Here is a 115,343-nt window from a genome sequence, read left to right as displayed (position 1 = left end):
GTGCGACCGAGCGCCCCGAACGGGTTGCTCGTCGTGGAGGCCGGCAGCCGGACCTGTCCCACCTTCACCAGCGGTGTCGTCGCACCCGGACGCAAGGCGGCGCTCGGGGCGTACAGGTTGGCCGAGTACTTGGAGACGACCACCGGCCGGTCGTCGCCGGTGACGAGCAGGGCCTCCGCGTCGTGCGGGCCGTCGGGGTAGGCCATGCGGTACAGGACCGGCCGGTCGGCTCCCGGCGGCAGCTTCCACACCGCGATCGTCTGCCGGGACCGGTCGTTGTCCCCGATGTCGGCCACCCAGACCGTGCCGTCGGCCCCGACGGCGAGGTCCTCGGTGTCGCGCGGCCGCGACGGATAGGACACGGACCGCACCACGGCGCACCGGTCGTCCAGGAAGAAGATGCGGCGGCGGGCCTCGTCGTCCGCGCCGTCGTTGATCATGACGAAGCCGCCGTCCGTCGCGGCCATGCCGGAGATCTCGCTCAGCCGGCCGCCACGCACCTCGCACACCGGCGTCCCGGGGACCGCAGCGGGTGTCGGGTCGGCCACGGCCGCACCGGGGGCCGTCGCGACGGCGAGGACGACGACCGTCCCCGCCGCGACCCGCAGCCTCCGGGTCCGGTTGCCTCGTCGCCTCACCAGCAGTCCCTTCAGTGCCGGTCCGCCCCCGTCCGGCCGACCGGCGCGGTTCGCGGACCGGCGGTCCACCCCTGCCGGCCCAGGCGCCCCGCCGGGCGTCGTGACCGGCTGTCGTCCGCCCGGCTCCGGTGCGTCGCCGGCCCCCACGTGGGCGGCGTCCGGGCGCGTGACCAGGGGGTGAGTGTATGGCCCGGGGGCGCGGCCCCGGTCACGGCCCGCCGTGGCGGCGACCCGGCCCGCCGCCGTCGCCGCGACCGGAACGATCGCGCCGCCGTCCGCCCGCGCCCGCCCGGACGGGGCGGCACGGGGCCGACACCGGCGGCGTACGCTGCCGCGATGACCGCACCGGCCCGCATCCTCGTCTACGGGGTGTACGGCGCAGGCAAGTCCACGCTGGCGGGGCGGCTGGCCGAGCTGCTCGGGTCACCGTGGCACCCCGTCGACGACCTGCTGTGGCAGCCGGGCTGGGTGGAGGTGCCGGTCGCGGAGCAGCGCAGCCGGATCGAGGCGGTCTGCCGCCGCGACCGCTGGATCCTCGACGGGGCGTACCACGGGTGGCGCGACGTGGTGCTGGCGCGCGCCGACCTGGTCGTCGGCCTGGACTATCCACGCTGGCTCTCCTTCTGGCGGCTGCTGCGGCGTACCGTCCGCCGGCTGGTCAGCGGCGAGGAGATCTGCAACGGCAACCGCGAGTCGCTGCGCAGCGTGCTGTCCCGGGAGTCGATCCTGGTGTGGCACGTCACCGCGTTCGGCCGGGCCCGCCGGCGGATGCGCGCCTGGCAGGCCGATCCGGCCGGGCCGCCGGTGCTGCTGTTCCGCTCCCCGGCGGCGCTGGAGCGCTGGCTGTCCGAACTCACCCGACGATGAGGACCCATTCCGGCGAGCCCGGCACGACCGTCGGAACCGGCCCACGGGTGGGGGAATCCGGTCGATCGTGGCCTCGACGCCGCTGGCCCGGTGCGGCGCACCGATCAACGGACACCATTGCCTCGGTCTCGATGATCACCTAGGTTTCACACGATCGCACCCAGCCGCACCGAGCACTCCCCGGCTCCGGCCAGGCAGCGAGACAGCACCGATCGCGCCGCTGAAGTGACTTAGGAGCTCACCGTGGCACAGCACCCCTCCCGAAGAGCGATCCCCTTCCGCCGGCGAACACCGGCCCGTCTGGTCGCGGCGGTGGCGGCGGGCACCATGCTGCTCGCCGCGGCCCCCGTGTCCGCTGCCGCGGCGCCCTCCCGCGCGCCGCTGTCGGCCACCCGGCAGGCACCCGAGGGGCCGCCCCGTCCGGCGTCCGGACTGCCGCAGCCCAAGAGCGGGCTCTGGCTGGTGCAGTTGGACAAGCCGTCGTTGGTGGCCGCCACCCGGGGCACCGGGGCGCGCGCCGGCGGGATCGACGCCCGGTCCGCGGCCAGCACCCCCTACGCCAGGGAGCTGGCGCAGCGGCAGGACACCGTGGTCGACGAGATGGAGGCCGTCCTGGGGCGCTCCGTGCGGGTCGCCCACACCTACCGGAACGTGGTCAACGGACTGGCGGTGGCGCTCAGCGCGGACGAGGCGGCGCAGCTGTCCGGCCTGCCGGGGGTCAGGGCGGTCGTGCCCGACGAGATCCTGGAGCTGACGACCGACACCAGCAACGCGCTGATCCAGTCGCCCGCGGTGTGGGAGGGCCGGACGGCGGAGAACGTCGGGACCCGTGGCGAGGGCGCCATCGTCGGGATCCTGGACTCCGGCATCAACCCCGACCACCCGTCGTTCGCGGCCGTGGACGGTGACGGCTACCGGCACACCAACCCGTACGGCGCGGGCAGGTACGTAGGCGTCTGCGCCCCGAGCCACCCCCAGCACAAGGCGATCTGCAACGACAAGCTGATCGGCGCCTGGTCGATGGTCGGCACCGACGCCCGGGACGACAACGGCCACGGCAGCCACACCGCCTCGACCGCCGCCGGCAACCGGCACGAGGCCACCATGACCGTCGGCACGAGCACACACAAGCTCACCGTCTCCGGGGTCGCGCCGCGGGCCAACGTCATCTCCTACAAGGTCTGCATGGCGCTCGGCTGCCTCTCCTCGGCGACGATCGCGGCGGTGGACCAGGCGATCGCCGACGGCGTGGACGTCCTCAACTACTCGATCTCCGGTCGCGACGACCCCTGGAAGGACCTCGTCGACCAGGCGTTCCTGGAGGCGTACTCGGCCGGCATCTTCGTCGCCGCCTCCGCCGGCAACAGCGGCCCGGGCCCCAGCACCGTCGCGAAGACCGCGCCGTGGAACATGTCCGTCGCCGCGGTCAGCCACGAGCGGGTCATCGCCCACCGGCTCGACGTGACCGGCCCGACGCCCGTCCCGGCCGCGCTCACCGGCATCGCCGCCGTGATCGGGGAAGGCTCGCCGAACCCGCCCATCGAGGGTGCGATCCGGTACTCCGGCGCCGTCGACGCGGGCAACGTGCAGGCCTGCCTTCCGTTCCCGGCCGCGGCGTTCAGCGGCAGGGTCGCCCTGCTGCCCCGGGGCGGCTGCGACTTCTCCGTGAAGGTCAAGAACGCCACCGCCGCCGGCGCGACCGGCGTGGTCGTGCACAACCAGTACAGTGGCCCGCCGATCACGATGGGCGCGCTCGCCGGGACCGCCATCCCCGCCGTGATGGTCTCCCTCGCCGACGGGCAGCGGCTGCGCGAGCACGCGGCGGCCACCGACGGCCCCGTCACCGTGCGCGTCGACCCCGGCAGCGAGGTGCTGCGCGACGGCGACTGGACCGACGTCGTGGCCGACTTCAGCTCGCGCGGTCCCAGCAAGTTCGACATGCTCGCGCCCACCGTGGCCGCCCCGGGCCGCAACATCCTCGCCGCCACCATGGCGACGAAGGACAACCCGGCCCCGTACGCCTTCATGCAGGGCACGTCCATGTCGTCGCCGCACGTCGCCGGTGCCGGCGCGCTGCTGGCGGCGCTGCACCCCGACTGGTCGCCGACGCGGATCCGCTCCGCGCTGGCGGTCACCGCGGACCGCGACGGGGTCGTCAAGGAGGACGGCCGCACGCCGGCCGACGCGTTCGACATGGGCTCCGGCCGGATCAACCTGGCCCAAGCCGCCCGGACCGGCATCGTGCTCGACGAGACCGCCGCGAACTTCGTCGCGGCCAACCCCGACGCCGGTGGCGACCCGCAGACGCTGAACCTGCCGGCCGTGGTCGAGCACCACTGCCTCAAGGTCTGCACCTTCACCCGGACGGTGTCCAGCGTGGCCAAGGTGGCCGCGACCTACCAGGTCACGCCGCAGGCCCCGGTCGGCGCGCGGATCACGGTCGCGCCGACGCAGTTCACCCTGGCGCCCGGCGCCAGCCAGGAGCTGACCATCACCCTGGACGTCACCGGGACCGCCCGCAAGAACTGGCTCTTCGGCGCGATCGACCTGACCACCGACGCCCGGCACGCGCCGGACGGGCAGCCGATCGCCCAGGCGCACTTCCCGGTCGCCGTCCTTCCCGCGGCCCCGGACCTGACCGTGGACAAGACCGCGCTCAGCTCCAGCATGGACGTGGCGCAGAACGAGACCCACACGGTCAAGGTGGGCAACGCCGGCGGCGCCGAACTCACCTGGCGGGCGACTGGCGACGGCGACGACTGCGACTGGCCGACCTGGGTGAAGGTGACGCCGGCGCAGGGCACGCTGGGTGCGTTCAAGAGCCAGGACATCGAGATCACCCTCGACTCGACCGGCCTGGACGACGGCGGCGTGTTCACGGCGAACCTGTGCCTGGCCAGCAACGACCAGGACCAGCCGACGACGACGATCGCGCTGGAACTGACGGTGGTGCCGGTACCGAAGATCGAGGTGGCGCCCAAGTCGATCTCTGCGCGGCAGCCGGCCGGGCTGGTCACCAGCCAGAAGTTCGCGGTACGCAACGCCGGGCACGGCGTGCTGGACTGGCGGCTGGACGACCCGGACGCCGGGCCGGACGACGAGCGGATCCGGCTCCTGCGTGACGGTGTCCTGCTGATCCCGAACTCGGCAAGCGCCACCCGTGGGGTGATGGCGTTCGATCCGCAGACCGGAAAGCAGATCGACCCGCAGTTCATCCCGCACGTCAAGTTCGACCCGACCAGCAACCTCTACACGCCGTTCCAGGTCATCGCCAAGCCGGACGGCAGCGGCTTCCTCATGTCCGACCAGGTCAATTCGGTGATCACCGAGCACGCCCTGGACGGCAGCTTCCGGCGGGTCTTCGCGCCCGCCGGCGGCGTGGACGACCCGAAGATCATGACCAACACCCGGGGCATCGCGCTCTCGCCGCGCGGCACCGTGCTGGTGACGGTCGCCTCCCAGACCAACGCCAACTCGGTCGTCGAGTTCGACGCCGACGGCAAGTACCTGGGCACGTTCGTCGCGCCGGGGACCGACGGGCTGAAGGGACCGTGGGGCATCCTTTTCCGCGGCGACGACATGCTCGTCTCGGCCAGCGACAGCGACGCCATCCACAGCTTCAAGAAGGACGGCTCCGCCGCGAACGCCCGCTTCTTCGAGGGGCTGAGCTGGCCCGGTCAGCTCGCGGAGATGCCGAACGGCAACGTGCTCGCGGCGAGCTGGGGCAGCGGCTCCGCCCCCGGGGTCTGGGAGATGGACCGCGACGGCAAGCTGATCGGCGTCTACACGCCTCCCGGTGGCAGCGGTTACCAGGGCGTCCACCCGCTCGGTAACGGCAACATCCTGACCACCAGCTCCAAGGGGGTCCACGAGATCGACCGCTCGGGCCGCCTGGTCGAGGTCGAGAACGACAAGGGCGCGGCCCGGTTCATCACCCACGTCCGGCTGCCCGACCTGCAGCCGTGCGTCACGCCCGACGAGGTGCCGTGGCTGACGGCGTCGCGGACGTCGGCCGGCACCGGGGCAGGCAGGTCCACCGAGGTGACGCTCTCGATGGACAGCACCGGCCTGGCCGCCGGTACGTACCGGGCCCAGCTCTGCGTCACCAGCGACGATCCGTCGAACCGGCTGTCGACGCTGCCCGTGACGCTCGAGGTCACCGACCAGACCTGCGCCCAGGTCGTCAGCGGTGAGCGTCGGGGTCCGCTGCCGGTCAACGGTGGGGTGACCTGCCTCGCGCCGGGCGCCACGGTGTTCGGGCCGGTCAACGTCGCGAAGGGCGCGGGCCTGATCGCGCTCGGCGCCAGCGTCAGCGGCCCGGTGACCGCCACCGGGGCCACGGTGGTGCAGCTGACGGGCAGCACGGTCGACGGCCCGCTGTCGGTCACCGGCGTCACCGGTTCGGTGCTGATCGCCGGGACGCGGGTGACCGGTCCGGTCAGCGTGGTCGACAGCCGCACCGGCGGCACGCCGGTCGTGGTGTCGGGCAACCGGATCGACGGGCCGCTGCGGTGCGTCGGCAACCAGCCGCCACCGGTGGACAACGGGGTGGCCAACACGGTCAGCGGCCCGACGTCCGGCCAGTGCCGCGGGTGGTGAGCGGACCGTCCCACCCGGCCCGTCGGTGACGTGGCCAGGCCCGCCGGTGCGGTCGCCGTCGCGACCGCACCGGCGGGCCGCCGTCCTCGCCGGCGGCGGCCCCTCCCGCCGGAAGCGCCGCGGCCTGACGCGTGGCCACCGCCGACCCGGCCCCCGCGCGTACGCCCGGGTGCGGGAGATCCCGCGCGGTGAGTACCCGGGCTCACGTCCCACGGCCCCCGCTCCGCGAGGCTGTACGGCATGACCTCGTCGACACCCGCCGCCCGGTCCCGGTACGCCCTCGTGCTCCTGACGGTGGCCTGGGTGGTGGCGTGCCTGGCGTTGCTGTGGTGGTCGTTCACCATCGGCATGCAGGGCTGGGCCGACCACCACTCGAACGGTGGCGGGCGGTCGGCGGAATTCGGGCGCCGCTCCGCCCAGGCGCTGCTGGTGCTGGCGGCGACGGCAGCGGGCGGGCCGGCCGTCATCGCGCTTGTGGCGTTCGGCTGCCGGTACCGCCGCACCGGGCTGGTCTACCTGCTCCTCGCCGTCGTGGCCGTGGCGGCGCTGGCGCCGGCGGTCGTGGATGCCGCGCGCACCCTCCGGCCGCCGGCCGCGCCGCTCCCGGCGCCGACGACCTGCCAGGAGCACAGCGGCGGTGACAGCCGCTGCCCGGGCGGCTGAGCGACCCGGTGGTGCGGTCGCGGATCGTTGCCCGTGGCCCGGCGTCGTGGCGCAGCGGGCGGTCGACAGATTTATCTGCGGCTATGTAGTGTCACAGGCTCGACCGGCGCACCGACCCGCAGGGAGCACGCGATGGACCACCTCGACCCAGCCGCGTGCTGTGGCGACGGGCCGGCGGTCGCCGGTGTCGACCGCCGCGCGGTGCTGCTCGGCGCCGCCCTCGGCGCGGGCGCCCTGGCCGGGTTGGCCGTGCCGGGCCGCGCGTACGCCGCCCCCGCCATCCACCACCCCTTCTCCGGGTATCCCGTCACCGGCACCTGGCAGGAGCACCTGAACCGGGGTTCGCTCGGCGGCGTCGACTTCGGCATGCCGGTCGGCACCCGCCTGCCCGCCTGCGGCGCCGGCACCGTCCAGAACATCCCGTACAACGGCACGGGCGGGCACACCGTCACCATCCACCACGCCGACGGGTACCGCAGCCAGTACATGCACCTGTCGCAGTTCCTGCTCGGCAACGGCGCGGCCGTCGCCAGCGGCACCGTCGTCGGCCTCTCCGGCGGCGCGGCCGGAGCGCCGGGCTCGGGCTCGTCCACCGGGCCGCACGTGCACTGGCACATGATCAACCCGGCGGGCGTACGCATCGACCCGCTGGCCTACATCGGGCAGAACCCCGTACCCGGGCGACTGCCCAAGACCTCCACCGAGCAGGACGGCGTCCCCGGCGTCATCTTCTACCAGCGCATGCAGAACTGGCTGCGGCTCACCGCCGGATACACCGGCCCGATCGACGGCGTGCCCGGGCCGAACACCTACGCCGCCCTCCAGCGGGCCATGCGGGCCTACGGCTACACCGGGCCGATCGACGGCCAGCCCGGCCCGAACACCTGGCGTGCCGTGCAGCGCCTCGCCTCCGGCCACGGCTACACCGGCCCGATCGACGGGGTCATGGGCCCCAACTCGTGGCGCGGCTTCGCCCGCTTCCTCAACCAGGACAGGTGGGACTGACCGCGCCAGCCCCGCCGCGCCCGCCGGACGGGCGGCGGTGGGGCGCGGACCGGACGCGACGAGGGCCGTCCTCCCGGTGCTGCGGGGGGACGGCCCTCGTCGACCGACGAGCGCGTCAGGCGACCGAGGCGGGGAACCTCTCCCACACCCGGTGGGCGGCCATCAGCTGCTGCACGGCGGTGAGGACCTCGGCGCCGGAGCCGCCCGTGACGACGCCGGGCGTGCCGGCGACCCCTGCCCGCCGCAGCACGTCGACGCCGGCGCCCCACGCGCCGATCGCCTTGGCGTGCCGCCAGCACTCGTCGACCAGCAGCAGCACCCGCGGATCCACGGCGGCGGAGTCCGCCGCGCCGGCCTTGGCGTCGCGCGCCGGCGACGCGTCCGGCGCGGGCGCCGGCGCCCCGGCCAGCAGGAGCACGTCGAACTCGACGGAGCGGCCGGTGGCGAAGGTCCGCTGCACGGGCAGGCCGTCCACCAGGCCGCCGTGCGGGGCGACGAGGAGCGGCACCATGCCGGCGGCGAGGACCGCCCGGCGCACCTCGTCGACGTCGTCGAGCCCGGCGGCGGGGTCGACGACGATGCCCACGGTACGGCCGTCGGCCGGCCACTGCCTGCCCACCTGCGACAGCACGGGGCTGGGGGCGGGGTCGACGAGCGGCACGGTCGGCTCCGGCGCGGGCAGGCCCAGCCCGGTGGCGACCTCCGCGCACAGCACGGGGTCGATGTTGGCGAGGCACTGGAGCTGGCGCTCCCGGATCGCCTGGTGGTAGCACTTGCCCAGCTCGAAGGTGTAGGCGCGGACGATGTGCTCCTTCTCGACCGGCGACATGCTCAGCCAGAACAGGCGGACCTGGCTGTAGTGGTCGTCGAACGAGACCGGGTTGGCGCGTACCTTGGGCGCCTGCGTCACCGTCACCGGCACGTCGACGAACGCGCCGTCGGCGTCCCCGGCCGGGAAGGGGTTGCCGCCGTCGAGCGAGTTCGGCCGGTACGGTGCGACCCCGGCGTGCACGGCCTGCTGGTGGAAGCCGTCGCGCAGCATGTCGTTGACCGGGGCATGCGGGCGGTTGATCGGGATCTGCGAGAAGTTCGGCCCGCCCAGCCGCGTGAGCTGCGTGTCGACGTACGAGAACAGCCGGCCCTGCAACAGCGGGTCGTTCGTGACGTCGATGCCCGGCGGCAGGTGGCCGACGTGGAAGGCGACCTGCTCGGTCTCGGCGAAGAAGTTCGTCGGCGTCCGGTTGAGCGTCAGCTTCCCGACCGGCTGCACCGGCGCCAGTTCCTCCGGCACGATCTTCGTCGGATCGAGCAGGTCGATCCCGGCGAAGGTCTCCTCGGGAGTGTCGGGGAAGACCTGGAGGCCCAGCTCCCACTCGGGGAAGGCGCCGGCCTCGATGGCGTCGTAGAGGTCCCGGCGGTGGAAGTCCGGGTCCACGCCGCCGAGCAGCTGCGCCTCCTCCCAGGTCAGGGAGTGCACGCCCAGCTTGGGCTTCCAGTGGAACTTGACCAGCGCCGTCTCGCCGGCGGCGTTGACGAGCCGGAACGTGTGGACGCCGAAGCCCTCCATCATCCGGTACGAGCGCGGGATGCCCCGGTCGGACATGTTCCACATGGTGTGGTGCTGCGCCTCGGTGTGCAGGGAGACGAAGTCCCAGAAGGTGTCGTGCGCGCTCTGCGCCTGCGGGATCTCCCGGTCGGGGTGCGGCTTGCCGGCGTGGATGATGTCGGGGAACTTGATGGCGTCCTGGATGAAGAAGACCGGCATGTTGTTGGCGACCAGGTCGAAGGTGCCCTCGTCGGTGTAGAACTTGGTGGCGAAGCCGCGGGTGTCGCGGACCGTGTCGGCCGAGCCGCGCGAACCGAGGACGGTGGAGAACCGCACGAAGACGTTGGTCGACCTGCCCTTCGCCAGGAAACCGGCCTTCGTCACACCCTCGGCCGTGCCATAGGCCTCGAAGACGCCGTGCGCGCCGGCCCCACGCGCGTGCACGACGCGCTCGGGAATGCGCTCGTGGTCGAAGTGGGTGATCTTCTCGCGCAGGTGGTGGTCCTGGAGCAGGACCGGACCGCGCGGCCCGGCCTTCAGTGAGTGGTCCGTGTCACGCAGGCGCGCCCCCTGCGACGTCGTGAGGAAGGCGCCCTGCTGACCGTTCGCCGTCGTCGGCGCGCCGGTCGCCGCGCCGGTCGGCGTACGGGTCTCCGGGGCGCCCTGTTCCTCCTTGGGCGGCAGCGGATCGTGTGGCGTCGTCGGCTCCTCGACGGTCGGCGGGGCGCTACCCGGCGCGCCGGGCACGTCCGGGGTCAGCGCGTCGGCCACCTTCCCGGCTGCGGCCTCCACCACGTCCTTGACCGCCTTGGCTGGCTTGCTGGCATCCATCTGGCGAGTTCCTCCACGAGAACGGTGTTGAGCAGGCGTCCTGGCCCGTACCCTGAGCGGGGCGGCGGAAACGGGGACACGCCGGCGGCCCGCCGTCTCGCGTATCGTCCGCCCGTGAGCGCCGCACTCCTCGACGACTTCGTGCGGGCGGACCGCGACCGTGCCCTGGGCACGTACGGAATCCACGTCCACCGCGAGGGCCGCCCGCCTGTGGCGCACCGCTTCCGGTCCGACGACCGGGTGAACGTGTACGCCGTCGCCAAGACGTTCACGTCCGTGGCCGTGGGGCTGGCCGAGGCGGAGGGGCGGCTGAGCCTCGACGACCGCCTCCTGGACCACCTGCCCGAGCTGCGGCCGATCGCCGCCGACGGGCTCGGTGCCGTCACGCTCCGGCAGTTGCTGACCATGACCAGCGGCACCAGCCACCGCTGGTTCGCCGACGAGCGGATCACCGCCGCCGACCTGCTCCACGAGATCGTCGCCGCGCCGCTCGCCGCCGCGCCCGGGACCCGCTTCGCGTACACGGGCTCGGGTCCGTACGCCCTCGGCCGGGTGATCGCCCGGGTCACCGGGGCCGACCTGCGCTCGTTCCTGCTGCCGCGCCTGTTCGCGCCGCTGGACCTGCACGACCCGCCCTGGCACACGTGTCCGCTGGGCCACCCGCTCGCGGAGAGCGACCTCTTCCTGCGTACGGAGGAACTCGCGCGGTTCGCCCGGCTGCTGTTGCAGGAGGGCCGGTGGGACGGCCGGCAGGTGCTGCCCGCGCGGTACGTGCGGCGGATGACGGGGGAGCGGGTCGACACCAGCGCCGTCACCTACGGCGAGCCGTACACCCACGGATACGGGCTGGGCGTGTGGCTCGACCGGGCCGGCACGTACCGGTTGGACGGTAGCTACGGCCAGTACGTGGTGGTCAGTCCCGCGCGGCGGGCCGCCGTCACGGTGACCGCGCATGCGGAACGCGACCAGGAGCTGCTCGCCGCGATCCACCAACTCGTCGTCGCGCGGCTGTGACGCGCCGGTGCCGTCCACCCTCGCGGGGTGGACGGCACCGGCCGTGGTGGTCAGCAGCGTGGCACGCCGGGAATGAAGCCGTCGTGGCCGGTCAGGACGTACGCGTCGGAGACGTAGCGGTTGGTGCCGATCCGGTCCCAGACGTTGCTCGTGCCGTAGGGGCCGGTCACCGTCGTGCCGACGGCCTGGCAGTAGATGCTGACGGTCGCGCCGTCGGCGACGGAACCCACGACGGCGTAGCCGGTGCCGGGCCCGGAGCGCACGTTGAGGCTCACCCCCTCGGTGTTCACCGTGCCGGAGCCGACGCCGGTCTGCTGGTTCACCAGCTGCATGTAGTAGGACCAGTTCCAGTTCGGGCCCGGGTCGGTGTGGGTGGCCCCGGGGACCTCGTGGTGACCGATGATGTGCGTCCGGGTCTTGGGGATGCCGTACTTGTTGGCGAGGCTGCGGGTCAGCGTCGCGGACGCCCGGTACATCGCGTCGGTGAACCAGGCCGCGTTGTCGACGTACCCCTCGTGCTCGATGCCGATGGACTGGGTGTTGTAGGTCCAGTTGCCGGCGTGCCAGGCGATGTCCTTCTCCCGCACCGACTGGGTGACCGCCCCGTCGGAGGAGCGGAACGTGTAGTGCGCGCTGGCCTGGGCGGCCGGGTTCTGGAACCAGCTGATCGAGCCGGCGTAGCTGCCCTGCGTCACGTGGATGACGATGTACCTGACGGAGTGGCTGGTGGGCCGGCTGGCCACCGTGTAGTTGCTGGTGCTCGCCGGCGCCCACGCGGCCGGCCCGTAGTCGGTGCTGAGGATGCCGACCCCGTCCGACGTGCCGCCCGGCAGGTCCCGATCCGGTGCCACCTGGCGGCCGGGGACCCTCGCCACCCCGGCGTGGCCGGTGTCGAAGCCGGCGCGGAGCAGGTCGTAGACGGCGTCCGCGTAGACGCGGGCGAGCGACGGGCTGGCCGCGCCGCCGTAGCGGGCGACCGCCGCGTACCACTCGTCGACGTCGTCGCGCCCGGCCGCGCTCAGGCCGGCCTGGTCGGCGTAGGAGCGCAGGACGGCGGCCGCTCCGGCGATGTTCGCGGCGGCGTCGGCGCGCAGCGCGGCCCGGCTGAGCCCGGTCAGCGTGGCCGCCTCGTCCAGGGTGCGCAGCTTGGGGTTGCTGACCAGGTGCATCATGCCGTAGCCGCCCGCCGCGCTGGGTGCCCCGCCGTGCCCGTCCAGGCGGGTCTCGGCGTAGCCGAGGGCGACGAGCAGGTCGCGGGGGACGTCGTACCGGCCGGCGGCGGTGTCGAAGGCGGTGGCCAGCCGGGCGGCCGCCCGTGGGGCCCCCTCCGGGGCGGCCGACACGGGCGCGGCGGCCAGGGCTGATTCGGCAGTCAGGACCAGGGTCGCGGCCAGCATGGCGCTGAGCAGCCCACGCCTGCGTCGCGCGGCGGGTCGAGCAGTCATCTGCACCCCTCATAATATTCGCCAATGTCGATGAGGATCGGCGGGTGGCGGTAACGTACACCGCGACGGACGGCGATGTAAATGCCTTCCGTGACGGTGTGGCGAGGTGGCGGAAACCTTCAACCCGGGTGCGTCGGCCGCCTCCGGTGGAACTGCCACACCGGGCAGCCGGGCGGGAAGCGGGCGGCCCCGACCGGGACGGGATAGAGGCTGGCGGGTCCGGTGCCCGCACCGGTATGCTCCCCGCCGATGACGACTTCCTCTCTCACCAGATCGGAGGCCCGGTTCTCGCAAGGTGAGTGCTGATGCACTACCGACCCGCGAGTCCGGACCTTCGTCCGTCCTTCTGGCCGCACGTGCGCGAGTTCGCCGTGCCGCCGTCCATGATCGAGGTTGCCACCGCCCGTCGGGCCGTCGGGGACTGGGCCGGGGCGTGCGCCGCCGCCCGCGTCGACGCCGATGTCGACCTGCGTTCCGTGGCCCGTACCCACGGTCGGGAACTCGCCGACCGGCTCCGCGCCGACCTTCGCCACCTGGCTCCCGACCTGCTGCGCTGGCATCTGCCGAGGATCGCGCCCGACGGGCTGCTGCGCCCCGGCCTGACCATCGCGCTGGCCCGCTACGACCGGGGCGGACGCCCCGCCGACACCGTGCACCTCGTGGCCCGGACGCCACCGGCGTGGGCCGACGCCGGTCAGCGGTTCAGCCTGGCGCTGTGGGACGGGCCCCGCTCCGGCTCCGGGCCCTGTCGCCATCCGCACCCGCACCCCGACCGCCGGTTCCGTCTCGACCTGCACCGCCACCTGTGGGACGCGCGGCGGACCGGTGAGCTGCGCGTCCGGTCGGGGGCGGACCGGCCGTCCGAGGACGACCCCTGCGCCGTCCTACCGGAACCGCTGGCGACGGCCGGGCGACGGCGGGGCTGGGCGGTGCAGAGGTGGTCCGCCGAGGCAGCCATCCTGCTGCGCGCCGAGGGACGGGCCGGCGGCCCGGTCGTGGTGCGGGTCGGGGCGCGACGCCACCTCATGCTGGAGGTGGCGGCCGGAGACGGTCCCGGCCCGCCCGAGGTGGGGACCGCGTCGTCGCCCATGCGAAGCCGCGTCGGGACGCACGGTTCCACGCCGGTGCTGCCCGACGCCGCGACCTGGGTGTCGCCGGACCTGGAACTGCTGCGCAGCGGGTCGATCGACGCCGGCCGGCTGCATCCGCTGGTCGCGTCGGCCCTGGCACCCGGCCGCCCGGCGGGGACCGCGCCCCGGACGACGGACCGGGCGGGACAGCCGCGCCGGGTGCGGTGCCGGGGAGCCTGGCACCGGATCGGCCTGGCCGGCGGGACGCTCGTCGCGCTCGACCACGACCCGGCCGAGGTGCGCCGGGAGGAACTTCTGGCCGCGTTGACCGGCACCCCGCTGCCCTGCCTCCAGGCGATCGACGAGGCGCACCGCCACCCGGAGTGCCTCCCCGAGGTCCGGGCCCGACTGGACCACGGCGACACCGCCGGCGCCCTCGCCGTGGTCGAGGCCCTGCTCGGACCCGACGCGCGGGTGCGCGACGGGGCGCTGCGCAACGAACTCGAGACGGCCGCACTGCGGCGGGTCACGTACGGGCTGTTCCGGGCGGGACTGGCCGGGACCGGCCCCGGCCCCGCCGCCGCCGAGCCTCGCCGTACCCGCGACCGCCGCTCGCGTCCGCGCCACGGAATCGCCCGCTGACCGAGGGCCCCGGCCCCGCACCACCTCGCTCTTGCACCCACCACGAGAAACCACAGGTGATCACCATGCCCCTTGCCGTCGACCGGACCCCCGACCCGCAGCTCGCCGTCGCCGCCGACCTGCTCTCCCTGTTGCGCGACACCACCACCGAACCCCGATCCGACACGCAGCTGGAGGCACTGACCCTGGCCGTGGCCGCCGACCTGCCCGTGCTGTTGTGGGGTGAACCGGGGATCGGCAAGACCGCTGCCCTGACACAGCTCGCCGAGGCGCTGGACCTGCCGCTGACGACCGTCGTCGCCAGTGTCCACGAGCCGTCCGACTTCTCGGGACTGCCGATCGTCGGTGACGACCCCGCGACGCAGGGCGTCCCGATGGCGCCGCCGGACTGGGCCGTACGCCTCGTCCGCGCCGGCCGCGGGCTGCTGTTCCTGGACGAGCTGTCCACCGCCCCGCCGGCCGTCCAGGCCGCCCTGCTCCGCCTCGTGCTCGAGCGGCGGGTGGGCGCGCTGCGGCTGCCGCCCGGCATCCGGATCGTGGCCGCCGCGAACCCCCGGTCCTCGGCGGCCGACGGCTGGGAGCTGAGCCCGCCCCTGGCCAACCGCTTCGTCCATCTCCAGTGGGTCCACGACCACGAGGTCGTGGTGCGCGGCCTTGGCGGGACCTGGCCCCGGACCGCGCTGCCCCGGCTGTGCCCCGACAGGTTGCCGGAGGCCGTCACCTTCGCCCGGCGCGCGGTGTGCGGGCTGCTGTCGGCCCGCCCCGCGCTCGTGCACCGGCTGCCCGGCAACGAGACCCGCCGGGGCGGCCCGTGGCCCTCGCCCCGGAGCTGGGAGATGACCCTGCGCCTGATCGCCTTCGCGACCGCGGCGGGCACCTCCCGGGAGGTGCTCTCGATGCTGGTGCGGGGCACGGTGGGCGACGGCCCGGGGCTGGAACTGCTCGCCAGCATGGACCGGATGGACCTTCCCGACCCCGAGACGTTGCTGGCCGACCCGGCGGCTGCGGTCCTGCCCGAGCGGGGCGACCTGCGGCAGACCGTGCTGGACGGCGTGGTGGAGGCCGTCCGCGGGCGCCCGGAGAGGGGGCGCTGGGACGCCGCGTGGACGCTGCTGGTCCGGGCGCTGGAAAGCGGCCCGCCGGACCTGGTGGTCGTTCCCGCGAGCACGCTCGCCGCCCTGCGCCGCGAGGACTGGGACGTGCCGGCGGCGATCGAACGGCTCGCCGGGGCGGTGTCGGTGTCCCGGCGAGCCGACCAGGCCCGGCTCGCCGCCGCGGGGAGCGGCCGGTGAGCCCGGAAGCGGGGACCCTGGACCGGGAGAAGCTCTTCGCCGCCCGGCTGCACGCCGTCCGGGTCCGGCCCTACCTGGCCTCGGCGCTGTTCGCCCTGCACGTGGTGGAGTCGCGCCGGGTGCCGACAATGGCGGTGGACCGGCACTGGCGATGCTACGTCTCGCCGGTCTTCGTGGACCGCACGCCGGTGGAGGAACTCGCCGGGGTGTGGGTGCACGAGGTCTCGCACCTGCTGCGCGACCACCACGGGCGCAGCGACCGGGTCGCGTGGGAGCGAGGGCTGACCGGGCCGGGGGAGCGGCTACGGATGAACATCGCGGCGGACTGCGAGATCAACGACGATGCCTTCGGTGACGGGCTGACCCGACCCGAGGGTGTCGTCGACCCGGCGTTGCTGGGGTTGCCGGAGGGGGAGCTGATGGAGGACTACCTCCGTCAGTTCCGGCTCGGGCCGCGTACGCAGGGGCTGGTCTGGCTGGACTGCGGCAGCGGCGCCGACGGGGCGGAGCGGGAGTGGGACCTGGGGCCGGACGGCGCGCAGGGCCTCAGCGCGCAGGAGCGCGACGCGGTGCGGTTCCGGGTGGCGGAGGGCATCACCGGGCGTCCCGGGGACGTCCCGCAAGGCTGGCGGAGGTGGGCGGAGGAGGCGTTCCACCCGCCGCAGCCGTGGCGGGACCTGCTGGGGGCGGCGATCCGCTCGGCGGCCTCCGGCGCGGGCGCGGGCGAGGACTACACGTACGGCCGGCCGGCGCGGCGCTCCGCCGGGGTCCCCGGCGTCGTCCTGCCCAGCCTGCGGCGCATGCCACCCCGGGTCTGCGTGGTCGTCGACACCTCCGGGTCGGTCAGCGACGCCGAACTGGGCAGCGCGCTGCTCGAGGTCGCGGCGATCTCCCGCGCCGTGGGCGGCCGGCGTGACCTGGTCAGCGTGCTGTCCTGCGACGCGGCGGCCCGGACCGTGCACCCGCTGTGCCGCGCCGAGGAGATCCCGTTGGTGGGCGGGGGCGGGACGGACCTGCGTACGGGCTTCGCCCGGGCGTTGCGGACCCGGCCCCGTCCGGACGTCGTCGTGGTCCTGACCGACGGGCAGACGCCCTGGCCGGCCGCGCAGCCGCCCTGCCGCACGGTGGTCGGGCTGTTTCCCCGCCGGCACACGTACTCCGGATCGTGGAAGGAGGACGACCCCGAGTACGTGCCGGACGCACCACCGGAGTGGGCGCGGGTGGTGGTCATCGGGTAGTCCGGCGGCAGCCGCACGGCCTGGCTCACCGGGGCGGTGTCACGCACCGCCGAGGCGGGGCGTGACCGGGCGGACCTCGACCGGGGCGCCCGGCCGCCCGCCCGCGCGCGAGCGGTACTCGGGGACGCCCACGCAGGTGAAGAGCAGCGCCGCGAGGTCGTCCGGCTCGCCCAGCAGCCCGGGGACGGCCGAGTCGAGGAAGGTCATGCCGGAGGCGCCCGCGCCCAGGGCGTACGCCGCGAGGTGCAGCCGGCCCTCGACGAGCCCGGCGGCGAGCTGGGCGTCGCGGTAGCCGCGGTCGTCGAGGGCCGAGAGCGGCGCGGCGGCGACGACGACGTAGGCGGCGTCGCCGGCGAGCGCCTGGTCCAGGCAGACCCGGAGCAGCTCGTCGCGCAGGTCGCCGGCGCGCAGCGGCGTCGACAGGTCGGGCCACCGGTAGAGGCCGGGCGGCACCCCGTCGACCCCGTGCACGGCGACCCAGTGCGGCACCGGCACGCCGCGCAGGGCCGCGGCCAGGGGCCATTCCAGCAGAGCGCGCGGCAGTGTGCGGGACCTGTCCATCCGCCGCTGCGAGCCGCGCCGACGGACGACCTCGTCGAGCGGGTCGGACGGCGGGTACGCCGCCAGCGGCTCCGCCGACGGCCAGGGCGCGCCGAGCACGTCCCGCTCGCCCGCGCGCTGGGCGGTGGTGCACAGCGGCAGCTCGACCGGGGGCAGCTCACCGGGGAGCGCCGGCCCGGTGGGCCCGATCGCCGGATCGCCGTCGCCGAACGACAGCAGGGCCAGCGGGTACTCGTGCACCCCGTCCGCGCCGACGAGCGCGCGCACGGTGGAGTCCGGGAAGAGCGACCGCAGCCGCGGCGACAGGCCGGCGCTGTCGGCGGCCGCCGACAGTTGGGACAGCAGCGTGCCGGCGTCCCAGTAGAGGTGTCGCCAGCCCCGCTCGGCGTAGCGCCACCCCGTGCGCCACGGCACGCCCGTGACCACAAGCGTCGTGACCGCCCCGGTCGCGGCGGGAGCCACCTGGACGAGCGCGTGCCGCCGCGCGTCGTACCAGTGCACGCCGTCCGGCACCCCCGCGACGCCCCGGGTGCTCGCGTAGACCTCCAGCGGGAAGCGCGCCCCGGCCGATCCGGCGGCGCGGTAGAGGACGGGACGGCCGTTGCGCTCGGCGGTGCGCACGACGCCGGCGCCCAGGAAGAGCACGCGGCCCAGCTGCGCCGCGTCGAGGGGCTGCGCGGGGGACGCGACGCCGGCCAGCACGGCCGTCGCGGGGACGCCGGGGTCGGGCAGGTCGCGCGGCAGGGCGAGGACGGCCGGGCCGTCCGGGTAGCCCTTCATGGGCGGCGGCAGGGTCCCGGGGTCGTTCGGGACGAGGTCGTGGCGGACGCGCGGATCGTCCACGGGCACGTCCCACTCGCGGCTCGGCTCGTAGGACGTCAGCCGGTGCAGCAGCCCGGCGCCGGTGTCGAGGTCCATCCGGCCATCCTGCCAGCGCGGAGCGCCGGGCGGTGGCCCCGCAGGCGGTCGCGCGTCGGTGCGGGGACCGCCGAGCGGCCGGGGTGGCCGGCTCAGCCGCTCTCCACCTCGGCCGCGTACTCGCTCAGCGCGATCCGGTTCGGCAGGCCCGTCTTGCCGAGCAGGCTGGACACGTGCCGTTCCACCGTGCGCGGGGACAGGTGCAGCCGACCGGCGATCTCCCGGTTGCTCAGCCGCCCGACCAGCAGCCGCAGCACCTCGAACTCCCGCACCGTCACGCCCACCGACCGTAGGCCGGAGGGGATGTCGCCCGCGCCGGAGCGGCGCTGCGTCATGCGTACGCCCGCCTGGCGCAGCAGGGCCCGGCAGGCGCTGGCCACGGCCGGCACGTCGCTGCGGTGGAAGTGCTCCTCGGCGGCGCGCAGCCACTGCACCGGCGTGCCCCACCCGTCGGCGAGGGCCGACTCGCACACCAGCCGCAACGCGAGGTGCCGGCCCATCGCGTACGGCGCCCCGGCCCGCATCGCCTCCGCCGCGGCCTCCGCCGCCTCCTCCGGCCGACCGGACCGCCCGAGCAGCACCGCCTTCGCGAAGAGGGCGAACTGCAGGTCCCAGCGCAGCCTGCTCGCCGAGTCGCCCTGCACCGCCTCGTACGCCGGCCAGCCGGCCTCGCCGGACGTGACCTGGAGCAGCAGGTGCAGGCCGTGCCGGCCGGAGAGGTGGAAGACCGTCGGGCTCTGCGCCTCGGCGTGGAACGCGCGGGCCAGTTCGTCGAGGGCGCGGGGCCGGTCCTCCTCCAGCAGCGCGCAGAAGGCCCTGGCCAGCCCGTGCACGCGGGAGGCGTGCAGGGCCTGGTCGCCGCTCCACCGGCGGAACTCGGCCAGCGCGTGCTCCATCTCCCGGCGCCGCCCCTGGTGCGCCGCGAGCACGGCGCTGACCAGCAGCACGTACTGGGTGGTCTCCAGCAGCTTCAGCCGGGTGGTCGCGGCCAGCACCTGCTGGACGAGGGTGCCCGCGGTGTCGAAGTCGCCCCGCAGCACCGCGTGCAGGGCGAGGCTGGCCTCCGCCTGGTGGCGCGCGGTCACCGCGCCGGCCTGGGAGGCCCGCTCCCGGGCCTGTTCGAGCCGGTCCAGCCGCGCGTCGCGCAGCGCGTCGTCGTTGCCGAGCCGGATCAGTGCGTGGATTTCCCAGATCGGCAGCCGGTGCTGCGCGGCGATCGCCAGGGCCCGTTCCAGGCAGCGGGTCGCCTCCGCCGGATCGCGGTGCCGGATCAACGCGCCGAGCAGCTGCCAGGCCTGGCAGGCCACCACCGGCAGGGGGACGGTCTCGGCGACGGTGGCGGCGCGGCGGGCCAGCGCCTCGGCGGTGGCGAGCTGGTCCTGCCCGGCGGTGTCCAGCACCAGGTGGGCGGCGACGACGTCGACAGGCGCGGTGTCCTCCGCGGCGGCGTCCGGGCCGAGCAGGGCGCGCGCCTGCTCCACCTGGGCCAGCCCCTCGGCCGAGCGGCCGGCGACCGTCGCGGCCCAGGCCAGCCGGGTGTGCAGCTGTGCGCGCCGGCGCGGATCGACGCCACCGATCTGGTCGAGGGTGCTGACCGAGGCGAGCGCCCGCTCGACCAGTCCCGCCTCCGCCAGGGCGTGCAGCAGGGCTTCGAGGGCGGCGGCCCGGGCCACCGGGTTCTCACCGAGCAGGCCGATCGCGCGGTCCAGCAGGGCGACCGCGGTGGTGGCGCCGCCCTGCGCGATCGCCCGCCGGCCCGCCTCGGTGAACAGCCGGCCGGCCGCCTCCGGGTTGTCGGCCTCCAGGTGCAGGGTGGCCGACACCTGGCACCATTCGCCCGGCAGGCCGGGGAAGACCGCCGCCACCGCGTCGGCCATCCGCTGCGCGAGCCGGGCGCGGTCGGCGGGGCCGAGGAGACTGAGCAGCGCCTCCCGGGTCAGCCGGTGCCGGAAGGCGTACCAGTCGGTGAGCTGGTCGTCCACCGTGACCAGCCGCCCGGCGACGTCGCCGCACAGGTGGTCGAGCACGTCGTGGTCGCTCAGCCCGGTGGCCGCCTGTACCACGGCCAGCGGGAACCGCTGGCCCAGCAGCGCGCCCATCGAGAGCAGCTCCCGGGCCTGGGGGCCGAGCTGCTCGACCCCCTGCGCCATGCCCCGCGCCAGGGTGCCCGGCAGGGCGGCGGGCAGTTCCTCGGACAGCCGCCAGCCCTCCGGGCCGCCGATCAGCAGCGCGCCGTCGACCATGCCGGCGACGAGTTCCTCGATCAGGAAGGGGTTGCCGGCACTGCCCGTCGAGACGAGGGCGTGCGCCGCCGCCGGCACCCGCTCCGGGTCGGCGTCGAGGCAGGCGCCGACCATCTGCCGCAGCGCGTCGTCGTCGAGGCGGCCCAGCTCGATGAGGGTGCACTGACCACGTTGGGCGGCCGACCGGGCGATCGTCGACGCCGCGCAGGGCTCCGCCCTGATCGCCCCCAGCAGCAGGGTCGGTTGCAGGGCGAGGTTGTCGATCAGGTACTCCAGCACGGTCAACGTCTCCGTGTCGGCGTCCTGGAGGTCGTCCAGCAGCATCAGGCAACCCCGCCCCGCGCCGGCCACGCCGGTCAGCCGGAGGACGGCCTCGGCGAGGATCACCAGGGACGCGTTCTCCTGGTCGGCCGGCGGCCGGCCCCAGTCGGGGACGAGCCGGCCGAGGATCGGGCCGTACGGCCCGAGCACGGTGGGGTCGACCGGCCCGGACCGCAGCAGCGACAGCAGCGCCTCGGTGAGGGGGCGCAGCGGCACCGCGGTGCCGATCGTGCTGCCCCGGCCCCGCATCACCCGCATGCCCGCCGCGGTGGCCAGCTCCGCCACCCTCGACGCGAGGCGGGACTTGCCGACGCCGCTCTCGCCCACCACGAAGACCGCGCCGCCCCGCCCCGCCCGCGCCGATTCGAGACTGTCCAGCACCGCGCGCAGTTCGGCGTCCCTGCCGATGAACTTCGAGGAGCGGTACACACTGCGCACGCTATCCGAGGAGGCAGGCCTCGCCCAACGCGGTGCTCTCGACGCCGGTCCCCCGAACGGCTACCGTGCCGTCGTCACATCGGCTTCTCGGGGCAGCAGGTCGTCAGAGGCGCGGCGTCCGCCGCCGCGCCGGCGTCACCGACGAGACCGCCGATCACCATGCCCACGGGCACGACCAGGCTGGCGAGGGCCGCCGCGCGGATCCCGAAGGTCACGACGGGCTGCAGCCACATCGCCCCGGCCGGGTCGTCGACGGGCGCCGCGGAGTCGGTCTCGTCGACACGGCACGGGGGGAGCTGGTTCTCGGACAACTGTCATTCCTCCTGTTGGTGACTTCGTGGGTCGTTTCCGGAGCTGGCGGCTCCTCTGGAGATCGTCGTCGGTCGCCCGGCGGTCCTCAACCCGAGCTTCGCGGTTCAGGGGTCGGTTCCAGCAGCAGCACCGACGGCACCGGCCCGGCCCCGGAGAGCCGGAGCAGCCCGTACCCGATGCCGGCGAGGCCGGTGAGCAGACCGGGGGTGGGCACGTTGCCCGGGGTCCCGCAGGACGCCCCGTACCGGTCGACGGCGTCCAGGACCCGGCCGGCACGTCGCCGGGCCGCGCCACCGTCGAGGACAGCCGTCGCCTCCACGACGCCCAGCTCGCCGTGGCAGAGGCTGAGGTCGTCGAGCAGCGGACGGTCGGCGGGCAGGCGTACCGCCTCGTCGGGGGCGAGGGCGTGGTGGGCGAGCGTCAGGCCGGCGGCGCCGCGACACCAGCCGTACCCCGCCGCCCCGTCGCCGGCGGGGGTGCCGGCCCGGCGCAGCGCACGCCGGCCCGCCCGCGCGTACCGGGCGCCACCGGTGCGGGCGTGGCGGCCCAGCGCCCAGCCGATGCCGGCCACCCCGTCGGCGAAGCCCACCCCCGTCGGCAGCTCGTCCCGCTCGATCGCGTCCACGAGCCGGTCGGCCCAGCCCCGGGCGAGTGACGCCGCCGGCGCGTGGCCCAGCTCGGCGTGCACCGCGTCCATGGCGGCGAGACAGCCCGCGCCGCCGTCGGCCCAGGCCACGGCCGCCGAGCCCGCGCTGGCGGCGGCGGCCAGGTCGACCGCCGCGCGGGCCTGCCCGGCGAGCCCGGGGTCGGCGAGCAGGGTGGACAGCCGGGCGAGCCCGTACGCGATGCCGCCGAGGCCGTACAGCCCGCCGGGGCCGATCGCGGCGACCAGGTCCGGGCGCGCGTCGAGCAGCTGGAACAACCCCGGCACCCCGGCGACGGCCCGGTGGGCCAGCTCGGCGTAGCGGGCGGTGCCGGTCACCGCGGCGAGCTGGCCGAGGAAGAGGGCGACCCCGAGGTGCCCGTTCGCCAGCCCGGCCCCCATCGGCAGGACGAGCCACTGCCGGTCGTCGACCAGCTCCAGGCCGAGCCAGTTCACCCGGTCCGCGCCGCTCACGCTCCGGGCCTGGATCTCGTCGGCCAGCGCGCACGCCGCGGCGAGCAGGCGCTCCGGCGACGCGGCGGCGTCCGCGACCGGCCGGGACGTCGGTGCGCCGACGTGCCGGCCGTCGGCCGGGCGCCGGGTCGCCAGCGTCGCCGCGACGATCCACTCCTGGTGCCGCCGGTCGGCCTCGCCGAGCGCCGCGATCTTGCCCAGCGCCGCGTCGAGCCCGCAGCGGGCCAGCGGCACGGGCAGCGGCTCGCCGCCCCCGCCGCCCCCGGCGACCCGGGCGGTCCGGCTGCCCGGAGTGCCCTCGAACAGCGGGACGTCGCCCGCCCACAGCGCGGCGGTCTCGTGCCGGGGGAACTGGGCGAGGAAGGGGTGTCCGGCCACGCTGGACCAGAGGACGCCGAACGCGCGGTCCCGCTCCAGCGCGTCGCCGAGCACGTCCGGGTGGGTGGTCTCGGTGAGCAGGGTGTGGTACGCCGACGTGGGCCGGGCGACCAGCCGTACCGGGACGTCGGCGCACGACGCGACGAGTTCGGTGAACTCCCGGCGGTGCGCCCGGATCGTCTCGTACGCCTGCCGGAACCCCGCCCGCAGCGCGGGCTCGTGGGCGCCGGGATCGACCAGGGCGTCGCCGACGCGGGGTCGGTTGCGGCCGCCGGCGAAGTCGACGGCCCGCCGGGTCAGCCGCATCCGGTCGGTGCCCGGGTCGGCCCAGTCGAGCGCGCTGACGGGCGCGGTCCCGCCCCGGTCGCCGCCGACGCCGGACAGGTCCATCGCCCCCTGGTCGCCCACGACGATCACCGGTATCAGGCCGGTCCGGTGCACCGAGGCGGTCAGCAGGTCCGCGGCCGGGTCGCCGGTGCCCACCGGCTCGCCCAGCGCGGGGTGGAAGAGCGTCTCGGTGTCCACCACGACCGGTGTGTCGCCGGCGGCGATCAGGTTCTCGTAGTGCATGTCCGTGGCGTGCAGGGCGTGCAGCAGCGCGACCAGGGCGCCCTGCCGGCGGTAGAACCCGTCCGCCTGCCCCGGGTGGCGCAGCGCCGTCGCGTCGACGTACTCCGACCAGCCGTAGCCCGGCCGCGTCAGGGCGGCGACCCCGCGCAGCCCCAGCCCCGGTGCCTGCTGCTCCAGCCAGTCGACGAACGCGGTGAAGCGGACCTGGGAGGTTAGGTCGCGCGGCTTGTAGACGACGCGTCGGCCGTCCGCGAAGCGCAGCACGCTTGTCGTGCGGCCACCGGTGTGGGCGTCGCCCAGGTTGCTGCCGACCGCGACCAGCGGGCCGGGGTCGTCGCCGCCGAGCAGGGTGCCCACCAGGTCGTCGCGGTCGGCGACGAACCGGGTCAGGAGTTCGAGCCCGGACCGGGCGGCCGCCGTGCCGGCCTGCGCCAGCAGGCGGGCCAGCACGGGATAGCGGTCGACCAGCTCGGCCAGCCCGGCGGGGTCGCAGAGCTGGGCCACGAAGTCGGCGAAGCGGGCCCGGCCGTCGGCGCCGGCGAGCCGGCCGGCCGCCCGGCGTCGGTGCAGCTCCGAGACCAGCGTGCGGGCCGCGACGGCGAGCAGGCGGCGACCCAGTGCGGCGGCGAACTGGTCGGTGAGGGCGGCCAGGTCGACCGTTCTCTCCGTCGCGATCCGCCGGGCCCCGCCGAGGAACCGGTCGGTGGCGACGTCCACGAACGGTCGCAGGGGTGCGGTGAGGGCGGCCCGCCAGTCCGCCTCCCCGGCCGGCCGCCGCGGCACGGCCGCGGCGGCCAGGGCCGCCTCGACGGTCTCCGCCCACGCCGGGCGGGTCGTCCTGGCGGCGAGCGCGGCCCGGTCCTCGGCCAGCAGGTCGCGCAGCGCCGCCTCGTCCAGGCCGACCTCGGCGAGCCGCGCCCCGAGGCCCGGCCCGTGCCCGTCGCGCCACCGGGCCAGCCGCCGGCCGGCGGCGTCCGCGCCGTCGGCGTTTCCGGCGCCGTCAGTGTTGCCTGTGCCGTCTGCGCCGCCCATGCTGTCCGTGCCGTCAGGGCCGCGGGTGGCCGTGCCGGCTGCGCCGCGCGTGGGGCCGGCGGCGCCCGTGCCGTCCGCGGTGTCCGTGCGGTCCGTGCCGGCCGCGTCGTGCGGGGCGCCGGCGGGGCGTCGGCCGGGCGCGCCGACGGCCAGGCCCGGCGCGCGTTCGTGCAGCGCGAGCCCCGAGGCCCACCAGTGCGGGGCCAGCCGTACGCCGGAGCAGGCGTGATCGGTGGCGCCGGCCAGGGGAGTCGAGGTCACCGTTGCACGGTGCCAGAGCGGGGCGCGGAGTTCATGAGTGGAAACTACTCACATTCCTGCCCCGTTGCTGGCCACGCCGGTGCGCGCGGGCCCGCCCAGGTCAGCGGCCGGCGCGACCGGCCGGGCCGGCGGCGGCTCCTCGCTCCACGTGCGAACCACCCCATCCTAGTCACGATCGGTGATCAATTGAACGGTCAGCGTGACGCCGGCGGGAAATTGAGTGCCGCCCACGCATGTGGACGCTGCCGGCGCCGATGAGTCTTCGGGCGACTGTTCTACCCGGGGCGGCGTGATGAACGGAGCCAGGATGGAGTTTCGGGTACTCGGGCCGGTGGGGGCCTGGAAGGGTGACTCGGAGGTGGCGCTGGACGGTGCGAAGCAGCGCACCGTGCTCGCGGCGTTGCTGCTCGCCGGGGGGCGTACCGTGCCGGACACCCGGCTGTGCGAGCTGCTCTGGGGGGAGCGCCCGCCGGCCACCTTCGCCGCCCAGCTCTACAACTACGTCTCGCGGCTGCGCAAGTACCTCGGGGCCGAGGTGGACATCGTCCGGCAGTGGTCGGGCTACCAGATCCGGACCGGCGCCGCCCGGCTCGATCTCGACGAGTTCGAGCGCCTGGCCGAGGCAGGTCGGGAGGCACTGCGCGACGGGCGGTACGCCGAGGCCGCCGAGCGGCTGCACGCCGCCATGTCGCTGTGGCGCGGCCCCGCGCTGTCCAACGTGACGGAACACCTCGTGACGGCCGAGTCGCACCGGATGGCGGAGCTGCGGATGGCGGTCCTGGAGAGCCGGATCGAAGCCGACCTGCGGCTGGGACGCCACGTCCGGCTGGTCCCTGAGATCACCCAGCTCGTCGCCGAGCACCCGCTGCACGAGGGGCTGCGGGGCCACCTGATGACCGCTCTGCTGCACTGCGACCGGCAGGCCGACGCGCTGGCCGCCTACCACGAGGGCCGCCGGGTGCTCGCCGACGAACTGGGCGTCGACCCGGGGCCGCTGCTCACCGAGGCGTACCGGTCGATCCTCGCCGGCCCGCCGGCCCCAGCGGTAGTCGCGGAGCCGAGCTGGCACGGCGTGCGGCCCGCGATGCTCCCGCCCGGCGTCGGTGACTTCGCCGGCCGGGAGGAGGAGCTCACCGGGCTGCTCCGGGTGCTGACCGCCGAGCCGAGGGCCTGCCCGCCGGTCGCCGTGGTCACCGGGATGGCCGGCGTCGGCAAGAGCACGCTCGCCCTGCACGCGGCGCATCTCACCCGGACCGCCTTCCCCGACGGCCAGCTCTACGCCGACCTCGGCCGCGCGAGCGGCAACCCCGTCGAGCCGTACGACGTGCTCGGCTGGTTCCTGCGCAGCCTCGGCCACGCCGAGTCGGCGATCCCGAAGGGGCTCGACGAGCGGGTCCGGCTCTACCGCAGCCAGCTCGCCGGCCGGCGGCTGCTGGTCATGCTCGACGGCACCGCGGGCTACGCGCAGGTGAGCCCGCTGCTGCCCGGCGACCCCGGCTGTCAGGTCATCGTCACCAGCCGGCTGCGCATGCCCGAGCTGGCCGGCGCCACGTCGATCGAGGTCGGCACCCTCGACCGGCAGCAGGCACTCGCGCTGCTCGGTCGGATCATCGGGGCGCAGCGGGTCGCCGAGGAGGCCGACGCGGCCGGCCGGATCGTCGAGCTGTGCGGTCGGCTCTCGCTCGGCGTCCGGGTCGCCGGATCCCGACTGCTGGCGCGCCCGCACTGGTCGCTCGGGTACCTGGCGGACCGGCTCGCCGACGAGCGGTACCGGCTGGACGAGCTCCGGCTGGGCTCGATGGACGTCCGGGAGCGGCTGGACAGCAGCTACCACCAGTTGGCCGACCTGGGCCAGCTCGCCCTGCGCCGGCTGGCGCTGCTGCGCACGCCGGCCTTCCCCAGCTGGTGCACCGCCGAGGTGCTGGGCGTGTCCCGGCACGCCGGCGAGGAGGTGGGGGAGAACCTGGTCGACGCCCGGCTGCTGGAGATCGTCGAGTCCGACGGCGGCCGGCGGCAGCGGTTCCGCTTCCACGACCTCGTGCGCGTCTTCGCCCGGGAGAAGGCCGACCAGGCCGACCGGGTGCTGGTGGCGGGCGCCGGGGCGCTGAGCGCGGTGGGGAACTGACCCGACGCCGGTCCCGACCCTCTCGGCCGCGCCCGGAGCCGGGGCGCGGCCGGCGCGCGCCCCTGCCCGCCGTGACCAGCGCCGCCGGGCGCGCGGCGGGCCGGGACAGTAGAGAAGATATAGCCGCTGGGCCCATGGTGGCCTGGTGAACGCCCTGACATCGGCCGACTGCGCGACGGCCGTTCCCATCGACGTGGAGCACGTCGCATCCGACACGATCGTGGCCAGGATCCGCCCCGACCTCGGCGATCCGGTCTTCGCCGGCCACTACCCGGGATTTCCGTTGCTGCCCGGGGTCCACATCTTCGAGTTCGTGCACCGGGCGGTCCGCGCCGCGGCCCCCGAGCTGACGCTGGCCGAGATCGTCAGCTGCCGTTTCCTGCTGCCCTTCCGGGGCGACGACGAACTCGTCGTGACCATCCGCCGCAGCGGCGACCTGTGGCGGGGCGAGGTCGCCGCCGCCGCAGTGCCGGTCGCCGAGGTGCTGCTGCGCTACGCGAGCGAGGAGTGCGCACCATGATGGGGATCGAGGAGATCAGGCGGATCATTCCGCACCGGCCGCCGATGCTGCTGGTCGACCGGGTCACCGAGCTGGTGCCCCGGCGGCGGCTGGTGGGCTCGCTGACCGTCACCGGTGACCGGCCGCTGCCGATGTCGCTGCTGCTGGAGTCCTGGGGGCAGGCGGCGCTCGTGCTCATCCGGCACGACCGGCCGATGCCGGACGTGCTGACCGACGGCGTGCCGGTGGCCGGGGTCTTCGAGCGCATCCGGTTCGGCCGGCCGGTGCTGCCGGGGGAGACGGTGGAGCACCACGTCACCATGACCCGGCTGGTCGCCGACACCGCCTTCGTCACCGGCGAGAGCGTCGTCGGGTCCACCGTGGTGCTGCGGGTGGGCCGCCTGGTCGGTGCGATGCGGTCGGTGGAGTCCCTGCGCGCGTCCCTCGACGCGGCGACCCGGGAGCCCCACGCGGTGGCCCCCGCGCAGCCGGCCGAGCCGGCCCCGGTGGCTTCCGGGGCGGCGCGGTGAGCGCCGGCGGGCGGCCCGTCGCCCTGGTCACCGGCGGCTCCCGGGGGATCGGCCGGGCGGTGGTGCTGCGGCTGGTCCGCGACGGCTACGACGTGGCCATGTGCTACCAGTCCAGCAAGGACGCCGCCGACGAGGTCGTCGCGGAGGCGGCCGGAGACGGCGGGCGCGTGCTGGCGTTGGCGGTCGACGTCGCCGACCCCGCCGCGGTGCGGAACTTCGTGTCGACCACCGAGCGGGAGCTGGGCGACCCCGAGGCGGTGGTCACCGTCGCGGGGATCATCCGGGACCGGCCGCTGGCCCTGATGGCCGACGCCGACTGGCGCTCCGTGATGGAGGTGAACCTCGACGGCACCTACCACGTCTGCCGCGCGGTGGTCCGCCGGATGATGCGCCGGCGCAGGGGGTCGATCGTCACGGTCTCCTCGGTGTCCGGGGTGGCCGGCAACGCGATGCAGACGAACTACTCCGCCTCCAAGGCCGGGATCATCGGCTTCACCAAGGCGCTGGCCAAGGAGGTCGGCCGGTACGACATCCGGGCGAACGTGGTGGCGCCCGGCTACGTCGACACGGACATGATCGCCGCCCTCTCCGACGAGCTGGGCGCGATCGCCCGGGACCGGGTGGCCCTGGGCCGGCTCGGGCGCAGCGAGGAGATCGCCGACGTGGTGGCGTTCCTGCTCTCCTCCCGGGCGTCCTACCTGACCGGTCAGGTGGTCACCGTGGACGGCGGCCTGTCGATGTGACCGGCCGCCGGCCACGGCCGGCGGCCGGCCTCGGGTACCACGGTCCGAGCAGCCGGGTCAGGATCTCGGTGCGGTAGGCGTCCGCCCCGACCAGGATCCGGGCCCGGTTGCGGGCCACCCCGCGCAGGATGGCGCGGGCGGCCTGCTCCGCCGTGACGTCCACTGAGCGCTCGAAGTGCTCCCGGACCGCCTGGTAGTCGCGCAACCCGTCGTTGCGGGCGTTGCGCATGATGTTCGTCCTGATCCGGCCGGGATGCACGCAGCTCACCCCGACCGGCACCCCGTCGGCCCGCAGCTCCTGCGCCACCGCCTCCGTGAAGCCCCGGACGGCGAACTTGGCGGCGTTGTACCCGCTCTGCATCGGCGCACCGGCCAGCCCCAGCACGCTGGAGACGTTGACCAGGTGACCCCGCGAGGCCGCCAGCAGCGGCAGGAACGCCCGGGTGCCGTGCACGACTCCCCAGAAGTCGACGTTCATGACCCATTCGAGGTCTTCCCACGTGCCGTCGGAGACCGAGGCGAGCAGGGTCACCCCGGCGTTGTTGACGACCAGGTCGGCGCGGCCGAAGTCGCCCTCGACCCGCTCGGCGTGCGCCAGCACCGCGGCCCGGTCCGTCACGTCCAACCGGTATCCGCGCACCTGGCCGTCGCGGCCCGCGCAGCGCCGTACGGTCTCCCGAAGTCCCTCGTCGTCCACGTCGGAGACGGCGAGCCGGGCGCCCCGGGCGGTCAGCTCGACGGCGAGCGCGCGGCCGATGCCCGAGCCGGCGCCGGTGACCACCGCCACCCTGTCAGTGAAGTCTCTCATCCTGGACCTTCTCGCTCGGCCTTCGGGCCTCGGCGGTCCGTGCCCGGGGCAGACTTCCGCCGCCGGCTATGGCATTCCTATGCCGCGTCGATATGTAGAGAAGCTATGAGGCGGCTGCCCGAGCCTTTCTCCCGGCAGTCCTCGACACGGCTGCCGGCCGGGTTGACGAAGGGAGAACGATGTCGAGCATCTTCGGTTCGGCGATCACCGGGCTCGGCGCCTATCGGCCCACCCGCGTGGTCACCAACCCGGACATCGCACTGCGTACGGACGTGACGACGGAGTGGATCGAGGAGCGCACGGGCATCAAGACCCGGCACGCCGCCGGTCCCGGGGAGACCGTGCCGATGATGTCGGCCGAGGCCGGCGCGAAGGCGCTGGCGATGGCGAACGTCGACCCCTCCGAGGTCGACCTGCTCATCCTGGCCACCGCCACCAAGCGGGACCGGATCCCGGGCGGCGCGCCGGAGGTCGCACACCGGATCGGCATCCCCGCCACCGGCGCCTTCGACCTGAACGCCGCCTGCGCGGGCTTCGCCTACTCGGTGTCGGTCGCGTCGAACGCGGTCCGGCTCGGCGAGGCGCGCAATGTGCTGGTCGTCGGCGCCGAGCACCTCACCGAGTTCATCGACCCCGAGGACCCGGCGACGTACGTCATCTTCGGCGACGGCGCGGGCGCGGCGGTGATCTCCCGCTCCGGGACCGAGGGCATCGGCCCGGTGGTGTGGGGCAGCGACGGCCGGCGGGCCCCGATCCTCGGCACCAAGTGGGCCAAGGACGGCAAGGAGTACGCCTCGATGAACGGGCCGCTGGTCTACCGGTGGTCCACCAAGAACATCCCCCCGGTCGCCCGGGAGGCCTGCGCCCGCGCCGGGATCGACCTGTCGGAGATCGACTGGTTCGTGCCGCACCAGGCGAACCTGCGGATCATCGAGCAGCTCGCCGAGATCCTGGAGATCCCCGAGGAGAAGGTAGCCCGCGATGTGATCGACACGGGGAACACCTCGGCGGCCTCGGTGCCGCTCGCGCTGAGCCGGCTGCACGAGAGCGGCCGTACCAAGCCCGGCGACAAGGCGCTGCTGCTCGGCTTCGGCGCCGGCCTCGCCTACGCCGGTCAGATCGTCCGGATGCCCTGAACACCCTCCCGAAAGGACACTGACATGACCGTTGACCAGGTGGCCGCCGACGTCGAGCAGCTGACCCGCAAGCTGATGACCGAGGAGCCGGACCGGCCGATCTCCGCCGACGACACCTTCGTGGACCTCGGCCTCGACTCGCTCAAGCTGGTCGACCTGCTCGGCGCCGCCGAGATGCACTTCGACATCGAGGTGCCGGACGAGGAGGTCGGCAACTTCGTCCGGGTCCGGGACCTCACCGACTTCGTGCTCGGCGCCAAGTGAACGCCGGCGACGGGGACGCCCGGGAGCTGTCCGTCGGTCAGGCCGCGCAGTGGGCGCTGTACCGACTCGCGCCCGAGAGCTCGACCAGCAACGTGGTGACGGCCGTGCTCGCCGAGCCGGTCCTCGACACCGACGTGCTGCGGGCCGCCCTCGTCGCCGTCCAGGCTCGGCACGACCTGCTCCGGTCCCGGTTCGCCGAGACCGGGGCAGGACCGGTGCGGCTCGTCGACCCGGTCGGCTCGGGCACGATCGAGGTCCGCGACGTCGGCGACGTGGACGACGAAACCCTGCGTACGCTCATCCACGCCGTCGGCGAGCAGCCGCTCCGGCTCGAACAGGACGGCCCCCTGCGGGCGGTGCTGCTGCGGCGGGGCACGGACTGCGCGCTGGTGCTGGTCATCCACCACATCGCCACCGACGGGCTCTCCCAGTACCTGATCTGGCGGGACCTCGGCGACGCGTACCGGGCCGGTCGGGGCGGGGACACGGTGGACTGGCCGACGCGGCCCAGCTACGACGAGTTCGTCGCCCGCGAGCAGGTCATGCTGGCCGGGCCCCGGCGCGCCGAGTTGGCCGAGCACTGGGCCCGCACCTGTGCCGGCGCCACCGCCGCCACCCTGCCCACCGACCGGCCGCGCTCCGCCACCCGCTCGTACCGGGGCGCGTCCGTGGCCCGGATGCTGCCGGACGACATCTCCCGGCAGGTACGCGCCACGGCCGCCACCCTGGCGGTGACCCCGTTCGCGGTCCTGCTCGGCGTCTTCGAGGCGCTGCTGCACCGGTGCACCGGGCAGGGCGAGTTCACCATCGGCTGCCCGGTCTCGCTGCGGCGGGGGCGGGCGCTGCGGGAGGTCGTCGGGATGCTGGTGAACCCGGTCGTGCTGCGGTCGTCGTTCACCCCGGGCACCACGTTCGGGGCGGCGATCGCCGCCGCGGGACGCCAGCTCTCGGACGGCGTGGCACGCGCCGCCTACCCGTTCCCCCTGGTCCAGGCCGCCCGCCGGGACCGGGACCCGCTGGTACGGGTCACCATCACGCTGCTCACCCGGCAGCACGGCGACACCCTGTCGGACACCAGCAACGGATTCGTCGGGCACCGGGTCCGCCAGCTGGTGGTGCCGTACGACGAGGGGCAGTTCGACCTCGCCGTGACGGTGCACCAGCTGCCCGACCTGGCCCTGCGTACCGAGTTCAACTACGACCGGGACCTGCTCGACCGCGCCACCGTCGAGCGGCTCTTCGACCAGTACCTGGCCCTGCTCGGCGCGGCCTGCGCCGACCCGGCCGCGACGGTGGCCGACGCCCGCCTGGCCGGCGACGTCGACGAGCGGATGCTGCTCGAACTCGGCATGAGCTGAGCACCCCGGTCATCCGGCGCCCGTCGTCGACGGGTGCCGCACAGCGCCCGCACGGCGGTTGCGGGCGACCTTCCGTCAGCCCGGAGAGGGGGTTGAAATGGATCAGGGAATTCTCTCCACGGTCGGCAACACGCCCCTGGTGCGCCTGGACCGGTTGTTTCCCGAATTTCCCGTCCGGGCGTACGCGAAACTCGAACAGTTCAATCCGGGCGGGAGCATCAAGGACCGGGCCGCGCTGAACATGCTGCGCGGAAAGATCGAATCCGGCGAACTGGTGCCGGGACGGTCCGTGGTGGTGGAGTCCAGCTCCGGCAACCTCGCCATCGGCCTGGCCCAGATCTGCGCGTACTTCGGGATCCGCTTCATCTGCGTGGTGGACCCGAAGACCACCCGGCAGAACCTGGCGGTGCTGGCCGCGTACCAGGCCGAGATCGACATGATCGAGCACCCCGACCCGGTGACCGGCGAATATCTCGCGGTCCGGCGCCGCCGGGTGCGCGAGCTGGTGGAGACCGTGCCCGGCGCCTACCGCCCGGACCAGTACACCAACCCGCTCAACGCCCGCGCCCAGCGGCAGACCATGGCCGAGATCATGACCGAGCTGGACGGCCGGGTCGACTACCTGTTCTGCTCCACCGGCACCTGCGGCACCCTGGTCGGCTGCGCCGACTACCTGCGCGAGAACGGCCACCGCACCCGGATCGTCGCGGTCGACGCCGTCGGCAGCGCGATCTTCGGCCACCCGCCCGCGCCCCGGTTGATCCCCGGGCACGGCGCCTCGGTGGTGCCGCCGCTGGCCGCCAACGCCCGGCCGGACGAGGTGCTGCACGTCTCCGACCTCGACTGCGTGGTCGGCTGCCGGTTGCTGGCGGTCCGGGAGGCCATCCTCGCCGGCGGTTCCTCCGGGGCGACGGTGGCCGCGCTGCGGCGCCGGATGGCGGACCTGCCCGCCGGGAGCACCAGCGTCCTGATCTTCCCGGACAACGGCGACCGCTACCTCGACACCATCTACTCCGATCGCTGGGTGACCGAACAGTTCGGCGAGGTCAGCCACCTGTGGAAGGGCGAAAAATGCTGATCATCGGCCATGCCGTGGTCCGGGACGTGCTCGACGGCGACGAGGCCCGGGTCATCGACCTCGTCCGGCAGGCGTACCTCCTGCACGAGCAGGGCCGCACCAGCGTGCCGCACTCGGTCTTCCTGCGCTTCCCCGACGACGCCCGCAACCGGATCATCGGGCTGCCCGCCTACCTGGGCGCCGACCCGCCGGCCGCCGGCATGAAGTGGATCTCCTCGTTCCCGGCGAACATCGAGCGCGGCCTGGACCGCGCCAGCGCCGCCATCGTGCTGAACTCGCTGGAGACCGGCCAGCCCGAGGCGGTGATCGAGGGATCGGTCGTCTCCGCCCGGCGCACCGCGGCCGGCGCGGCCCTCGCCGCGCAGCTGCTGACCGCCGAGCGCCGCCCGGACGGCCTGGCGCTGATCGGCTGCGGGCTGATCAACGAGCAGGTGCTGCGCTTCCTGACGGTGGCCCTGACCCCGCCGGCCTCGCTGGTGCTGCACGACACCGACCCGCGCCGGGCCGAGGCGTTCGCCGCCCGCGCGGCGGCCCTGCTGCCGGCCACCACGATCAGCGTGGCGGCGAGCGCCGAGCAGGCCCTGGCCGCCCACCGGCTGGTCTCGATAGCCACCACCGCCAGCGAACCCCACCTGGGGCTGACCGCCTGCCAGCCGGGGACCGTGGTGCTGCACCTGTCGCTGCGGGACCTGCACCCCGAGGCGATCCTGTCGGCCCGCAACGTCGTCGACGACCCCGACCACGTGTGCCGCGAGCGCACCTCGCTGCACCTCACCGAGCAGCTCACCGGTGGCCGGGACTTCATCCACGCCACCATCGGCCAGCTCGCCGGCGGTGCGGCGCTGCCCCCGGGCGACGGACCGGTGGTGGTCTCGCCGTTCGGGCTGGGCGTGCTGGACATCGCCCTGGCCGAACACGTCCGCCGCACGGCGGCCGAGCGGGGCCTCGGCGTGCGGATCGACGACTTCACACCCGTACCGGCCGCCGCCGTGGCGACCGCGCGACCCACGAGGGAGAGAACATGAGCGACGACGACCGCAGCTACCTGGTGGTGCTCAACGACGAGGAGCAGTACTCGATCTGGTGGAGCGACCGGGCGCTGCCGGCCGGCTGGCGGGCCGAGGGCACCGAGGGCACCCGGGACGAGTGCCTCAGCCGGATCAACGAGCTCTGGACCGACATGCGGCCGAAGAGCCTGCGCCTGCGCATGGACGGCGCGTCCGTCTGACGGGCCCCCGGCAGGCGTGACCCCCGGCCGTCCGCGATCGACCCCCCATCCCGGAGGAGCACCCCGATGAGCACCCCTCTGTCCACCCTGCCGGCCGCCGGAGCGGGCACGGTCGGTCCCGTCGTCCTGCCGGACCTGATCGCCCGCCAGGCCGCGGCGACGCCCGACGCGACCGCGGTGCTCGCCGGCGACGTACGGGTCGGCTACGCCGAACTCGACCGGCGCGCCAACCAGCTCGCCCGGCACCTGGTCGGGCTGGGCGTCGGTCCGGAGTCGACGGTCGGCGTGTACCTGCGCCGGGGGGTCGACCTGGTGGTCGCCCTGCTCGGGGTGTGGCGGGCCGGCGGCGCGTACCTGCCGCTGGACCCGGCGCACCCGGTGGACCGGCGCCGGTGGATCGTCGCCGACACCGGGGTGGACGTCGTGCTCACCCAGACCGACCTGCGCGACGACGCCCTGGCCGGGCCGTCGCACGTGGTCTGCCTGGACGCCGACCGGGCGCGGATCGCGGCCGGACCGGACACCGCGCCACCGGTCCGCATCGACCCCGACAACGCGGCGTACGTCATCTACACCTCCGGGTCGACCGGCCGGCCCAAGGGCGTGGTCGTCACCCACGGGGCCATCGGCAACCGGGTGGCCTGGACGGTCCGGCAGCACGGCCTGTCGCCGGCGGACCGGGTGTTGCAGAAGACCGCGGTGAGCTTCGACGCGGCCGGCTGGGAGTTCTTCGCCCCGCTGATCTGCGGGGCGACGGTGGCGCTCGCGCCGGATGGTGCCGAGCGCGACCCGGCGGCCCTGGTGGCGGCGGTCGTCCGGTCCCAGGCGACCGTGCTCCAGGGCGTGCCGTCGGTGCTGCAACTGGTGACGGAGGAGCCGGACTGGCCGAGGTGCACCTCGCTGCGGCTGGTCTTCTCCGCCGGCGAGCCGCTGCACGCCGAGCTGTGCCAGCGGCTGGCGGTGGCGCCCGGGACGCGGGTCTGGAACACCTACGGCCCGACCGAGTGCGCCATCGACGTGACCGCCCAGCAGGTCGACCTCGCCCAGCGCACCGGGCCGGTGCCGATCGGCCGGCCGCTGGAGAACCTCCGCCTCCAGGTGCTGGACGCGAACCGCCGGCCGGTGCCGATCGGCGTGGTCGGCGACCTCTACGTGGGCGGGGCCGGGCTCGGCCGCGGGTACCTCCACCGGCCCGACCTGACCGCGGAGCGGTTCGTGCCGGACGAGTACGGGCCGCCCGGCGCGCGGCTCTACCGCACCGGCGACCAGGTCCGGTGGCGCTCGGACCGGAGCCTGGAGTTCGTCGGCCGCGCCGACGACCAGCTCAAGATCAATGGGGTACGCATCGAGCCGGGCGAGGTGGAGGCCGCCCTGGCCGCCCACCCGGACGTCCGGCGGGCGGTCGTCGTCGGCTTCGCCGAGCCCGGCGGCAGCCCCCGGCTGGCCGCGTACGTCGCCAGCCGACGCCCCCTGGGCAGCACGGAGCTGCGGGCCTTCCTGACCGACCGGCTGCCCGACGCCCTGGTGCCGGCCGTGTTCGTCCCGGTGGCGGAGTTCCCGCTGACCACCGGCGGGAAGGTCGACCGGGCCGCGCTGCCGCCCGTCGAGAGCACCGACCGCACGGCCTACCTGGCCCCGCGCACCGACGCCGAGCGCCTGGTCGCCCGGCTCTGGCAGGAGCTGCTCGACGTCGACCGGGTGGGGGTGCACGACGACCTCTTCCAGCTCGGCGGGTCGTCGCTGGTGACCGTCCGCCTCGCCAGCCGCCTCGCCGCCGAGTCCGGCGTGCGCGTCGAGCTGAGGGAGCTGCTCGCCGCGAGCACCGTCGAGGCGCAGGCCGCCCTGCTGACCGACGGCGACCCCGCGACGCCGGCGGTGGTCCCGGTGCCCCGCACCGGCGTGTTGCCGCTCTCCCCGGCCCAGCGGCGGCTGTGGCTGCTGGACCAGCTGCACCCGGGCAGCCCCGAGTGGGTGGTGCCGCTCTACCTGCGCCTGCCCGGCTCGCTGACCCCCGACACCGTACGGGCGGCGCTGACCGCGCTCGAGGCCCGGCACGAGGCGCTGCGCACCCGCTACCTGACCCACGACGGCGAGCCGCACCAGCGCATTGACCCGCCCGGCCCTGTCGACCTCGCGATCCGCGACGCGACCGAGGCCCCGCTCGTCGACCTCGTCGACGCGCAGCTCGGCCAGGGCTTCGACCTGCGCACCGGGCCGCTGTGGCGGGCCACCCTGGTCACCTCGGCCGGGGCGGACCACCTGCTGCTGGTGGCGCTGCACCACATCGCCTCCGACGCGACCACCGCCGGGGTCCTGGAGCGGGACCTGCGGGAACTCTGCGCGGCCGGCGCCGCCGGCCGGGAGCCCGACCTGCCGGAGCTGACGGTGCACTACGCCGACTACGCGGCCTGGCAGCGCCGGTACCTCACCGACGACCGGGTCGAGCGCGAACTCGGCTTCTGGCGCGAGCACCTGGCGGGGGTGCCCGAGCTGACCCTCCCGCTGGACCGGCCCCGGCCGGCCGAGCGCGACCCGCGCGGGGCGCACGTCGAGTTCGAGGTGCCGGCGCAGCTCGCGGAGCAGCTGACCGCGCTGGGCCGGCGCTGCTCGGCGACCCCGTTCATGACCATGCTGGCGGGCTTCGCCACGCTGCTGGCCCGCTACAGCGGGCAGTGGGACGTCGCCGTCGGCGCGCCCACCTCCGGTCGACGCCCCGCCGAGGCGGAACAGATCGCCGGGGTCTTCCTCAACCCCGTGGTGGTGCGCTGCACCCTGGACCCGGCCGCCCCCTTCGAGGCGGCCCTGCGGGCCGTGCGCTCCCGGACCCTGGCCGCCCTCGCCCACCAGGACCTGCCCTTCGAGCGGGTGGTCGACGACCTCGTCGACACCCGCGACCTCTCCCGCACCCCGCTCTACCAGGTGATGCTCAACGCCCAGGAGGGCGGCATCACCGGCCAGTCGACCGACGACGAGGCCCTGCTGGACGCCCTGCGCCGGGCGGCCCGGATCGCCAAGACCGACCTCACGATGCACGTCTGGCCCCGCCCCGACGGCACCCTGGCCGGCAGCCTGGAGTACGCCACCGCCCTGTTCGACGAGCCGACCGTGCGGCGGATGGCCGAGCACTTCGTCCGGCTGTTGGCCGCGGCGGTGGCCGAGCCGGGCACCCCGCTCGACGACCTCGACCTGCTCTCGCCGGGCGAGCGCCATGTGCTCCTGCACGAGGTGCACGGGCCCACCGTGCCCCGCTCCGCCGCGACCGTCTGCGACCTCTTCGAGGCCCAGCGGCACCGCACGCCGGACGCGGTGGCGCTGCGGCACGGCGACCTCACCACCACCTACGCCGCGTTGGACGACCGGGCCAACCAGTTCGCCCACCACCTGCGGCGCTCGGGCGTCGCCCGGGGCGCGGTGGTGGCCGTGCTGCTGGACCGGGGCGTCGACCTGGTCGCGGCGATCCTCGGCGCCTGGAAGGCGGGCGCGGCCGTGCTGCCGCTCGACCCGTCGTACCCCGCCGAGCGGATCGGGCACATGCTCGCCACCGCCGACGTGGAGCTGGGCGTCACCCAGGCGGCGTACGCGCCCAGGTTCACCGTGCCGACCCTGCACGTGGACACCCACCGGCTGATGGTCTGCGCCGGCCCCACCCACCGGCCGGACCGGGACACCGACCCGGAGGAGACGGCCTACGTGCTGTTCACCTCCGGCTCGACCGGCCGCCCCAAGGGCGTGGCGCTGCCGCACCGGGCGGTGTCCAACTTCCTCGCCTGCGCCGTCGAGACCGAGGCCCGGGGCGACCGGGGGCCGCGCGGGGGACGGGGCGACGGCGCGCCGCTGTTCACCACCATCGCCTTCGACCTGTCCATCCCCAACCTGTTCAGCCCGCTGGTCTCGGGTCAGTCGGTGACCCTGCTCCCCGCCGCCCTCGACATCGCCGAGCTGGGCGGCCTGCTCGTCAAGGCCGGCCCGTTCGACCGGTTCATCATGACCCCGCCGCACCTGGAACTGCTCACCGAGCAGCTCGACGACGAGCAGGCGGGTCAGCTCTCCGGCCTGATCTGGACGGCCGGCGCGGCGCTGCGCAAGGAGATCGCCAACCGGTGGCTGGACCGGCTCGGGCCGGGTGGCCTCACCAACAGCTACGGGCCGACCGAGACCACCGTCATCATGACGGCCCACCCGGTGCGCACGCCGCAGACGACCGACATCGTGCCGATCGGCCGGGCGATGGCGAACACCACCGTCCGGGTGCTCGACGACGTGCTGCGGCTGCTGCCGCTCGGGGTCGTCGGCGAGCTGTACATCGGCGGGGAGTGCCTGGCCACCGGGTACGCCGGCCGGCCGGACCTGACCGCGGAGAAGTTCGTGCCCGACCCGTACGGGCCGCCGGGCAGCCGGCTGTACCGCAGCGGGGACCTGGTCCGGATGCGCCCGGACGGGGTGATGGACTTCGTCGGCCGGGTCGACGACCAGGTGAAGGTGCGCGGCTACCGCATCGAACTCGGCGAGATCCGCGCCGTCGTCGAGGAGCACCCCGGGGTGACCCGGTGCGCGGTCATCGTTCACGAGGAGCGGCTGGTCGCCTTCCACCGGGGCGAGGCGCCCGACCTGGCCGCGCACTGCGCCCGGCTGCTGCCCGACTACATGACGCCGAGCCTGCTCGTGCCGGTGGCCGAGATCCCGCTCAACGCCAACGGCAAGGTGGACCGCGCCGCCCTGCTCGGCCTGCTCTCCGACGCCGTGTCGACCGGCGTCGCCGGCACCGGGGACGGCCTCGTCGCGCCGCGCACGGTCGTCGAGGAACGCCTCTGCGCGCTCTGGAGCGACCTGCTGGGCGTGCCCGTCGGCGTGCGGCACAACTTCTTCGCCATGGGCGGGCACTCCGTGCTGGCGGGCCGGCTGGTCGCCGGCCTCCAGGAGGAGTTCGACCTCGACGTGTCGCTCCGGCTCGTCTTCGAGCACCCGACCGTCGAGGCGATGGCGGGCGCGGTGGAGGACCTCATCCGGGCCGAGGTGGACGCGCTTTCCGACGCCGACCTGACCGAAGACCTGCGGCAGACCAAGGAGCACCAGGCATGACCTCGACCGCGAACCAGCCCAACCTGCGCGAGTCGCTCGTCCAACGCCGGCTGGCGGGCCGGGCCGCCGGTCGACGGGCCGGGATCCCGACCGTCGACCGCTCGGGCGACCTGCCGCTCTCCTTCGGTCAGCAGCAGATGTGGTTCCTCAACCGGCTGGACCCCACCAGCCCGGAGTACCTGGTCTCCTCGGCGCTGCGGCTGCGCGGCCCGCTGGACCGGGCCGCGCTGGCCCGGGCGTGGGACGCCCTGATCGCCCGGCACGAGATCCTGCGCACCCGGTACGCGATGGCCGACCTGACGCCGGTGCAGGTCGTCGACGAACCCCGCCCGCAGGAGCTGCCGCTGGTCGACCTGACCACCGTGCCGGCGGCGGAGCGGGAGGACCGGGCCACCACGCTGATGACCGAGCTGGCCGCCACCGGCTTCGACCTGGCCACCGAGTGGCCGGTACGGGCGACGCTGCTGCGCCTGGCCGAGGCCGAGCACCTGCTGGTGCTGGTGATCCACCACATCGCCTGCGACGCGCCCTCCACGGCGGTGCTCCTCGGCGACCTGGGCGAGCTGTACGGCGCGTACGTCCGGGGCGAGTCCTCGCCGCTGGCGCCGCCGGCCGTGCAGTTCGCCGACTTCGCGGCGTGGCAGCGCGACCGGCTGCGCGGCGAACCGCTGGAGCGGCACCTGGAGCACTGGCGCGACCGCCTCGCCGGCATCGCCCCGCTGGAGCTGCCGGCCGACCGGCCCCGGCCCCGCGTGCGTGACTGGCGGGGCGCCTCGGTGCCGTTCGCGCTCTCCGCCGACCTCTCCGCCGCGCTGCGCGAGATCGCCCGTGGCGCGGAGACCACCCTCTTCGTCACCCTGCTCACCGCCTTCCAGGCGCTGCTGGCGCGCTACACCGGCCGCACCGACATCCCCGTGGGCAGCGTGACGTCCGTGCGCGACCGCGCCGAGCTGCGCAACCTGGTCGGGTACGGGATCGACAACCTCGTCCTGCGGGGCAGCTGGACGGGGGACCCCACCTTCGCCGACCTGCTGCGCGGCACCCGCGCCACGGTGCGCGACGCCTTCGCCCACGCCGACGTGCCGTTCGCGCTGCTGGTCGACGAGTTCGAACCAGAGCGGGACCTGTCCCGCACGCCGCTCTACCAGGTCGCCTTCACCCTGGGCGACGACGCTCCCGGCGGCACCTGGCCGGCGGGCCTCGCCGCCGAGACGCTCTGGCTGCCCACCCGGGTCGCCAAGGTCGACCTGCAACTGCACGTCGTCGAGGGCGCCGACGGCCGGCTGCGCGGGCACCTGGAGTACGCGACCGCGCTGTTCGACGACGCCACCGTGCGGCGGATGGCCGACCACCTCGGCCGGCTGCTGGAGCACGTCGGGGCCGACCCGCACGCCCGGATCTCCGCGCTGCGGCTCCTCGACGACGCGGAACTGGCGGCGGCCACGCCCGCCCCGGCCCGCCCCGCCACGCCGGTGACCGGCACCGTGCACGGCGTCTTCGCCGCCACCGCCGCCGCCCACCCCGCCGCGACCGCCGTCGTGGACGGCGCGCGACGCTGGACGTACGCCGAACTGGACGCCGCCGCGAACCGGCTGGCGCACCACCTGCGGGCCCTCGGCGCCGGCCCGGAGCGGCTGGTGGCGGTCTGCCTGGACCGCCGCGCGGAGCTGGTCTCCACCCTGCTGGGCGTGCTGAAGTCCGGGTCGGCGTACCTGCCGGTGGAGCCCGGCGTCCCCGCCGACCGGCTCGACTTCATGCTCACCGACGCGGGCGCGCGGATCGTGGTGACCACCGAGGCCCACCGGGCGCGGTTCGCCGACTTCGACGGCGCCGTGGTGGTGCTGGACGACCCCGGGCACGCCGGGGAGATCGCTGGGCGCCCCGGCGCCGACCCGGGCGTCGCCGTCGACCCCGAGAACCTGATCTACGTCATCTACACCTCCGGGTCGACCGGCCGCCCCAAGGGCGTCTTCCTCACCCACGCCAACGTGCTGCGCCTGACGACCGTGGCGCAGGACGAGCTGAACTTCGGCCCCGCCGACGTGTGGCCGCTGTTCCACTCGTACGCCTTCGACGTGTCGGTGTGGGAACTGTGGGGCGCGCTGCTGCACGGCGGCCGGCTGGTGATCGTGCCCCGCGAGGTCACCCGTTCCCCCGGCGACCTGCTCGACCTGCTGGTCGAGGAGCAGGTCACCGTGCTCAACCAGACCCCGACGGCCTTCCGCGGCCTGGTGGGGCTGGCCCGCGACGGCGACCCCCGCATCGACCGGCTCGCGCTGCGCGCGGTCATCTTCGCCGGCGAGAAGCTGGAGTACGGCGACCTCGGCCCCTGGGTGGCCCGGCGCGGGCTGGCCGCGCCCCGGCTGCTGAACCTCTACGGGATCACCGAGATCACCGTGCACGCCACCTACTACGAGGTGCGCCCCGACGACCTGGCCGGCACCGCCAACCCGGTCGGCGTGCCGCTGGCAGACCTGAGCATCCACCTGCTCGACCCGTACGGCAACCCGGTCCCGGTCGGCGTCACCGGCGAGATCCACGTCGGCGGGCCCGGCGTGGCCCGGGGCTACCTGAACCGGCCCGAGCTGACCGCCCAGCGGTTCGTGCCCGACCCGTTCGGCCCGCCCGGCGCCCGCCTGTACCGCAGCGGCGACCTGGCCCGCCGGCGCGCCGACGGCAGCCTGGAGTTCGTCGGCCGCATCGACGACCAGGTGAAGATCCGGGGCTACCGGGTCGAGCTGGGCGAGATCGAGGCCGCCATCTCGGCCCTGCCCGGGGTGCGCGAGGCCGTGGTCGTCGTCCGCGAGGACACCCCCGGCGACCGGCGGCTGGTGGCGTACTCGGTCGTCGACGACCAGGCGGAGCTGCCCCGGCCGGGACAGGTGCGCGCGGCGCTGGCCCGCACCCTGCCCGAGTACATGATCCCGTCGGCGTTCGTCCCGCTGGCCCGGCTGCCGCTGACCGTCAACGGCAAGCTCGACAAGCGAGCCCTGCCGGCGCCCGACCGGGCCGTCACCGCCACCGACCGGCCTTACCTGGCGCCGCGTACCGAGGTGGAGGAGCGGCTCGCCGCGATCTGGGCGGAACTGCTCGGCCTGGAGCGGGTCGGCGTCGAGGACGGCTTCTTCGACGTCGGCGGCGACTCGATCCGCGCCGTGGCGCTCGCCGCCGCCATCCGGGCCGCCGGCTTCGACGTGCAGGTGCGCGACCTCTTCGAGCGCCGCAGCATCGCCGAGCTGGCGGAATTCCTCACCGGACGCCCCGCGCCGGCCGCGCCGGAGCCGGCCGTCGCGCCGTTCGCGCTGATCTCCGAGACCGACCGGGCCGCGCTGCCCGACGGCGTCGTCGACGCGTACCCCTGCACCCAGGTGCAGCTCGGCATGCTCGCGGAGATGCTCGCCGACGAGCACAACCACTACCTCAACGCCACCACCTACCGCATCCCCGACGCCGGCGAGTTCTCGCTCGACGCGTTCCGGGAGGCCGCCGCGCTGCTGGTGCGGCGGCACGAGGTGCTGCGTACGTCGTTCGACCTGACCGGCTACTCGGTGCCGATGCAGCTCGTGCACGCCACCGCCGAGATGCGGGTCGGCATGGACCGGGCGCGCGCCACCGACCGGGCCGGCCTGGAACGGGAGCTGCGCGACTTCATCGCCGCCGAGCGGGCCGACATGTTCGACCTCGGCGAGCCGGCGCTGTTCCGGCTGCACGCGCGCGTCTGCGCCGACGGGAGCTGGTGGCTCACCCTCACCGAGTGTCACCCGATCATGGACGGCTGGAGCTACCACTCGCTGATGATGGAGCTGGTCGGCGCGTACCACCGCATCCGCGACGGCCTGCCGGTCGAGCCCCGCCCCGCCCCGCCGGTGCGCTTCGCCGACGCGGTCGCCGCCGAGCTGCGCTCCACCGGCGAGGGGACGGACCGCGCCTTCTGGCACGACCGGGTCGCCGGCCGGGACCGGTTCGTGCTGCCCGAGGGATGGGGCGACCCGACCGCCGCCGAGGGCGCCCAGTACGACCACTGGGTGCCGCTGCACGACCTGGAGCCGGGCCTGCGGGCGCTGGCCCGCGAGACCGGCGTGCCGTTCAAGTCGGTGATGCTGGCCGCGCATCTGAAGGTGATGAGCCAGCTCACCGGGTCGGGGTCGTTCTTCACCGGGCTGGTGTCCAACATCCGCCCCGAGGTCGCCGGCGCCGACCGGGTCTACGGGATGCACCTGAACACGGTGCCGTTCGTGCACGACGCGGGCTCGCGGACCTGGCGGGAGCTGATCGGGCGGACCTTCGCCGGGGAGCTGGAGCTGTGGCCGCACCGCCGGTACCCGCTGCCGGTGCTCCAGCGGGAGGTCGGCGACGGCGGCCGGATGCTGGACGTCCGGTTCAGCTTCCACGACTTCCACCAGATCGACACCGACGAGATCGACTACGCCGACTCGATCGACGACAGCCCCAACGAGTTCCCGCTCGGCGTGATCAGCCGGCTCGGCTTCCTCACGCTGGAGGCCAATCTGCGCCACCTCGGCGTGCCGCAGGTCGCCCGCCTCGGTGGCATGTACCGGGCGGTGCTGGAGGCGATGGTGGCCGACGTGGACGGTGACGCGTCGGTGACGTGTCTGCCGGCGGGTGAGGCGTCGGTGGTGCTGGCCGACGGGGCGTCGGCGGTGGCGCCGGTGTCGCGTTCGGTGCTGGCCGAGTTCGAGGCGCGGGCCGCGGAGACGCCCTCGGCGGAGGCGGTGTCGGTGCCGGGCGGCGCGGGGATCGACTTCGCGGAGCTGGACGCCCGCGCCGGGCAGGTCGCCCGCTGGCTGGCCGCCCGGGGTGTGGGTGCCGGTGCGGTGGTGGGTGTGCTGCTGGACCGGGGCGCCGAGTTGGTGGCGTCGATGCTGGGGGTGTGGAAGGCGGGTGCGGCGTTCGTGCCGGTGGATCCGTCGTACCCGCCGGGTCGCATCGCGGCGATGCTCGCCGACGCGGGTGCCCGGGTCGCGGTCACCTCGCAGCGGTACGCGGACCGGTTCGCCCCGGTCGACGTGGAGGTGGTGCGCGTCGAGGAGATCGGCGAGACGGACGCGCCCCTGCCAGTGCGCGCCACGGGTCTCGACGAGTTGGCGTATGTGATTTTCACGTCGGGGTCGACGGGTCGGCCGAAGGGTGTGCAGGTGTCGCACCGGGGGTTGGCGAATCATGTGCGGTGGGCGGCGGGTGAGTTGGCGTCGCGTGGTGCGGGTGGTTGTGCGGTGTTCTCGTCGGTGGCGTTCGACTTGCAGGTGCCGAATGTGTGGGCGCCGTTGGTGGCGGGTCAGCGTGTGGTGATGGTGGGTCAGGATGTGGATCTGGCCGAGTTGGGTGCGGTGTTGGCGTCGTCGGGGCCGTTCAGTTTCTTGAAGTTGACGCCGGGTCATCTGGAGATTCTTGGTCGGCAGTTGTCGGATGAGGCGTTGGGTTCGTTGGCGCCGGTGGTGGTGGTTGCTGGTGAGGCGTTGCCGGCGGCCCTCGCCAACCGGTGGTTGGGGTTGTTGGGTGCGGGTGGGTTGGTCAACGAGTACGGGCCGACCGAGGCGAGTGTGGGCACGTGCATCTTCCCGGTCGAGACCGAGCAGGCGGGTCCGGTGGTGCCGATCGGTCGTGCCCTGCCGGGCATGACGATGTACGTGCTGAACCGGGACCTGCATCTGGCTCCGGTGGGTGTGGTCGGTGAGCTGTACGTGGGTGGCGTGGGTGTGGCCCGTGGTTACGCGGGTCAGCCGGCGCTGACGGCGGAGCGGTTCCTGCCCGACCCGTTCGCCGTAGCCGGCGCCGGCAACGAGCCCGGAACCGCGGCCGGGGCGCGGATGTACCGCACCGGGGACCTGGTGCGGCGGCTGCCCGACGGGGCGGTGGAGTTCGTCGGGCGGGTCGACCACCAGGTGAAGATCCGCGGCTACCGCATCGAACTCGGCGAGATCGAAGCGGTCGTCGAGGGCACCGACGGCGTCGGCGACGCGGTCGCCCTGGTCGGCGAGTCGGACCGGCTCGTGGTGTTCTACCGCCCGGTCGCGCCGGCCACGGAGCTGGCGGACCGGATCCGGCAGCGGTGCGCCGAGCACCTGCCGGAGTACATGGTCCCGGCCGAGTTCGTCGCCGTGGCGGCGATTCCGCTCAACGCCAACGGCAAGGTCGACCGCGCCGCCCTGTGGGACACCGCGGTGCCCGCGCAGCGGCAGCACGTCGCCCCGGCGACCGAGCTGGAAGAGCGGCTGGCGGAGATCTGGGGCCAGGTGCTCCAGCTCGAACAGGTCAGCACCCGGGACAGCTTCTTCGACCTCGGCGGGCACTCCATCAGCGCCATCGCGCTCGTGGGCGCGCTGCGCGGCGCCGGCCACCCCGTCTCCGTACGGGACGTCTTCGTGCATCGCACCGTCGCCGCCCTGGCCGCGCACCTCTCCGGCGGGGACGACGCGGAGGTAGCGCCCGCCTTCCGGGCCGTCGTCCCGTTCAGCCTGCTCGACGACGCCGACCGGGCCACGCTGCCCGCCGGGCTCGCCGACGCGTACCCGTGCGCGCAGGTGCAGCTCGCCATGCTGGTGGTGACGCTCTCCGACTCGGAGCGGCGCACCTACCACAACGTGTCGGCGTTCCCGATCCGCGACGAGCACGCCTTCGACGGCGACGCGCTGCGCCGGGCCGTACGGACCGTCGTGGAGCGGCACGAGATCCTGCGTACGTCGTTCGACCTGACCGGCTACTCGGTGCCGATGCAGCTCGTGCACGCCGAGGTGCCCGTCGACGTCACGCTGCTCGACCTGCGCGACGGCACGGACGAGGAGGCCGAGAGCCGGCTGCGGGCGTACCTGGCCGCCGAACGGTCCCGGCCGTTCACCCCCGACCAGGTCCCGCAGATGCGCATCGCCGGGGCGGCCGGCCGCGACGACACGTGGTGGTTCGTGCTGACCATGTCGCACGGCATCCTCGAGGGCTGGAGCCACCACTCGCTGCTCATGGAGATCCTCGACAACTACCGCAGCCTGCGCGACACCGGCGCACCGGCGGCGTTCGAGGCGCCCCCGGTCCGCTACGCCGACTTCGTCGCCGGCGAGATCGAGGCGCTGGCGTCGGACGAGGACCGCGACTACTGGCAGGGCGTCGTCTCCCGCCCGGTCTTCGAACTGCCCGCCGGCTGGGGCGAGGACGAGTCGGTCCCGGAGTACGAGTGCGGCACCCGCGTCCCCCTGCACGACCTGATGGACGACCTGCGCGAGCTGGCCAGCCGTACCGACACGTCGCTGAAGAGCGTGCTGCTGGCCGCGCACCTCAAGGTGATGAGCCAGCTCACCGCCGAGCCCGTCTTCACCAGCGGGCTGGTCAGCCACGGCCGGCCCGAGGTGACCGGCGCCGACCGGGTCTACGGGATGCACCTGAACACGCTGCCGTTCGTGCACGACGCGGGCGCGCGTACCTGGCGGGAGCTGATCCGCAACACCTTCGCCGGGGAACTGGAGCTGTGGCCGCACCGCCGCTACCCGCTGCCGGCCGTGCAGCGTCTGGGCGACGGACGCCGGCCGATCGAGATCCTCTTCAACTACCTCGACTTCGAGCAGGTCGACACCGAGCGGGTCGACTTCGAGGACGCCATCTACGAGGCCAGCGGCGAGTTCGGCCTGCACGTCTCCACCCTCGGCGGGGTGCTCAACATCCTGGCCCGGCCGCACCAGGTCAGCTACCCCAACGTCCTGCGCCTCGGCGGCATGTACCGGGCGGTGCTGGAGGCGATGGTGGCCGACGTGGACGGTGACGCGTCGGTGACGTGTCTGCCGGCGGGTGAGGCGTCGGTGGTGCTGGCCGACGGGGCGTCGGCGGTGGCGCCGGTGTCGCGTTCGGTGCTCGCCGAGTTCGAGGCGCGGGCGGCCGAGGCACCCTCGGCGGAGGCCGTGTCCGAGCCGGGCGGCCGGTCGGTCGACTTCGCGGGCCTGGACGCCCGCGCCGCCGTGATCGGGCGGCGCCTGGCGGCCCGGGGTGTGGGTGCCGGTGCGGTGGTGGGTGTGCTGCTGGACCGTGGTGTGGAGCTGGTGGCGTCGATGCTGGGGGTGTGGAAGGCGGGTGCGGCGTTCGTGCCGGTGGATCCGTCGTACCCGCCGGGCCGCATCGCCGCGATGCTCGCCGACGCGGGTGCCCGGGTCGCGGTCACCTCGCAGCGGTACGCGGACCGGTTCGCCGGCGCCGGGGTCGACGTGCTCCGGGTGGACGAGATCGTGGACGACGGCGCCGAGGAGGCCACGGCCGACGGTGACCTGCGCGCGGCCCTGCCCGGACCGATCGACCTCGACGGGTTGGCGTATGTGATTTTCACGTCGGGGTCGACGGGTCGGCCGAAGGGTGTGCAGGTGTCGCACCGGGGATTGGCGAATCATGTGCGGTGGGCGGCGGGTGAGTTGGCGTCGCGTGGTGCGGGTGGTTGTGCGGTGTTCTCGTCGGTGGCGTTCGACTTGCAGGTGCCGAATGTGTGGGCGCCGTTGGTGGCGGGTCAGCGTGTGGTGATGGTGGGTCAGGATGTGGATCTGGCCGAGTTGGGTGCGGTGTTGGCGTCGTCGGGGCCGTTCAGTTTCTTGAAGTTGACGCCGGGTCATCTGGAGATTCTTGGTCGGCAGTTGTCGGATGAGGCGTTGGGTTCGTTGGCGCCGGTGGTGGTGGTTGCTGGTGAGGCGTTGCCGGCGGCCCTCGCCAACCGGTGGTTGGGGTTGTTGGGTGCGGGTGGGTTGGTCAACGAGTACGGGCCGACCGAGGCGAGTGTGGGCACGTGCATCTTCCCGGTCGAGACCGAGCAGGCGGGTCCGGTGGTGCCGATCGGTCGTGCCCTGCCGGGCATGACGATGTACGTGCTGAACCGGGACCTGCATCTGGCTCCGGTGGGTGTGGTCGGTGAGCTGTACGTGGGTGGCGTGGGTGTGGCCCGTGGTTACGCGGGTCAGCCGGCGCTGACGGCGGAGCGGTTCGTGCCCGACCCGTTCGCCGCCGCATCCGGGACCGCAGCCGCTGCCGGAACCGCAGCCGCATCTGGAACCGCAACCGCCGCCGGAACCACGGCCGGGGCGCGGATGTACCGCACCGGGGACCTGGTGCGGCGGCTGCCCGACGGGGCGGTGGAGTTCGTCGGGCGGGTCGACCACCAGGTGAAGATCCGCGGCTACCGCATCGAACTCGGCGAGATCGAAGCGGTCGTCGAGGGCACCGACGGCGTGGCCGACGCGGTCGCCCTGGTCTCCGGGTCGGCCGCCGAGGGCGACGCCCGGCTGGTGGCGTTCTACCGCCCGTCCGCGCCGGCGACCCCGGGCCTGCTCGACCGGATCCGGCAGCGGTGCGCCGAGCACCTGCCGGAGTACATGGTCCCGGCCGAGTTCGTCGCCGTGGAGGCGATCCCGCTCAACGCCAACGGCAAGGTCGACCGCGCCGCCCTCTGGGAGGCGGCGGTGCCCGTCGAGCGGGCACACGTCGCCCCGGAGACCGAGCTGGAGAGCCGGCTCGCCGGGATCTGGGGCCAGGTGCTCAACCTCGAACAGGTCAGCACCCGGGAGAGCTTCTTCGACCTCGGCGGCGACTCGCTGCGCGCGGTCGCCCTGGTCGGCGCGCTGCGGGCGGCCGGCTTCGGGGTGGCCGTCCGGGACGTCTTCGTGCACCGCACGGTCGCCGCCCTGGCCGGGCACCTCTCCGCCAAGGACGCCGCCCCGGCGGCCCCGGCCTTCCAGGCCGCCGCGCCCTTCTCCCTGCTGACCGCCGCCGACCGGGCCGCCCTGCCCGCCGGCCTCGTGGACGCCTACCCGGCCGTGCAGGCGCAGGTAGGCATGGCCGTGGAGATCCAGAAGGACCCCGGCAAGTCGCTCTACCACATCGTGCGCTGCTTCCGGGTGCACAGTGGACGGCCGTTCTCGGCCGACGCGCTGCGGGCCGCCGTGCGGGACGTGGTCGGCCGGCACGAGACGCTGCGTACCTCGTTCGACCTGACCGGCTACTCGGTGCCGATGCAGCTCGTGCACGCCGAGGCGCCCGTCGACGTACGGGTGACGGAGCTGACCGGCGACGACGTCGAGGCGCGGCTGCGGGCGTACGTCGACGCGGAGCGGGCCCGTCCCTTCGCGCTGGACCAGCCGGCGCCGCTGCTGCGGGTCGCCGCCCACCGCACCGACGAGCGGGGCTGGTGGCTCACCGTCGCCGTCAGCCACCTGGTCACCGGCGGCTGGGACCTGAACAGCCTCCTGGTCGAGCTGATCGGCTGCTACGAGCGGCGCAGCGCCGGCATGGTGCCCGAGTCGCCGGAGCCGACCGCCGTCCGGTACGCCGACTTCGTCGCCGCCGAACTGGCCGCGCTGAAGGGCGGCGAGGACGAGGCGTACTGGCGGGGCGTCGTCGACACGTACGCCGGCTTCACCACGCCGGACGGCTGGGGCCGCACCGACGGCCCGCGCGAGAGCCTGCGGACCCGGGTCAGCTACCAGGACCTGGAGCCGAAGCTGCGGGCGCTCGCGTCGACCCTCGACGTGTCGCCCAAGTCGGTGCTGCACGCCGCGCACCTGAAGGTGATGAGCCAGCTCACCGACCAGGGGCGGTTCTACACGGGCCTGGTGTGCGACGCGCGGCCCGAGGTGCGGGGCGCCGAGCGGGTGCACGGCATGTACATCAACGTGCTGCCGTTCGCGCACGCCCGGGGTGCCGGCACGTGGCGGGAGCTGGTGCGGTCGGTCTTCGACCGCGAGGTGGAGCTGTGGCCGCACCGGCGGTACCCGCTGCCGGCGGTGCAGCGGATGGCCGGTGCCGGGTCCCGCCCGATCGACGTCGTCTTCGACTACACCGAGTTCCGCCGGGCCGGGGCGGTGGCCGACGAGTCCGTCGACTTCGAGGCGATCGCCGGGGAGGGCGGCACCGAGTTCGCCCTCCAGGTGACCGCCGCCGGCGGCTTCCTCGACCTGGTCGGCGACAGCCACGTCTTCGGTCCCGCCGCGCTGGCCCGGGTGGGGGCGATGTTCCGCGAGGTGCTGACGGCGATGGTGACCGACCCCGAGGGCGACGCGGTCGCCGTCCGCCTCCCGGCGGCGGAACGCGACGAGGTCGAGGGCTGGTCGTCCGGCGGCACCGCCGAGGTCGGCGGGTACGCCCCAGCGGCGTTCGAGGCGCAGGCCGCGCGCCGGCCGGACGCGGTGGCGGTCACCTGCGACGGCACCCGCGTCAGCTACCGGGACCTGAACGCCCGGGCGAACCGGTTGGCGCACCACCTGCGGGGGCTGGGGGTGGGGCCGGAGGTCCTGGTCGGGGTGTGTGCGCACCGGTCGGTGGAGCAGGTCGTGGGTATGCTGGCGGTGCACAAGGCGGGTGGGGTGTACCTGCCGTTGGATCCGTCGTACCCGGCGGAGCGGTTGGCGTTCATGCTTGCCGACGCGGCGGCCCCGGTGCTGCTCACCACCGCCGAGCTGCGCGGTCAGCTCCCGGCGGCCGAGGCGGCCACCGTGCTGCTGGACGCCCCGGGCGCCTGGGCGGGCCAGCCGGCCACCGACCCCGAGCCGGTCACCCACGCCGACAGCGGCTGCTACGTCATCTACACCTCCGGCTCGACCGGCCAGCCCAAGGGCGTCCTCGTGCCGCACCGGGCGCTGGTCAACCGCTCCGCGTACGCCGGCCGGCGGATCAACCGCCTCGACGAAGGGGCGGTGCTGCTCCAGAAGACCGAGATCGGCTTCGACGTCTCCCCGGCCGAGGTCTACGCCGCCCTGTCGGCGGGCGCGCGGATCGTGGTGGCCCGCCCCGGCGGGCACCGCGACCCCGCGTACCTGCGGGAGCTGATCGTCCGCGAGGGCGTCACCGCCGTCGAGCTGGTGCCGAGCATGCTGTCGGCGCTGCTGGCCGAGGGGATCGGCGGCTGCCGGTCGCTGCGGTCGGTGGCCGTCGGCGGCGAGGAGATCGCCGTCGACGTGGCGCGGGCGTTCCTGGCCGCGCTGCCCGGCTGCGAGCTGCACAACACGTACGGGCCGGCCGAGACCACCGTCGACGTCACGAGCTGGCTCTGCACCGCCGAGGCCCTGGCCGGGCTGACCCGGGTGCCGCTTGGCACCCCGTTCACCAACCTCACCGTCCGGGTGCTCGACGAACACCTGCAACCGGTGCCGGTCGGGGTGCGCGGCGAGCTGTGCATCGGCGGGACGGGGCTGGCCCGGGGCTACCTCGGGGCGCCCGGAACGACCGCGCAGCGGTTCGTGCCGGACCCGTACGGCGCGCCCGGATCGCGGCTGTACCGCACCGGGGACGCGGCGGCGTGGCGGCCCGACGGCACCGTCGACTTCCTCGGGCGCATCGACTCGCAGGTCAAGCTGCACGGCGTACGCATCGAGCTGGGCGAGATCGAGATGGCCCTGCGCGGCTGCCCCGGGGTGACCGACGCGGTCGCCGCCGTCCGCGAGCAGGACGGCCGGCGCACCCTGGTCGGCTACCTCGTCACCGACGGCGGGCCCGCGCCCACCCCCGGTGAGCTGCGCGAACGGCTGCTCGCCGAGCTGCCCGAGGCGACGGTGCCGGCCGCGTACGTCACGATCGACGCTGTTCCCGTGGACCCGCACGGCAAGGTCGACAGGCGGCAACTGCCGGCGCCGGACGCGCGGTCCTACGCCCGGGGCCGCTACGAGCGGCCCAACGGCCCGGTGGAGTCGGCGATGGCCGGCGTCTGGTCGTGGGTGCTCGACCTCGACCGGGTCAGCGTCACCGAGAGCTTCTTCGACCTCGGCGGCGACTCGATGACCGCGGTGACCCTGGTCGGGTCGCTGCGTGCCGCCGGGCACGACGTCACCGTGCGGGACATCTTCGCGCACCGCACGATCCGCCGCCTGGTCACCGCCCTCGCCGAGGCCGAGACCCCCAAGGAGGGGGCCTTTCGCCCCGTCGAGCCGTACGCGCTGATCGACGCCGCCGACCGGGCCAGGCTGCCGGTCGGGCTGGTCGACGCGTACCCGGCGACGCAGGCGCAGGTCGGCATGGCCGTGGAGATCCAGAAGGATCCCGACAGGTCGCTGTACCACATCGTGCAGTCGATCCGGGTGGACGACGGGCGGCCGTTCGACGCCCGCGCGCTCCAGGCGACGGTCGACGCGCTGGTCGCCCGGCACGAGACGCTGCGCACCTCGGTCGACCTGACCGGCTACTCGGTGCCGATGCAGCTCGTGCGCGCGAGCGTCGCCGTGCCGCTCGCCGTGCACCCGGCCGCTGATCACTCCGAGCACCTGGCCGCCGAGCGGCGTACCCCCTTCGACCTGGACTCGGACGCCGCGCTGCTGCGGGTCGCCGCGCACGCCGACGGCGCCGGGGCCTGGTGGCTGACCCTCGCCGTGAGTCACCTGGTGACGGGCGGCTGGGACCTCAACGCCCTGCTCGCCGAGCTGCTCGGCGAGTACGCCCGGCGCAGCCGCGGCGAGGCGCCGAGGCAGGACGAGCCTCCCGCCGTCCGGTACGCCGACCACGTCGCCGGGGAGCTGGCGGCGCTGCGCTCGCCGGAGACGGCCGAGCACTGGCGGGCGGTGGTGACCGGGCGGCCCAAGCTCACCCTCCCGGACGCCTTCGGCGACCGCTCCGGCGCGGCGACGGTCTGCCGGTACACCGTGGACGTCAACGACCTGGACGCGGCCGTCCGGCGGCTCGCCAGCGACACCGACACCTCGGTCAAGGCGGTGCTGCACGCCGCGCACCTGACGGTGATGAGCCAGCTCACCAGCGGGTCCGCCTTCTACACGGGCCTGGTGTGCGACGCGCGGCCGGAGGTGCGGGGCGCGGAGCGGGTGCACGGGATGTACATCAACGTGCTGCCGTTCCCGCACGCCCGCGCGGCGGGGACGTGGCGGGAGCTGGTGCGCTCGGTCTTCGACCGCGAGGTGGAGCTGTGGCCGCACCGGCGCTACCCGCTGCCGGCCGTGGCGCGGCTGGCCGACGCCGGGTCCCGGCCGATCGACGTCGTCTTCGGCTACGTGGAGACCCGGCAGGACGGCGGCGCGGCGGCCGAGGCACCCGGCACGGACCTGGTCGAGGTCGGCGGGCCGGGCGCCACCGAGTTCGGCCTGTCGGTCGGGGCGGGCGGCGGCACCGTCCGCCTGGTCAGCGACAGCCGGACCGCCGACCCGGCCGCCCTGGTGCGGATCGGGGCGATGTTCCGCGAGGTGCTGACGGCGATGGTGACCGACCCGGACGGGGACGCGGCGGCGCCGCGCCTGCCGGCCGGGGAGCGCGAGGAGATCGCCCGGTTCGCCCCGGGCCGGACCGTCGAGGTCGGCGGGTACGTGCCGGCGGCGTTCGAGGCGCAGGCCGCGCGGCGGCCGGACGCCGTGGCCATCACGGCCGAGGGCGTGTCGTTCTCGTACGGGCAGCTCAACGGCCGGGCGAACCGGCTGGCGCACCACCTGCGAGCGCTGGGGGTGGGGCCGGAGATCCTGGTCGGGGTGTGTGCGCACCGGTCGGTGGAGCAGGTCGTGGGGATGTTGGCGGTGCACAAGGCGGGTGGGGTGTACCTGCCGTTGGATCCGTCGTACCCGGCGGAGCGGTTGGCGTTCATGCTTGCCGACGCGGCGGCCCCGGTGCTGCTGACCACCGCCGAGCTGCGGGCGCAGCTGCCGCCGGTCGACGCCACGGTGGTGCTGCTCGACGAGCCGGACGCCTGGGCCGACCGGCCGCCGACCGACCCGGAGCCGCTCACCGACCCGGACAACGGCAGCGTCGTCATCTACACCTCGGGCTCCACCGGCCGCCCCAAGGGCTCGCTGCTGTCGCACCAGGCCCTGGTCAACCGCACCGGGCACGTCGGCGCGCGGGTCTACCGGCTGGGCGCCGACGCCGTCGTGCTCCAGAAGACCGAGATCGGCTTCGACGTCTCGCCGGGAGAGGTCTACGCGGCACTGTCGGCGGGCGCCCGGATCGTGGTGGCCCGCCCCGGCGGGCACCGCGACCCCGCGTACCTGTGCGAGCTGATGGCCCGCGAGGGCGTCACCACCGTCCACTTCGTGCCGTCGATGCTGCCGGCGCTGCTGGCCGAGGGCCTGGCCGGGTGCCGGTCGCTGCGGTCGGTGGCGGTCGGCGGCGAGGAGATCGGCGTCGACGTGGCGCGGGCGTTCCTGGCCGCGCTGCCCGGCTGCGAGCTGCACAACACGTACGGCCCGGCCGAGGCCACCGTCGACGTGAGCAGCTGGGCGTGCACCGCCGACGCCCTGACCGGGCTGTCCCGGGTGCCGCTCGGCACCCCGCACCCGAACCTGCGGCTGTACGTCCTCGACGAGCGGCTCGACCTCGTGCCGGTCGGCGTGCCCGGCGAGCTGTGCATCGGCGGGACGGGGCTGGCCCGGGGCTACCTGGGCCAGCCGGGGCTGACCGGCTCGCGGTTCGTGCCGGACCCGTACGGCCCGCCCGGGTCCCGGCTGTACCGCACCGGGGACGCGGCGGCGTGGCGGCCGGACGGCACCGTCGACTTCCTGGGGCGCATCGACTCGCAGGTGAAGCTGCACGGCGTACGCATCGAACTCGGGGAGATCGAGACGGCCCTGCGCGGCTGCCCCGGCGTGGCCGACGCCGTCGCCGCCGTCCGCGAGCACGACGGCCGCCGCACCCTCGTCGGGTACGTGCTGCCGGCCCCCGGCGACGCACCGACCCCGTCCGGGCTGCGGGAGCGGCTGCTCGCCGCGCTGCCCGAGGCGATGGTCCCGGCCGCCTACGTCACCCTCGACGCCATCCCCAAGGACCCGAACGGCAAGGTCGACCGGCGTCAGCTCCCGGCCCCCGGCACCGGCGCGTACGCCACCGGGGACTACCAGGCCCCGACCGGCGACGTGGAGGAGGAGATCGCCGGGATCTGGGCGCGCGTGCTCGGCGTGGCCCGGGTCGGCGTCACCGACAGCTTCTTCGACCTCGGCGGCGACTCGATGCTCGCGGTCACCCTCGTCGGCACGCTGCGCGCCGCCGGGCACCCCACCAGCGTGCGGGACGTCTTCGCCCACCGCACGGTACGCCGGCTGGCCGCCGCGCTGACCGACGCCGACACCGACGAGTTCCGCCCGGTCGCCCCGTACGCGCTGGTCGGTGCCGCCGACCGTGCCAGGCTGCCCGGCGGCCTGGTCGACGCCTACCCGGCGTCGCGCACCCAGCTCGGCATGCTTGTGGAGTCGGCCGTCAGCGGCGACCGCGCGGTCTACCACAGCGTCCTGGCCCACCAGGTCCGCGACGGGCGGCCGTTCGACGCCGAGGCGCTGCGCGGCGCGGTCCGCGCCGTGGTGGCCCGGCACGAGATCCTGCGCACGTCGTTCGACCTGGTCGGCTATTCGGTGCCGATGCAGCTCGTGCACGCCCACGCCGAACCCGACGTGCGCGTCGAGGACGGCCGGGGCGTCCCGGCCGAGCGGCACGCCGCGCTCTTCGCGGAGTTCATCGCCGCCGAGCGGGCCCGCCCGTTCGACGTCGCCACCGCGCCGCTGCTGCGGGTCACCGCGCACGTGGACAGCGACGAGAGCTGGTGGTTCACCTTCACCATCTCCCACACCGTCACCGAGGGTTGGAGCAGCGCGCGGCTGGTCACCGAGGTGCTCGACCGCTACGCCGAGCTGGCCGACGGCCGCACCCCGACGCCGGCCGCCGTGCCGCCCGTGCGCTACGCCGACTTCATCGCCGCCGAGACCGCCGCGCTGGAGTCGCCCGCAGACCGGGAGCACTGGCGGTCGGTGTGGGACGGACGCGCCCCGTTCACCCCGCCCGCCGGCTGGGGCGAGCCGGACGCGCCGGACGCCACGGTGGACGCCACTGTCGACTTCGCCGACCTGGACGAGGCGCTGCGTGCCCTGGCCCGCGACACCGACGTGTCGGTGAAGGCGGTGCTGCACGCCGCGCACCTGAAGGTGCTCAGCCAGCTGACCGGCGAGCCGGGCTTCCACGCCGGCCTCGTCTGCGACGCCCGGCCCGAGGTGCTCGGCGCCGACGAGGTGCACGGCATGTACCTCAACACGGTGCCGTTCCCGTACGACCGGTCGGCCCGCACCTGGCGGGACCTCGTCGCCGCGGTGTTCGACCGGGAGGTCGCGCTGTGGCCGCACCGGCGGTTCCCGCTGGCGGAGATGCAGCGCGAGGCAGGCCACCGGCTGCTGCACGTCCTGTTCAACTACCAGGACTTCACCCGCGCGACACAGGGCGGCGACGGATCCGGCCCGGTGGTCACCGGCGCCGCCGGCGAGGGCGCCACCGAGTTCGACCTCTCCTGCTTCGCCCAGCGGGGCCGCTACGCGCTCTCCGCCCGGGCGGGGCAGGTCAGCCAGGCCAACCTGGACCGGATCGCCGGCATGTACCGCGCGGTGCTGGAGGCGATGGTCGCCGACCCCGACGGCGACTGCCAGGCGGTCTGCGTACCCGGGGGAGAGCGGGACCGGCTGCTCGGCGTCACCGACCAGGGCGCGGACGAGCCGGTCACGGGCACCATGGTCGAGCTGTTCCGGGCCCAGCTGGCCCGCGACCCCCACGCGGTGGCGGTGGTGGCCGGCGCGGTCGAGCTGACGTACGCCCAGGTCGACGCCGCCGCCAACCGGCTCGCGCACCACCTGCGCGCGGCCGGCGCCGGCCGGGAGACCGTCGTCGGGGTCTGCCTCGACCGGGACGCCGACCTGGTGCCCGCGCTGCTCGGCGTGCTCAAGGCCGGCGCGGCGTACCTGCCGCTGGACCCGGCCCAGCCCGCCGAACGGCTCAGCTACATGCTGGCCGACGCCGGGGCGCGGACCGTGGTGACGACCTCCGCGCAGGCGGAGGTGCTCGCCGGCTTCGACGGGCGGCGGGTGCTGCTGGACGCAGGCGACCTGGCCGGGCACCCGGAGACCGATCCGGGGATCGCCCGCGACCCCGACGACCTGGTCTACGTCATCTACACCTCCGGCTCGACCGGCCGGCCCAAGGGCGTCTGCGTGAGCGACGCCAACGTGCTGCGCCTGCTCGACGCCGCGCAGGAGCACTACGCGGTGGACGAGACCGACGTGTGGGCGCTGTTCCACTCGTACGCCTTCGACGTCTCCGTCTGGGAGCTGTGGGGCGCGCTGCTGCACGGCAGCCGGCTGGTGGTGGTGCCCCGCGAGGTGGCCCGGGTGCCGCAGGACCTGCTGGACCTGCTGGTCACACAGCGGGTCACCATGCTGGCGCAGACCCCGACGGCGCTGCGCGGGCTGGTCCGGCTCGCCGCCGAGGACGCCCCGGGGATCCGGGAGCTGTCGCTGCGGGCGGTGGTGATCGCGGGGGAGAAGCTCGACTTCGCCGACCTCGCCCCGTGGGCGTCCCGCCTCGGGCTGGCCCGTACGGCGCTGGTCAACATGTACGGCATCACCGAGACCACCGTCTACTCCACCTACCACCGGATCACCCGGGCCGACCTGGCACCGGGCGTGGGCAGCCGCATCGGCCGGCCGCTGTCCGGCGTGCGGATGTACGTGCTCGACCAGTACGGCCACCCGGCGCCCATCGGGGTGCCCGGCGAGGTGTACCTGGCCGGGCACGGGGTGGCCCGCGGCTACCTCAACCAGCCCGACCTGACCGCCCGGCGGTTCCTGCCCGACCCGTACGGCCCGGCCGGCAGCCGGATGTACCGCACCGGCGACCTGGCCACCCGCCTGCCCGACGGCAGCGTGGAGTTCCTCGGCCGCCTCGACGACCAGGTGAAGCTGCGGGGCTACCGGATCGAGCCGGGCGAGATCGAGGCGGCGCTGACCGCGCTGCCCGGCGTCGCGGAGGCGGTCGTCGTGCTGCGCGCGGACGACCCGGCCGATCCCCGGCTGACCGCATACCTGGTGGCCGGCGGCGGGGAGCCGCCGCAGGTCGCCGCGCTGCGCGAGCGGCTGGGGCACCGCCTGCCGGAGTACATGGTCCCGTCGGCGTTCGTGCTGCTGGAACAGTTGCCGCGCAACAACAGCGGCAAGCTGGACCGGCGGGCGCTGCCCGCCCCCACCGGCGCGACGCTGGCGGGCCGGGACTTCGTCGCCCCGGCGGGCCCGCTGGAGGAGCGCGTGGCCGCCGTCTGGGCCGACGTGCTGGGCCTGCCGGCGGTCGGCGTCACCGACGGCTTCTTCGACCTCGGCGGGCACTCCATCACGGCGCTGGTGCTGGCCGGCACGATGCGCGCGGCCGGGCTGGACGTGACGGTCGCGGACATCTTCCGGCACCCGAGCGTCCGGGCGCTGGGCGAGGTGCTGGCGAGCCGGGACGCGCCGGCGCCGACCGACCGCCCCGTCGAGCCCTTCGAGCTGGTCGCCCCCGCCGACCTGCCGCTGCTGCCGGCCGGGCTGGACGACGCGTACCCGCTGTCGCGGGTGCAGCTGGGGATGCTGCTGGAGATGCTGGCCGACAACGGCCAGAACCACTACCACAACGTCGTCTCGTTCCTGATCCCCGACGACGAGCCGTTCGACCTGGCGACGCTGCGGACCGCCGTCGACGAGGTGGTGGCCCGGCACGACGTGCTGCGTACGTCGGTGGACACGAGCGGCTATTCGGTGCCCATGCAGCTGGTGCACCGCGCGGTGGACGTCCCAGTTGAGACCCGTGACCTGCGAGGGCTGGCCGAGGCGGACCGGACGGCCCTGGTGCGCCGGCTCGTCGGCGAGGAGTACGCCGAGCTGTTCGACGTCGAGCGGGCGCCGCTGCTGCGGTTCACCGTGTGCCTGGAGACCGACCGGAGCTGGCGGCTGGTGCTCACCATCTGCCACGTCATCATCGAGGGCTGGAGCCTGCACGCCCTGGTGATGGAGATCCTGGACCGGTACCACGCGCGGCGGGCGGGCGCGGAGCCCGACGTCGCCGCCCCGCCCGGGGTGCGCTTCGCCGACTTCGTCGCCGGTGAGCTGCGCGCCCTGGACTCGGCGGCCGACCAGCGGTACTGGCAGGACGTGGTCGAGCGGCACCCGAGGTTCCGGCTCCCCGCCGCGTGGGCGCCGCCCGCGCCGGCCGCCCGGGAGCCGTACACCGAGGTGGTGTCCTACGCGGACCTGGAGCCGCGGCTGCGGGCCCTGGCCTCGGCGGCCCGGGTCTCGCTCAAGGCCGTGCTGCACGCCGCGCACCTGAAGGTGCTCAGCCAGCTCACCGACGAGCCGGCCTTCTACAGCGGGCTGGTCTGCAACACCCGCCCCGACGTGGTGGGCAGCGAGCGGGTCTACGCCATGTCGCTGAACACCCTGCCGTTCCCGCACGACCGGACGGCGGGCAGCTGGCGCGAACTCGTCCAGCGGGTGCACGCCCGCGAGGCCGACCTGTGGCCGCACCGCCGCTACCCGGCGCCGGCCATCCGCACCCCCGGCCGGGGCGCCGGCCTCACCGACGTCTACTTCAGCTACCTCGACTTCACCGAGGTCGACGGCGGGCGCACCGCGCCCGTGGAGCGGATCGGCGCGAGCACCTCCGAGTTCGCGCTCGCCGTCGCCGCGGGCGCCGGCCGGCTCGAACTGAGCACCGACAGCCACGCCATGGGCCGGGCCGACGCCGCGCGGCTGGGCGGCATGTACCGGCTGGTGCTGGAGGCCATGGTGGCCGACCCCGACGGCGACCCCCGGGCGGCGTACCTGCCCGCCGGGGAACGCGACGACGTGCTGGTGGGCTGGAACGCCTCGACCGCGCCCGGATGCGTCGACCTCGTCCCGGACCGGGTCGCGGCGCGGGCCGCCGCCACCCCCGACGCGGAGGCCGTCGACGGGACGACCTACGCCGAGCTGGACGCGGCGGCCAACCGGATCGGCCACCACCTGCGTGCGGCGGGGATCGGCCCGGAGCGGGTCGTCGGGGTGCTGCTGGACCGGGGCGTCGACCTCGTCGCCGCCCTGCTCGGGGTGTGGCGGGCCGGCGGCGCGTACCTGCCGATCGACCCGGGGCACCCGGCCGAGCGGGTCGCCGCGATGCTCGCCGACGCCGGGGCGACGGTGGTGGTGACCTCGGCCGGCCACGCCGACCGGCTCACCGGCGTCGAGCTGGTGCTGCTCGACCGCGACGCCGAGCGGATCGCCGCGCTGCCCGCCGACCCGCCGACCGGCCGCCCCGACCCGGAGCACCTCGCGTACGTCATCTTCACCTCCGGCTCGACCGGCCGGCCGAACGGCGTGCAGATCACCCACGGCAGCCTCGCCAACTATCTCGGCTGGGCGGCCGAGGAGCTGATCGCCGACCGCACCGGCGGCGCCGCGCTCTTCTCGTCGGTCGCGTACGACATGGTGGTGACCAGCATCTGGGCGCCGCTGGTCACCGGGCAGCGGCTGTGGCTGCTGCCGCCCGACGCCGGCCTGGACGAGCTGGGCCCGAGGCTGGCCGACGCCGGCCCGTTCAGCTTCGTCAAGCTGACCCCCGGCCACCTCGACCTGCTGACCCGCCAGCTCGACGCGGAGCAGGCGGCGGCCCTGACCTCACTGCTGGTCCTGGGCGGCGAGGCGCTGACCCGGCAGGTCTGCGACCGCTGGCACGCGCTCGCGCCGGGCAGCGTGCTGCTCAACGAGTACGGGCCGACGGAGGCGACCGTGGCCGTCAGCCGGTACCCGGTCACCGGGCCGCTGCCGGCCGACGTGGCCCCGATCGGCCGGCCGCTGGCCGGGATGCGCACGTACGTCCTCGACGCCGACCTGCAACCGGTGCCGGTGGGCGTGGTCGGCCACGTCCACCTCGGCGGCCCCGGCCTGGCCCGGGGCTACGCCGGCCGGCCGGACCTGACCGCCGACCGGTTCGTGCCCGATCCGTTCGGCGCGGACGGCGGGCGGCTGTACCGGACCGGCGACCTGGGCCGCTGGCTGCCGGACGGGCAGCTCGACCTGCTCGGCCGGGTCGACGACCAGGTGAAGATCCGGGGCCACCGGGTGGAGCCCGGCGAGGTCAGGGCGGTGCTGGTGGCGCATCCGGGCGTGCGGGACGCGGTGGTGACCGTCGAGTCGACGGGCGCCGGCGGACCCCGCCTGGTGGCCTACCACGTCGGCGACGCGCCGGACCTGGCCGCGCACTGCGCCCGGTGGTTGCCCGGCCACCTGGTCCCGAGCGTCTTCGTCCCGGTGCCGGCCATCCCGCTCAACGCCAACGGCAAGGTCGACCGTTGGGCGCTGCCCCCGGTGGACCTTGCCGGGACGGCCGACCACACCCCGCCCCGCCCCGGTCTGGAAAAGCTGATCGCCGACATCTGGGCCGGGGTCCTGGAGATCGACCGGGTGGGCCGGCACGACCGCTTCTTCGCCCTGGGCGGGCACTCGCTGCTGGTCGTACCGGTGGTCACGGCGGCCCGGCAGGCCGGAGTTCCGCTGACGCTGCGGGCGGCGATGCTCGACCGGACCCTGGCCGAGCTGGCCGCCTCGCTCACCCCGACCGGGGCGGCGGCGTCCGTCGAAGCGGCGGGTCCGGCGGTACGCGCCGGCGTGGCGCGGGCCGTGCCGGTGCTGCCGGCGGTCGAGCCGCTGCTCGCCGCCCACCGGGTGCCCGGCGCCTCGCTGGCCGTGCTCGCCGACGGCGAGGTGGTGGAGGTCCGCGCCGCCGGGCACCGCGCGGCCGGCGGCGACGCCCCGGTGACCCCGGCGACCATCTTCCAGGTCGGCTCGGTCAGCAAGCTGGTCACCGCGGTGGGCGCGCTGGTCCTTGTCGGGCGCGGGCAGCTCCAGCTCGACACGGACGTCAACGCGTACCTGAAGGGCTGGCAGCTGCCGGCCGAGCGGCCGGTGAGCCTGCGGCAGCTGCTCTCCCACGTCGCCGGGCTGACCCCGACGGGCAGCACCGGACACCCGCGTGGTGGCCCGGTGCCGAGCCTGTCGGACGTGCTGCACGGCCGGGGCGTGCCCACCGGTCCGGTCCGGGCGCTCGACGCGCCCGACGCGGTGGCGGTGGAGCGCAACAGCCACTTCGTGGTGGTGCAGCAGCTCATGGAGGACGTCACCGCGACGCCCTTCGCCGACCTGATGGCCGAGCTGGTCTTCGCGCCGGCGGGGATGACCGGCAGCAGCTTCGACCAGAGCTTCCCGGAGACGTCCGGCCGGCCGGTGGCCGTCGGGCACGACGAGCGGGGTGAGCCGCTCCCGGGCGGCTGGCAGGTGCGTACGGACCTGGCGGCGGCCGGCCTCTGGACCACCGCCACCGACCTGGCCCAGCTCGTCAGGGAGATCCACCTCGCGTACCGGGGCGACCCGGCCCTGCTGAGCCGGGAGCTGGCGGTGGCGCAACTGACCACCGGAACGGGCGGCGTCTTCGGACTCGGCTGCATGGTGGACCGCATCGACGGGCCCGCCGGGACACGGGTGGAGTTCACCCACCGGGGCCGCATCCCCGGCTACCAGGCGCTCACCGCCGGCCGGGTGCCCGACGGCTCCGGGCTGGTGCTGCTGACCAACGGCGACCAGGGCCACGAGGTCGTGTCGCGGCTGGCGTCCGACACCGCACTGACGGAGGAAATGTGATGACGACCGTACCGAGCATCCTTGCCACGGTCACCGACCCACCGACCCGGCAGGTGCGGCACCTGGTGTCGATCCGCGACCTGACCGACGACGACCTCTACTCGATCGTGGCCCGGGGGGCGCGGTTCGCCGCCGGCGAGTCCGCCAGCCCGCTGGCCGACCGGGTGGTCGGCACCTACTTCGTGAAGACGTCGACCCGGACCCGGACCGCGTTCACCGTGGCCGCGCTGCGGCTCGGCGCGAAGACCATCCAGTACGGGCCGGGCGACCTCCAGGTCAACACCGGGGAAACCAGCGAGGACACCGGCCGGGTGCTGTCGGGCATGCTCGACGTGCTGGTGGCGCGGACCGCCGCCGACCCGGGGGAGATGCGTGACTGGTCGCGCCAGCACCGGATGGCCGTGATCAACGCGATGAGCGCCGAGGAGCACCCGACGCAGGCGCTGGCCGACCTGACCACCCTGCTGCGGCGCTTCGGCCGCATCGAACACCTGCGGCTGCTCTACCTGGGCGAGGCGAACAACACCGCCACCGCCCTGGCCCTGGCGCTGACCCGCTTCCCCGGCGTCGAGCTGGAGCTGCGCACCCCGACGGGGTACGGGCTGCCGGCGGAGATCGCGGCGGTCGCGCGGGAGCAGGCGCAGCGCTGCGGCGCCCACCTCGTCGAACGACACCACATGGACGACCTGCCGGGTGACCTGGACGCCATCTACACCACCCGGTGGCAGACCACCGGCACCAGCAAGCCCGACCCCGACTGGCGGACGCACTTCGCCCCGTTCCAGGTGGACCGGGAGCTATGGCGGCGCAGCCCGCACGCGGTCTTCATGCACGACCTCCCGGCGCACCGGGGGGAGGAGGTCACCGCCGAGGTGCTCGACGGGCCGGCCAGCATCGCCTTCCAGCAGGCGGAGAACAAGCTCTACAGCGCGATGGCCGTGCTCGACTGGTGCCGGTCCACCCCCGCCGGGTCCGCGTCGTGAGCGCGGTCGGGCACCCGGCGGCCACGTCCCGGCAGCCGGGGCGCCTGACCGGCAACCGCGACTTCCTGCTGCTCTGGGTCGGCTCCGGGGTCTCCGCCCTGGGCTCCCGGGCCACCTCGATCAGCTACACCCTGCTGGTCTTCTGGTCGACCGGTTCGGCCACGGCGGCCAGCCTGGTGACCTTCGCCGCGCTGCTGCCCAACCTGGTGACCCAGTTGCCGGCGGGGGCGCTGGTCGACCGCTGGGACCGGCGCCGCACGATGGTGCTCTGCAACGTCGGGCGGATCGTCGCGATCGGCAGTGTCGCGGTCGCGGTGGCCCGGGACTCGGTGTGGCTGCCGCACCTGATGGCGGTCGCGTTCGTGGAGGCCAGCCTGGGCATCTGCTACGCCCTGGCCGAACGCGCCGCGGTGTTCAACGTGGTCCCGGCCGACAGGTACGGCGCCGCGACGGCGGCGAACGAGTCGCGGGCCAACGCGGCCAGCATCCTCGGCCAGCCGGCCGGCGCCGGGCTGTACGCGCTGACCCGCTGGGCGCCGTTCGGCTTCGCCGTGCTGATGCACGTTATCTCGCTGGTCACCCTGCTGTTCGTGCGGCAGGACCTGCAGGCGCCGAAGGCGCGCGCGGACGAACCCGGTGGCCTGCTGACCCGGGTGCGGGAGGGCTTCGTCTTCGTCTGGGGCCAGCTCTACCTGCGCCGCGCCCTCGGCCTCTTCGCGGCGAGCAACATCCTGTTCCAGGTGCTGGGCCTGGGCATCGTGGTGATCGTCAAGAACCTGGGCGGCTCGTCAGCCACGGTCGGGATGCTGCTGATGGTGAACAGCGTCTTCGGCATGGCCGGCGCGATGACCAGCAACTTCTACCTGAGCCGGTGGGGGATCCGCCGGATCATCATGGGGGTCAACATCGCCTGGGCGGTGCTGATGCCGCTGCTCGCGCTGGCACCGGGACTCGCGCTGGCACCGGGACTCGTCGTCCTCGGCGCGATCTTCGCCCTGATCCACTACGGCGCCGGCATCAGCAACGTGGCCGGGATGTTGTACGTGCTCCAGAGCGCACCTGACCACCTGCGCGGGCGGGCCGGCTCGATCGTCATGCTGCTCAGCTCGGGAGCCAACTCGCTGGGGGCGCTGTTCGCGGGCTTCCTGCTCGACTCGACGAGCTTCACCAGGGCCATGCTGATCGTGGGCGGGGCGATGGGGGTGATCGCGGTGCTCGCGGTGCTCGGCTTCGGCGGTCGGGCCCGGGCCGAGGCGGAGCGGGCGGAGGCCGCCGAGCGGGCGGGCCGCGCGACCCGGGACGGCGGCGATATGGACGGAATATAGCGGAGCGGCAGAGCCTGGGAGGGATCGCACAGCTTGGGACGGTGAGGAGCCCCGGAATGAACGAGCACGCGAGCTGGAAGCCGTTGGAGATCACCCCGGAGAGCGCCGGCTGCGCGCCGAGCGCCGAGGGACTGGTCGGCCACCTGCGCGAGCTGGACCTGGCGGAGGTGCTCACGGCCGAGAAGGCGCTCGTCTTCCGTGGCTTCGGGGTGCGGCCGGAGACCCTGGACCCGGTGATGGACCTGCTGCTGCCGAGGCGACTGGCGTACGTGCACGGCAACTCGCCCCGCACCAAGGTGGGCCGCAACGTCTACACCTCCACCGAGTACCCGTCCCGGTACACCATCTCCATGCACAACGAGCTGTCGTATGCGGCGCAGTGGCCGGCCCGGCTGCTCTTCTTCTGCCAGATCGCCGCCGAGACCGGCGGCGCCACCCCCGTCGTCGACGCCGAGCTGTGGCTCGACTCCCTGGACCCGCAGTTGCGCGCCGACTTCGCCGGTGGGCTGCGCTACCAGCAGAACCTGCACGACGGGATGGGGCTGGGCAAGAGCTGGCGGGAGACCTTCGAGACCGACAGCCGCGACGAGGTCGAGGAGTTCCTCGCCGGCGCCGGCGCCACCTGGGAGTGGACCGCCGACGGACTGCGCGTGGTCCAGCTGCGGGAATCCACCCTGCGGCACCCGGTCACCGGGGCCGAGGTGTGGTTCAACCAGGCCGACCAGTGGCACCCGGCCGGCCTGGACGACGACATCGCCAGGGTGATGACCCAGGTGATGGGCCCGGACGAGCTGCCCCAGTCGGTGACCTTCGCCGACGGCTCCCCGATCCCCGACGAGTACGTCACCCAGATCCGCGACCGGGGCCTGGAGGCGGCGGTCGACGTCGACTGGCGGGTCGGCGACCTGCTGCTGATCGACAACGTGCTCACCGCGCACGGCCGGCGCCCGTACACGGGCGACCGCCGGGTGCTGGTGGCGATGTCGGACTGAGCGGCGCGACCGGAGAGTGCCCCAGATGTCCCTGCCCCGCCCGACCGGCGGCGATCCCTGGCTGCGGGTGTTCCGGGGCGGCGCGCACGCGGGCCTGCGGTTGGTCTGCCTGCCGCACGCCGGCGGCTCGGCCGGGTTCTTCCAGACCTGGGCGGCGCGGCTGCCGGACTCCGTCGACGTGCTCGCCGTCCGCTACCCGGGCCGGCAGGACCGGCTCTCCGAGCCGTGCGTCGACCGGATGGACGTGCTCGCCGACCGGGTCACCGAGGCGCTCACCGGGTACCTGGACCGTCCCCTCGCCCTGTTCGGCCACAGCATGGGCGCCTCGGTCGCCTACGAGGTGGCCGTCCGGCTGGAGGAGCGGTTCGGCGTCGTGCCGGAGTTCCTGTTCGTCTCGGGGCACGGGGCACCGCACGTCACCCGGATCGACCAGCACCCCGACCACCTCGACGACGAGGAGTTCCTCGTCCGGATCGCCGCGCTCGGCGAGGTGGATCCGGTGGTCTTCCGCTCGTCGAAGCTGCGGGAGCTGGTCGTACCGGCGCTCCGGGCCGACCTGCGGCTGATCCACGGCTACCTGCCGCGTGCGCCGCGGCGCGTGTCCGCGCCGATCACGGCGTACCTCGGCACGGGCGATCCGGCCTGCGACCAGGAGTCGGTCTCCGCCTGGGCGGAGCTGACCACCGGCGGCTTCCGGCTGCGGGCGTTCCCCGGTGACCACTTCTATCTCGTGCCGGCGCGGGCGGAGCTGCTCGCGGACCTGACCGCGCAGCTCGCCGGCCGGCCGACCGTACCCCGTGCCGCGGCATCCGTGGCCGCGCACCTGACCTGACCGGCACCGCCGGATTCGCACCTGGAGGGCGCATCGTGACCGCACCGGACGTCGAGGCGACGCCGCAGCCGCTCGTGGACGTGGACCAGGAACGCCACGCGCGGTTCCGTACCTCCTTCGAGGCGGTGACGGACTTCGGGCGGCGGCTGCTGGCGGCCCGGTTGGCCGCCGCGGGCGTCCTGCCCGCCCCCGGGGCCGTCGCCGGCCGGGAGGAGATCCTGGCCCGGCTCGCGGTGGCTCCCGGCTACCAGCGGCTCGGCGACGCCCTGCTCGACCTGCTGGCGGACGCCGGCCTGCTGCGTCGGCAGGGCGACGGGCTCGCCGTGACCGGACGGGTCGCCGAGGCGGCCGGGCTCGCCGAGGACGACGCGGTCGACGCGGCGGCGGCGACGCTGCGTCGGGAGCACCCGGAGGCCGCCGGGTACGTGCCGCTGCTGGTCGCCTGCCAGACGCAGCTCGTCGAGGTGGTGCGGGGCGACCGGCCGGCCAACGAGGTGCTCTTCCCGGGCGGCTCCGCCGACCTGGTCTCCGCGATCTACCGGGACAACGTCCAGCTGGACTTCTACAACCGGCTCTGCGCGGCCCGGGTACGCGAGCACGTCCGGCAGTTCCTGCGGCGCTATCCGCGGTCCTACGCCCACGTCATGGAGGTGGGCGCGGGGACCGGTGGCACCAGCGGCCCGGTGCTCGACGCCCTGGCGGACCGGACGGAACGGCTGCGGTACTTCTACACCGACGTGGGGCCCGCGTTCCTGCGGCTGGGACGGCAGCGCTTCGGCGTCGACCGCCCCCACGTCGACTTCGCCCGCTACAACGTGGAGGGCGCGCCCGAGGACCAGGGCTTCGAGCCGGGCTCGATGGAGGTCGTGCTGGCCAGCAACGTCCTGCACGCCACCCTGCGGATCTCCGCCGCGCTGCGGCACTGCCACGCGCTGCTCAAGCCGGGCGGCATCCTCGTGGTCAACGAGATGACCAGCCGCCTCGACTACAACACGCTGACCTTCGGCCTGGCCGAGGGCTGGTGGCGGCACGCGGAGGACGAGCCGCGGGTGCCGGCGTCCCCGCTGCTGGACGTGGCGGGCTGGCGGGCCGCCCTGGGCCGGGCCGGCTTCGTCGACGTGCGGGCGCACGCCGTGCCCGGGCTCGACGCCGCCGATCAGGTGCAGACCATGTTCGTGGCGACGGCCACCGGTGGGGGCGGCGCGTCCCGCTGAGGTTCCGCCCCGTCCGCGTACGCCCCGACTCGCGGCACCCCGCGGCCGGAACCCCGGCCGGGGCGTACACGACCCCTGTGCAGCAACGGTTTCGGCGCCTGAACCCGGTAGGTCCTTACCGGCACCCCTATATGTTCCGGCAAGATCTTTCGTTGACGAATATTCGGTGATATCAATCTCGCACTCGATTCCTCATACCCCCGGAGTTGCGACGTGCGGAGAACCCGTCTCGTTTCCCTCGCCCTGAGCCTGGCCACGGCTCTCGGCGTCAGCCTCACCATGGCAGCCCCCGCCCAGGCCGCCGCCACCGACCGCTACGTGGCGCTCGGTGACTCGTACGCCTCGGGCGTGGGCGCCGGCAGCTACACGAGCGAGAGCGGTTCCTGTCAGCGCAGCACCAACGCCTACCCGGCGCTGTACGCGGCCAACATCAAGCCTGCGTCGTACCGCTCGGTCGCCTGCTCCGGCGCCACCACGACCAGCCTGATCAACACGCAGCTGTCGGCGCTGAGCTCCACCACCACCCTGGTCAGCGTCACGATCGGCGGCAACGACGTCGGCTTCGCCAACATCATGTCCACCTGCGTGCTCCAGGGCACCACGCAGTGCGTGGCCGCCGTGCAGGCCGCCCAGGACAAGGCCCGGGCCCAGCTGCCCGGCCTGCTGCGCAACGTCTACAACGGCATCAAGACCCGGGCGCCGAACGCCCGCGTGGTGGTCGTCGGCTACCCGGTCTTCTACCAGCTCGGCACCACCTGCATCGGGCTGAGCGCCACCTCCCGGACGAAGATCAACGAGGGCATCAACCTGGTCGACGACCTCACCCGCACCGCCGCCGTCGCCGCCGGCTTCAAGTTCGCCGACGTGCGGTCGCAGTTCGTCGGGCACCAGCTGTGCAGCTCCGGCACGAAGTGGCTGCACGCCCTCAACTTCGCCAACCTCGGCATCTCGTACCACCCGACCGCGGCCGGCCAGTCCGGCGGTTACTACCCGGTCTTCCGCTCCGTCGCGGGCTGACCGACGCGCTCCGTCCGGGCGCTCCCGGTCCCGCCCCCCTCGGGGCCGGGAGCGCCCAGGGCGGGAGGACGGGGCACGGTCGCCCGCGCGGCGTCCGTGCCCCGTCCGACCCGTCCGGCGCCGCGTCGACCGTCGACGCCGGACGGCGGGAGCGACCCGGCGAGCGCGCCGGGGCCGCCCCGTCAGCACCGGACGATCGTGGAGTTGCTCAGCCCGACGTTGCTGATGCTCAGGTTGTCCGCGCAGGGGTTCTCCACGATCCGGCTGTTCACCAGCGTGAAGTTGCGCAGCGTGATGTCCCGGTTGCCCGGGAATTCGGTGCGCTCGGCCAGCCGCACCTCGCCGCCGCCGCTGATCGTGCCGCCGCTGGCCGCGATGTCCACGTTCTGGCAGTTCTCGATCAGGACCGCGTTGTTGCCGGTGTTGGCGATGTCCACCCGGTCGATGACGGCGCCGCCGGACTCGGAGACGCAGAAGATCCCCCGGCCGCCGCCGCGCGCCCGGACGGTGCCCACCCGGATGTTGGTCGGGTAGCCGGAGCCCACGCGCCCGTTGCGGTTGGCCATCCGGAAGGCGGCGTACCCGGTGCCGGCGCCGGCGTTCTCGGCGTCGACGGTGGTGACCGTGGCGTTGATCGTCTGGTTGAGCAGCAGTCCGGACTCGCCCACGTCGCGCGCCGTGACGGTGCCGATGGTCAGCCCGTCCACGCCGTACGTCTCGACGGCGTGGGAGCTGGCGCCGGAGACGTACGCGCTGTCGATGCGGACGTTGCGGGTCCACTGGCTGGTGTCCCCGCGGTTGTCGATGCGGATCCCGAGCCCGCCGCCCAGCCGCATGTCGATGCGGCCGAGGACGACGTTCGTCACGTTGCGCAGGAAGATCCCGTAGAGCGGGGAGCCGGTGACGGTGAGGTGTCCGACCTCGACGTCGGTGGTGCCGCGGGAGTAGATGGGCGCCTGGTCGCCGCTGCCCGAGCCGGTGACGTTGATGGTGCCGCAGACGTCGATCGCGGTGTGGCTGGGCAGGGAGATCCGTGAGCCGGCGCTGATCGGGCCGGAGCCGCGGACGACGACGCGCTGCTTGCTGGTCCGCCCGGCGCCGAGGCTGTTCACGGCGGCCTGGACGGCGGCGCGCATGTCACTTCCGGTGTAGACCGTGCTGGCGCCGTTGCGGGCGGTCCAGGTGCCGCCGCTGAGCACCGCCTCGGCGTGGAACGTTCCGCTGCCGCAGCCGGTGCCGCCGGAGCCGAGGTTGACCAACTGCCACTGCTGGTTGGCGCCGCCGAGGTCCTGGTACTGGGAGATCATCGCGCCGTCGGCGGTCGACCACTGCCACACGTCCAGCGCCTTGTTGGAGTGCCGGTTGACGAGGCGGACGTGGCCGCCGTCGGAGTCGGCGAGCCGGAAGTGCTGCCGGGTGTTGCCGCTGGCGGCGGTGTTCTGGACGAGCTGCACCCCGTCCTCGGCGCTCGGCAGTTCCAGCGCCTTGCCGCTGTGCGCCGAGCGGATCTGGTGGTATCCGCCGCCCACGTCGACGAACCGCCACTGCTGCACGGCCAGGTCGTTGCGGGTGAACTGGTTGACCGGCGCGCCGTCGGCGGTGGACCAGCCCCACAGGTCCATGGCCTTGCCGCTGTGCCGGTTGACGAGGACGTAGGTGGCGTTGGGGTCGACCGTGGCCGCCGCGGCGGGCTGCGGACCGACGGCCACGGCGGCGCCGACGAGGGCCAGCGCGGCCGTGGCCACCAGGCCGAGGCGTCGACGGGTGGGGTGTCTGTGCGGGTCGGGGGACGTCATGTGGCTCCTTCGGCTGGCGCGGGGCGGCGGGAGGAGCGCGCGACCACCCCGTCGAGGCCGCCAGCGATCCAATCCCGTCGATGCATGAATGATGGTAAGCGCTTTCCCGTCCCGGTGCGAACGCCGCCGACGCGACCGGCCGCCGGTGGTCGGGGGAGCTGCCCGATACCTGACAGTCGCCCGGTGCCCGCATCGGACCCGTTGACCGCGCGGCGGGACGTCTGCCGTGGTGGGGCCCGTCGGGGTGGCCCGGTCACCCGCGGGATCGGCCGGATCTGGGATTCCACGCGGGCGCCACTCGTGTCCCGAATCCTGGGAGACATCTTGGCAGTGGAATCGGCGGTCGTGGACTCTCTCTGCGGAGAGCGATGGCCCGGTGGCTCATGGTCACGATGTGTCACCCTCTCCGGTCGTCGACCTGGCAGCGGGCGCGCGACCGATCACCGTCGGTATTGGGGGGAGTGCTCGATGGGACGCGCCATGCCAGTCTGCGGTTCGCGGTGAGCGCACCCGCGCGCCCCGCCGGGCCGGTCCGTCGGCCCACCCCGTCCCGCTCCGCCGTCCGACCGTCCGCCGTCGACACCCTGCACCGGATGGTCGAGGCCCAGGTCGACCGGAGCCCGGACGCCGACGCCGTGTGGTGCGACGGGCAGAGCCTCACCTACGGCGAGCTGGACGCGGCGGCCAACCGGGTGGCCGCGCTCCTCGTGGACCGGGGGGTGCGCCCGGGGGACCGCGTCGGCGTCTGCCTGCCCCGCAGTCCCCGGCTCGTGGCCGCGCTGCTGGGCGTACTCAAGGTCGGTGCCTGCTACGTGCCGCTGGACCCCGCCTATCCGGCCGCCCGGGTCGCCTTCATGACCGAGGACTCCGGGGCCCGACTGGTGCTGACGGTGGCCGACCTCGCCGACCGGTTCGCCGACGCCGCGCTGCGTCTCGACGACCCCGGCCTCGACCTCGACGCCCGGCCGGCGGCCCGGCCCGGCCTGCCCGGCGACCCGTCCGACCTGGCGTACGTCATCTACACCTCCGGCTCGACCGGCCGGCCCAAGGGCGTCGCCGTCGAGCACCGCTCGGCCTCCGTGCTCATGCACTGGACCCGGGAGACCTTCACCGACGTCGAGTTGGGCGGCGTGCTCGCCGCCACGTCCGTCTGCTTCGACCTGTCCGTCTTCGAGCTCTTCGGCCCGCTCTGCTGGGGCGGTCGGGTGGTGCTCGTCCGCGACGCGCTGGCCCTGGCCGCGCCGGACGCCGACGGACTGCCCGTCGCTTTGGTCAACACCGTGCCGTCGGCGATGAGCGAGCTGCTCGCGGCCGGCGCGCTGCCGGGCAGCGTCCGCACCGTCTGCCTCGCCGGCGAGCCGTTGACCGCGGCGCTCGCCGCCCGGGTGCTCGCCCGGCCGCACGTACGCCGGCTCTGCAACCTCTACGGGCCGTCCGAGGACACCACCTACTCGACCTGGGCGGAGGTGCCGGCCGACGGGGGAGACCCGCCGATCGGCCGTCCGTTGCCGGGCACCCGCGTCTACCTGCTCGACGCGGACGGCCGGCCGGTGCCGCCCGGGGAGCCGGGAGAGCTGTACCTGGCCGGCGCCGGGCTGGCCCGGGGCTACCTCAACCGGCCGGAGGAGACCCGGGCGCGTTTCCTGGCCGATCCGTTCCGCCCGGGGGAGCGGATGTACCGCACCGGCGACCGGGTCCGGCTGCGCCCGGACGGGCAGTTGCAGTTCCTCGGCCGGATGGACGACCAGGTGAAGCTGCGCGGATACCGCATCGAGCTGGGCGAGGTGGCCGCACGGCTGGCCGCCCTGCCCGGCGTACGCGAGGCGACCGCCGCGGTGCGGACCGGGCCGAGCGGCGACCCGCTGCTCGTCGGCTACGTCGTCGGCCAGCGCCGCGACGACGTGCGGGACCTGCTGCGGGAGACGGTCCCCGCCCCGCTCGTGCCGTCCGCCGTCGTCTGGCTGGATCGCCTGCCGACCACCCCCAACGGCAAGGTCGACCGGGCGGCGCTGCCCGCCCCGGAGGTCGCCGCCGCCGCGAGCGACGGCGACGGCGCGCCGCTGGCCGGCTCCGCCGCCACGGTCGCCGCCGTCTGGCGCGACGTGCTCGGTCGGCCGGTGGACCGGGCGGAGGCCGACTTCCTCGCCCTCGGGGGCGACTCCCTCCTGGCCGTACGCTGCGCCACCCGGCTCGCCGCCGCGACGGGCCTGCCGGTCGCCCCGGCGGCGCTGTTCGCACACGCCACGGTGGAGGCGCTCGCCGGCCACCTCGACGACCTGCGCCGGGCCGCCGGAGCCACCACCACGGGCACCGCCGGGACCGCGACCGCCGGAGCCGCACCCGGGCCGGGGCACCCGTCGGCGGGCGGTACGCCGCCCGCGGCGCCCGTGGACACGGCCCCCCTCTCGGCCGCGCAGACCCGGCTGTGGTTCCTGCACCAGCTGGACCCGGCCGACACCTCCTACCTGGTGTCGTTCGCGGTCCGGCTGCCGCCGGGGACCGACCCGGGGACGCTGGGCCGGGCACTGCGCCGCGTGGTGGCCCGGCATCCGGCGCTGCGTACCGTCTTCCCGTCGACCCCGGACGGGCCGGTGCAGCGGGTCCGCGACGACCTCGACATCCCGCTGGTCGCCGCCCCGCCCCGGGCCGGGGTGCCGCTGGACGAGCAGCTCGACCAGCTCGCCGCCGTCGAGGCGCGTACCCCCATGGACCTCGCCACCGGCCCGCTGCTGCGCGCCCGACTGGTCGCCGCCGACGACGGGCGGGCGGCGCTGCTCCTGGTCGCCCACCACATCGTCTGCGACGACTGGTCGTTCAGCGTCATCGTGCGGGACCTGGGCCGCGCCTGCGAGGCCGAGTCGGCGGGCGCCGGGGCGGGTTCGCCGTGGCCGGCCGGTCCGGCGACCGGCCCGGCGGAACTCGCCGTGGCCCAGCGGGACTGGCTGGCCGCCCCGGCCGGCCGGGAGGCCGTGGCCGCCGTGGTCGCCGCGCTGCGCGACGCGCCGACGGTCCTGGACCTGCCCGCCGCCGCCACGCCGCCCCGCGCGGACCGCTCCCCGGGCGGGGCCGCCCTGCGGACCCGCATCGACGACGACACCGCCGCCATCGTCCGCGACCTCGCCCGCGCCAGCCGCGCCAGCCTGCACATGGTCGGGCTGGCCGCCTTCGCCGCGCTGGTCGCCGCGGAGACCGGCCGCACCGACGTGCTGATCGGTGTCGCCTTCGCCGGCCGGACCAGCGTCGCCGCCGAACAGAGCGTCGGCTGCTTCGTCAACACCATGCCCCTGCGCCTGCGGCCCGATCCGGAGCGGTCCTTCGCCGACCTGGTGGACGAGGCGCGCCAGGTGACCCTCTTCGCCGCCGCCCACCAGGACGTGCCGTTCGACGTCGTCGTCGAGCGGCTCCGCCCGGCCCGGCAACCGGGCCGCAACCCGCTGGTCCAGCTCGCGTTCGGCGTGCAGAACGCCCCGGCGGCCCGGCACGTCGACGCCTCCGGCGGCGAGTTCGTCGGGGTGGAGTTGACCCCCGACACCGCCCGGCTCGACCTGACCCTCTGGCTCGACGAGCGCCGCGACGGGCTGGAGGCGCTCTGGACCTACCGCACCGACCGCTTCGACGGCGAACTGGTCGACACGTGGCACCGCCGCTTCACCGCATTCCTACGCGGCGCGGCCGCCGATCCCCGGCGCAGCCTCGCCCGATGTGCCCACACCCTGGGGGGAACGAGAGATGAGTGAGCAGACCCCGGTCGCGCCGGTGATCCCGCGCCGCGGCCGCGAACGGTCCCTGGTCGACGTACGCCCCGACTGGCCCGGCGGGCCCCTGCCGGCCCTCGTCCAGGCCAACGTGCCCGACGTGGACCTGGCCGCCTGGCTGGCCGGCAACCGGTCCACCGTGGACGAGCTGGCGCACCGCGCCGGTGCCGTGCTGTTCCGTGGCTTCGCGGTGGACGGCGCGGCCGACTTCCGCACCGTCATGGCCGCCCTCTCCGACGACGTGCTCAGCTACGGCGAGCGCTCGTCGCCGCGCAGCGAGGTGACCGAGGGCGTCTACACCTCCACCGAGCACCCGGCCGACCAGCCGATCGTGCTGCACAACGAGCAGTCGTACACGGTGAACTGGCCGCTGCGCATCGTCTTCCACTGCGAGACCGAGCCCGCCGCCGGAGGGCGCACCCCGCTGGCCGACAGCCGCCGGGTGCTCGCCCGGCTGCGCCCGGAGACGGTCGCCGGATTCGAGCGCCGGGGCGTGCTCTACCGGCGCAACTACCTGCCGGGGATCAGCCTGCCGTGGCAGACGGCCTTCCAGACCGACGACCGGGCCGAGGTCGAGGCGTACTGCGCCCGTGCGCTGATCGACGTCGAGTGGGTCGGCGAGCAGCAGCTGCGTACCCGCCAGGTCCGCCCCGCCGTGCGGGAGCACCCGGTGACGGGGGAGCGGACCTGGTTCAACCACGCCCTGTTCTTCCACGTCACCTCGCTGCCGGCGGAGGTCAGCGCGGGGCTGCGCGCGTCGCTGGCCGAGGAGGACCTGCCCTACCAGACCGCGTACGGCGACGGCACGCCCATCGGCGACGACGTGCTGGCCGAGCTGCGCGCCGCGTACGCGGCCGAGACCCGCTCCTTCGCGTGGCGGCGCGGCGACGTGCTGCTGGTGGAGAACATGCTGGCCGCGCACGCCCGGGAGCCGTTCACGCCGCCCCGGCGCATCCTGACCGCGATGTCCGACCCGGTCGCCGCGCCCGAGCTGGCCGCCGCCACCGTGACCGCCACGGGGATGCGGTCGTGACGGGGCCGGCGCCGCGCCGACGGGGCAGCGGCGCGGTCACCTCGCCGGTGTCCCGCCGGGTGCTGGTCGACGACACGTTCGTGCTGATGGTGGAGGCCGCCGTGCCGGACCTCGACCTGGCCGGCTGGCTTGCGGGGCGCCGCGACGAGCTGCTGCGCGACCTCGACGCCCACGGGGCGGTCTTCTTCCGGGGCTTCGAGGTGGCCACGGCGGACGACTTCAGCCGGGCCGCCCGCGCGGTCAGCCCGGACCTGCTCGGCTACCTGGAACGCGCCGCGCCCCGGCACGAGGTCGCGGAGAAGGTCTTCACCTCCACCGAGTTCAACGCCGAGCAGTGGATCCCGCTGCACCACGAGATGTCGTACTCGCACAACTGGCCCACCCACCTCTACTTCTGGTGCGCCCAGCCGGCCACCGGCAGCGGCGGCGCGACCCCGCTGGCCAGCGAGCGGGTGGTGAGCCCGCGCATTCCCGCCGAGGTGCGCCAGCGGTTCCTGCGGCACGGGGTCAGCTACGTGCGCAACTACGGCCCGCACCTGGACCTGCCCTGGCAGGAGGCGTTCCAGACGACCGACCGCGCCGAGGTCGAGAAGTACTGCGCCGACTCGGCCACCGAGTACACCTGGCTCGACGGCGACGGGCTGCGGACCCGCGCCCGCCGGCAGGCGGTGGCGACCCACCCGCGCACCGGCGAGACGGTCTGGTTCAACCACGCGCACCTGTTCCACGTCTCCAACATGCCCGCCGAGGTCTCGGCCGCCCTGCTGCGCGAGTACGGGCCCGAGGGGCTGCCCCGCAACGCCTACTACGGCGACGGCGAGCCGATCCCCGACGAGGTGGTGGCCGGCATCCGGGACCTGTATCGGGAACACGCGGTGTCGGTTCCCTGGCAGCGCGGCGACGTACTGGTGGTGGACAACTTCCTCGCGACCCACGGTCGCGAACCCTTCAGCGGTGACCGGCAGATCCTGGTCGCCATGTCCGACCTCTACCTCAACCGGAGCGTGGTGTGAACGGCTACCGTCTGTCCCCGATCCAGCGGCTGGCCTGGTCCGGGGCGCAGGACCTGGTCCGCGCCCGGGTGCTGCTCGACCGCCCGCTGGACCGGGCCCGGTTGCAGACCGCCCTGGACGCGGTGGTCGCCCGGCACGAGGCGCTGCGCCTGGCCCTGGTGCACCACCCCGGGCTGCGGGTGCCGTTGCAGGACGTCGACGACGCCCGCAGCGTCGTCGTCGGCGCCCAGGGCGAGCTGTCGGTGACCGTCACCGACGACGCCCTGGAGCTGGCCGCCACACCGTTGATCGCCGACCCGGCGAGCCTGCGGCTCGTCCTCGCCGACCTGGCCCGCGCGTACGCCGACGGCCGGCTGGCCGACGACCCCGACGCCCTGCAGTTCCTCGACGTCACCGAGTGGCAGCTGTCGCAGCGGCAGGAGGCCGACCCGTTCGGCGCACCCGCCGCGCCGGCCGCGCGGCTGGTCACCCCGCACGGCGACGACCCGGCCGAGGTCGGCACCGCGACCCTGCCCGCCGCGGCACTGAGCGCCGCCGCGCGCGAGGCCGGCGTCGGCGTCGCGAACCTGCTCTTCGCCGCCTGGGCGCTCGCGCTGTCCCGCCGGACCGAACCGCCCGCCGGGGTCGACGACGCGGACCTGGTGCTGGCCCGGTGGAGCGACGGGCGGCAGGCCACCGGGACGGCCGGTGTCGTCGGCCCGCTGGGCGGCCACGCGCCGGTCCGGCTGGGCCTGCCCCTGCCGGCCGCACCCAAGGCGCTGCTCGACGAGGTACGCGCCGCCGAGTCCGCCGCCGAGGAGGCGTTCCACCTGGTCGAGCCGGTCGGCGAACACTCCGACGCGGTCGCCGGGTTCGCCGTCGTCCCGGCCGGGGACCCGGCGGCCCTGGGTGGCCTGGGCGCCACCGCCGTCGAGGTCTCCGCGCCGCCCGCGACGGCCGGCCCGCAGCTGACCGCCGTGGTCGGCGACGACGAGGTGACCCTGCGGGTCGTCGGGGGCCGCTGGCTGCTGGAGGGCCTGCTGGCGATCCTGGGGTCGCTGCCCCGGGCGCTGGCCGACGGCACGCCGCTGGTGCTGACCGGGGAGGGGGAGGCCCACTGGCTCGCCGACGCGGCCGGCCAGCCGTCCCGCGCCGCGGTGCGCACCCTCGTCGAGCTGCTCGACGACGGGCTGGCCGGCGCCGACCAGGACAGCCCGGCGGTGGTCGCCGCCGACGGCACGTACACCGTCGGCGAGCTGCGCGACGTCGCGGCCCGGGTCGCCGCCGGCCTGGTCGAGCGGGGGCTGCACCGCTCACCTGTGGGCGTGCTCGCCACCCGGTCCCGGGACACCGTCGCCGCGTTCCTCGGCGTGCTGCGGGCCGGCGCGGTGTACGTACCGCTGGATCCGGCGGCGCCGGCCGAGCGGCTCGCCGCGCAGGTCCGCGCGGTCGACGCCGGGCTCGTCGTCGGCGCGGGCGGCCCGGCGGGGCTCGCCGGCGCCACCGTCGCCGAGCTGGCCGCCGGCACCGCGACGGCGGCCGTGCCCCCGGTGGCGCCCACCGATGCGGCCTACGTCATCTTCACCTCCGGTTCCACGGGCACGCCGCGACCGGTCCAGGTCCCGCACGGCGCCGCGGCCCACCTGGCGTACGCGCTCGAGGAGACCGTGTACGCGGGCAGCCGGGCCGGGCTGCGGGTGGCGGTGAACGCCCCGCTCACCTTCGACGCCTCGGTCAAGCAGCTCGTGCAGCTGGCCCACGGCCGCAGCCTGTACCTGGTGCCCGAGGACGCCCGGCGCGACGGCGCCGCGCTGGCGGCGACCCTCGCCGACAACCGGGTCGACGTGCTCGACCTGACCCCCTCCCAGCTGCGCATCCTGCTCGCCGGGGCCGGCGACGCCCGGCTGCCGGAGCTGCTGCTGGTGGGCGGCGAGGCGATCCCGCCGGACCTCTGGGACACCCTTGCCGCGCTGCCCGGCGTCCGGGCGGTCAACCTGTACGGGCCCACCGAGTGCACCGTGGACAGCACCGCCGCCGAGATCCGCCCCGCGACGGCACCGACCATCGGCCGTCCCCTGCCGGGCGTCGGCGTGTGGGTCCTCGACGAGCGGCTGCGGCCGGTGCCGCCCGGCGTGGCCGGCGAGCTCTGCGTCAGCGGGCCGCAGCTGGCCGACGGCTACCTCGGCGACCCGGAGACGACGGGCCGCCGGTTCGTCCGGGCCGCCCTGCCCGGCGGCCGGACGGAGCGGGTCTACCGCACCGGCGACCGGGTGCGCTTCGACGCCGAGGGGCGCCTGAGCTACCTGGGCCGGCTGGACGACCAGGTGAAGATCCACGGCTTCCGGGTGGAGCCGGGCGAGGTGGCCGCGACGCTGCGGGCGCACCCGGAGGTCGCCGACGCGGCGGTCGTGGCCCGCGACGACGACGGGCACGGCGACCGCCTCGTCGGCTACGTCCGCCCGGCCGCGCCGGCCGTCGACGTCGACCTGGACCGGGTCGCCGGGATCAACCCGCACGAGACCCGCTACCTGTACGACGAGATCTTCACGCAGCGGGTCTACCTGCGCGACGGCATCGTGCTGCGCCGGGGCGCGACGGTCTTCGACGTCGGCGCCAACATCGGCATGTTCTCGCTGTTCGTCCACGCGGCCTGCCCGGACGCGACCATCCACGCCTTCGAGCCGGTGCCGTCGGTGGTGGCGGCCCTGCGGCGCAACGTCGAGGAGTTCGGCGTGCCGGCCACCGTGCACCCGGTGGGCCTGTCCACCGCGCCGGCGCAGGTCTCCTTCACCTACTACCCGGGCTATTCGATGATGTCCGGCCAGGCCGCGTACGCCGACCCGGCGGCCGAGGTCGCCGTGATCAAGCGGTTCCTCGCCAACGAGCGCGACCGGGGCGAGTCCGACCGGGAGACCCTGCTGGAGCGGGTCGACGAGCTGCTGGCGGAGCGCTTCGACGGCGCCGAGGTGACAGTCGACGTGCGCCCGCTGTCGGAGGTCATCGACGAGGTCGCGCCGGAGCGCATCGACCTGCTGAAGATCGACGTGCAGCGGGCCGAGGCCGACGTGCTCGCCGGCATCGAGGAGCGGCACTGGCCGCTGATCGCGCAGGTCGCCATGGAGGTGCACGACGCCGTCGGCACCGACACCGAGGGGCGCCTGGACGAGCTGATCGCCCTCTTCGAGGACCGCGGGTTCGACGTGGTCACCCGCCAGGACGACCTGCTCACCGGCACCGACCGGCACACCCTGCACGCCGTGCGCCCCGAGTACGCCGCCGACCCGCGGCCCGCGGTGGCGGTCCCGGACGGCCCGGCCGCCGGCCCGCTGGAGGCCCGGTTGACCGACTGGCTCGCCCAGCGGCTGCCCGCCCACCTGGTCCCCGCGGCCGTGGTGCTCCTCGACGACCTGCCGCTGACCCGCAACGGCAAGCTCGACCGGGCCGCGCTGCCCGCGCCGGAGCTCGACCGGGCCCGGCGGGAGCCGGCCGTGGCGCCGGCCAACCGGGCCGAGGAGATCCTCGTCGAGGCGTGGCGGGAGGTCCTGGGCACGCAGTCGGTCGGGGTGACCGACAGCTTCTTCGCCCTCGGCGGCGACTCGATCCGCAGCATCCAGATGCAGGTCGCGGCCAACCGGCGCGGCCTGTCGTTCCGGCTCGGCGACATCTTCGTGCACCAGTCGATCCGGGAACTGGTCGCGCACGGCGAGATCACCCTCACCGGGCCCGACGCCGATGCCGACGCCACCGACGTGGCCGGGGCGGCGGAGCCGTTCGCCCTGGTCGCCGCCGCCGACCGGGACCTCCTGCCCGCCGGGCTGGCCGACGCCTACCCGATGACCGCGCTGCAACAGGGCATGGTCTACCACTGCGAGCTGACCGGCGACCCGGCGATGTACCACAACGTCACCGCGCACCGCGTCGACGCGCCGCTGGAGGCGGAGGCGCTGCGCGCCGCGCTGGCCGACCTGGTCGCACGCCATCCGGTGCTGCGGACCGGCTTCTCCCTCGGCGCCTTCAGCGAGCCGCTGCAACTGGTGCACGCCGAGGTGCCGGTCGAGGTGCCGGTGACGGAGCTGACCGACGCCGACGGGGCCACCCGCCGGGCCCGCGTCGACGAGCTGGTGGCGGCCGAGCGGGTGCGGCCCTTCGACTGGGACCGGCCGCCGCTGCTGCGGCTGCACGCCGTCCGCGACGACACCGACACCTTCACCCTGATCGTGGCGGAGTGCCACGCGATCCTCGACGGTTGGAGCCTGCACCTCCTCCTCGGCGAACTGCTGGCCGCGTACGACCGGCGCCGCGCCGGGCTGCCCGTGCCGCACCGCCCGACGTTGCCGTTCCGCGCGTACGTGGCGGCGGAACGGGAGGCCGTGGCGGACGCCGGGTCGCGCCGGTTCTGGCTCGAGGGCGCCGGCGGCGTGCCGCCGCTGCTGCTCGGCGGGGCGGAGCCACGGATCACCACCACCCGGCGGGTGCCGCTGGCGGCGTCCACCACCGACACCGTCACCGAGGCCGCCCGGGCCGCCGGCGTACCGGCCAAGTCCTGGCTGCTCGCGGTCCACCTGCGGGTGATGGGGGAGGCCGCCGGCCGGGACGAGGTGGTCACCGGGCTGGTCGTCGGCGCCCGGCCCGAGGCCGAGGGGAGCGACGCCACGCTCGGGCTGTTCCTCAACACCCTGCCGGTGAGCGCCGTGCTGGGCACCCGGTCGCTGGCCGAGCTGGCCGCCGACGCCTGGCAGGCGGAGCGGTCGCTGATGGGCCACCACCGCTTCCCGCTCGCCGAGATCGTCCGGGCGGGCGGGGCCGGGCCCCGGTTCGACCACTTCTTCAACTGGACCCACTTCCACGGCGGCGCCGACGAGGGCGAGGACGGCGGGGGCCGAGGCAGCCGCATCGTCGACAGCCGGGGCATCACTGTCGACGTGGCGTTCAGCCTCGCCGTCGACGTGGAGGTGGACCCGGCGACCGGCCAGCTCGCCCTGACCCTCCAGTACGACGCCCGGCACGTCGACGAGGCGCGGGCCGACCGGCTGGCCGAGGCGTACCGCCGGCTGCTGGCGACCGACCCGACGGCGCCGCTGCCCGCCGTCGGACCGTCGGGTCCCGTCGTCCCCGCCCCGCGTGACGGGGACGCCCGGGACCGCTGGGCGGCCCGGGTGGCGTCGGTCTGGCAGGAGGTCGTCGGCGTGGCGCCGCGCGGCGAGCGGGCGGAGTTCCTGGCCGCGGGCGGCGACTCGCTGCGCGCGCTGCGCCTGGTCACCGCGCTACGGCAGCGCCACGGCAGCACCATCACCCTGCCGGAGTTCGTCGCGCTGGGCAGCTACGGCGCCGTCGTCGAGCGGGTGAGCCGCGATGGCTGAGAACCCGTGGCTGGTGATCCGGGCACCCGTCGCCCGGCCCGCCCTGCGCCTGTTCTGCCTGCCCTACGCGGGCGGCAACGCCGGGGCCTTCGAGACCTGGCGGGCGGGGCTGCCGCGCGCCGTCGAGGTGAACGCGGTGCAGTACCCGGGCCGCCGCGAGCGGGTCGCCGAACCCGCGCCACGGCGGATGACGCCGCTGGTGCAGGCCCTCGAGGCGGCCCTGGCGCCGCACCTGGACCGGCCCTACGCGGTCTACGGCGACTGCCTCGGCGCGTACGTGGCGTTCGAGCTGGTCCGCCGGCTGGAGCGACGCGGGCACCGCCCCGCCGATTTCCTGGTGGTCTCCTCGGCCGTCGCCCCGCACCGCGCCGAGGCCGAACCGGACCACTCCGGCGCCGACGACGCCACGTTCCTCGCCGAACTGGTCGCGCTGGGCACGATGCCGGCTGCCGTCGCCGCGCACCCGGAGCTGGCCGCCGCCGCGCTGCCGGCGGCCCGCGCCGACTTCGAACTCGGCCGCAGCTACCGCTACCGCGACGCCGGCCCGATCGGCGTGCCGGTCACCGCGATCCGCGGCGACGCCGACCCGCACGTCGACGACGTCGGGACGGCGGCGTGGGCCGACCTCACCACCGCCGGCTGCACCACCGTCACCGTCCCGGGCGGGCACGACCTGCTCGCCCGGGCCGACCCCGGACTGCTCGGCGCCGTCCGGTCCGCCCTCCTCGGCAAGGAGCCGTCTTGACCGTCACGTCACTGCTCTGCTTCCCGTACGCCGGCGCGGGCGCCTCGGTGTACCAACCGTGGCAGCGGGTCGCACCGCCCGACCTGGAGATCCTCCCGGTGCAGTTGCCGGGCCGGGAGAAGCGCTTCGTCGAGGAGCCGTACCGCCGGATGGACCAGGCCGTCGACGGGCTCCTCGACGAGGTGCTCGAACTGGTCGCCGGCCGCGACCGGGTGGCGCTGTTCGGCCACAGCATGGGCGCGGTGCTCGCGTACGAGATGGCCGGCCGGCTGGCCCAGGCGGCCGGGGTGCGGCTGGCGCACCTGTTCGTCAGCGGCTCGCCCGACCCGTGGTCGGGCCGCGACCACACGGCCGCCGACCTGCCCGACGACGAGTTCGTGGCGCGGGTGGAGGAGTTCGCCGGCTACACGCACCCGGCGCTGGCCGACCCCGACATGCGGGAGCTGCTGCTGCCGACCCTGCGCGCCGACGTGGAGCTGCACGAGGGCTACCGGCCGGGCGGCGACAAGCGGCTCGACGTGCCGGTGACCGCGCTGCGCGGCGCCGACGACACCCTGGTGGCCGCCTCCGCGCTGGCCGGCTGGGACCGGGTCACCTCCGCCGGGTTCGCCTCCCTCACCGTCGCCGGCGGACACATGTACCTCGCCGACGACCCGGCCGAGCTGCTGGCGCTGGTGCGACGGAGGCTGGCCGGTGCCTGAGCCGACGCCGGGCCGGCTGGCCGGCCGGACCGCGATCATCACGGGCGCCGCGCGGGGACTCGGCCGGGCCTGCGCGACCGCCTTCGCGGCGCAGGGCGCCGACCTGGTCCTGGTGGACGTGGCCCACGACCTGCCCGACGTGCCGTACCCGCTCGGCTCGGCCAGCCAGCTCACGCACACCGCCAAGCTCTGCGCGGAACTGGGGGTGGCCGCGTACCCGGTCGAGGCCGACGTGCGGGACCTCGACGCGGTCCGGGCCGCCGTCGCGCTCTGCCTGGACCGGTTCGGCCGGATCGACGTCCTGGTGAACAACGCCGGCATCGCGGCGCCCTCCGGCAAGCCGGTGCACGAGATCAGCGAGGCCGAGTGGCAGCTCATGCTCGACGTCGACCTCTCCGGCCCGTGGCGGATGGTCAGCGCGGTCGGCGCGGTGATGTGCCGACAGCGCGCCGGGAGCATCGTCAACGTGGCGTCGACCGCCGGCCTGGTCGGCTACCGGCACTTCGCCGGGTACGTCGCCGCCAAGCACGGCCTGGTCGGCCTGACCCGGGCCGCGGCGCTGGACTACGCGCCGCTGAAGGTGCGGGTCAACGCCCTGTGCCCCGGCTCGGTGCGCGACGACCCGTACGTCGAGGGTCGGATGCTGGCCGAGATCGCCCGCTCGCTGGAGGTGCCGGTCGCCGAGCACGAGGAGACGTTCGTCCAGGCCCAGCCGATGAACGCGCTGATCGAGCCCGACTCGGTGGCCCAGGCCGCACTCTGGCTGGCCTCCGACGAGTCGTCGCAGGTCACCGGCTCGGTCATCACCGTCGACGGAGGATTCACGACCCGATGAGCAGCCGTCCACAGCCCACCCGACAGCAGTCCGACCCGGGCCGCTCCTGCCACGCGGCGGCGGTGGCCGTCGCCGGCGGCCCCGACGAGGTCGCCGCCCGGTTCGCCGCCGCGCTGGCGCGGCGGGGCCTCGACGCCGCCCGGCTCTGGGTGGACCGGGTGCCCGCGGCGGCGACCGTCGCGCGCCGCGCCGCCGAACTGGCGCGACCGCTGCCCGCCGACGGTCCGCCGGTGCGGGCGGTGCTGCTGCGCCACGACGCCGGCGCCGACCTGGTGCTCGTCGCCCGGCGTGGCCCGCTCACCGGCCGCGCGCTGGGCGAGCTGGCCCTCGAGGCGGCCGGGACCGCGCCGCCGGCCGGGGCGGAGCCGACCGCCGGCCCGGGGCCCGGGGACCGCCCCGAGGGTGTCGCGCCGGACCCGGCCGGGCAGCCGGGGCCGGCCGGGCAGCCGGAGCCGCCGGGGAGCGCCGCCGGGGAGACGGCCGGGGCCGAGGACGACGGGGAACACGAGGGCGACACCGCCTGGCGGGGCGGGAACCCGCGCGCCGACCGGACCGCGTCGTACGCCTTCGCGGTGCCCGCCGGGACCGACGTGCTGGCGCTGACCGGCGCGGTCGGCGCGGTGCTGGCCCGCTTCGGCGGCGTGCGCCGGGTGCGGGTCGGCACGCTGCGCGACGAGGGGCCGGCGGTCGTGCCCGTGTCGGTGGACGGCACCCTGCGCGCCCTCGCGGCCCGACCCGCCGAGCCGACCCCGTGGCCCGTCCCCTGGCGGTCGCCCGACGCCGGTCCGCCGGAGACCGCGGTCGGCGTGCTGACCGCCGACAGCCCGGCCGACACCTACCTGCCCAGCCTGACGCCGCCGTGGCCGCTCACCCTGACGCTGCGCGGCAGCACCGTCACCTGCGACTTCCACACCGGCGTGTGGTCCCCCGCCGTGGTCGCCACGGTGGCGGGCTACGTCGCCCGCGTCCTCGGCCAGCTCCTCGCCCACGGCGACCGCGCGTTGGCCGACTGCGACCTGTTCGACGACGCCGAGCGGGACCGGGTCGCGGCCCTCGGCGGGGCGGCCGTCGGCCTGCCCGAGCCGACCGGCGGCATCCACGACCTGGTGGCCGCGTGGGCGCGGGACACCCCGGACGCCCCGGCGGTGTCCTACGGCGCCGACCGGCTCACGTACGCCCAGCTCGACGCCCGCGCCGGGCGGATCGCGGCGGCGCTGCGGGCGCGGGGCTGCGGCCCGGGCACCCGCGTCGGCGTCTGCCTGGAACGCTCCGTGGACCTGGTGGCGGCGCTGCTCGGCGTGCTCAAAGCCGGCGCCGCCTACGTGCCGATCGACCCCACCTACCCGGCCGAGCGCATCCGCTACACCGTCGAGGACTCCCGCGTGAGCCTGCTCGTCGGCGCCGACGGCGTGGAGGTCGACGAGCTGCTCGCCGACGACACCGACGACGCGACGGGCGGCGAGGCGGCGACGGCAGGCCCGGACGACCCCGCGTACGTCATCTACACCTCCGGCTCCACCGGCCGGCCGAAGGGGGTCCAGGTCCCGCACCGCAACGTGCTGGCCCTGGTCGCCGCGACCCGGGACGAGTTCGGGCTCGGCCCGGCGGACACCTGGACGATGTTCCACTCCAGCGCGTTCGACTTCTCGGTCTGGGAGATCTGGGGCTGCCTGCTCACCGGCGGGCACCTGGTCGTCGTTCCGCACCTGGTGGTCCGCGACCCGGCCGAGTTCCACGCCCTGCTGCGCGCGGAGCGGGTCACCGTGCTCAACCAGACCCCGTCGGCGTTCGCGCAGCTCGTCGACGCCGACCGGCGGGCCGCGCACCGGCTGGGGCTGCGCCTGGTGGTGTTCGGCGGCGAGCCGCTGGACGCCGGCATGCTGACCGGCTGGTTCGACCGGTACCCGGAGCGCGACTGCCGGATGGTCAACATGTTCGGCATCACCGAGACCACCGTGCACGTCACCGCGCAGACCATCGACCGGGGCCTGGCCCTGGCCGGCACCCGCTCCGTGGGCCGCCCGCTGCCCGGCTGGTACGTCCACGTGCTCGACCCGGCGGGGCGGCTGCTGCCGCCCGGCGCCGCCGGGGAGATCCACGTCGGCGGCGTCGGGGTGGCCGACGGCTACCTGCACCGCGACGAGCTGACCGCCCAGCGCTTCCTGCCCGACCCCTGGCGGGGCGGGCGGATGTACCGCAGCGGCGACCGGGGCCGGCTGCTCCCGGACGGGCGGCTGGAGCACCTGGGCCGGCTCGACGACCAGGTCAAGATCCGTGGCTACCGGATCGAGCTGGACGAGATCCGCCAGGTGCTGCTCGACGACCCGGACGTGCTGGCCGTGGCGGTCACCGTGGACACCGCCGACGCCCGGCTGCACGCGTACGTGGTGCTCGCCGACGGGGCCGACCCGCCCGCCGAGCTGCGCCGCCGGGTGGCCCGGATCCTGCCCGAGTACATGGTGCCGGCCACGGTGACGCCGCTGCCGGCGCTGCCGCTCACCGCCAACGGCAAGCTCGACGCCGCCCGGCTGCCCGCGCCGGCCGCCCGGCCCCTGCCCGCCCCCCGGGAACCCGCCGACCCCGGGGCGGGGCCCGGCCGCGCCGAGCGGATCCGGGCGGTCTGGGAGCGGGTGCTCGGCGCCGAGGTGGGGCCGGAGGACAACTTCTTCGACCTCGGCGGCAACTCCCTGCTCGCGTTGCGGCTGCTGCGTGAACTGCGCGCGCAGGGCCTCGGCGAGTTCACCCCCCGCCACCTGTACGTGCACCCCACGGTGCGCGCCCTGGTCGGCGCGACCGGTGCGGAGCGGTGATGGCCGACGTCGACACGCTGACCCGCCTCTGGCCCCAGGTGCGCGGGGTGGCCGTGAAGGGCGGCTGCGCGTACGTGGTGGCCGAGGACTACCTCGACCCGCTGCACCTGCGCGGCCTGCTCGCCCGGGAACTGCCCGACGCCGAGCTGCCCCGGCACATCGTGCAGGTCGACTCCCTCGACCCCGCGGACCTGGTCGAGCCGGACGACCGGTTCGGGGCGTACCTGCCGCCGCGCGACGACACCGAGCGCGTCCTGGTGCGCATCGCGGAACGCCTGCTCGGCGTGCCGAAGCTGGGCGTGCTCGACGACTTCTACGCCGCCGGCGGCGACTCGCTCGCCGCGACCGGACTGGCCGTCGAGGCACAGCGGGCCCTCGGGGTGGGCGTCTCCCTCGCCGCGGTGCTGCGCCACCCGACGGTGGCCGGGCTCGCCGAGGAGATCGGCCGGGCCCGGGCGGCCGTGCCGCTGCCCCGCGCCGAGGCGGCGGGCGCCTACCCCCTCTCCCCGCAGCAGCGCCGCGTCTTCCTCGCCCAGTCCCGCGACCCCACGTCGGTGACCTACAACCTGCCGCTGCTGGTGCCGCTGCCGGCGGACGTCGACCGCGCCCGCCTGGCGGACGCGTTCCGCGCCGTCATCGCCCGGCACGACATCCTCCGCACCGCCTTCGGCACCGAGGCGGGCCGGCCGGTGCAGCGGGTGCTGCCGGCCGTCGGGTTCGACCTGCCGGAGGTCGAGGGCACGGGGACGCTGCCGGTCGAGCCGTTCGACCTGGCCGCCCCGCCGCTGCTGCGGGCCGGCCTGCGGCGTACCGGCGACGGCCCGGTGCTGGCGTTGGACCTGCACCACATCGTCACCGACGGCCTCTCCCTGGCGTTGCTGCTGCGCGAGGTCGACACCGTCTACGCGGGCGGCGAGCCACCGCCGGTCCCCGCCCAGTACGCCGACTACGCGGTGTGGGCCACCGCCGGGGAGCCGCCCGGGGGCGACTACTGGCGGCGGCGCTTCGCCGAGCCGCCGGCGCCCCTGCGGCTGCCCACCGACGCGGCGCGGCTGACCGGCCGCCCGGCGACGGCGCGGGCCGGCACGGTCGAGTTCGACGTGGGGGCGGAGCGGACCGCCGCGCTGCGGGCGCTGGCCCGGCGCGAGGGGGTGACCCTGTTCCAGGTGCTGCTCGCCTGCTACGCGACCTTCCTCGCCGCGGCCACCGGCGGGACCGACGTCACGGTGGGCACCCCGGTGGCCGGTCGCGGCGCCCCGGGCCTGGACGCGACCATGGGGATGCTGGTCAACACGGTCTGCCTGCGGCACCGGGTGCGGCCGGAGGTTACCTTCCGGGAGTTGCTGACCGAGGTGGCGCACGACGTGGTCGACGCGTTCGCGCACCAGGACTACCCGTTCGACACGCTGGTCGCCGAGGTGCTGCCCGTCCGCGACCAGGACCGGCATCCGCTCTTCGACACCCTGTTCGCGATGCAGCACGCCGAGGTGGCCGCCGCCGACTTCCTGGGGCGGCGGGTCGAGTTGGCCGTCGCGCCCACCGGCCAGGCCATGTTCGACCTGGACATGCAGGTCTACGAGCGCGCGGACTCGCTGCGCGTGCACTGGGCGTACGACGCCGGGCTGTTCCTGCCCGGGACGGTGCGGGCCTTCGCCGACCTCTGGCTGGAGATCGCCGACACCGTCCTGGCCGACCCCGGGGTGCCGGTCGGCGAGCTGACCGGGGCCCGCCGGGTCGCCGCCGGGGCACCCTCCACCATCGACATCGAGTTGTGAGCCGGAGAGATCATGCAGTCGCTGATGACGCGGGGCCAGCTCAAGATCGCCGCGGCGCGCCGCCCGGAGCACGCCCACCACTGGCGTGCCGTGCTCGGCTCCGGCGCCGACCCGGTCGGCTTCCCCGCCGACCGCACGCCGGCGCCCGGTGCCCCGCCCGAGCCGGCGGCCGTCACCGTGCCGCTCGACGAGGCGGTGGTCGAGCGGCTCGCCCGGGCCGGCCGGGGCGGCGAGGACGCCCGCCAGGTCCTGCTGACGGCCGCGGTGGCCGCACTGCTGCGGCGCTACACGGGCGCCGACGACATGCTCGTCGGCCGCCCGGGCGAGCCGGGGCAGCTGGCCGGGATGCTGCCGTTGCGGGTGCGCTGCGCGGCGGAGAGCAGCTACCGCGACCTGGTCGGGCAGTTGCGCACGGCGGTGCCCGAGGCGGCGCGCCACGCCGACTACCCGGTCGAGTTGCTCGCCGAGGAACTGGCGGCGGACGCCGGTCCCGGCCCGCACCCGCTCGTCGACGTGGCGGTGGGGGGCGGCGCCCCGGACGGTGCCGGGGTCGGGGTGTTCTTCGCCCTCGGCGCCGCCGAGGTGACGGTCCACCACGACGCCCGCCGCTACGACGGCGCCACGGCCGAGCGGATCGGCGCCCACCTGGCGCTGTTGCTGGGTCGGGCGCTGGCGGAGCCGGACGCGCCGGTGGCGGACCTGAGCCTGCTGACCGACGGCGACCGGGACGTGCTCCGGGAGGTCAACGACACCGGCGTCGGCCAGGACCCGGCCGGCCGGCCGGACGAGTGGGTCGCCCGGTGGGCCGGCGCCCGCCCGGACGCCGTCGCAGTCCACACCGCGGCCGGCAGTTGGACGTACGCGGAACTGGAGGCCCGGGTGGCCGCGTACGCCGAGCGGCTGCGCGGCGCCGGGGTGGGCGCGGAGTCGATCGTCGGTGTGCTCGCCGAGCGCTCCCGCGAGCAGTTGGTGGCGATCCTGGCCACCCTGCGGGCCGGCGGCGCCTACCTGCCGGTCGATCCCGGTCACCCGGCGGCGCGCGTCGCCTACCTGCTCGACGACAGCGGGGCCGCCGTGGTGCTCGCCGCCGACCCGGCGCGGGTCCCGGACGGCGTGCCGGTGCTCCCGCTGCCGACGGCGGAACCGCTGCCCGCGGCCGTCGGGTCGCCCGGCCCCGACGCGCCGCGCCACGGGCGGGACCTCGCGTACGTCATCTACACCTCCGGCTCGACCGGCGCCCCGAAGGGCGCGATGATCGAGCACCGCTCGCTGGCCAACCGGCTGGCCTGGATGCAGCGGCTGTACCCGATCGGCCCTGCCGACGTGATCCTGCACAAGACCCCCACCACCTTCGACGTGTCGGTGTGGGAGCTGTTCTGGTGGGCCCGCGAGGGCGCCTCCGTCTGCCTGCTTCCCGCCGGCGCGGAGCGCGACCCGGAGGCGATCATCGGGGCGGTCGAGGCGCACGGCGTCACCACCGTGCACTTCGTGCCGTCGATGCTGGGCGCGTTCCTCGACTACCTCGGCACCGCCGACACCGGCCGGCTGGCGAGCCTGCGGCAGGTCTTCGCCAGCGGCGAGGCGCTCGGTCCCCGGCAGGTGGACCGGCTCGCGGAGCTGCTGCCCGGCGCGACGCTTGTCAACCTGTACGGCCCCACCGAGGCCACCGTCGACGTCACCCACCACCGCTGCCGGCCCGGCGGGGAGCGGGTCCCGATCGGCCGGCCGGTGGACAACACCCGCCTGTACGTGCTCGACGAGCGGCTGCGCCCCCAGCCGGTGGGGGTGCCGGGGGAGCTGTGCATCGCCGGGGTGCAGCTGGCCCGGGGCTACCTGAACCGCCCGGAGCTGACCCGGGACCGCTTCGTCGCCGCGCCCGAGGTGGGCGAGGAGCGGGTGTACCGCACGGGCGACCTGGCCCGGCTGCTGCCCGACGGCACGCTCGACTACCTCGGCCGCCTCGACCACCAGGTGAAGGTGCGCGGCTACCGCGTCGAGCTGGGCGAGGTGGAGGAGGCGCTGCGCGGGCACCCGGCCGTCAAGGACGCGGTGGTGGTGGCCCGCGACGGCAACCTGATCGGCTACGTGGTCGCCGACGAGCCGGTGGGCGAGGCCACGCTCACCGCCCACCTCGGCACCCTGCTGCCGGGCTACCTGGTCCCCGCCCGGGTGGTCGAGCTGGCGGAGTTCCCGCTGTCGGGCAGCGGCAAGCTGGACCGGCGGGCGCTGCCCGAGCCGGCCGCGCCCGAGCGGCCGTACGTGGCGCCGCGCACCGGGCCCGAGCGGATCCTCGCCGACATCTGGGCCGAGGTGCTGGGCCTCGACCGGGTCGGCGTGGAGGACAACTTCTTCGCCATCGGCGGCAACTCGATCCACTTCGTCACCGTGCTGGCCCGGGCGCACGCCGCCGGGGTGGACCTCACGTTCCAGCAGCTGTTCCGCCACCCGACGATCGCGGCGCTGCTCGCGGCCGGCCCGCCGGGCGCGGAACGGGCGGTGGCGCACCCGCCGTTCGCCCTGCTCGACGAGGCGGACCGGGCCCTGCTGCCGGCCGGGGTGGTCGACGCGTACCCGCTCGGGCAGCTCCAGGCGGGGCTGATCTACGAGAACGAGCTGTCCCGGGGCGCCGCCCAGTACCACGACATCATCAGCTTCCTGATCAACGCGCCCTTCGACGAGGCGACGTTCACCGAGGCGGTGCGGATCCTCGTCGCGCGGCACCCGATCTTCCGGACCAGCTACCACCTGACCGGCTTCGGCGAGTACCTGCAACTCGTGCACGCCGACGCGCCGAGCCCGCTGTGGGTGGTGGACCTGCGCGACCGCGACCCGGCCGAGCAGGAGCGCTGGCACGCCGACTGGCACGCGCGCGAGCAGTCGTACCGGTTCCGCTGGCAGGAGCCGGGCCTGGTCCGCATCCACGTGCACGTCCTCGGCGACGAGCTGTACCGCTACAGCGTCAGCCAGCACAACTCGGCGCTGGACGGCTGGAGCATCACCCTGCTGCACACCCAGCTCTTCGACACCTACTACCGGCTGCTGGCCGGGGACCGCCCGGACGAGGGGCCGGCCGAGAACCACTTCCGCGACTACATCGGGCTGGAACGCCGGGCGCTGGAGTCGGCGGCGGACCGCGACTTCTGGCGCGGCGTCCTCGCCGCGGGCGGGGTGACCGAGCTGCCCCGGTGGCAGCCGCCGCAGGCGCCGGCCGAGCGGCCCGTCGTCTTCCACGAGGTGGAGATCGACGACGCGCTCTCCGAGCGGCTGCTGCGCGCGGCCGACCGGTTGGCGGTGCCGCTGAAGACCGTGCTGCTGGCCGCGCACGTCAAGGTGGTCGGCGCGCTCGCCGGGGACACCGAGGTCGTCACCGGGTACGAGCAGAGCGGCCGGCCGGAGGCGGAGGGCGCCACCGGGGCGCTGGGGCTGTTCCTCAACACCGTGCCGATGCGGGTGGACCTGGGCGGCGGCTCCTGGGCCGACCTGGTCCGGGCGGTGTACCGCGCGGAGGCGGACCTGCTGCCCCACCGGCGCTACCCGATGGCGCAGATGAAGGCGGACGCCGGCACCACCGACCTGCTCTTCGAGACCGTCTTCAACTACACCCACTTCTACCTGCTCAAGCAGCTGCGCGAGCTGCCCGGCTTCGACCTGCTCGACGTGCAGGTGAGCACGGAGACGGAGTTCGCGCTGCGCGCCGAGTTCATGCGGGACTTCTTCACCGACCGGGTCCGGCTGAGCCTGCACTACCATTCGGCGGCCTTCACGCCGGAGCAGGCGGCGGGCATCGGCGAGGTGTACCGGCGGGTGCTGGCGGAGCTGGCGACCGACCCGGAGCGCGCCCACCACGGGCTGCGGCCGGGCCTGCCCGAGCCCCGGGTCACCCCGACCCGGCGCCGCTTCGACCGGGCCGTCCCGGCGACGCGCCGGCCGGCGGCGCCGGCGGGGCGGACCGCGCCGGGCACGCCCGTCGCCCGGTGGATCGCCGAGGCGTGGGCGGCGGCGCTCGACGTGCCGGTGGCCGGGATCGCCGAGGAGGACAACTTCTTCGACCTGGGCGGCAACTCGCTCGCCGCGATGCGGGTGATCGCCGCGCTGCGGCCCCTGGTCACCCTGCGGCAGCTGATGACCACCTCCACGCTCGGCCCGCTGGCCCGGGCCGTCGAGGCGGACGCCGCGCCGGAGGACCGGCTGCTGCAACCGCTGTCCCCACCGGACGCCGCCCACGACCGGGTCCTGGTCTGCTTCCCGTACGCGGCGGGCAGCCCGCTCGCCTTCCGGCCGCTGGCCGAGGCGCTGGCCCCGCACCGGATCGCGGTGCACGCCGTGGCGCTGCCGGGGCACGACGTCAGCCGGCCCGAGCCGCTGCTGGACCTGCCGGAGCTGACCCGCCGGGTGGCCGCCGAGATCGGGGAGCTGGGCGGCCGGCCGGTGCTCATCTGGGGGCACTGCGTCGGCGCGGCGGCGGCGATCGAGGTCACCCGGCTGCTCGCCGCCGCCGGCCGGCCACCCGAGCGGCTGTTCCTCGGCGGCAAGCTGCTGCGCGGGCCGGAGGAGATCGACGCCAGCATCGCGGAGGTCACCGGGATGGCGCCGGCGGACGTGGTGGGCTGGCTGGTGGACCAGACAGGCTTCACCGAGCTGGACGGCCTGGACGCGGAGCACGTCGACGCCCTGGTCGCCGCCTTCCGGCACGACGCCGTCGGCTCGCACCGCTACCTGCGGGACCGGGTGGGGGAGCCGCTGCCGGTGCCGGTCACCGTGGTCGTGGCCGCCGACGACCCGTTGACGGCCGGCCCGGGCGCGGCGCACGACGCGTGGCGGCGGGTCGCCGCCGACGTGGAGCTGAGGGAGATCGACGGGGGCGGGCACTACTTCTGCCGCACCCGCGCGGCAGACGTTGCCGCTATCGTCGGCGCGACGGGACCGGGCGCGCCGCCGGCGGCCCCCGCCGTACCGTCCGCCCGCCGTCCTGGGGAGAACCATGTCTGACCGTACGCCGACCGCGCGGGACGAGTTCGTCGCCGGCGCCCGCTCGATGGTGCCGTTCCTGCTCTCCGCCTTTCCGCTGGGCGTGATCGGCGGCACCCTCGGCCTGGCCGCCGGCCTGTCCTACCTGGAGACGTTCGGCCTGGCCATGGTGGTCAACTCCGGGACCGCCCAGTTCATCGGCTTCAAGCTGATCTCGGAGGGGGCGGCCTGGCCGGTCATCGTCCTGACCACGCTGATCCTCAGCCTTCGGATGTTGATCTACTCCACGCTGCTCGCGCCGCACGTGCGCGAGTTGCCGCAGCGGTGGCGGCTGCTGCTGGGCTTCGGCCTGATCGACGCGGTGTTCTTCGTGGCCTTCGACCGGATCAAGGGCGACGAGCCGGCCCGGCGCAAGAGCATGTTCTACTTCGGCGCCTCCGCGGTCATGTACGTCAACTGGGCGATCGCCACGGTGGTCGGCATGATCGCCGGGCACCTGCTGCCGGAGCGGCTGCGCTCCGGCCTGGACTTCCCGATGACCGCCGTCTTCCTGGTCGTGCTCGCCTCGGCGCTGGTCGGCTGGAAGGTCTGGACGACGGCGGTCTCCGCCGGGGCGCTGGCCCTGCTCCTGCTCGGGCTGCCCTACAACCTCGGCCTGATCGTGGCAGCCTTCGGCGGCGCGTTCGTCGGCATGGCCTGCGAGCTGGTGGAACGGCGGTGGTTCCCGCCGAAGCCGGCGGAGCCGGGCCAGCCGGGGGAGGAACCCGCGGAGCCGGGTGAGCCGGACGGGCCGGAGCCGCGAACGCCGCAACCGCGGACCGCCGGGGCGGCGGCCGGGGAACGCCGGACCGTCGAGACGGCCCGTGACACGGACGGAAGGTGACCGCAATGTCCATGCTGCTGCTCATCCTCGGGATGGGACTCGCCACCTTCGCACCCCGGTACCTGCCGCTGCTGGTCTTCCGCGACCGGGTGCTCCCCGACGACGTCAAGGTCTTCCTCGGCTACCTCCCGCCGGCGCTGCTGGCGGCCATCGCCGTCCCGTCGGTGATCGCCCCGGTGGACAACCGGATCGAGATCACCGTCGTCACCGTGCCGTACCTGGTGGCGGGCCTGGTCACGCTGGTGACCGGCCTCTTCGTCGAGCGTTTCATGATCGTCTGGACGGTGGGCCTGGTGGTCTTCTTCGGCCTGCGCTGGTGGCTGGGGGCCGCGTGACGGCCGCCCACCCCGCCGGCCGCGCCCCGCTGCGGGTCGCGGCCGCCCAGGTCACCGCCGTCCCCGGCGACCTCGCCGGCAACGCGCGGACCGCGGCGCGGAGCATCGCCGAGGCGGCGGCCCGCGGCGTCCACCTCGTCGTCTTCCCCGAGCTGTCGCTCTGCGGCTACGACGTCGGCCTGCTGCACGACGACATCGCGCGGTGCGCCGTCGAGGCGGGCGGTGCCCCGCTCGACGTCGTCGCCGAGGCCTGCCGCACCCACCGGGTGGTGGCGGTGGTCGGCGGCTGCCGGCGACGCGCCGACGGCTGGGCGATCGGCGCCCTCGTGATCGGCGCGGACGGCCGGCCCGCCGCCGCGTACGACAAGCGCCACCTCGACCGCGACGAGCGCGAGCTGTTCGTGCCCGGCCGGGACGACTGCCTGGTCGAGGTGCGCGGCTGGCGGCTCGGCCTCGGGGTCTGCTACGACGCGAGCTTCCCCGAACACGCCCGCGCGCTGGCCCTCGCCGGCGCCGACGCCTACCTGTGCCCGGGCGCGTTCACGACGGGCGACTCCGACCACCGGCGCGGCGTGTACTTCCCGGCCCGCGCCCTGGAGAACACCTGCTACGTGCTGTTCGCCAACTTCGCGGGATCGCACGGCGGCTGGGAGTTCGCCGGTCGCAGCGCCGTGTACGCTCCCGACGGTCGGGTCCTCGCCGACGCCGGCACGGGGCCCGGGCTCGCCGTCGCCGACCTGGACGACGCCGTGCTGCGCCGGCACCGCGACGCCATGCGGATGCTCACCGACCGGGCCGCGCCCGCGCCGCCCCCGGCGGCCGTGCCCGTCCCGGCCGGGTGACCGCCCGTCCGTCGGGAGCGTCCACGCGGACGAGCCGTCGTCGGGCGCCCGCCGCCCGGATGACGCCCGCACCTGTCCGACCCGCCGTCCCGGCGGGCAGCCCACCACGTGAGGAGAACCTGTGACCGGCACCGGCACGATCGCTGTCCACGGCGACGACGGGTTGAGCCCGGGCGGGGCGGTGTCGCCGCCGATCGTGCAGAGCGCCACCTTCAGCGCCGAGTCCGACGAGCAGTTCGCCGCCGTCGCCACCGAGACCCGGGGCAACGCCTTCTACACGCGCTACGGCAACCCGAACCACGCGCAGGTCGCCGCCGTGGTCGCCCAGCTGGAGGGCGCCGAGGCGGGCCTGGTCACCGCCTCCGGGATGGGCGCGATCAGCACGATCGCCCTGGCCCTGCTCTCCGCCGGGGACCACGTCATCGTGCAGCGCAGCACGTACGGCGGCACGACGTCCCTGGTCACCGGCCTGCTGGCCCGCTTCGGGGTGGCCTTCACCCAGGTGGACCAGACCGACACCGAGGCCTTCGTCCGGGCGCTGCGCCCGCAGACCCGGCTGGTCCTGGTGGAGACCCCGAGCAACCCCCTGCTCGAACTGACCGACCTGGCCGCCGTCGTCGAGCTGGCGCACGCCAACGACGCGCTGGTCGCGGTCGACAACACCTTCGCCACCCCGGTCAACCAGCGGCCGACGGAGTTCGGCGCCGACCTGGTGTGGCACAGCGGGACGAAGTACCTCGGCGGGCACTCCGACGTCTCGGCCGGGGTGGTCGTCGGCTCCGCCGACCTCGTCGACCGGGTCTGGCAGACCGCCATCGTCACCGGCAGCACCCTCGGCCCCATCGACGCCTGGCTGCTGCTGCGCGGCGTCCGCACCCTGTCGCTGCGGGTGGACCGGCACAACGCCAACGCGTTGGCCCTGGCCCGGGCGGTCGAGGGCCACCCGGCGGTGCGGCGGGTCCGCTACCCGGGGCTGCCCACGCATCCCCAGCACGAGCTGGCCGGCCGGCAGATGACCGGCTTCGGCGGGGTGCTCAGCGTCGAGCTGCGCGACGGGCGGGCGGCGGCCGGGCTGCTCGACGGCCTCCGCCTGGCCAAGCGGGCGGCCAGCCTGGGCAGCGTCAGCACCCTCGTGGTGCACCCGCGCTCGATGTGGGCCGGGATCGTCGACGCCGAGCAGTTGGCCGCCACCGGCATCGGCGAGGGCCTCGTCCGGGTCTCCACCGGCATCGAGGACACCGAGGACCTCGTCGCCGACTTCCTGGCGGCCCTCGACGCGGCGGGCCGGGCGGAGTAGCGCCCGGGCCGGCCGCGCGGTCAGCGGTCCGGGCTCCCGGCCGGCGCCATCACGCGCAGCGCGTTGGCGTCCAGGCCGATCCGGATCGGCGTACGGCCGCACAGCTCGCCGTCGACCTCGACGCGCGCCGGCCGGTCGGTCTCCAGCCACAGCTCCCCGACGGCGAGGAACGGCGCGTCGCCGACGGAGCGCCGGTGCCCGGTCGCCGCGTTGCGGGCCGTGTCGCGCAGCAGTCCACGGCGGTTCGCGCCGCCGACCGGGTACGCGACCAGCAGCCGGTCGTCGGCGTCGGCGTCGGCGGCGATCGGGCGCCCGGCGTGGAAGCCGCCATTGGCCACGTACACCTGGTGGGTGCGGAACTCGTGCCGGGCGTCCCCGGCGCGGACGGTGACGCGCAGCGGGCGGTGCCGGGCCAGCAGGGCCAGGGCGGTGAGCGGGTACGCCAGCCGGCCGACGACCCGCTTCAGGCGCGGCGGCGTCCGCAGCATGATGTCGGCGGAGAGGCCGACGCCGACGTGGTTGGTGAACCGCATGTCGCCGGCGAGGCCGAGGTCGACGTCGATCACCGTGCCGCCGGTCAGCACGTCGACGGCCCGGTCGAGGTCGAGCGGGACGCCGACGGTGCGGGCGAAGTTGTTGGTGGTGCCCAGCGGCAGCAGCCCGAGCGCCATGTCGCGGTGGGCGAGCAGCCGCGCGGCGGTGCTGAGGGTGCCGTCGCCGCCGCCGGCCACCAGCAGGTCTGGCCCGAGGTCGACGGCCGCGGCGAGGACGCGTTCGAGCTGGCCGGGCTGCTCGACGGGGTGGTCGCCCAGCAGGTGGAAGCCGGCCGCCGTCAGCCGGGCCCGGGCCTGCTCGTGCAGTTGGCGGCCCCGGCGGGAGTGGGCGTTGACGACGAGGACGGCCCGCCGGTCCCGCCGGATGGTCGCGCCCAGTTCCTGCTTCGTCCGCATGGGCCCCGACCCTATCGGCATCCCGGACGCCGGCACGAGGACGCGGGGGAACGCAGGCATAGAAGGTTTTCGACGTGTTCGTTAGGGTGGCGGGAAGGAAGGTTTCCATCCCGGAGGTGTCGATGCGAACACAGGTGATCCGCGCGGTCGGCGTCCTGGCGGCGGGCGGGGTCCTGGCGACGTTGGGCGCCACCGGCGCACAGGCCGACCCGGTCGTGCCGCGGCACGCCGTGATCGTCTGCCAGAGCGCCAGCTTCTACGCCAACTACGACTCGGCGAGCGGCCCGCACGGGCTCAAGCGCACGCTGGCGTACGGCAACAAGATCGGCCACACGCCCGGCGCGCACCCCGTCTACAACGGCTGGGCCGCCACCTTCGACTTCGGGCCCAACGACTGGGGCTACGTGCGCAGCGAGTGCATCGGGGGCTACGACTCGTGGTGAGCGGGGGAGTGCCGCGCCGGCTCGGCGCGTTGCTGGCGACCGTCTGCGCCGTGCTGGCGCTCACGCCGTCGGCCGGGCACGCCGCGAACGGGACGATCGGGCAGCGGGAGACGGTGTGCGCCGAGGACCTCTTCGTCCGCACCGCCCCGGTCGGGGCGTGGATGGGCACCCTCTACCGGGGCCAGACGTTCCTCGTCGAGGGGCCGCGCAGCGGCGGCTACGTCTACGGCTTCGCCTACGGGCACGTCAACCGGCGCGGCTGGGTGCAGGACGGCTGGTTCTGCTGACCCCGCCCGGCGGGTGACGCACGGAGCCCCGGGTGACGCCCGGGGCCCCGTGCGGCCCGGCGGATCGTCCCCGGCTCACCGGGAGGGCGTCAGCCGCCCGGTCCGCCGCCGGTGGGCGCGGATCAGCTCGGCGTAGCGCAGGCCGCTCGCCTTCAGCGTCCGGCGCTGGGTGGGGTAGTCCACGTGCACCAGGCCGAAGCGCTTGTCGTACCCGTACGACCACTCGAAGTTGTCGAGCAGTGACCAGACGAAGTAACCGGCCAGCGGCACGCCCCGGTCGACCGCCGCCGCGCACGCCGCCAGGTGCCGCTCCAGGTGGTCGGTGCGCTCCCGGTCCTCGACGGTGCCGTCGGCGGTGACCTCGTCCCGCCACGCCGACCCGCTCTCGGTGACGAGCACCCGCGCCGGAGCGTACTCCTCGGTCACCGCGACCAGCAGCTGCTCCAGCCCGGCCGGGTACGCCTCCCAGTCCATCGCCGTGTGCACCGCGCCCGGCACCGGCACCTGCCGGGCGTACGGCGGCGGCCCCGCCGGGTCGTCGGCCACCACCTGACGGAAGTAGTAGTTCAGGCCGAGGTAGTCGGTGGGGGTGGCGATCACCGTCAGGTCGTCGCCCCGCACCGGCGGCTCGACGCCGTACGTGGCGACCATGTCGGCCGGGTAGCCGCGTCCGTGCAGCGGGTCGAGCCACCACCGGTTGACGTGGCCGTCCATCCGCCGGGCGGCGGCCACGTCCTCGGGCCGGTCGCTCGCCGGCTCGCAGGGGCTGGGATTGAGCACGATCCCGACGGAGGCGGGCCGGGCGGCGGCGGCCCGGATCGCCCGGGTGGCCAGCCCGTGCCCGAGCAGGACGTGGTGCGAGGCGCGCACCGCCCTGGCCAGGTCCCGTTCGCCGGGCGCCATCCGGCCCTCCAGGTGCCCGATCCAGGACACGCAGAGCGGCTCGTTAACGGTGGTCCAGTCGGCGACCCGGTCGCCGAGGCGGGCGGCCACGACGCCGGCGTAGTCGGCGAACGTCTCGGCGGTGGCCCGCTCCGGCCAGCCGCCCCGGTCCTGCAACGCCTGCGGCAGGTCCCAGTGGTAGAGCGTCACGAACGGGCGGATCCCCGCCGTCAGCAGGGCGTCGACCAGCCGGTCGTAGAAGTCCAGGCCCTTCGGGTTGACCCGGCCGACGCCGTCGGGCCGCACCCGGGGCCAGGCCACCGAGAACCGGTACGCGTCCACCCCGAGCCGCCGCATCAGCGCCACGTCCTGCGGCCACCGGTGGTAGTGGTCGCAGGCCACCTCGCCGGTGTCGCCGTTGTCGACGGCGCCCGGCACGTCGCAGAAGGTGTCCCAGATGGACGGCGCGCGGCCGTCGGCGCGGACGGCCCCCTCGATCTGGTACGCGGCGGTGGCGACCCCCCAGAGGAAGTCGGGCGGCAGCGTGGACAGGTCCGGCACGGGTGGGCTCTCCTTCGGATGTGCGGCCGACATGGCCTCGTGTGCGGCCGTCACGGCCTCACCTGACCGCGCCGGCGGTGAGGCCGGCGACGAAGTAGCGCTGCAACGCCAGGAAGCCGGCCACCACCGGAACGCTGACCACCAGCGACGCGGCCATCACCTGGTTCCAGTAGACGTTGAACTGGGTGGAGTAGCCCTGGAGGCCGACGGCGAGGGTGCGGCTGCCCTCGTCGGTCATCACCGAGGCGAAGAGCACCTCGCCCCAGGCGGTCATGAAGGCGTAGACGGCGACGGCGACGACGCCCGGCACCGCCGTCGGCAGGATGACCCGGAACAGCGTGCGGAGCGGGCCGGCGCCGTCGACCTGGGCCGCCTCGTCGAGGCCGCGGGGGATCGAGTCGAAGTAGCCGACAAGCATCCAGATCGAGAACGGCAGGGAGAACGTCAGGTACGTGATGATCAGGCCGGTGCGGCTGGCGTACAGCTGGATGCCGGTGGCGGTGCCGAGGTTGACGTAGATGAGGAAGAGCGGCAGCAGGAAGAGGATGCCGGGGAACATCTGGGTGGAGAGCACGGTCACCGAGAACAGCCCCCGGCCCCGGAAGCGGTACCGGCTGACGGCGTACGCCGCGAAGATCGCCACGGTGACCGAGAAGACCGCCGCCACGGTCGAGACGACCAGGCTGTTGACCAGGTAGCGGCCCAGCGGCACGGTCGACCACATGTCGACGAAGGCCTGCGCGGTGGGCCGCCGGGGCCACCAGGTGAAAACGCCCTGCACGTCCTGCAACGGCTTGAGCGCCGAGCTGAGCATGACGTAGAGCGGGACGAGCACGAAGAGCGCGAGCAGGGTCAGCACGATCCGGCGGGCCCAGCGCTCGGCGGCGGTCTCACGCATCGTTCCTCCGACGGTTGGTCAGCAGCAGGTACCCGGCGGTGACCAGCAGCAGGAACAGCAGCAGCGCCACCGACATGGCCGATCCGGCCCCGAAGTCCCAGGTCTTGAAGGAGCTGCGGTAGATGTGCAGGGAGAGCAGGTTCGCCTGCTCCGGCGCGGAGCCGCCGAAGAGCACGTACGGGGTGTTGAAGTCGTTGAAGGTCCAGAGGAAGAGCACCAGCACCAGCATCAGGTTGACCGGGCGCAGCATGGGCAGCGTCACCGAGCGCAGCCGCCGCCAGAAGCCGGCCCCGTCCACGGCGGCGGCCTCGTACAGCTCGCCGGGGATGTTCTGCAGGCCGGCCATGACGCAGAGGAAGGCGAACGGCCAGGACCGCCAGACCGAGACGGTCAGCAGCGCGACGAAGCTGTTCTCCCCGATCAGCCAGAACGGTCGGTCGTCGAGCAGGTGGAGCTGGTCGACCAGCACGTGGTTGACCAGGCCGGTGTCCCGCTGGAACAGGAAGCTCCAGGTGATCACGGCCGTGTAGACGGGCAGCGCGTACGGGGTGAGGAAGAGCGCGCGCAGCACGGCCCGGCCGCGGAAGGGGCGCTGCAGCAGTACGGCGGCGGTGGTGCCGAGCACCCAGGAGAGCCCGACCGAGGCCACCGTGTAGCCGACGGTCACCCCGAACGAGTGCAGCAGCTCGGCCCCGACGGCCGAGTCGACGTCGAGCACCACGCGGTAGTTGTCCCAGCCCACGAAGGGCGCGGTGGACCAGTCGCGGATGTGGAACTGGGTCAGCTCGCGCAGGCTCATCCACGCCCCGACGAGCATCGGCACGACGTGGATCGCCAGCTCCAGCACGACGGCCGGGGCGAGCAGCAGGTACGGCAGCAGCGACCGGCGGCGCCCGGGTGACCGGCGCCGCGCCGGGGCCGCGCGGCGGGCGGGCCGCTCCGGTGCGGCGACGTCCCGGGCGGGCGTGGTGGTGGCCATCGGGGTCCTCTCGCTGGGTGGCCGTGGGAGGGTCGGCGTCCCTCCCACGGCCACCGGTCCGGCGGGTCAGCGCATCTGCTGCTGGGCCCGGGTCAGCTTCTGCCGGACGCTCTCCTCGGTGACCGGTCTGCCGCTGGCGGCGTCGGCGAAGAGTTCCTTGATGGCGGTGCCGACGAGGGTCTCGAAGGTGCTCTCGTCGGGCACCTGGGGCAGCGGCGCCGCCGTGGTGGCGAGGGTCTGCTGGAGCACCTTCTGCTCCGGCGCGGCGAACGCCGGGTCGCCGGCGACGGTGGCGACGGCGGGCAGCGAGCCGTACGTCCTGTTCAGCGCCACCTGCTCGGCGTCGCTGGTCATGAACTTGACGAACTCCAGCGCGGCTTCGCGGTTCCTGGTGTGCTTGAACACCGCGATGTTGATCCCGGCGACCATGCTGTTGACCTTCTTGCCGCCGGCCGGCGGGGCGGCGGGGAAGGGCACCGGGGCGATCCCGTACGCGTCGGGGGCCATGTTCTGCGACTTCAGGTTGGACCCGGCGGCCTGCCAGAGCAGCATGGCCGCCTTGCCGTTGGCGAAGTCGGAGACCGACTGGTTCTGCGCGTACTCGGCGTTGCTCGGGTTGACGATCCTGTCGACGGCCATCAGGTCGACGTACCGCTTGACGGCGGTGACGTTCTGCGGGGTGTCGAAGGTCGGCTTGCCGGCGGAGTCGAACCACTCGCCGCCGTACTGCTGGCTGAAGGTGAAGGCGTGGTGGGCGTTCTCCGACGGGTTGGCGCCCTCGACGGCGAGGCCCCAGCGGTCGCCGCCGGTCAGCTTGCGGCCGACCTCGGCCACCTGCTCCCAGGTGGTGGGCGGGCTGGTGACGCCGGCGTCGGCGAACGCCTGCTTGTTGTAGTAGAGGGCGTAGGCGAGGCTGTAGAGCGGCACCGCGGCCGGCGGCTTGCCGGGCGCGCCCGCGGCGGCCAGCGCGGCGGGCACGAACCGGTCCTTGCCGCCGACCTTGGCGAGGGTGGCGTCGTCGAACTCGACGAGCGCGCCGGTGGCCTGCAACGACGCCGACCAGGTGTTGCCGATGTTGACCACGTCCGGGCCCTGGCCGGAGGTGGCGGCGGTGAGCAGCCGGTTGAGCAGGTCCGACCAGGGCACCACCTCGACATTGACCTTGATGCCGGTCTGCTGTTCGAACTTGTCCAGTTCCGGCTGGAGGGTCTGCTTGTCGGCCTCCAGGCTGGCGCCCTGGTTGCTGGCCCAGTAGGTGAGGGTCTTCCCGGCCGCGCCGGAGGAGTCCCCGGAGTCGCCGCAGGCGGTGAGCGTGGTGGCGGCCAGCACGGCCGCCGTCAGTATCGCGAGGTGTCGTCTCGACACGTTCGGGCCCTTCCGTTGCACGTGGTGGGGGTCGCCGGCGTCGGGTCGGGGAACGGGGGTGAGGGCGCCGGCGGACGGTGGGCGGGGCGCGCCGGCGGAGGCCGACGGCTCGACAGTTCCATCACGACTTAATGAATGTGGTCATTAAAGTGGTTGGCCGAGGGGCCGTCAAGCACGGGGTCGTACAGTCGCTCCCGGGGCCGAGGAGATCGAGGTGGCAGGTGGAGTTGGCGCGCGCGACCAACCGGGGCGTCCGGCTGCGGAACCGGTCCGCCCTGCTGTCGAAGGTCTTCCTGGACGGCCCGCTCACCCGGCAGGCTCTGGTCCGCAGCACGGGGCTGAGCCAGCCGGCGGTCAGCAACGTGGTCGCCGACCTGATCGACGAGGGGCTGATCGCCGAGGCGGGCGCCGCCGAGTCCGACGGCGGTCGGCCCAGCATGATGCTGCGGGTCGCGCCGCGCTTCGCGTTCGTCGTCGGGGTGGACGTCGGGGAGACCCGGGTCCGGGTGGAGCTGTTCGACTTCGCGATGGCCCAACTGGCCAGCGTCGCGTACCCGCTCGATCCCCGGCGCACGGAGCCGGCGGAGGTGGCCGGGCACGTGCTGGCCGGCATCGACGCGGTCACCGCCCGGGCCGGGGTGGCCGTCGACGAGGTGCTCGGCGTCGGCATCGGCGTCTCCGGGGTGGTCGAGCAGGGCCGGGAGGCCGTGGTGCACGCCCAGTCGCTCGGCTGGGACCGGGTGCCGTTGGAGCGGCTGATCGCGGCGGGCACCGACCTCCCGCTGCACGTCGACAACGGCGCGAAGACGCTCGGCCAGGCGGAGATGTGGTTCGGCGCGGGCCGGGGGGCCCGGCACGCCGTCTTCGCGCTCGTCGGTTCGGGGGTCGGCACCGCGGTGGTGACCAACGGGGTGACCTACCGGGGCGCCTCCAGCAGCGCGGGGGAGTGGGGGCACACCACCCTGGTCTACGGCGGGCGGCCCTGCCGCTGCGGGGCCCGCGGCTGCCTGGAGGCGTACGTCGGCGCGGAGGCCGTCATCGACCGCTACCGCGAGGCCCGGGGCGGCCACCCGGTCCCGGGCGACGACGAGGAGTCCCAACTGGCGGCCCTGATCGACGCGGCCGGCGCCTCGGCCGCCGCCCGGCGGGTGCTGGACGAGACGGCCGAGTACCTGGGCGCCGGGGTGGCCAACCTGATCAACCTGTTCAACCCGGAGCGGGTCGTGCTCGGGGGCTGGGCCGGCATGGCGCTGGGCGGCCTGCTGCCGGCCGTGCGGGAGGCCGCCGGCCGCCAGGCGCTGCGCCAGCCGTACGAGCAGGCCTCGATCGAGCTGGGTCTGCTGGGCGTCGACGCGGTGGCGCTCGGCGCGGCGACGCTGCCGATCGCCCGGCTGCTCACGGCCGGCGGGGTGCGGTCGGCGAATCGGCGGGTTACCGAGCAAATCGAACTTCACGGATAAATAACAGCGTTATTTATCGATGTCTTGACGGCTGCGCGACGACGCCGCAACACTCGGACGAGAGCGCTCTCTCCCGTCCCGGCACCGTCCGGCGTCGCCGCCCCGCAGTGCCGCGGCCCCCTTCGTCATCCCGTCACGCCCGAGGTCCCCCACCCTCTATCGACAGGCGAAGTCATGACATCTCGCGCTACATCCGTACGCCCGACGCCGCCGCCAGGACGACCCGCCCGGCGGTTGCTCATCGGCCTCGCGCTGCTCCTCGTCGCGGCGCTCACCCCCGCCGCCGCGACGCTCCCGGCGCAGGCCGCCCCGAGCCTGCTGTCCCAGGGCCGCCCCGCGACCGCCTCGTCGACGGAGAACGCCGGCACCCCGGCGTCCGCCGCGGTCGACGGCGACGCCGGCACCCGCTGGGCCAGCGCCTTCAGCGACCCCCAGTGGATCCAGGTCGACCTCGGCACCCGGGCCACCCTCAGCCAGGTGGTCCTGTCCTGGGAGGGCGCCTACGGCCGGGCCTTTACGATCCAGACCTCCGACGACGGCGCGGCCTGGACCACCGTGCACAGCACCACCGCCGGCACCGGCGGCACCCAGACGGTGAGCGTGACGGGCGCCGGCCGGTACGTCCGGATGCACGGCACCGCGCGCGGCACCGGCTACGGCTACTCCCTCTGGGAGTTCCAGGTCTACGGCGAGGCCGGCGGCACCGCGCCGACCTGCGGCAGCGCCAACGTCGCCCAGGGCCAGCCGGCCACCGCGTCGTCGGTGGAGAACGCCGGGCTCCCCGCCTCGGCGGCGGTCGACGGCAACCCCGGCACCCGCTGGGCCAGCGCCGCCGCCGACCCCCAGTGGCTGCGGGTGGACCTCGGCACCGTCCGGTCGATCTGCCGCGTGGTGCTGACCTGGGAGGCCGCGTACGCGCGGGCGTTCCAGCTCCAGACCTCGACCGACGGCAGCTCCTGGACCACCGTGTACGGCACCACCACCGGCGCCGGCGGCAGCCAGTCGCTCACCGTCGCCGGCAGCGGTCGCTACCTGCGGGTGTACGGCACGACGCGCGCCACCGCCTACGGCTACTCGCTCTGGGAGCTGGCGGTGAACGTGACAGGCGGCGACGCCCCTCCCGTGGAGCCGACCGACCCCCGCAACCCGAACCTCGGGCCGAACACCTTCGTCTTCGACCCGTCCACCCCGACCGCCACCATCCAGAACCGGCTGAACACGCTCTTCGCCCAGCAGGAGCGCAACCAGTTCGGCCCCGAGCGCTACGCGGTGCTGTTCAAGCCCGGCAGCTACACCGCCGACGTCAACCTCGGCTTCTTCACCCAGGTCGCCGGCCTCGGCATGAGCCCCGACGACGTCAACCTCAACGGGCACGTCCGGGTCGAGGCGTTCTGGATGGGCGGCAACGCCACGCAGAACTTCTGGCGGGCCGCCGAGAACCTCTCGGTGACCCTGCCGGCCGGGGTGAGCGTGGAGCGCTGGGCGGTCTCGCAGGCCGCGCCGTACCGGCGGATGCACCTGCGCGGCGCGCAGAACCAGATCCAGCTCTGGAACGGCGGCGACGGCTGGTCCAGCGGCGGCCTGATGGCCGACACCAGGATCGACGGCCTGGTCGTCTCCGGCTCGCAGCAGCAGTGGTACTCGCGCAACAGCGAGTTCGGCAACGGCTGGACCGGCTCGGTGTGGAACATGGTCTTCCAGGGCGTCACCGGCGCCCCGCCGCCGCACTTCCCGAACCCCTCGCACACCGTCGTCCCGCAGACCCCGCAGATCCGAGAGAAGCCCTTCCTCTACGTCGACGGCACCGGCGAGTACCGGGTCTTCGTGCCGGCGCTGCGCACCAACTCCACCGGCACCAGCTGGTACGGCAGGACCCCGGCCGGCTCCTCCCTCTCGCTGAGCCAGTTCTACGTCGTGCGGCCGGGCACCGGTGCGGCGACCATCAACGCGGCGCTCGCCCAGGGCCGGCACCTGCTGTTCACCCCGGGCGTGCACCACGTCACCGAGCCGATCCGGGTGGACCGCCCCGACACGGTGGTCCTCGGCCTCGGCCTGGCGACCATCCAGGCCGACAACGGCACCGTCGCGATGCGGGTCGCCGACGTGGACGGCGTGAAGGTGGCGGGCATCATGTTCGAGGCCGGCCAGGTCAACTCGCCGGTGCTGATGGAGGTCGGGCCGCCCGGCTCGGCGGCCAGCCACGCGGCCAACCCGACCTCGCTGCACGACGTCTTCTTCCGCATCGGCGGGCCGGGCGTCGGCCGGGCCACCAACACGTTGACCGTCAACAGCGACCACGTGATCGGCGACCACATGTGGCTGTGGCGCGCCGACCACGGCGACGGCGTCGGCTGGGCGGTGAACACGGCCGACACCGGCCTGACGGTCAACGGCGACGACGTGACCATGTACGGCCTCTTCGTCGAGCACTACCAGCGGTACCAGACCGTCTGGAACGGCAACGGCGGCCGGACGTACTTCTACCAGAACGAGATGCCGTACGACCCGCCGAACCAGGCCGCCTGGATGAACGGGGCCACCCGTGGCTACGCGGCGTACAAGGTGGCCGACGGGGTGAGCAGCCACCAGGCGTGGGGGATGGGCAGCTACTGCTACTTCAACGTCAACCCCGCGGTCGTCGCGGACCGCGCCATCGAGGCGCCGACCAACCCGAACGTCCGGTTCACCAACATGGTCACCGTCTCCCTCGGTGGCGTGGGCACGATCAACCGGGTGGTCAACGGCGTCGGCGGCACCGCCAACACCGCCAACCAGGTGGTGTACCTGACGAACTACCCGTGACCCGTACGGCGGCGGGCCCGGACGGAGCGTCCCGGCCGGGCCCGCCGCCGCTTCCGGTGCCGCCCGGCGACCCCGGGACCGGCCCCGCGGGATGGCCGGCGTCACTTCACACAATAAAACATTGCAGTACCTGCAAGATCGCTAGTAGTGTCCGGCGCGTGAATCCCGCCGGCACCGAATCCGCTCCCGGGCGGCGCGACCGCAAGAAGCGCCAGACCCGGGCCGCGCTGACCGAGGCGGCCCTGCGCCTGGTCGCCGAGCGCGGCCTGGCCCAGGTGACGGTGGAGGAGATCAGCGAGGCGGCCGACGTCTCCCCGCGTACCTTCTTCAACTACTTCGCCTGCAAGGACGACGCCCTGGTCGGTGACCAGGCGGGCGACGCGGCGCGCCTGGTGGCCCGGCTGGCCGCCGTGCCGCCCGAGGTGCCGGTGCTGACCGCGCTGCGGACGGCCCTCGACGAGGTGATCGACGAGGTACGCGCCGAGCGCGAGCTGTGGTGCCTGCGGATGGACGTCGTGGCGCACAATCCCGCGCTGCTGCCCCGCCTGCTGGCCGGCAACGCCGAGACGGAACGCGCCATCGTCGAGGTCGTCGCGGCGCGGGCGGGCGTCGAACCCGACCACGGCTACCCGGCGCTGGTCACCGCCGTGACGGGCGCAGCGCTGCGCCACGCCATGACCCGGTGGGCCGCCCACCCCGACCGGCCGGACCTGGCCGACCTCGTCGACGAGGCGTTCGCCGCCCTCGCCGCGGGGCTGCCGCAACCCGACCGGCCCTGACCCGCAAGCCCCTTCCGGGAAAGGTGCCCGGGAGGCCGTGAAACCCGTACCCGGTAAGGAAGGTCCATGACCGCCACCGTGCCCGCCGAGCCCCTGAAGGTCGGCGCCGGCCGCATGTCCCGCCGCGAGGTGCTCCAGGCACTCTCCGGCCTGATGGTCGGCATGTTCGTGTCGATCCTCGCCTCCACGGTCGTGGCGAACGCGCTGCCGCGCATCATCGCCGACCTGAACGGCACCCAGACCGTCTATACGTGGATCGTCACCACCGAGCTGCTGGCCATGACGGCGACCGTGCCGCTGTGGGGCAAGATGGCCGACCTCTACAGCAAGAAGCTGCTGATCCAGCTCTCCCTCGGCCTCTTCGTGATCGGCTCGCTGATCGCCGGGCTCACCCCGAACGTCGAGGTGCTCCTGGTCAGCCGGGTCGTGCAGGGCATCGGCGCCGGCGGCATGACCGCCCTGGCCACCATCGTGATGGCGGCCATGATCCCGCCCCGCGAGCTGGGCCGCTACGCCGGCATCTTCGGCGCGGTGTTCGGCGTCGGCACCATCGCCGGGCCGCTGATCGGCGGCGTGCTGGTGGACACCTCCTGGCTCGGCTGGCGCTGGTGCTTCCTGATCGGCGTCCCGTTCTCCCTGCTCTCCATCTTCCTGCTCCAGCGCACCCTGCACCTGCCGGTGGCCCCCCGCCGCAAGGTGAAGATCGACTGGCTGGGCGCGCTGCTCATCACCTCCGGCGTCTCCACCGTGCTGGTCTGGTCGTCGCTGGCCGGCAACAAGTTCGCCTGGGCCTCGGGCTGGACGGCGCTGATGGTCGGCGGCGGTCTCGCCCTGCTGGCGCTGGCCGTCTGGGTGGAGTCCCGCGCGGACGAGCCGATCGTGCCGCTGGACATCTTCCGCAACCGGACGGTTTCGCTGACCACCATCGCCAGCATCCTGGTCGGCGTGGCGATGTTCGGCGGCACCGTGTTCCTTTCCCAGTACTTCCAGCTCTCGCTCGGCAAGTCGCCGACCGTGGCGGGCCTGATGAGCCTGCCGATGATCCTGGGCCTGCTGGTCTCGTCGACGGTCGCCGGCCAGCTGATCACCAAGTACGGCCGCTGGAAGCGTTACCTGGTGGCCGGGGCCGCCGTGATGGTCGCCGGCATGCTGCTGCTGGCCACCATCGACGCCGAGACCAGCATCCTGCTGCTCAGCGTCTACATGGCGGTGCTCGGCATCGGCGTCGGCATGCTCATGCAGAACCTCGTCCTCGCGGCGCAGAACGACGTGCCGGCCCACGAGCTGGGCGCGGCCACCTCCGTGCTGACCTTCTTCCGCAGCATGGGCGGCACGATCGGCGTCAGCGCGCTCGGCGCGGTGCTGGCCAACCGGGTCGCCTCGCTGAGCGCGGAGAAGCTCGGCCCGCTGGCCGGCGGCGCCCCGGGCGGGGAAGGCTCCACCGAGGTGCCCGACCTGTCCGCCCTGCCCGAGCCGGTGCTGAGGATCATCCAGGACGTGTACGGCACCGCGACCGGCGAGCTGTTCCTGGTGGCCACCCCCTTCGCGGTGCTCGCCCTGGTGGTGGTGCTGTTCATCCGGGAGAAGCCGCTGCACACCCTCAGCGGTGAGGAGCGGCGGGCCAAGGAGGAGGCGGCTGCCGTCCTGCCCGGCGCGCACTGAGCCAACCCGTGCGGGGGCGGTCCGGCCTGCGCCGTACCGCCCCCGTTCCACCTCCGGCGGCGTGCGTGCGCCGGTTCGCCGGCCCGCTCCGCGCTACGCCGGCGGAGGCGGCACGGCAACGGCCACCGTGCCGTGCACCGGCGCGGCCAGCGGCACCGGCCGGCGTACGGGCGGCCAGGCGGCCGGGATGCGTTCCAGGACCCCGCCGGCGAAGACGTCCCGCAGGCCGAGCGGCTTGAGGTGGACGTACCCGATGTGGCAGTCGCAGACCGCGTTGCCGCACGGCCGCGGTCGCAGCGCCGAGCGCCACGACCCGTCGTAGAGGTTGCCGATCGGCTCGTCGATGAAGTGGCAGCGGCGCACGGTGCCGTCGCCGCGCACCGAGATCGCCGTCTCGCCCGCGTGGCACGGACGGTCGAGCGACACGTGCGGGCGGGCGCTCCAGCCGAACAGCGGATCCAGCTCCGTCCAGGTCGCCTCCTCGGCCGCGTCGTAGCGCCGGCCCTCGGCGGCGTTCACCCACAGGTAGACCTCGGCGGGCAGGGCGGCGCGCAGCGCCCGCGCCTCGGCGAGGTGCTCCGGCAGGCCGACCACGCCGACGGAGTAGCGCACGCCCAGCTCGGTCAGCCGGGCGCAGCGGCCCAGGAAACGGTCCCGGTCCACCTGGCCGGGGTGGTAGGTGGCCCAGAGGGCGACGGCGCGCGGATCGGCGTCGGCCAGCCAGTCCACCCGGGCGGCCAGGTTGGTCTGGATGACGACCCGCTCGACGTGCGGCAGGTGCGACAGCGACACCATCGCGTCGCGGTACCAGCGGCGGGTCAGCCCCTCGCCCCACGGGGTGAACAGCACCGACAGCCGCACGTCGGAGGTGGCCGCCACCCAGCCGGCGAACCGGTCCAGCGCCGCCCGGTCGGCGCGCAGCAGCTCCGGCGGGTCCCGCCGCTTGGCGAACGGGCAGTACGGGCAGTCGTAGTTGCAGCTCGCCAGGGGACCCCGGTAGAGGATCGCGAGGTTCACCTCGGCACGTACCCGGTCATCGCGTCGCGTACCCGGGCGGAAGTCAGCCACGGGCCGATCGCGTCGGAGCGGGCCAGCCCGGCCGGCGTCAGCCGCAGCCCGCCGTCGCCGGCCCACCCGCGCTCGGCCAGCGTGCCCAGCTCGGGGAAGTCGTCGCCCGGAAGCGCGCCGAAGCGGGCCCGGTAGGCCGCCACGTCGACCCCCTCGGCGCGCAGCAGCGACTTGAGCAGCCACCGGCGGCGCTGCTCGGCGCCATCGAGGGCGAACCCGAACTCGGCGAAGCGGAAGTCGTCGGCCGGGCGGGCCAGGTAGTCGTCGAGCACCGCGCGCACCTGCGACACGCCGACCGCGTAGTCGAACGAGTAGTGCAGGGACGTGGTGTAGGAGCGGGCGCCGCAGCCCAGGCCCACCATGCCGTCGTCCTGGCAGCAGTAGTCCGGCCCGTCCGGGGTGGGCGCGTCGGCGCGGCGGAACTGCCGCATCGACTCCTGCCGGTAGCCGGCCGCGCCCAGCGTCGCCACCGCCTGCTCGTAGAGGGCGAGCCGCTGGGCGTCCCAGTCCGCGCGCCCGTGGGCCCGCCGGCCGAGGCCGGTCAGCGGCCGCACGTACAGCGGGTAGAGGTACAGCTCCTCGGGCCGCCACGCCAGGGCCGCGTCGAGGCTCTCCCGCCAGGTGTCGGCGGTCTGCCCGTCGATGCCGTAGATCAGGTCGATGTTGAGCACGGGGATCCGGGCGTCGCGGATCGCGGCCAGGGCCGCCTCCACCTCCGTGCGGCGCTGCGGCCGGCCGGCGGCGCGGGCCTCGGCGTCGAGGAAGCTCTGCACGCCGATGCTCACCCGGGTGGTGCCGTGCGCGGCCAGCACCGCGAGCCGCTCCGGCGTCGCGGTCGCCGGCGAGGTCTCCACCGACAGCGGTACGCCCGGCAGCCGGGCCCCCATCGCGGTGGCGATGCCGAACAGCTCGGTCAGCTCGTCGGCGGTCAGGTAGGTGGGGGTGCCGCCGCCGAACGCCACGCGGGCGTAGCCGGCGTCGCCGCCCAGCGCGTCGGCGACCCGTCCCGCCTGCCGGCGCAACTGCCGGAGGTAGTCGGTCACCTGCTCGGCGGGCGCGTTGGCGCGGGTGAACAGGTTGCAGAAGCCGCAGCGCATCTCGCAGAACGGCAGGTGCACGTAGAGGAAGAGCGCCTCGCGCGCCTCGGCCCGCCACACGTCCGCCAGCAGCGGGCGCGGTCGCAGCGGCCGGTAGGAGGTCTTGTGCGGGTACGCGTAGAGGTACTGCTGGTACGGCGAGCCGTCGAGGCCCGTGTCGGTGCTGGTCACCATTCCCCCGGTCGCAGGACGAAGTGGGCGTACGGGACCGTCCACACCACGTCGTGGCCGATCCGGTGGCCGGTGTGGCCGTCCTCCCCGTAGGCGGTGCCGTGGTCGGAGCAGACGATCGCGAACACCGGCCGACCCCGGCCGGTGAGCAGGGCGAACAGCCGGTCGATCCGGCCGTCGACGTACTCCAGGGCCGCGGCGTGGCTGGCCAGGTCGTCGACCTGCGCCCCGGGCAGGTGGTGCCGGTTGGGCTGGTGCAGGGCGGCGACGTTGAGGAACGTGAACAGCGGCTGCCGCGCCGGCACCCGCGGCAGCACCTCGGCCAGCCGGTCGAGCTGCGCGTCGAGGCAGGTGGGGGAGGTGACCCCGAACTCCGGCTCCCAGTGCGCCTCGGCGAACAGGCCCGGCAGCACCGCCCCGAGCGGGCTGCGCCGGTTGAAGAAGCCGACCCCGCCCAGGCAGAGCGTGTGGTAGCCGACGTCGGCGAGCGCCGTGGGCAGGTCGGGCGCGTCGAACACCCACGTGTCGGCGCCGGACGTCTCGCTGCCGGGGAACGCCGCCGCGTACAGCCGCTCGTGCCGGCCCGGGGTGACCGGGGTGGGCAGGAAGCCGGCGAAGAACGCGTGGTGCGCGGCGTAGGTGAAGCTGGCGGGGGAGTGCCGTCGCTCCCACCGGCCGCCGGGCAGGGCCCGCGCCAGGTGCGGCGTGCGCCCCCGCGCGGCCAGGTCGGCGGCGACGTCGTGGCGCAGCGTGTCGAGGGTGAGCAGGAGCAGGTCGTGGCTGCCGATCAGACTGCGCACGCGAGCACCTCCCGCCCGACAGTGCCGGCGGGCCGCGCCGCGTCGCCGCCCGGCGGCGTCCGGCCGGCCGCCGACCGCCAGCGGTCCCACCGGCCGTCGGTCAGGGCGCGCACCTGCTCGGCATAGGTGTCCCGGCCGTCGGTGAGGACCCCCGGCAGCAGGTCGCCGAAGGCGTTGACCTCGGCCACCGCGTGGCGCCGCCAGCCGAGCAGGAACATCAGGTCGATGCCGACCTGGAGGGTGCGGGGGAAACACGTGGCCGCCCGCTCGCACGTCTCCATCGCCGCCGCCCACGCCGCCGGCCCGGCCGCCGCGCGCAGCTCGGCGAGGTCCCCGCGCGCGTTGCCCAGGTGCAGGTTGGTCAGCGGCCCCCGGGCGGCGCGCACCACGGCGTGGGTGGGCCGCCCCGCGACCGCGACCACCCGCAGGTCGACCACCCGGTCGCCGAGCCCCGCCTTGGGCAGCCACCGCTCCACGTGCAGGCCGTCGGCGGCGATCCGGTCGACCATGGCGGCGACCTCGGCCTCGTCGGTGTAGCGGCGGGGGCGCAGCGAGTTGAACAACCCGTCCGGGGTCGCCTCGATCGTGGTGACCGCCTGCACCCGCCCTCCGGCCACGGCCAGCGCGACGACCCCGGCGGCCGACGAGCCGTGCGCGGGCTTGACGAACACGCGGCTCCAGCGGGCCGCCGCCATCGCCGCCCGCAGCTCCTGCCACCCGTGCACCGGGGGCAGCGCGGCCGGCACCGGCACCCCGGCGGCCGACAGCCGGGCGTGGCAGCGCCGCTTGTCGCACAGCGCCGCGACGTCCGCCGGGTCGTTGAGCAGCTCCGCGCCGCCGGCGGCGACCCGGTCCAGGCCCCGCAGCAGCCCGGCGTACGTGTCGGCCAGGCCGATCAGCTCGCCGTGCCGCGCCGGCGAGGCGGACCGGCGCAGCAGCCGGTCCACCTCGGCGTCCTCGCCGGGCGAGTCCACCCGCACCAGCGCCCCGGCCGCCGGTGGCGCCGCTCCGGCCAGCACGTCGGCCCAGGGCAGCACCGCCGGCCGGGGCAGGCCGGCATCGAGGACCGCCCGGGTGAACAGGCCGACCCGGCGGTTGCCGGGGTTGCCGACGACGGTCAGGCGCATGTCACTCCGACACCGCCGTGTAGCGGTAGCTCTCGCCGTCGTACTCCTCGGGCTCCTGCGGGTCGGACACGTCCACCGCGACGCCCGGCAGCGCGGCGACCAGCGACGCGGCGGTCTCCTCCGTCAGGTAATGGTGGGACAGGTCCAGCTCCGCCAGGTGGGTCAGCGGCTGCCCGGCCAGCAGGGCCGTCGTCCCCTCGTCGCCGAGCGTGCCCATCGACAGGTCGAGCCGTCGCAGCCGGGGCACCACCGGCGCGGACGCCAG

Annotated in this window: 65 protein-coding genes (2 of these 65 only partly in view); 46 read left to right on the top strand and 19 right to left on the bottom strand. The window is 74.9% G+C overall.

Features of this window, described 5'->3' with window-relative positions:
* Positions 1-638, bottom strand: partial view of a hypothetical protein gene (locus ACN27A_RS07475; protein ID WP_421450670.1) — the 5' portion only. 445 nt of this gene lie to the left of the window's left edge; 638 of the gene's 1,083 nt are visible here — the first part of the coding sequence; it begins with the start codon at positions 636-638; its stop codon lies beyond the left edge, outside the window.
* A gap of 336 nt (positions 639-974) precedes the next feature.
* Here ACN27A_RS07475 and ACN27A_RS07470 point away from each other — a divergent pair, with 336 nt between their 5' ends.
* The 4 genes from ACN27A_RS07470 to ACN27A_RS07455 all read left to right on the top strand — a co-directional run bounded on the left by ACN27A_RS07470 (position 975) and on the right by ACN27A_RS07455 (position 7,772).
* The gene (locus ACN27A_RS07470) at positions 975-1,505 is read left to right on the top strand and encodes an adenylate kinase (protein WP_421450668.1); all 531 of its coding nucleotides are present in this window, start codon (positions 975-977) and stop codon (positions 1,503-1,505) included.
* A gap of 243 nt (positions 1,506-1,748) precedes the next feature.
* Positions 1,749-6,104, top strand: coding sequence for a S8 family serine peptidase (locus tag ACN27A_RS07465; protein WP_421450665.1), 4,356 nt, complete (start codon positions 1,749-1,751; stop codon positions 6,102-6,104).
* A 240-nt stretch (positions 6,105-6,344) separates the two neighbouring features.
* Complete coding sequence (locus tag ACN27A_RS07460; RefSeq protein ID WP_421450663.1) at positions 6,345-6,767, top strand: hypothetical protein; 423 nt, start codon at positions 6,345-6,347, stop codon at positions 6,765-6,767.
* 132 nt (positions 6,768-6,899) lie between these two features.
* Positions 6,900-7,772 carry a peptidoglycan DD-metalloendopeptidase family protein gene (locus tag ACN27A_RS07455; RefSeq protein WP_421450661.1) on the top strand — a complete coding sequence of 291 codons (873 nt, stop codon included), beginning with the start codon at positions 6,900-6,902 and terminating at the stop codon, positions 7,770-7,772.
* Between the two features lie 115 nt (positions 7,773-7,887).
* On the opposite strand, the gene ACN27A_RS07450 is transcribed toward ACN27A_RS07455, so the two are convergent.
* The gene (locus tag ACN27A_RS07450) at positions 7,888-10,149 is read right to left on the bottom strand and encodes a catalase (protein ID WP_421450659.1); all 2,262 of its coding nucleotides are present in this window, start codon (positions 10,147-10,149) and stop codon (positions 7,888-7,890) included.
* A 114-nt stretch (positions 10,150-10,263) separates the two neighbouring features.
* On the opposite strand from ACN27A_RS07450, the gene ACN27A_RS07445 reads away from it, so the two are divergent.
* The gene (locus ACN27A_RS07445; RefSeq protein ID WP_421450656.1) at positions 10,264-11,163 is read left to right on the top strand and encodes a serine hydrolase domain-containing protein; all 900 of its coding nucleotides are present in this window, start codon (positions 10,264-10,266) and stop codon (positions 11,161-11,163) included.
* A 50-nt stretch (positions 11,164-11,213) separates the two neighbouring features.
* Here the strand turns inward: ACN27A_RS07445 and ACN27A_RS07440 are convergent, their stop codons facing one another.
* On the bottom strand, positions 11,214-12,608 hold the full coding sequence (locus tag ACN27A_RS07440; RefSeq protein ID WP_421450654.1) for an N-acetylmuramoyl-L-alanine amidase: 1,395 nt from the start codon (positions 12,606-12,608) through the stop codon (positions 11,214-11,216).
* Positions 12,609-12,913: 305 nt separating this feature from the next.
* On the opposite strand from ACN27A_RS07440, the gene ACN27A_RS07435 reads away from it, so the two are divergent.
* The 3 genes from ACN27A_RS07435 (at position 12,914) to ACN27A_RS07425 (ending at position 16,850) form a co-directional block, all read left to right on the top strand.
* Entirely contained in the window at positions 12,914-14,320 is a 1,407-nt protein-coding gene (locus ACN27A_RS07435; RefSeq protein WP_421450652.1) for a hypothetical protein, read from the top strand.
* A 65-nt stretch (positions 14,321-14,385) separates the two neighbouring features.
* The gene (locus ACN27A_RS07430) at positions 14,386-15,612 is read left to right on the top strand and encodes an AAA family ATPase (protein ID WP_421450650.1); all 1,227 of its coding nucleotides are present in this window, start codon (positions 14,386-14,388) and stop codon (positions 15,610-15,612) included.
* Positions 15,609-16,850 (top strand): DUF2201 family putative metallopeptidase, encoded by a 1,242-nt coding sequence (locus ACN27A_RS07425; protein ID WP_421450648.1) that lies wholly within the window; start codon positions 15,609-15,611, stop codon positions 16,848-16,850. Before ACN27A_RS07430 ends, ACN27A_RS07425 begins: the two co-directional genes overlap by 4 nt.
* A 39-nt stretch (positions 16,851-16,889) precedes the next feature.
* Here ACN27A_RS07425 and ACN27A_RS07420 read toward each other — a convergent pair whose 3' ends face one another.
* From ACN27A_RS07420 to lanM, 4 genes are all read right to left on the bottom strand, one after another.
* Complete coding sequence (locus ACN27A_RS07420) at positions 16,890-18,329, bottom strand: hypothetical protein (RefSeq protein WP_421450646.1); 1,440 nt, start codon at positions 18,327-18,329, stop codon at positions 16,890-16,892.
* A 92-nt stretch (positions 18,330-18,421) separates the two neighbouring features.
* Complete coding sequence (locus ACN27A_RS07415; RefSeq protein ID WP_421450644.1) at positions 18,422-21,322, bottom strand: ATP-binding protein; 2,901 nt, start codon at positions 21,320-21,322, stop codon at positions 18,422-18,424.
* Positions 21,323-21,405: 83 nt separating this feature from the next.
* A complete protein-coding gene (locus tag ACN27A_RS07410; RefSeq protein WP_132240737.1) occupies positions 21,406-21,642 on the bottom strand; it encodes a hypothetical protein in 237 nt (78 codons plus the stop codon).
* Between the two features lie 86 nt (positions 21,643-21,728).
* Positions 21,729-25,001, bottom strand: a complete 3,273-nt coding sequence (lanM, locus tag ACN27A_RS07405; RefSeq protein WP_421450640.1) for a type 2 lanthipeptide synthetase LanM — start codon at positions 24,999-25,001, stop codon at positions 21,729-21,731.
* 307 nt (positions 25,002-25,308) lie between these two features.
* On the opposite strand from lanM, the gene ACN27A_RS07400 reads away from it, so the two are divergent.
* The 4 genes from ACN27A_RS07400 (at position 25,309) to ACN27A_RS07385 (ending at position 28,898) form a co-directional block, all read left to right on the top strand.
* Entirely contained in the window at positions 25,309-27,126 is a 1,818-nt protein-coding gene (locus ACN27A_RS07400; RefSeq protein WP_421450637.1) for a BTAD domain-containing putative transcriptional regulator, read from the top strand.
* 145 nt (positions 27,127-27,271) lie between these two features.
* The gene (locus ACN27A_RS07395) at positions 27,272-27,646 is read left to right on the top strand and encodes a hypothetical protein (RefSeq protein WP_421450634.1); all 375 of its coding nucleotides are present in this window, start codon (positions 27,272-27,274) and stop codon (positions 27,644-27,646) included.
* Positions 27,643-28,155, top strand: a complete 513-nt coding sequence (locus ACN27A_RS07390; RefSeq protein WP_421450631.1) for a 3-hydroxyacyl-ACP dehydratase FabZ family protein — start codon at positions 27,643-27,645, stop codon at positions 28,153-28,155. Before ACN27A_RS07395 ends, ACN27A_RS07390 begins: the two co-directional genes overlap by 4 nt.
* A complete protein-coding gene (locus ACN27A_RS07385) occupies positions 28,152-28,898 on the top strand; it encodes an SDR family oxidoreductase (protein WP_132240741.1) in 747 nt (248 codons plus the stop codon). Before ACN27A_RS07390 ends, ACN27A_RS07385 begins: the two co-directional genes overlap by 4 nt.
* Here ACN27A_RS07385 and ACN27A_RS07380 read toward each other — a convergent pair.
* Positions 28,870-29,706 carry an SDR family NAD(P)-dependent oxidoreductase gene (locus ACN27A_RS07380; RefSeq protein ID WP_421450628.1) on the bottom strand — a complete coding sequence of 279 codons (837 nt, stop codon included), beginning with the start codon at positions 29,704-29,706 and terminating at the stop codon, positions 28,870-28,872. The two genes, ACN27A_RS07385 and ACN27A_RS07380, sit on opposite strands and share 29 nt — an antisense overlap.
* A 179-nt stretch (positions 29,707-29,885) precedes the next feature.
* Here ACN27A_RS07380 and ACN27A_RS07375 point away from each other — a divergent pair, with 179 nt between their 5' ends.
* The 14 genes from ACN27A_RS07375 to ACN27A_RS07310 all read left to right on the top strand — a co-directional run bounded on the left by ACN27A_RS07375 (position 29,886) and on the right by ACN27A_RS07310 (position 69,620).
* On the top strand, positions 29,886-30,842 hold the full coding sequence (locus ACN27A_RS07375) for a beta-ketoacyl-ACP synthase III (protein WP_132240743.1): 957 nt from the start codon (positions 29,886-29,888) through the stop codon (positions 30,840-30,842).
* Positions 30,843-30,866: 24 nt separating this feature from the next.
* Positions 30,867-31,106, top strand: a complete 240-nt coding sequence (locus ACN27A_RS07370; RefSeq protein ID WP_132240744.1) for an acyl carrier protein — start codon at positions 30,867-30,869, stop codon at positions 31,104-31,106.
* On the top strand, positions 31,103-32,464 hold the full coding sequence (locus ACN27A_RS07365; protein WP_421450625.1) for a condensation domain-containing protein: 1,362 nt from the start codon (positions 31,103-31,105) through the stop codon (positions 32,462-32,464). Before ACN27A_RS07370 ends, ACN27A_RS07365 begins: the two co-directional genes overlap by 4 nt.
* 97 nt (positions 32,465-32,561) lie before the next feature.
* Positions 32,562-33,542, top strand: a complete 981-nt coding sequence (gene sbnA / locus ACN27A_RS07360) for a 2,3-diaminopropionate biosynthesis protein SbnA (protein WP_421450623.1) — start codon at positions 32,562-32,564, stop codon at positions 33,540-33,542.
* Positions 33,536-34,567: a 2,3-diaminopropionate biosynthesis protein SbnB gene (gene sbnB, locus ACN27A_RS07355; protein WP_421450621.1), complete on the top strand. Its 1,032-nt coding sequence runs from the start codon at positions 33,536-33,538 to the stop codon at positions 34,565-34,567. Before sbnA ends, sbnB begins: the two co-directional genes overlap by 7 nt.
* Positions 34,564-34,770, top strand: a complete 207-nt coding sequence (locus tag ACN27A_RS07350; protein ID WP_121401347.1) for an MbtH family protein — start codon at positions 34,564-34,566, stop codon at positions 34,768-34,770. Before sbnB ends, ACN27A_RS07350 begins: the two co-directional genes overlap by 4 nt.
* A 66-nt stretch (positions 34,771-34,836) precedes the next feature.
* Positions 34,837-39,849 (top strand): amino acid adenylation domain-containing protein, encoded by a 5,013-nt coding sequence (locus ACN27A_RS07345; RefSeq protein WP_421450618.1) that lies wholly within the window; start codon positions 34,837-34,839, stop codon positions 39,847-39,849.
* On the top strand, positions 39,846-63,257 hold the full coding sequence (locus tag ACN27A_RS07340) for a non-ribosomal peptide synthase/polyketide synthase (RefSeq protein WP_421450617.1): 23,412 nt from the start codon (positions 39,846-39,848) through the stop codon (positions 63,255-63,257). The genes ACN27A_RS07345 and ACN27A_RS07340 overlap by 4 nt, the downstream gene beginning before the upstream one ends.
* Entirely contained in the window at positions 63,257-64,240 is a 984-nt protein-coding gene (locus ACN27A_RS07335) for an ornithine carbamoyltransferase (protein ID WP_421450615.1), read from the top strand. The genes ACN27A_RS07340 and ACN27A_RS07335 overlap by 1 nt, the downstream gene beginning before the upstream one ends.
* The gene (locus tag ACN27A_RS07330) at positions 64,237-65,565 is read left to right on the top strand and encodes an MFS transporter (RefSeq protein WP_421450613.1); all 1,329 of its coding nucleotides are present in this window, start codon (positions 64,237-64,239) and stop codon (positions 65,563-65,565) included. Before ACN27A_RS07335 ends, ACN27A_RS07330 begins: the two co-directional genes overlap by 4 nt.
* Positions 65,566-65,621: 56 nt before the next feature.
* Complete coding sequence (locus ACN27A_RS07325) at positions 65,622-66,557, top strand: TauD/TfdA family dioxygenase (RefSeq protein WP_132238371.1); 936 nt, start codon at positions 65,622-65,624, stop codon at positions 66,555-66,557.
* A 25-nt stretch (positions 66,558-66,582) separates the two neighbouring features.
* Entirely contained in the window at positions 66,583-67,389 is an 807-nt protein-coding gene (locus ACN27A_RS07320; RefSeq protein WP_421450611.1) for a thioesterase II family protein, read from the top strand.
* Between the two features lie 35 nt (positions 67,390-67,424).
* Positions 67,425-68,603, top strand: a complete 1,179-nt coding sequence (locus ACN27A_RS07315) for a class I SAM-dependent methyltransferase (RefSeq protein ID WP_421450609.1) — start codon at positions 67,425-67,427, stop codon at positions 68,601-68,603.
* Positions 68,604-68,816: 213 nt separating this feature from the next.
* Positions 68,817-69,620: an SGNH/GDSL hydrolase family protein gene (locus ACN27A_RS07310; RefSeq protein WP_421450608.1), complete on the top strand. Its 804-nt coding sequence runs from the start codon at positions 68,817-68,819 to the stop codon at positions 69,618-69,620.
* A gap of 182 nt (positions 69,621-69,802) precedes the next feature.
* On the opposite strand, the gene ACN27A_RS07305 is transcribed toward ACN27A_RS07310, so the two are convergent.
* The gene (locus tag ACN27A_RS07305; protein ID WP_421450606.1) at positions 69,803-71,416 is read right to left on the bottom strand and encodes an RICIN domain-containing protein; all 1,614 of its coding nucleotides are present in this window, start codon (positions 71,414-71,416) and stop codon (positions 69,803-69,805) included.
* A gap of 500 nt (positions 71,417-71,916) precedes the next feature.
* On the opposite strand from ACN27A_RS07305, the gene ACN27A_RS07300 reads away from it, so the two are divergent.
* The 14 genes from ACN27A_RS07300 (at position 71,917) to ACN27A_RS07235 (ending at position 97,747) form a co-directional block, all read left to right on the top strand.
* The gene (locus tag ACN27A_RS07300; protein ID WP_421450604.1) at positions 71,917-75,153 is read left to right on the top strand and encodes an amino acid adenylation domain-containing protein; all 3,237 of its coding nucleotides are present in this window, start codon (positions 71,917-71,919) and stop codon (positions 75,151-75,153) included.
* Positions 75,146-76,204, top strand: a complete 1,059-nt coding sequence (locus ACN27A_RS07295) for a TauD/TfdA family dioxygenase (protein ID WP_421450602.1) — start codon at positions 75,146-75,148, stop codon at positions 76,202-76,204. Before ACN27A_RS07300 ends, ACN27A_RS07295 begins: the two co-directional genes overlap by 8 nt.
* Positions 76,201-77,217 carry a TauD/TfdA family dioxygenase gene (locus tag ACN27A_RS07290; protein WP_421450600.1) on the top strand — a complete coding sequence of 339 codons (1,017 nt, stop codon included), beginning with the start codon at positions 76,201-76,203 and terminating at the stop codon, positions 77,215-77,217. Before ACN27A_RS07295 ends, ACN27A_RS07290 begins: the two co-directional genes overlap by 4 nt.
* Positions 77,214-82,556, top strand: a complete 5,343-nt coding sequence (locus ACN27A_RS07285) for an amino acid adenylation domain-containing protein (RefSeq protein WP_421450598.1) — start codon at positions 77,214-77,216, stop codon at positions 82,554-82,556. The genes ACN27A_RS07290 and ACN27A_RS07285 overlap by 4 nt, the downstream gene beginning before the upstream one ends.
* The gene (locus ACN27A_RS07280; RefSeq protein ID WP_421450596.1) at positions 82,549-83,301 is read left to right on the top strand and encodes a thioesterase II family protein; all 753 of its coding nucleotides are present in this window, start codon (positions 82,549-82,551) and stop codon (positions 83,299-83,301) included. Before ACN27A_RS07285 ends, ACN27A_RS07280 begins: the two co-directional genes overlap by 8 nt.
* Entirely contained in the window at positions 83,298-84,002 is a 705-nt protein-coding gene (locus tag ACN27A_RS07275; RefSeq protein WP_132238353.1) for a thioesterase II family protein, read from the top strand. Before ACN27A_RS07280 ends, ACN27A_RS07275 begins: the two co-directional genes overlap by 4 nt.
* The gene (locus ACN27A_RS07270) at positions 83,995-84,837 is read left to right on the top strand and encodes an SDR family oxidoreductase (RefSeq protein WP_132238351.1); all 843 of its coding nucleotides are present in this window, start codon (positions 83,995-83,997) and stop codon (positions 84,835-84,837) included. The genes ACN27A_RS07275 and ACN27A_RS07270 overlap by 8 nt, the downstream gene beginning before the upstream one ends.
* Positions 84,834-87,647, top strand: a complete 2,814-nt coding sequence (locus tag ACN27A_RS07265; RefSeq protein ID WP_421450594.1) for a non-ribosomal peptide synthetase — start codon at positions 84,834-84,836, stop codon at positions 87,645-87,647. Before ACN27A_RS07270 ends, ACN27A_RS07265 begins: the two co-directional genes overlap by 4 nt.
* Positions 87,647-89,422, top strand: a complete 1,776-nt coding sequence (locus tag ACN27A_RS07260; RefSeq protein WP_421450592.1) for a condensation domain-containing protein — start codon at positions 87,647-87,649, stop codon at positions 89,420-89,422. The genes ACN27A_RS07265 and ACN27A_RS07260 overlap by 1 nt, the downstream gene beginning before the upstream one ends.
* 12 nt (positions 89,423-89,434) lie before the next feature.
* The gene (locus ACN27A_RS07255) at positions 89,435-94,411 is read left to right on the top strand and encodes an amino acid adenylation domain-containing protein (protein WP_421450590.1); all 4,977 of its coding nucleotides are present in this window, start codon (positions 89,435-89,437) and stop codon (positions 94,409-94,411) included.
* Positions 94,404-95,273, top strand: coding sequence for an AzlC family ABC transporter permease (locus tag ACN27A_RS07250; protein ID WP_421450588.1), 870 nt, complete (start codon positions 94,404-94,406; stop codon positions 95,271-95,273). Before ACN27A_RS07255 ends, ACN27A_RS07250 begins: the two co-directional genes overlap by 8 nt.
* 5 nt (positions 95,274-95,278) lie before the next feature.
* Entirely contained in the window at positions 95,279-95,608 is a 330-nt protein-coding gene (locus ACN27A_RS07245; RefSeq protein WP_132238343.1) for an AzlD domain-containing protein, read from the top strand.
* Positions 95,605-96,450: a carbon-nitrogen hydrolase family protein gene (locus ACN27A_RS07240; protein WP_421450587.1), complete on the top strand. Its 846-nt coding sequence runs from the start codon at positions 95,605-95,607 to the stop codon at positions 96,448-96,450. The genes ACN27A_RS07245 and ACN27A_RS07240 overlap by 4 nt, the downstream gene beginning before the upstream one ends.
* A gap of 121 nt (positions 96,451-96,571) precedes the next feature.
* Positions 96,572-97,747, top strand: coding sequence for a trans-sulfuration enzyme family protein (locus tag ACN27A_RS07235; protein WP_421450585.1), 1,176 nt, complete (start codon positions 96,572-96,574; stop codon positions 97,745-97,747).
* A 20-nt stretch (positions 97,748-97,767) separates the two neighbouring features.
* On the opposite strand, the gene ACN27A_RS07230 is transcribed toward ACN27A_RS07235, so the two are convergent.
* Positions 97,768-98,697 carry a diacylglycerol/lipid kinase family protein gene (locus tag ACN27A_RS07230; RefSeq protein ID WP_421450583.1) on the bottom strand — a complete coding sequence of 310 codons (930 nt, stop codon included), beginning with the start codon at positions 98,695-98,697 and terminating at the stop codon, positions 97,768-97,770.
* 122 nt (positions 98,698-98,819) lie between these two features.
* Between ACN27A_RS07230 and ACN27A_RS07225 the strand changes: the two genes are divergently transcribed.
* Positions 98,820-99,140 carry a hypothetical protein gene (locus ACN27A_RS07225; RefSeq protein WP_132238337.1) on the top strand — a complete coding sequence of 107 codons (321 nt, stop codon included), beginning with the start codon at positions 98,820-98,822 and terminating at the stop codon, positions 99,138-99,140.
* Entirely contained in the window at positions 99,137-99,427 is a 291-nt protein-coding gene (locus ACN27A_RS07220) for a hypothetical protein (protein ID WP_207914442.1), read from the top strand. The genes ACN27A_RS07225 and ACN27A_RS07220 overlap by 4 nt, the downstream gene beginning before the upstream one ends.
* 75 nt (positions 99,428-99,502) lie before the next feature.
* On the opposite strand, the gene ACN27A_RS07215 is transcribed toward ACN27A_RS07220, so the two are convergent.
* The 4 genes from ACN27A_RS07215 to ACN27A_RS07200 all read right to left on the bottom strand — a co-directional run bounded on the left by ACN27A_RS07215 (position 99,503) and on the right by ACN27A_RS07200 (position 104,112).
* A complete protein-coding gene (locus tag ACN27A_RS07215; protein WP_421458394.1) occupies positions 99,503-100,903 on the bottom strand; it encodes a GH1 family beta-glucosidase in 1,401 nt (466 codons plus the stop codon).
* A 25-nt stretch (positions 100,904-100,928) separates the two neighbouring features.
* Positions 100,929-101,768, bottom strand: a complete 840-nt coding sequence (locus ACN27A_RS07210) for a carbohydrate ABC transporter permease (protein ID WP_421450581.1) — start codon at positions 101,766-101,768, stop codon at positions 100,929-100,931.
* Positions 101,761-102,747, bottom strand: a complete 987-nt coding sequence (locus ACN27A_RS07205) for a carbohydrate ABC transporter permease (RefSeq protein WP_421450579.1) — start codon at positions 102,745-102,747, stop codon at positions 101,761-101,763. Before ACN27A_RS07205 ends, ACN27A_RS07210 begins: the two co-directional genes overlap by 8 nt.
* 66 nt (positions 102,748-102,813) lie before the next feature.
* On the bottom strand, positions 102,814-104,112 hold the full coding sequence (locus tag ACN27A_RS07200) for an ABC transporter substrate-binding protein (RefSeq protein WP_421450577.1): 1,299 nt from the start codon (positions 104,110-104,112) through the stop codon (positions 102,814-102,816).
* 221 nt (positions 104,113-104,333) lie between these two features.
* Between ACN27A_RS07200 and ACN27A_RS07195 the strand changes: the two genes are divergently transcribed.
* The 4 genes from ACN27A_RS07195 to ACN27A_RS07180 all read left to right on the top strand — a co-directional run bounded on the left by ACN27A_RS07195 (position 104,334) and on the right by ACN27A_RS07180 (position 110,815).
* The gene (locus ACN27A_RS07195) at positions 104,334-105,572 is read left to right on the top strand and encodes an ROK family transcriptional regulator (protein ID WP_421450575.1); all 1,239 of its coding nucleotides are present in this window, start codon (positions 104,334-104,336) and stop codon (positions 105,570-105,572) included.
* 174 nt (positions 105,573-105,746) lie between these two features.
* Positions 105,747-108,374 carry a discoidin domain-containing protein gene (locus ACN27A_RS07190; protein ID WP_421450574.1) on the top strand — a complete coding sequence of 876 codons (2,628 nt, stop codon included), beginning with the start codon at positions 105,747-105,749 and terminating at the stop codon, positions 108,372-108,374.
* Positions 108,375-108,532: 158 nt separating this feature from the next.
* Positions 108,533-109,153: a TetR family transcriptional regulator gene (locus ACN27A_RS07185; RefSeq protein ID WP_421450572.1), complete on the top strand. Its 621-nt coding sequence runs from the start codon at positions 108,533-108,535 to the stop codon at positions 109,151-109,153.
* A 66-nt stretch (positions 109,154-109,219) separates the two neighbouring features.
* Positions 109,220-110,815, top strand: coding sequence for an MDR family MFS transporter (locus ACN27A_RS07180; RefSeq protein WP_421450570.1), 1,596 nt, complete (start codon positions 109,220-109,222; stop codon positions 110,813-110,815).
* Between the two features lie 93 nt (positions 110,816-110,908).
* Here ACN27A_RS07180 and ACN27A_RS07175 read toward each other — a convergent pair whose 3' ends face one another.
* The 5 genes in view from ACN27A_RS07175 to ACN27A_RS07155 are tightly spaced (at most 1 nt apart) and all read right to left on the bottom strand, a layout consistent with a single transcriptional unit that may run on beyond the window.
* Complete coding sequence (locus ACN27A_RS07175; protein WP_421450568.1) at positions 110,909-111,832, bottom strand: STM4011 family radical SAM protein; 924 nt, start codon at positions 111,830-111,832, stop codon at positions 110,909-110,911.
* A complete protein-coding gene (locus tag ACN27A_RS07170; RefSeq protein WP_421450566.1) occupies positions 111,829-113,151 on the bottom strand; it encodes an STM4012 family radical SAM protein in 1,323 nt (440 codons plus the stop codon). Before ACN27A_RS07170 ends, ACN27A_RS07175 begins: the two co-directional genes overlap by 4 nt.
* Positions 113,148-113,951: an STM4013/SEN3800 family hydrolase gene (locus ACN27A_RS07165; protein WP_421450564.1), complete on the bottom strand. Its 804-nt coding sequence runs from the start codon at positions 113,949-113,951 to the stop codon at positions 113,148-113,150. The genes ACN27A_RS07170 and ACN27A_RS07165 overlap by 4 nt, the downstream gene beginning before the upstream one ends.
* Positions 113,939-115,078 carry an STM4014 family protein gene (locus tag ACN27A_RS07160; protein WP_421450562.1) on the bottom strand — a complete coding sequence of 380 codons (1,140 nt, stop codon included), beginning with the start codon at positions 115,076-115,078 and terminating at the stop codon, positions 113,939-113,941. The genes ACN27A_RS07165 and ACN27A_RS07160 overlap by 13 nt, the downstream gene beginning before the upstream one ends.
* 1 nt (position 115,079) lies before the next feature.
* Positions 115,080-115,343, bottom strand: partial view of an STM4015 family protein gene (locus ACN27A_RS07155; RefSeq protein ID WP_421450560.1) — the 3' portion only. 687 nt of this gene lie beyond the right edge of the window; 264 of the gene's 951 nt are visible here — the last part of the coding sequence; the start codon falls outside the window, past its right edge — the gene reads right to left on this strand; its stop codon occupies positions 115,080-115,082.

This window comes from Micromonospora sp. WMMD737 (genome assembly GCF_049179055.1).
Classification (GTDB): Bacteria; Actinomycetota; Actinomycetes; order Mycobacteriales; family Micromonosporaceae; genus Micromonospora; species Micromonospora reichwaldensis.
The sequence above is the reverse complement of the archived record's forward strand: the minus strand, read 5'-3'. Positions and strand labels throughout refer to the sequence as shown.

Coding starts and splice junctions, on each gene's coding strand:
- ACN27A_RS07230 (WP_421450583.1), bottom strand. CDS start 98,697: ATGCGGACGAAGCAGGAACTGGGCGCGACCATCCGGCGGGACCGGCGG.
- ACN27A_RS07305 (WP_421450606.1), bottom strand. CDS start 71,416: ATGACGTCCCCCGACCCGCACAGACACCCCACCCGTCGACGCCTCGGC.
- ACN27A_RS07280 (WP_421450596.1), top strand. CDS start 82,549: ATGGCTGAGAACCCGTGGCTGGTGATCCGGGCACCCGTCGCCCGGCCC.
- ACN27A_RS07205 (WP_421450579.1), bottom strand. CDS start 102,747: ATGGCCACCACCACGCCCGCCCGGGACGTCGCCGCACCGGAGCGGCCC.
- ACN27A_RS07435 (WP_421450652.1), top strand. CDS start 12,914: ATGCACTACCGACCCGCGAGTCCGGACCTTCGTCCGTCCTTCTGGCCG.
- ACN27A_RS07255 (WP_421450590.1), top strand. CDS start 89,435: ATGCAGTCGCTGATGACGCGGGGCCAGCTCAAGATCGCCGCGGCGCGC.
- ACN27A_RS07350 (WP_121401347.1), top strand. CDS start 34,564: ATGAGCGACGACGACCGCAGCTACCTGGTGGTGCTCAACGACGAGGAG.
- ACN27A_RS07225 (WP_132238337.1), top strand. CDS start 98,820: ATGCGAACACAGGTGATCCGCGCGGTCGGCGTCCTGGCGGCGGGCGGG.
- ACN27A_RS07400 (WP_421450637.1), top strand. CDS start 25,309: ATGGAGTTTCGGGTACTCGGGCCGGTGGGGGCCTGGAAGGGTGACTCG.
- ACN27A_RS07370 (WP_132240744.1), top strand. CDS start 30,867: ATGACCGTTGACCAGGTGGCCGCCGACGTCGAGCAGCTGACCCGCAAG.
- ACN27A_RS07295 (WP_421450602.1), top strand. CDS start 75,146: ATGAGTGAGCAGACCCCGGTCGCGCCGGTGATCCCGCGCCGCGGCCGC.
- ACN27A_RS07460 (WP_421450663.1), top strand. CDS start 6,345: ATGACCTCGTCGACACCCGCCGCCCGGTCCCGGTACGCCCTCGTGCTC.
- ACN27A_RS07265 (WP_421450594.1), top strand. CDS start 84,834: ATGAGCAGCCGTCCACAGCCCACCCGACAGCAGTCCGACCCGGGCCGC.
- ACN27A_RS07450 (WP_421450659.1), bottom strand. CDS start 10,149: ATGGATGCCAGCAAGCCAGCCAAGGCGGTCAAGGACGTGGTGGAGGCC.
- ACN27A_RS07345 (WP_421450618.1), top strand. CDS start 34,837: ATGAGCACCCCTCTGTCCACCCTGCCGGCCGCCGGAGCGGGCACGGTC.
- ACN27A_RS07250 (WP_421450588.1), top strand. CDS start 94,404: ATGTCTGACCGTACGCCGACCGCGCGGGACGAGTTCGTCGCCGGCGCC.
- ACN27A_RS07180 (WP_421450570.1), top strand. CDS start 109,220: ATGACCGCCACCGTGCCCGCCGAGCCCCTGAAGGTCGGCGCCGGCCGC.
- ACN27A_RS07190 (WP_421450574.1), top strand. CDS start 105,747: ATGACATCTCGCGCTACATCCGTACGCCCGACGCCGCCGCCAGGACGA.
- ACN27A_RS07260 (WP_421450592.1), top strand. CDS start 87,647: ATGGCCGACGTCGACACGCTGACCCGCCTCTGGCCCCAGGTGCGCGGG.
- ACN27A_RS07340 (WP_421450617.1), top strand. CDS start 39,846: ATGACCTCGACCGCGAACCAGCCCAACCTGCGCGAGTCGCTCGTCCAA.
- sbnB (WP_421450621.1), top strand. CDS start 33,536: ATGCTGATCATCGGCCATGCCGTGGTCCGGGACGTGCTCGACGGCGAC.
- sbnA (WP_421450623.1), top strand. CDS start 32,562: ATGGATCAGGGAATTCTCTCCACGGTCGGCAACACGCCCCTGGTGCGC.
- ACN27A_RS07420 (WP_421450646.1), bottom strand. CDS start 18,329: ATGGACCTCGACACCGGCGCCGGGCTGCTGCACCGGCTGACGTCCTAC.
- ACN27A_RS07440 (WP_421450654.1), bottom strand. CDS start 12,608: ATGACTGCTCGACCCGCCGCGCGACGCAGGCGTGGGCTGCTCAGCGCC.
- ACN27A_RS07215 (WP_421458394.1), bottom strand. CDS start 100,903: ATGTCGGCCGCACATCCGAAGGAGAGCCCACCCGTGCCGGACCTGTCC.
- ACN27A_RS07390 (WP_421450631.1), top strand. CDS start 27,643: ATGATGGGGATCGAGGAGATCAGGCGGATCATTCCGCACCGGCCGCCG.
- ACN27A_RS07325 (WP_132238371.1), top strand. CDS start 65,622: ATGAACGAGCACGCGAGCTGGAAGCCGTTGGAGATCACCCCGGAGAGC.
- ACN27A_RS07245 (WP_132238343.1), top strand. CDS start 95,279: ATGTCCATGCTGCTGCTCATCCTCGGGATGGGACTCGCCACCTTCGCA.
- ACN27A_RS07470 (WP_421450668.1), top strand. CDS start 975: ATGACCGCACCGGCCCGCATCCTCGTCTACGGGGTGTACGGCGCAGGC.
- ACN27A_RS07320 (WP_421450611.1), top strand. CDS start 66,583: ATGTCCCTGCCCCGCCCGACCGGCGGCGATCCCTGGCTGCGGGTGTTC.
- ACN27A_RS07335 (WP_421450615.1), top strand. CDS start 63,257: ATGACGACCGTACCGAGCATCCTTGCCACGGTCACCGACCCACCGACC.
- ACN27A_RS07160 (WP_421450562.1), bottom strand. CDS start 115,078: ATGCGCCTGACCGTCGTCGGCAACCCCGGCAACCGCCGGGTCGGCCTG.
- ACN27A_RS07380 (WP_421450628.1), bottom strand. CDS start 29,706: ATGAGAGACTTCACTGACAGGGTGGCGGTGGTCACCGGCGCCGGCTCG.
- ACN27A_RS07430 (WP_421450650.1), top strand. CDS start 14,386: ATGCCCCTTGCCGTCGACCGGACCCCCGACCCGCAGCTCGCCGTCGCC.
- ACN27A_RS07210 (WP_421450581.1), bottom strand. CDS start 101,768: ATGCGTGAGACCGCCGCCGAGCGCTGGGCCCGCCGGATCGTGCTGACC.
- ACN27A_RS07455 (WP_421450661.1), top strand. CDS start 6,900: ATGGACCACCTCGACCCAGCCGCGTGCTGTGGCGACGGGCCGGCGGTC.
- ACN27A_RS07375 (WP_132240743.1), top strand. CDS start 29,886: ATGTCGAGCATCTTCGGTTCGGCGATCACCGGGCTCGGCGCCTATCGG.